This window comes from Mycobacterium sp. NGS45, from assembly GCF_059812645.1.
Map to the genome: position 1 here is coordinate 172,382 of NZ_JCALDB010000002.1, position 115,343 is coordinate 287,724.

General features: G+C 68.7%; 103 protein-coding genes and 2 pseudogenes (2 of these 105 running past the window's edge). 66 read left to right on the forward strand and 39 right to left on the reverse strand.

From position 1 onward, the window contains the following. The 5 genes from mutA to ileS all read left to right on the forward strand — a co-directional run. On the forward strand, nt 1-1,737 hold the 3' portion of the coding sequence (mutA, locus tag AC5Y3P_RS03075) for a methylmalonyl-CoA mutase small subunit (protein WP_500044427.1). Its footprint begins 156 nt before the window's first position; the window shows 1,737 of its 1,893 coding nt (coding positions 157-1,893); its start codon lies beyond the left edge, outside the window; the stop codon is at nt 1,735-1,737. Between the two features lies 1 nt (nt 1,738). Beyond that, nucleotides 1,739-4,000 carry a methylmalonyl-CoA mutase gene (scpA, locus tag AC5Y3P_RS03080; RefSeq protein WP_500044428.1) on the forward strand — a complete coding sequence of 754 codons (2,262 nt, stop codon included), beginning with the start codon at nt 1,739-1,741 and terminating at the stop codon, nt 3,998-4,000. After that, nucleotides 4,001-4,990: a methylmalonyl Co-A mutase-associated GTPase MeaB gene (gene meaB, locus AC5Y3P_RS03085; RefSeq protein WP_500044429.1), complete on the forward strand. Its 990-nt coding sequence runs from the start codon at nt 4,001-4,003 to the stop codon at nt 4,988-4,990. It abuts the gene before it with no gap. A 179-nt stretch (nt 4,991-5,169) separates the two neighbouring features. Next, a complete protein-coding gene (gene lipL, locus AC5Y3P_RS03090; RefSeq protein ID WP_500044430.1) occupies nt 5,170-6,441 on the forward strand; it encodes an esterase/beta-lactamase LipL in 1,272 nt (423 codons plus the stop codon). Nucleotides 6,442-6,705: 264 nt separating this feature from the next. Continuing rightward, entirely contained in the window at nt 6,706-9,855 is a 3,150-nt protein-coding gene (gene ileS / locus AC5Y3P_RS03095) for an isoleucine--tRNA ligase (RefSeq protein WP_500044431.1), read from the forward strand. Between the two features lie 16 nt (nt 9,856-9,871). On the opposite strand, the gene AC5Y3P_RS03100 is transcribed toward ileS, so the two are convergent. Both AC5Y3P_RS03100 and AC5Y3P_RS03105 read right to left on the reverse strand, forming a co-directional pair. Further along, a complete protein-coding gene (locus AC5Y3P_RS03100) occupies nt 9,872-10,333 on the reverse strand; it encodes a DUF4383 domain-containing protein (RefSeq protein WP_500044432.1) in 462 nt (153 codons plus the stop codon). A 69-nt stretch (nt 10,334-10,402) separates the two neighbouring features. Beyond that, the gene (locus tag AC5Y3P_RS03105) at nt 10,403-10,612 is read right to left on the reverse strand and encodes an RNA-binding S4 domain-containing protein (protein WP_500044433.1); all 210 of its coding nucleotides are present in this window, start codon (nt 10,610-10,612) and stop codon (nt 10,403-10,405) included. A gap of 515 nt (nt 10,613-11,127) precedes the next feature. Here AC5Y3P_RS03105 and AC5Y3P_RS03110 point away from each other — a divergent pair. Continuing rightward, the gene (locus AC5Y3P_RS03110) at nt 11,128-12,444 is read left to right on the forward strand and encodes a DNA polymerase IV (protein WP_500044557.1); all 1,317 of its coding nucleotides are present in this window, start codon (nt 11,128-11,130) and stop codon (nt 12,442-12,444) included. Nucleotides 12,445-12,469: 25 nt separating this feature from the next. On the opposite strand, the gene AC5Y3P_RS03115 is transcribed toward AC5Y3P_RS03110, so the two are convergent. After that, on the reverse strand, nt 12,470-13,390 hold the full coding sequence (locus tag AC5Y3P_RS03115) for an asparaginase (RefSeq protein WP_500044434.1): 921 nt from the start codon (nt 13,388-13,390) through the stop codon (nt 12,470-12,472). 162 nt (nt 13,391-13,552) lie between these two features. Here AC5Y3P_RS03115 and lspA point away from each other — a divergent pair, with 162 nt between their 5' ends. The 3 genes from lspA (at nt 13,553) to rarD (ending at nt 15,959) form a co-directional block, all read left to right on the forward strand. Then, entirely contained in the window at nt 13,553-14,104 is a 552-nt protein-coding gene (lspA, locus tag AC5Y3P_RS03120; protein ID WP_500044558.1) for a signal peptidase II, read from the forward strand. A gap of 14 nt (nt 14,105-14,118) precedes the next feature. After that, complete coding sequence (locus AC5Y3P_RS03125; protein WP_500044559.1) at nt 14,119-15,030, forward strand: RluA family pseudouridine synthase; 912 nt, start codon at nt 14,119-14,121, stop codon at nt 15,028-15,030. Between the two features lie 71 nt (nt 15,031-15,101). Further along, a complete protein-coding gene (rarD, locus tag AC5Y3P_RS03130; protein WP_500044560.1) occupies nt 15,102-15,959 on the forward strand; it encodes an EamA family transporter RarD in 858 nt (285 codons plus the stop codon). Between the two features lie 51 nt (nt 15,960-16,010). On the opposite strand, the gene AC5Y3P_RS03135 is transcribed toward rarD, so the two are convergent. Then, complete coding sequence (locus AC5Y3P_RS03135; RefSeq protein ID WP_500044435.1) at nt 16,011-16,496, reverse strand: GNAT family N-acetyltransferase; 486 nt, start codon at nt 16,494-16,496, stop codon at nt 16,011-16,013. A 154-nt stretch (nt 16,497-16,650) separates the two neighbouring features. Between AC5Y3P_RS03135 and dnaE the strand changes: the two genes are divergently transcribed. Then, the gene (gene dnaE / locus AC5Y3P_RS03140) at nt 16,651-20,199 is read left to right on the forward strand and encodes a DNA polymerase III subunit alpha (RefSeq protein ID WP_500044436.1); all 3,549 of its coding nucleotides are present in this window, start codon (nt 16,651-16,653) and stop codon (nt 20,197-20,199) included. Between the two features lie 24 nt (nt 20,200-20,223). Here the strand turns inward: dnaE and AC5Y3P_RS03145 are convergent. Continuing rightward, nucleotides 20,224-20,709, reverse strand: a pseudogene (locus AC5Y3P_RS03145) (hypothetical protein); the annotation flags it as partial. A 54-nt stretch (nt 20,710-20,763) separates the two neighbouring features. On the opposite strand from AC5Y3P_RS03145, the gene AC5Y3P_RS03150 reads away from it, so the two are divergent. From AC5Y3P_RS03150 to ilvA, 3 genes are read left to right on the forward strand one after another with little or no spacing between them, the layout of a single operon-like run. Next, a complete protein-coding gene (locus AC5Y3P_RS03150) occupies nt 20,764-22,038 on the forward strand; it encodes an HNH endonuclease (protein WP_500044437.1) in 1,275 nt (424 codons plus the stop codon). A 25-nt stretch (nt 22,039-22,063) separates the two neighbouring features. After that, the gene (locus AC5Y3P_RS03155) at nt 22,064-22,501 is read left to right on the forward strand and encodes a nitroreductase family deazaflavin-dependent oxidoreductase (RefSeq protein ID WP_500044438.1); all 438 of its coding nucleotides are present in this window, start codon (nt 22,064-22,066) and stop codon (nt 22,499-22,501) included. A gap of 38 nt (nt 22,502-22,539) precedes the next feature. Next, nucleotides 22,540-23,820: a threonine ammonia-lyase IlvA gene (gene ilvA, locus AC5Y3P_RS03160; RefSeq protein ID WP_500044439.1), complete on the forward strand. Its 1,281-nt coding sequence runs from the start codon at nt 22,540-22,542 to the stop codon at nt 23,818-23,820. On the opposite strand, the gene AC5Y3P_RS03165 is transcribed toward ilvA, so the two are convergent. Together AC5Y3P_RS03165 and AC5Y3P_RS03170 are read right to left on the reverse strand one after the other, a co-directional pair. Further along, nucleotides 23,817-24,902, reverse strand: a complete 1,086-nt coding sequence (locus AC5Y3P_RS03165) for a class I SAM-dependent methyltransferase (RefSeq protein ID WP_500044440.1) — start codon at nt 24,900-24,902, stop codon at nt 23,817-23,819. The genes ilvA and AC5Y3P_RS03165 overlap by 4 nt on opposite strands. 93 nt (nt 24,903-24,995) lie before the next feature. Further along, nucleotides 24,996-25,886: a PAC2 family protein gene (locus tag AC5Y3P_RS03170; protein WP_500044441.1), complete on the reverse strand. Its 891-nt coding sequence runs from the start codon at nt 25,884-25,886 to the stop codon at nt 24,996-24,998. Nucleotides 25,887-26,136: 250 nt separating this feature from the next. On the opposite strand from AC5Y3P_RS03170, the gene metH reads away from it, so the two are divergent. The 5 genes from metH to AC5Y3P_RS03195 are packed head-to-tail and all read left to right on the forward strand — an operon-like array spanning nt 26,137 to nt 32,295. Next, nucleotides 26,137-29,877 carry a methionine synthase gene (gene metH / locus AC5Y3P_RS03175; protein WP_500044442.1) on the forward strand — a complete coding sequence of 1,247 codons (3,741 nt, stop codon included), beginning with the start codon at nt 26,137-26,139 and terminating at the stop codon, nt 29,875-29,877. A 58-nt stretch (nt 29,878-29,935) separates the two neighbouring features. Next, on the forward strand, nt 29,936-30,607 hold the full coding sequence (locus AC5Y3P_RS03180; RefSeq protein WP_500044443.1) for an HAD family hydrolase: 672 nt from the start codon (nt 29,936-29,938) through the stop codon (nt 30,605-30,607). Nucleotides 30,608-30,661: 54 nt separating this feature from the next. Further along, nucleotides 30,662-30,943, forward strand: coding sequence for a phosphoribosyl-ATP diphosphatase (locus tag AC5Y3P_RS03185; protein WP_500044444.1), 282 nt, complete (start codon nt 30,662-30,664; stop codon nt 30,941-30,943). Nucleotides 30,944-30,948: 5 nt separating this feature from the next. Further along, a complete protein-coding gene (hisG, locus tag AC5Y3P_RS03190; protein ID WP_500044561.1) occupies nt 30,949-31,794 on the forward strand; it encodes an ATP phosphoribosyltransferase in 846 nt (281 codons plus the stop codon). A 24-nt stretch (nt 31,795-31,818) separates the two neighbouring features. Beyond that, nucleotides 31,819-32,295, forward strand: a complete 477-nt coding sequence (locus AC5Y3P_RS03195) for a DUF4126 family protein (protein WP_500044562.1) — start codon at nt 31,819-31,821, stop codon at nt 32,293-32,295. A 28-nt stretch (nt 32,296-32,323) separates the two neighbouring features. On the opposite strand, the gene AC5Y3P_RS03200 is transcribed toward AC5Y3P_RS03195, so the two are convergent. The 3 genes from AC5Y3P_RS03200 to AC5Y3P_RS03210 all read right to left on the reverse strand — a co-directional run bounded on the left by AC5Y3P_RS03200 (nt 32,324) and on the right by AC5Y3P_RS03210 (nt 34,349). Next, the gene (locus AC5Y3P_RS03200) at nt 32,324-32,692 is read right to left on the reverse strand and encodes a hypothetical protein (RefSeq protein WP_500044445.1); all 369 of its coding nucleotides are present in this window, start codon (nt 32,690-32,692) and stop codon (nt 32,324-32,326) included. A gap of 71 nt (nt 32,693-32,763) precedes the next feature. After that, nucleotides 32,764-33,540 carry a thioesterase family protein gene (locus AC5Y3P_RS03205; protein WP_500044446.1) on the reverse strand — a complete coding sequence of 259 codons (777 nt, stop codon included), beginning with the start codon at nt 33,538-33,540 and terminating at the stop codon, nt 32,764-32,766. Then, the gene (locus AC5Y3P_RS03210) at nt 33,537-34,349 is read right to left on the reverse strand and encodes a RecB family exonuclease (RefSeq protein ID WP_500044447.1); all 813 of its coding nucleotides are present in this window, start codon (nt 34,347-34,349) and stop codon (nt 33,537-33,539) included. The genes AC5Y3P_RS03205 and AC5Y3P_RS03210 overlap by 4 nt, the downstream gene beginning before the upstream one ends. 50 nt (nt 34,350-34,399) lie before the next feature. On the opposite strand from AC5Y3P_RS03210, the gene AC5Y3P_RS03215 reads away from it, so the two are divergent. Then, a complete protein-coding gene (locus AC5Y3P_RS03215) occupies nt 34,400-35,230 on the forward strand; it encodes a tRNA (adenine-N1)-methyltransferase (RefSeq protein ID WP_500044448.1) in 831 nt (276 codons plus the stop codon). On the opposite strand, the gene AC5Y3P_RS03220 is transcribed toward AC5Y3P_RS03215, so the two are convergent. Genes AC5Y3P_RS03220 through AC5Y3P_RS03235 form a run of 4 tightly spaced genes read right to left on the reverse strand, consistent with a single transcriptional unit; the run spans nt 35,227 to nt 39,726 of the window. Further along, nucleotides 35,227-38,316 (reverse strand): ATP-binding protein, encoded by a 3,090-nt coding sequence (locus tag AC5Y3P_RS03220; protein WP_500044449.1) that lies wholly within the window; start codon nt 38,314-38,316, stop codon nt 35,227-35,229. The two genes, AC5Y3P_RS03215 and AC5Y3P_RS03220, sit on opposite strands and share 4 nt — an antisense overlap. A gap of 20 nt (nt 38,317-38,336) precedes the next feature. Beyond that, on the reverse strand, nt 38,337-38,630 hold the full coding sequence (locus AC5Y3P_RS03225) for a DUF503 domain-containing protein (protein ID WP_500044450.1): 294 nt from the start codon (nt 38,628-38,630) through the stop codon (nt 38,337-38,339). A gap of 2 nt (nt 38,631-38,632) precedes the next feature. Then, nucleotides 38,633-39,271, reverse strand: coding sequence for a lipoprotein LppK (lppK, locus tag AC5Y3P_RS03230; RefSeq protein WP_500044563.1), 639 nt, complete (start codon nt 39,269-39,271; stop codon nt 38,633-38,635). Continuing rightward, nucleotides 39,220-39,726: an MTB12 family secreted protein gene (locus AC5Y3P_RS03235; RefSeq protein WP_500044451.1), complete on the reverse strand. Its 507-nt coding sequence runs from the start codon at nt 39,724-39,726 to the stop codon at nt 39,220-39,222. Before AC5Y3P_RS03235 ends, lppK begins: the two co-directional genes overlap by 52 nt. A 147-nt stretch (nt 39,727-39,873) precedes the next feature. Between AC5Y3P_RS03235 and arc the strand changes: the two genes are divergently transcribed. Then, entirely contained in the window at nt 39,874-41,715 is a 1,842-nt protein-coding gene (gene arc / locus AC5Y3P_RS03240; protein WP_500044452.1) for a proteasome ATPase, read from the forward strand. A gap of 4 nt (nt 41,716-41,719) precedes the next feature. Here arc and AC5Y3P_RS03245 read toward each other — a convergent pair whose 3' ends face one another. Further along, entirely contained in the window at nt 41,720-42,868 is a 1,149-nt protein-coding gene (locus AC5Y3P_RS03245) for a hypothetical protein (RefSeq protein WP_500044453.1), read from the reverse strand. A 340-nt stretch (nt 42,869-43,208) separates the two neighbouring features. On the opposite strand from AC5Y3P_RS03245, the gene ectA reads away from it, so the two are divergent. The 11 genes from ectA (at nt 43,209) to AC5Y3P_RS03300 (ending at nt 53,368) form a co-directional block, all read left to right on the forward strand. Beyond that, nucleotides 43,209-43,712 carry a diaminobutyrate acetyltransferase gene (ectA, locus tag AC5Y3P_RS03250; protein ID WP_500044454.1) on the forward strand — a complete coding sequence of 168 codons (504 nt, stop codon included), beginning with the start codon at nt 43,209-43,211 and terminating at the stop codon, nt 43,710-43,712. A 78-nt stretch (nt 43,713-43,790) separates the two neighbouring features. Further along, a complete protein-coding gene (gene ectB / locus AC5Y3P_RS03255; RefSeq protein WP_500044455.1) occupies nt 43,791-45,077 on the forward strand; it encodes a diaminobutyrate--2-oxoglutarate transaminase in 1,287 nt (428 codons plus the stop codon). Between the two features lie 49 nt (nt 45,078-45,126). Continuing rightward, on the forward strand, nt 45,127-45,519 hold the full coding sequence (locus AC5Y3P_RS03260; RefSeq protein WP_500044456.1) for an ectoine synthase: 393 nt from the start codon (nt 45,127-45,129) through the stop codon (nt 45,517-45,519). After that, entirely contained in the window at nt 45,516-46,406 is an 891-nt protein-coding gene (gene thpD, locus AC5Y3P_RS03265; protein WP_500044457.1) for an ectoine hydroxylase, read from the forward strand. Before AC5Y3P_RS03260 ends, thpD begins: the two co-directional genes overlap by 4 nt. Before the next feature lie 10 nt (nt 46,407-46,416). Then, nucleotides 46,417-47,925 carry a depupylase/deamidase Dop gene (dop, locus tag AC5Y3P_RS03270; protein WP_500044458.1) on the forward strand — a complete coding sequence of 503 codons (1,509 nt, stop codon included), beginning with the start codon at nt 46,417-46,419 and terminating at the stop codon, nt 47,923-47,925. Between the two features lie 64 nt (nt 47,926-47,989). Next, a complete protein-coding gene (locus AC5Y3P_RS03275) occupies nt 47,990-48,184 on the forward strand; it encodes a ubiquitin-like protein Pup (RefSeq protein WP_500044459.1) in 195 nt (64 codons plus the stop codon). Then, nucleotides 48,181-49,089 carry a proteasome subunit beta gene (prcB, locus tag AC5Y3P_RS03280; RefSeq protein WP_500044460.1) on the forward strand — a complete coding sequence of 303 codons (909 nt, stop codon included), beginning with the start codon at nt 48,181-48,183 and terminating at the stop codon, nt 49,087-49,089. Before AC5Y3P_RS03275 ends, prcB begins: the two co-directional genes overlap by 4 nt. Next, nucleotides 49,086-49,799, forward strand: a complete 714-nt coding sequence (prcA, locus tag AC5Y3P_RS03285) for a proteasome subunit alpha (RefSeq protein WP_500044461.1) — start codon at nt 49,086-49,088, stop codon at nt 49,797-49,799. Before prcB ends, prcA begins: the two co-directional genes overlap by 4 nt. 95 nt (nt 49,800-49,894) lie before the next feature. Further along, nucleotides 49,895-50,668, forward strand: a complete 774-nt coding sequence (locus AC5Y3P_RS03290; protein ID WP_500044462.1) for a succinate dehydrogenase cytochrome b subunit — start codon at nt 49,895-49,897, stop codon at nt 50,666-50,668. Continuing rightward, on the forward strand, nt 50,665-52,611 hold the full coding sequence (locus tag AC5Y3P_RS03295; RefSeq protein ID WP_500044463.1) for a fumarate reductase/succinate dehydrogenase flavoprotein subunit: 1,947 nt from the start codon (nt 50,665-50,667) through the stop codon (nt 52,609-52,611). The genes AC5Y3P_RS03290 and AC5Y3P_RS03295 overlap by 4 nt, the downstream gene beginning before the upstream one ends. Nucleotides 52,612-52,618: 7 nt before the next feature. Next, entirely contained in the window at nt 52,619-53,368 is a 750-nt protein-coding gene (locus tag AC5Y3P_RS03300; RefSeq protein WP_500044464.1) for a succinate dehydrogenase/fumarate reductase iron-sulfur subunit, read from the forward strand. Nucleotides 53,369-53,376: 8 nt separating this feature from the next. Here the strand turns inward: AC5Y3P_RS03300 and AC5Y3P_RS03305 are convergent, their stop codons facing one another. Both AC5Y3P_RS03305 and AC5Y3P_RS03310 read right to left on the reverse strand, forming a co-directional pair. After that, nucleotides 53,377-55,041: an alpha/beta hydrolase gene (locus tag AC5Y3P_RS03305; protein WP_500044465.1), complete on the reverse strand. Its 1,665-nt coding sequence runs from the start codon at nt 55,039-55,041 to the stop codon at nt 53,377-53,379. Further along, nucleotides 55,038-55,319: a DUF7162 family protein gene (locus tag AC5Y3P_RS03310; RefSeq protein WP_500044466.1), complete on the reverse strand. Its 282-nt coding sequence runs from the start codon at nt 55,317-55,319 to the stop codon at nt 55,038-55,040. The genes AC5Y3P_RS03305 and AC5Y3P_RS03310 overlap by 4 nt, the downstream gene beginning before the upstream one ends. Nucleotides 55,320-55,444: 125 nt before the next feature. Between AC5Y3P_RS03310 and pafA the strand changes: the two genes are divergently transcribed. From pafA to AC5Y3P_RS03350, 8 genes are all read left to right on the forward strand, one after another. Then, nucleotides 55,445-56,803 carry a Pup--protein ligase gene (pafA, locus tag AC5Y3P_RS03315; protein ID WP_500044467.1) on the forward strand — a complete coding sequence of 453 codons (1,359 nt, stop codon included), beginning with the start codon at nt 55,445-55,447 and terminating at the stop codon, nt 56,801-56,803. Nucleotides 56,804-56,874: 71 nt separating this feature from the next. Continuing rightward, on the forward strand, nt 56,875-57,864 hold the full coding sequence (locus AC5Y3P_RS03320; protein WP_500044468.1) for a helix-turn-helix transcriptional regulator: 990 nt from the start codon (nt 56,875-56,877) through the stop codon (nt 57,862-57,864). Next, complete coding sequence (locus AC5Y3P_RS03325; protein ID WP_500044469.1) at nt 57,861-58,853, forward strand: helix-turn-helix transcriptional regulator; 993 nt, start codon at nt 57,861-57,863, stop codon at nt 58,851-58,853. Before AC5Y3P_RS03320 ends, AC5Y3P_RS03325 begins: the two co-directional genes overlap by 4 nt. Nucleotides 58,854-58,883: 30 nt before the next feature. After that, nucleotides 58,884-59,114, forward strand: a complete 231-nt coding sequence (gene tatA, locus AC5Y3P_RS03330) for a Sec-independent protein translocase subunit TatA (RefSeq protein ID WP_500044564.1) — start codon at nt 58,884-58,886, stop codon at nt 59,112-59,114. 79 nt (nt 59,115-59,193) lie between these two features. Further along, nucleotides 59,194-60,132, forward strand: coding sequence for a twin-arginine translocase subunit TatC (tatC, locus tag AC5Y3P_RS03335; protein WP_500044470.1), 939 nt, complete (start codon nt 59,194-59,196; stop codon nt 60,130-60,132). Further along, on the forward strand, nt 60,116-62,878 hold the full coding sequence (locus AC5Y3P_RS03340) for a DEAD/DEAH box helicase (RefSeq protein WP_500044471.1): 2,763 nt from the start codon (nt 60,116-60,118) through the stop codon (nt 62,876-62,878). The genes tatC and AC5Y3P_RS03340 overlap by 17 nt, the downstream gene beginning before the upstream one ends. A gap of 159 nt (nt 62,879-63,037) precedes the next feature. Continuing rightward, complete coding sequence (locus tag AC5Y3P_RS03345) at nt 63,038-63,904, forward strand: DUF4333 domain-containing protein (protein WP_500044472.1); 867 nt, start codon at nt 63,038-63,040, stop codon at nt 63,902-63,904. Nucleotides 63,905-63,945: 41 nt separating this feature from the next. After that, nucleotides 63,946-64,410 carry a DUF1942 domain-containing protein gene (locus tag AC5Y3P_RS03350; RefSeq protein ID WP_500044473.1) on the forward strand — a complete coding sequence of 155 codons (465 nt, stop codon included), beginning with the start codon at nt 63,946-63,948 and terminating at the stop codon, nt 64,408-64,410. Between the two features lie 13 nt (nt 64,411-64,423). Here the strand turns inward: AC5Y3P_RS03350 and AC5Y3P_RS03355 are convergent, their stop codons facing one another. Further along, complete coding sequence (locus tag AC5Y3P_RS03355; RefSeq protein WP_500044474.1) at nt 64,424-65,383, reverse strand: 5'-3' exonuclease; 960 nt, start codon at nt 65,381-65,383, stop codon at nt 64,424-64,426. A gap of 3 nt (nt 65,384-65,386) precedes the next feature. Further along, a complete protein-coding gene (locus tag AC5Y3P_RS03360) occupies nt 65,387-65,821 on the reverse strand; it encodes a nuclear transport factor 2 family protein (RefSeq protein WP_500044475.1) in 435 nt (144 codons plus the stop codon). Between the two features lie 31 nt (nt 65,822-65,852). On the opposite strand from AC5Y3P_RS03360, the gene AC5Y3P_RS03365 reads away from it, so the two are divergent. Beyond that, nucleotides 65,853-66,986: a M24 family metallopeptidase gene (locus AC5Y3P_RS03365; protein WP_500044476.1), complete on the forward strand. Its 1,134-nt coding sequence runs from the start codon at nt 65,853-65,855 to the stop codon at nt 66,984-66,986. A 14-nt stretch (nt 66,987-67,000) separates the two neighbouring features. Here the strand turns inward: AC5Y3P_RS03365 and AC5Y3P_RS03370 are convergent, their stop codons facing one another. Further along, on the reverse strand, nt 67,001-67,414 hold the full coding sequence (locus AC5Y3P_RS03370; protein ID WP_500044477.1) for a F420-dependent biliverdin reductase: 414 nt from the start codon (nt 67,412-67,414) through the stop codon (nt 67,001-67,003). Nucleotides 67,415-67,449: 35 nt separating this feature from the next. Here AC5Y3P_RS03370 and dprE2 point away from each other — a divergent pair, with 35 nt between their 5' ends. From dprE2 to AC5Y3P_RS03390, 4 genes are read left to right on the forward strand one after another with little or no spacing between them, the layout of a single operon-like run. Further along, nucleotides 67,450-68,208, forward strand: a complete 759-nt coding sequence (gene dprE2, locus AC5Y3P_RS03375; protein WP_500044478.1) for a decaprenylphospho-beta-D-erythro-pentofuranosid-2-ulose 2-reductase — start codon at nt 67,450-67,452, stop codon at nt 68,206-68,208. Further along, on the forward strand, nt 68,205-69,383 hold the full coding sequence (cbiE, locus tag AC5Y3P_RS03380; protein WP_500044479.1) for a precorrin-6y C5,15-methyltransferase (decarboxylating) subunit CbiE: 1,179 nt from the start codon (nt 68,205-68,207) through the stop codon (nt 69,381-69,383). Before dprE2 ends, cbiE begins: the two co-directional genes overlap by 4 nt. Continuing rightward, entirely contained in the window at nt 69,380-70,135 is a 756-nt protein-coding gene (gene cobM / locus AC5Y3P_RS03385; protein ID WP_500044480.1) for a precorrin-4 C(11)-methyltransferase, read from the forward strand. Before cbiE ends, cobM begins: the two co-directional genes overlap by 4 nt. Continuing rightward, entirely contained in the window at nt 70,135-70,857 is a 723-nt protein-coding gene (locus tag AC5Y3P_RS03390) for a cobalt-precorrin-6A reductase (protein WP_500044481.1), read from the forward strand. Before cobM ends, AC5Y3P_RS03390 begins: the two co-directional genes overlap by 1 nt. 12 nt (nt 70,858-70,869) lie before the next feature. Here AC5Y3P_RS03390 and AC5Y3P_RS03395 read toward each other — a convergent pair whose 3' ends face one another. From AC5Y3P_RS03395 to cobG, 4 genes are read right to left on the reverse strand one after another with little or no spacing between them, the layout of a single operon-like run. Beyond that, complete coding sequence (locus AC5Y3P_RS03395) at nt 70,870-72,759, reverse strand: hypothetical protein (protein ID WP_500044482.1); 1,890 nt, start codon at nt 72,757-72,759, stop codon at nt 70,870-70,872. A 10-nt stretch (nt 72,760-72,769) separates the two neighbouring features. After that, nucleotides 72,770-74,251, reverse strand: coding sequence for a precorrin-2 C(20)-methyltransferase (locus AC5Y3P_RS03400; protein WP_500044483.1), 1,482 nt, complete (start codon nt 74,249-74,251; stop codon nt 72,770-72,772). Then, the gene (locus AC5Y3P_RS03405) at nt 74,248-74,874 is read right to left on the reverse strand and encodes a precorrin-8X methylmutase (protein WP_500044484.1); all 627 of its coding nucleotides are present in this window, start codon (nt 74,872-74,874) and stop codon (nt 74,248-74,250) included. The genes AC5Y3P_RS03400 and AC5Y3P_RS03405 overlap by 4 nt, the downstream gene beginning before the upstream one ends. Before the next feature lie 9 nt (nt 74,875-74,883). Next, a complete protein-coding gene (gene cobG / locus AC5Y3P_RS03410) occupies nt 74,884-76,020 on the reverse strand; it encodes a precorrin-3B synthase (RefSeq protein ID WP_500044485.1) in 1,137 nt (378 codons plus the stop codon). A gap of 111 nt (nt 76,021-76,131) precedes the next feature. Here cobG and AC5Y3P_RS03415 point away from each other — a divergent pair, with 111 nt between their 5' ends. From AC5Y3P_RS03415 to AC5Y3P_RS03445, 7 genes are read left to right on the forward strand one after another with little or no spacing between them, the layout of a single operon-like run. Next, a complete protein-coding gene (locus AC5Y3P_RS03415; RefSeq protein ID WP_500044486.1) occupies nt 76,132-76,290 on the forward strand; it encodes a hypothetical protein in 159 nt (52 codons plus the stop codon). A 43-nt stretch (nt 76,291-76,333) separates the two neighbouring features. Next, complete coding sequence (gene cobN / locus AC5Y3P_RS03420; protein ID WP_500044565.1) at nt 76,334-79,924, forward strand: cobaltochelatase subunit CobN; 3,591 nt, start codon at nt 76,334-76,336, stop codon at nt 79,922-79,924. Between the two features lie 33 nt (nt 79,925-79,957). Beyond that, nucleotides 79,958-80,335: a PPOX class F420-dependent oxidoreductase gene (locus AC5Y3P_RS03425; RefSeq protein ID WP_500044487.1), complete on the forward strand. Its 378-nt coding sequence runs from the start codon at nt 79,958-79,960 to the stop codon at nt 80,333-80,335. A 46-nt stretch (nt 80,336-80,381) separates the two neighbouring features. Beyond that, on the forward strand, nt 80,382-80,834 hold the full coding sequence (locus AC5Y3P_RS03430) for an FxsA family protein (protein WP_500044488.1): 453 nt from the start codon (nt 80,382-80,384) through the stop codon (nt 80,832-80,834). Between the two features lie 35 nt (nt 80,835-80,869). Continuing rightward, on the forward strand, nt 80,870-82,465 hold the full coding sequence (locus tag AC5Y3P_RS03435; RefSeq protein ID WP_500044489.1) for an amidohydrolase: 1,596 nt from the start codon (nt 80,870-80,872) through the stop codon (nt 82,463-82,465). After that, complete coding sequence (gene lnt, locus AC5Y3P_RS03440) at nt 82,458-84,389, forward strand: apolipoprotein N-acyltransferase (protein ID WP_500044490.1); 1,932 nt, start codon at nt 82,458-82,460, stop codon at nt 84,387-84,389. The genes AC5Y3P_RS03435 and lnt overlap by 8 nt, the downstream gene beginning before the upstream one ends. Continuing rightward, a complete protein-coding gene (locus AC5Y3P_RS03445) occupies nt 84,379-85,137 on the forward strand; it encodes a polyprenol monophosphomannose synthase (RefSeq protein ID WP_500044491.1) in 759 nt (252 codons plus the stop codon). Before lnt ends, AC5Y3P_RS03445 begins: the two co-directional genes overlap by 11 nt. An 88-nt stretch (nt 85,138-85,225) precedes the next feature. Here AC5Y3P_RS03445 and rbpA read toward each other — a convergent pair whose 3' ends face one another. Further along, a complete protein-coding gene (gene rbpA / locus AC5Y3P_RS03450) occupies nt 85,226-85,564 on the reverse strand; it encodes an RNA polymerase-binding protein RbpA (RefSeq protein WP_500044492.1) in 339 nt (112 codons plus the stop codon). 157 nt (nt 85,565-85,721) lie between these two features. Here rbpA and AC5Y3P_RS03455 point away from each other — a divergent pair, with 157 nt between their 5' ends. After that, nucleotides 85,722-86,051: a hypothetical protein gene (locus AC5Y3P_RS03455; protein WP_500044493.1), complete on the forward strand. Its 330-nt coding sequence runs from the start codon at nt 85,722-85,724 to the stop codon at nt 86,049-86,051. 9 nt (nt 86,052-86,060) lie between these two features. Here the strand turns inward: AC5Y3P_RS03455 and AC5Y3P_RS03460 are convergent, their stop codons facing one another. Further along, on the reverse strand, nt 86,061-86,768 hold the full coding sequence (locus AC5Y3P_RS03460) for a hypothetical protein (RefSeq protein ID WP_500044494.1): 708 nt from the start codon (nt 86,766-86,768) through the stop codon (nt 86,061-86,063). 74 nt (nt 86,769-86,842) lie between these two features. Here AC5Y3P_RS03460 and AC5Y3P_RS03465 point away from each other — a divergent pair, with 74 nt between their 5' ends. Beyond that, entirely contained in the window at nt 86,843-88,345 is a 1,503-nt protein-coding gene (locus AC5Y3P_RS03465) for a carboxylesterase/lipase family protein (protein ID WP_500044495.1), read from the forward strand. Between the two features lie 25 nt (nt 88,346-88,370). Continuing rightward, nucleotides 88,371-90,343, forward strand: a pseudogene (locus AC5Y3P_RS03470) (DUF7064 domain-containing protein). Nucleotides 90,344-90,391: 48 nt separating this feature from the next. Here the strand turns inward: AC5Y3P_RS03470 and AC5Y3P_RS03475 are convergent. Next, on the reverse strand, nt 90,392-91,105 hold the full coding sequence (locus AC5Y3P_RS03475; protein WP_500044496.1) for a FadR/GntR family transcriptional regulator: 714 nt from the start codon (nt 91,103-91,105) through the stop codon (nt 90,392-90,394). Nucleotides 91,106-91,227: 122 nt separating this feature from the next. Here AC5Y3P_RS03475 and AC5Y3P_RS03480 point away from each other — a divergent pair, with 122 nt between their 5' ends. After that, nucleotides 91,228-91,728 carry a gluconokinase gene (locus AC5Y3P_RS03480; protein WP_500044497.1) on the forward strand — a complete coding sequence of 167 codons (501 nt, stop codon included), beginning with the start codon at nt 91,228-91,230 and terminating at the stop codon, nt 91,726-91,728. A gap of 5 nt (nt 91,729-91,733) precedes the next feature. After that, nucleotides 91,734-93,179 carry a GntP family permease gene (locus tag AC5Y3P_RS03485; protein WP_500044498.1) on the forward strand — a complete coding sequence of 482 codons (1,446 nt, stop codon included), beginning with the start codon at nt 91,734-91,736 and terminating at the stop codon, nt 93,177-93,179. 55 nt (nt 93,180-93,234) lie between these two features. Here AC5Y3P_RS03485 and AC5Y3P_RS03490 read toward each other — a convergent pair whose 3' ends face one another. The 3 genes from AC5Y3P_RS03490 to AC5Y3P_RS03500 form a co-directional block, all read right to left on the reverse strand. Continuing rightward, complete coding sequence (locus AC5Y3P_RS03490; protein ID WP_500044499.1) at nt 93,235-93,819, reverse strand: RDD family protein; 585 nt, start codon at nt 93,817-93,819, stop codon at nt 93,235-93,237. A 46-nt stretch (nt 93,820-93,865) separates the two neighbouring features. Next, a complete protein-coding gene (locus tag AC5Y3P_RS03495) occupies nt 93,866-94,804 on the reverse strand; it encodes a DoxX family membrane protein (protein ID WP_500044500.1) in 939 nt (312 codons plus the stop codon). A 104-nt stretch (nt 94,805-94,908) separates the two neighbouring features. Further along, nucleotides 94,909-95,481, reverse strand: a complete 573-nt coding sequence (locus AC5Y3P_RS03500) for a TetR/AcrR family transcriptional regulator (protein WP_500044501.1) — start codon at nt 95,479-95,481, stop codon at nt 94,909-94,911. Between the two features lie 165 nt (nt 95,482-95,646). Here AC5Y3P_RS03500 and AC5Y3P_RS03505 point away from each other — a divergent pair, with 165 nt between their 5' ends. Further along, nucleotides 95,647-96,246, forward strand: coding sequence for a class I SAM-dependent methyltransferase (locus AC5Y3P_RS03505; RefSeq protein WP_500044566.1), 600 nt, complete (start codon nt 95,647-95,649; stop codon nt 96,244-96,246). An 18-nt stretch (nt 96,247-96,264) separates the two neighbouring features. Here the strand turns inward: AC5Y3P_RS03505 and mmpH are convergent, their stop codons facing one another. Genes mmpH through manT form a run of 3 tightly spaced genes read right to left on the reverse strand, consistent with a single transcriptional unit; the run spans nt 96,265 to nt 99,312 of the window. After that, nucleotides 96,265-97,329: an MMP endo-(1,4)-3-O-methyl-alpha-D-mannosidase gene (gene mmpH, locus AC5Y3P_RS03510; RefSeq protein WP_500044502.1), complete on the reverse strand. Its 1,065-nt coding sequence runs from the start codon at nt 97,327-97,329 to the stop codon at nt 96,265-96,267. Further along, nucleotides 97,322-98,068, reverse strand: coding sequence for a class I SAM-dependent methyltransferase (locus tag AC5Y3P_RS03515; RefSeq protein WP_500044503.1), 747 nt, complete (start codon nt 98,066-98,068; stop codon nt 97,322-97,324). Before AC5Y3P_RS03515 ends, mmpH begins: the two co-directional genes overlap by 8 nt. Beyond that, the gene (gene manT, locus AC5Y3P_RS03520) at nt 98,068-99,312 is read right to left on the reverse strand and encodes an MMP alpha-(1->4)-mannosyltransferase (RefSeq protein ID WP_500044504.1); all 1,245 of its coding nucleotides are present in this window, start codon (nt 99,310-99,312) and stop codon (nt 98,068-98,070) included. The genes AC5Y3P_RS03515 and manT overlap by 1 nt, the downstream gene beginning before the upstream one ends. Nucleotides 99,313-99,434: 122 nt before the next feature. Between manT and AC5Y3P_RS03525 the strand changes: the two genes are divergently transcribed. Together AC5Y3P_RS03525 and AC5Y3P_RS03530 are read left to right on the forward strand one after the other, a co-directional pair. Beyond that, a complete protein-coding gene (locus AC5Y3P_RS03525) occupies nt 99,435-100,007 on the forward strand; it encodes an isochorismatase family protein (protein WP_500044505.1) in 573 nt (190 codons plus the stop codon). After that, complete coding sequence (locus tag AC5Y3P_RS03530) at nt 100,007-100,780, forward strand: nuclear transport factor 2 family protein (protein ID WP_500044506.1); 774 nt, start codon at nt 100,007-100,009, stop codon at nt 100,778-100,780. Before AC5Y3P_RS03525 ends, AC5Y3P_RS03530 begins: the two co-directional genes overlap by 1 nt. Before the next feature lie 12 nt (nt 100,781-100,792). Here the strand turns inward: AC5Y3P_RS03530 and AC5Y3P_RS03535 are convergent, their stop codons facing one another. The 4 genes from AC5Y3P_RS03535 to AC5Y3P_RS03550 form a co-directional block, all read right to left on the reverse strand. Continuing rightward, the gene (locus tag AC5Y3P_RS03535) at nt 100,793-101,641 is read right to left on the reverse strand and encodes an ABC transporter permease (protein WP_500044507.1); all 849 of its coding nucleotides are present in this window, start codon (nt 101,639-101,641) and stop codon (nt 100,793-100,795) included. Next, nucleotides 101,638-102,459: an ABC transporter permease gene (locus AC5Y3P_RS03540; RefSeq protein WP_500044567.1), complete on the reverse strand. Its 822-nt coding sequence runs from the start codon at nt 102,457-102,459 to the stop codon at nt 101,638-101,640. Before AC5Y3P_RS03540 ends, AC5Y3P_RS03535 begins: the two co-directional genes overlap by 4 nt. A gap of 73 nt (nt 102,460-102,532) precedes the next feature. Next, complete coding sequence (locus AC5Y3P_RS03545) at nt 102,533-103,726, reverse strand: ABC transporter substrate-binding protein (protein WP_500044508.1); 1,194 nt, start codon at nt 103,724-103,726, stop codon at nt 102,533-102,535. A gap of 46 nt (nt 103,727-103,772) precedes the next feature. Then, nucleotides 103,773-104,921, reverse strand: coding sequence for an ABC transporter ATP-binding protein (locus AC5Y3P_RS03550; RefSeq protein ID WP_500044568.1), 1,149 nt, complete (start codon nt 104,919-104,921; stop codon nt 103,773-103,775). A gap of 261 nt (nt 104,922-105,182) precedes the next feature. Between AC5Y3P_RS03550 and AC5Y3P_RS03555 the strand changes: the two genes are divergently transcribed. From AC5Y3P_RS03555 to AC5Y3P_RS03565, 3 genes are read left to right on the forward strand one after another with little or no spacing between them, the layout of a single operon-like run. Continuing rightward, the gene (locus tag AC5Y3P_RS03555; RefSeq protein WP_500044569.1) at nt 105,183-105,929 is read left to right on the forward strand and encodes a beta-phosphoglucomutase family hydrolase; all 747 of its coding nucleotides are present in this window, start codon (nt 105,183-105,185) and stop codon (nt 105,927-105,929) included. Next, nucleotides 105,923-108,277, forward strand: a complete 2,355-nt coding sequence (locus AC5Y3P_RS03560; RefSeq protein WP_500044509.1) for a glycoside hydrolase family 65 protein — start codon at nt 105,923-105,925, stop codon at nt 108,275-108,277. The genes AC5Y3P_RS03555 and AC5Y3P_RS03560 overlap by 7 nt, the downstream gene beginning before the upstream one ends. A 43-nt stretch (nt 108,278-108,320) precedes the next feature. Next, nucleotides 108,321-109,157, forward strand: a complete 837-nt coding sequence (locus tag AC5Y3P_RS03565; RefSeq protein WP_500044510.1) for an acyl-CoA thioesterase domain-containing protein — start codon at nt 108,321-108,323, stop codon at nt 109,155-109,157. Between the two features lie 7 nt (nt 109,158-109,164). Here AC5Y3P_RS03565 and AC5Y3P_RS03570 read toward each other — a convergent pair whose 3' ends face one another. Then, nucleotides 109,165-110,598, reverse strand: coding sequence for an MFS transporter (locus tag AC5Y3P_RS03570; RefSeq protein ID WP_500044511.1), 1,434 nt, complete (start codon nt 110,596-110,598; stop codon nt 109,165-109,167). 80 nt (nt 110,599-110,678) lie between these two features. On the opposite strand from AC5Y3P_RS03570, the gene AC5Y3P_RS03575 reads away from it, so the two are divergent. The 3 genes from AC5Y3P_RS03575 to AC5Y3P_RS03585 all read left to right on the forward strand — a co-directional run bounded on the left by AC5Y3P_RS03575 (nt 110,679) and on the right by AC5Y3P_RS03585 (nt 113,671). Next, the gene (locus AC5Y3P_RS03575; protein WP_500044512.1) at nt 110,679-112,061 is read left to right on the forward strand and encodes a purine-cytosine permease family protein; all 1,383 of its coding nucleotides are present in this window, start codon (nt 110,679-110,681) and stop codon (nt 112,059-112,061) included. Between the two features lie 85 nt (nt 112,062-112,146). Further along, nucleotides 112,147-113,034 (forward strand): D-2-hydroxyacid dehydrogenase family protein, encoded by an 888-nt coding sequence (locus tag AC5Y3P_RS03580; RefSeq protein WP_500044570.1) that lies wholly within the window; start codon nt 112,147-112,149, stop codon nt 113,032-113,034. Nucleotides 113,035-113,107: 73 nt separating this feature from the next. Further along, the gene (locus AC5Y3P_RS03585) at nt 113,108-113,671 is read left to right on the forward strand and encodes a hypothetical protein (RefSeq protein WP_500044513.1); all 564 of its coding nucleotides are present in this window, start codon (nt 113,108-113,110) and stop codon (nt 113,669-113,671) included. Between the two features lie 7 nt (nt 113,672-113,678). Here the strand turns inward: AC5Y3P_RS03585 and AC5Y3P_RS03590 are convergent, their stop codons facing one another. After that, complete coding sequence (locus AC5Y3P_RS03590; protein ID WP_500044514.1) at nt 113,679-114,818, reverse strand: acyl-CoA dehydrogenase family protein; 1,140 nt, start codon at nt 114,816-114,818, stop codon at nt 113,679-113,681. Nucleotides 114,819-114,915: 97 nt separating this feature from the next. Between AC5Y3P_RS03590 and AC5Y3P_RS03595 the strand changes: the two genes are divergently transcribed. Beyond that, nucleotides 114,916-115,343, forward strand: the 5' end (the start) of a protein-coding gene (locus AC5Y3P_RS03595) for an LLM class F420-dependent oxidoreductase (protein WP_500044571.1). 496 nt of this gene lie beyond the right edge of the window; the window shows 428 of its 924 coding nt (coding positions 1-428); its start codon is at nt 114,916-114,918; the stop codon falls past the right edge of the window.

A 115,343-nucleotide genomic window follows, 5' to 3' on the forward strand; every position in this document is an offset into this window, starting at 1 on the left:
CCGGAGCGGCTGCTCGACACCGCAACCTACGAGGGCTTCGACGTCCGGGCGCTCTACACCGCGCTGGATGCGCACCCCGAACCCGCGCTGCCGGGCCGGTGGCCGTTCGTGCGCGGCGGGGACGCCACCCGCGACGTGCTGACCGGGTGGAAGGTCGCCGAGACGTTCCCGGCGGTGCCCGGCGCGGTGACGGGGGCGACCGGCAACGGGGTGGTGCTGGCGGCGTTGACCGAGGGCGTCAGCGCGCTGGCGCTGCGGGTCGGGGCCGACGGCGTCCCCGCCGCCGAACTGGACGGCCTGCTCGACGGTGTGTTCATCGAACTCGTCCCGGTGATCCTGCACGCCGGTGCCGACTTCTCGGCGGCGGCCGAGTCGATGCTTGCGCTGCTGGCGCCGCTGGACACCGAGCGACGCGCGACGCTGTCGGTGGATTTGGGTGCCGATCCGCTGACCGCCGCGCTGCACCGGCGTCCGGCGCCCAGCCTCGCCGAGGTGGCCGCGGTGGCCGCCCGGCTGACCGAGTTCGGTGGCCGGGCGCGCGCGGTCACCGTTGACGGTCCGGCGCTGCACGACCTGGGCGCCAACGCCGCCTGGGAACTGGCCGGGGTGATCGCGGCCGGCGTGGACCACCTGCGGGCACTGACCGATGCCGGGCTGTCCGTGGCCGATGCGATCGACCAGATCAGCTTGCGGCTGGCCGCCGACGACGACCAGTTCATGACGATCGCCAAGTTCCGGGCCGCGCGTCAACTGTGGGCCCGGGTGGCAGAGGTGGTCGGTGTGCCCGAGCACGGCGCCGCCGTCGTACACGCCACCAGCTCGCTGCCCATGATGACCCAGCGCGATCCCTGGGTGAACATGCTGCGCAGCACCCTGGCGGCATTCGGCGCCGGGGTCGGCGGTGCCGACACCGTGCTGGTGTATCCCTTCGACGTCGCGATCGAGGGCGGGGCGCCCGGAGTCTCGGCCAGCTTCTCGCGCCGGATCGCCCGCAACACCCAGCTGCTGCTGCTCGAGGAGTCCCATCTGGGCCGGGTGCTCGACCCCGCAGGCGGCTCCTGGTTCGTCGAGGATCTCACCGAGCAGCTGGCCGCCCAGGCCTGGCAGAACTTCCAGGCGATCGAGGGCCGCGGCGGGTTCGCGGCAGCCCAGGACTTCGTCAGCGAGCAGATCGGCGAGGTGGCCCAGCGCCGCAGCGCCGACATCGCCCACCGCCGCACCTCCGTGACCGGCGTCAACGAGTTCCCCAACCTCGGTGAGGCGCCGCTGCCCGGTGGCGACCCGCTGCCCGCCGTGGCTCGCTACGCCGCCGGGTTCGAAGCCCTGCGGGACCGTTCGGATGCCTACCTGGCCGGCCACGGCGAGCGGCCCAAGGTGCTGCTGCTGCCACTCGGTCCGCTGGCCGAGCACAACGTGCGCACCACGTTCGCGACCAACCTGCTGGCCTCCGGCGGCATCGCAGCGGTCAATCCCGGCCCGCTGGACGCCGACGGCGTGGCCGCCGCGGTCGGCGCGGCCGGTACCAAGGTCGCGGTGGTGTGCGGCACCGACGCGCGGTACGGCAGTGAGGCCGCAGCCGTGCTGGCTGCCGCCCGGGCTGCCGGCGTCGAGCAGCTCTACCTGGCCGGCCCGCAGCGCGCGGTGGCCGAGTCCGCGGAGCAACCCGATGACTTCCTGACCGCGAAAATCGATGCGGTCGAAGCACTTTCCAACCTGCTGACCCGATTGGGGGCATGACGTGACCGCCACCAAACCCACCATCGACAGCTTCGCCGAGGTGCCGCTGCACGGCGCCGACGTGGCCGGGGAGCACACTGCCGACGAGGTCAGCGAACTGGTCGCGGCCGCCGCGAACGCGCACGGCTACGCACCCGAACAGCTGGACTGGGCCACCCCGGAAGGCATCGACGTCAAGCCGGTCTACGTGGCCGCCGACCGGGCCGCGGCGGCGTCCGCCGGCTACCCGGTGGACAGCTTCCCGGGCGAACCGCCGTTCATCCGCGGGCCCTACCCGACGATGTACGTCAACCAGCCGTGGACCATCCGGCAGTACGCCGGCTTCTCCACCGCCGCCGAATCCAACGCGTTCTACCGACGCAACCTGGCCGCCGGCCAGAAGGGCCTGTCGGTGGCCTTCGACCTGGCCACCCACCGCGGCTACGACTCGGATCACCCGCGGGTGGCCGGTGACGTCGGCATGGCCGGTGTGGCGATCGACTCGATCCTGGACATGCGCCAGCTGTTCGACGGCATCGACCTGGGCTCGGTGTCGGTCTCGATGACCATGAACGGTGCGGTGCTGCCGATCCTGGCGCTCTACGTGGTGGCCGCCGAGGAACAGGGGGTGCCGCCGGAGAAGCTGGCCGGGACCATCCAGAACGACATCCTCAAAGAGTTCATGGTCCGCAACACCTACATCTATCCGCCCAAGCCGTCGATGCGGATCATCTCCGACATCTTCGGCTACACCAGCGCGAAGATGCCCAAGTTCAACAGCATCTCGATCTCGGGCTATCACATCCAGGAAGCCGGTGCGACAGCTGATCTGGAGCTGGCCTACACGCTGGCCGACGGCGTCGAGTACATCAAGGCCGGCCTGGATGCCGGGCTGGACATCGACAAGTTCGCGCCCCGGTTGTCGTTCTTCTGGGGCATCGGGATGAACTTCTTCATGGAGGTGGCCAAGCTGCGGGCCGGCCGGCTACTGTGGAGTGAGCTGGTGGCGCAGTTCGACCCGAAGAGCGCCAAATCGCTGTCGCTGCGCACGCATTCGCAGACCTCGGGTTGGTCGCTGACCGCCCAGGACGTCTACAACAACGTCGCGCGCACCTGCGTGGAGGCGATGGCCGCCACCCAGGGTCACACTCAGTCGCTGCACACCAACGCCCTGGACGAGGCGCTGGCGCTGCCGACCGACTTCTCGGCCCGGATCGCCCGCAACACCCAGCTGCTGCTGCAGCAGGAGTCCGGCACCACCCGGCCGATCGACCCGTGGGGCGGCTCCTACTACGTGGAGTGGCTGACCCATCAGCTCGCCGAGCGGGCACGGGCCCACATCGCCGAGGTCACCGAGCACGGCGGCATGGCTCAGGCCATCGATGACGGTATCCCCAAGCTGCGCATCGAGGAGGCCGCCGCACGCACCCAGGCCCGCATCGACTCCGGGGCCCAGCCGCTGATCGGCGTGAACAAGTACCAGGTGGCCGAGGACCAAGAGATCGAGGTGCTCAAGGTCGAGAACAGCCGGGTGCGGGCCGAGCAGCTGGCCAAGCTGGAGCGGCTGCGCGCCGAACGTGACGAGGCCGCGACCCAGGCCGCACTGGCCGAATTGAGCCGCGCCGCAGCCGAAACCGGTGTCGCCGGTGAAGACGGGCTGGGCAACAACCTGCTCGCGCTGGCGATCGACGCCGCGCGCGCGATGGCCACCCTGGGTGAGATCTCCGACGCACTGGAGAAGGTGTACGGCCGCCATCAGGCCGAGATCCGGACCATCGCGGGGGTCTACCGCGACGAGGTGGGCGGGAGCGGAAACGTGACACAGATCGGACGGGCCACCGAGCTGGTGGAACGCTTCGCCGAGGCCGACGGGCGTCGGCCACGCATCCTGGTGGCCAAGATGGGCCAGGACGGCCACGATCGCGGTCAGAAGGTGATTGCGACGGCGTTCGCCGACATCGGCTTCGACGTCGACGTCGGCTCGCTGTTCTCGACGCCCGATGAGGTGGCCCGGCAGGCCGCCGACAACGACGTGCACGTGGTCGGGGTGTCGTCGTTGGCCGCCGGTCACCTGACCCTGGTGCCGGCGCTGCGCGACGCGCTGGCCGAGGCGGGTCGACCCGACATCATGATCGTGGTCGGTGGGGTGATCCCGCCGGGCGACTTCGACGAGCTCTACGCCGCCGGGGCGACCGCGATCTACCCGCCCGGCACGGTGATCGCCGATGCCGCGGTCGGACTGCTGGAGAAGTTGGCCGCGCGACTGGAGTATGACCTGAGCTAAATGGCCGTCAAACCCTCCAGCACCGTCGAAGGACTCGCCGACGCGATTCGTCGCGGTGACCGCTCAGCTCTGGCCCGGGCCATCACGCTGGTCGAATCCACCCGCACCGATCACCGCGCCCGAGCCCAGCAGCTGCTGCTGGAGCTGGCGCCGGAAGCGGGCCGGTCCATGCACGTCGGCATCACCGGCGTGCCCGGGGTAGGCAAGTCGACCTCCATCGAAGCGCTCGGCATGCACGTGATCGAGCAGGGCCACCGGGTCGCCGTGCTGGCCGTGGACCCGTCCTCGACCCGCACCGGCGGTTCCATCCTGGGGGACAAGACCCGGATGTCGCGGCTGGCCGCGTCGCCGGACGCCTACATCCGGCCGTCGCCGACGTCGGGCACCCTCGGCGGGGTGGCCCGGGCCACCCGCGAGACCATCGTGCTGCTGGAGGCCGCCGGATTCGACGTGATCCTGGTCGAGACGGTCGGGGTCGGGCAGTCCGAGGTGACCGTCTCGGGCATGGTGGACACCTTCGTGTTCCTGACGCTGGCCCGCACCGGCGATCAGCTGCAGGGCATCAAGAAGGGCGTGCTGGAGCTGGCCGACATCGTGGTGGTGAACAAGGCCGACGGGCCGCACGTCACCGAGGCGCGCAAGGCCGCACGCGAGCTGGCCGGCGCCATCCGGCTCATCTACCCGCGTGAAACACTATGGCGCCCACCGGTATTGACCATGTCGGCGGTCGAAGGCGCCGGTGTCGGCGAGCTGTGGGACACCGTGCTGCGGCACCGCGACGTGCTCACCGAAGCCGGCGAGTTCGAGGCCCGTCGGCGCGCGCAGCAGGTGGAGTGGACCTGGTCGATGGTGCGTGACGCGGTGCTCGACCGGGTGCTCACGCATCCGGAGGTCAGGGCGATTCGCGCCGAGGTGGAACGGCAGGTGCGCGACGGCGAATCCACCCCCGCGCTGGCCGCCCAGCAAATCATCGACGCGGCGGCACTCTGAGCTCTCGGCGAGTTCGCCAGCGTCGCAGTCTGTGGTACCGGCGGCGGGTTTCGGAGGACCCCGGCTGGAACACCTGCGCGCCTGGTAGAGCGCGGTTGCGGCGACCGACTCGGATCAGTGACGTAACAGAGTAGTAACTTTGCGTTTCTTTGCCGTGCACGGGGGTAAATTCCATTCTCATGAGCTCAGAACACGATGGGGCGCTGCCCCGCGGCGTGCATGGCGCCGCGGATCCGAACTTCGCGCTGGCGGTGCGCAGCTTCGCCGCGATGTTCCCGCACCGGCGTCTCGGCGGTGGCGCGCTGGCGGTGTACCTGCACGGTGAGCCCGTCGTCGACGTCTGGACCGGGTGGTCGGACCGGCGCGGGCGGACCCGCTGGTCGGCGGACACCGGGGCGATGGTGTTCTCCGCGACCAAGGGGGTGGCCTCCACGGTGATCCACCGGCTCGCCGACCGTGGCCTGATCGACTACGACGCACCGGTCGCCGAATATTGGCGCGAGTTTGCCGCCAACGGCAAGGCCGACATCACGGTGCGCGAGGTGATGGCGCACCGGGCCGGCTTGGCGCACCTGAACGGGGTGAGCAAGTCCGACATCCTGGACCACGTCGGCATGGAGGAGCGGATGGCGGCGGCCGCGCCGAACGGCCAGCGCGGCCGGGCGGCGTATCACGCGTTGACCTACGGCTGGTTGCTGTCCGGTCTGACCCGGTCCATCACCGGCAAGGGCATGCGCACCCTGATCCGGGAGGAAGTCGCCGCACCGCTCGGGGTGGACGGGCTGCACCTGGGTCGACCGCCGGTCTCGGCGCACACCCGGGCTGCGCAGATCATCCATCCGCAGCTGAGCCTGGCGCTCCCACTGGCCGGCCGGCTGGCTCCATGGGCTGCCGCCAATCCACGCACGGCCGGTTTCGGTGCGCTCTACTTCCCGGGCATGACGTCGGTGGTGCAGGGCAACCTGGAACTGCTGGACAGCGAGATCCCGGCCGCCAACGGGGTGGCCACCGCGCGTGGGTTGGCCAGGATGTACGGCGCGCTGGCCAACGGTGGGATGCTCGACGGCACGCCGTACCTGTCCGCGCAGCGGGTTGCCGGCCTGCGCGGCCGGCGCAGTCTGCGTCCGGACGCCAGCCTGGGCATCCCGATGTCCTTCCACCTCGGCTATCACGGGCTGCCGGTGCCTCGGGTGCTGTCCGGTTTCGGGCATGTCGGGCTCGGTGGTTCGGTGGGCTGGGCCGATCCCGACTCCGGTCTGGCCATCGGCTTCGTGCACAACCGTCTGCTCACCCCGCTGGTGCTGACCGACCACGCCGGCTTCGTCGGCACCGCTGCGCTGGCCCGCCGGGGTGCCGCGGCGGCCCGTCGCAACGGCTATCACCGGGTCCCGGACTTCGGTGCCCGCTATCCGGCGCCGGCCACGGCGCCCGCCGCCGCATCGCCGGCCTGACGCGCTGGGCGCCCGCCGAGGTGGCCGGCACCGACGATTTGCACGGGTCATTAAACTTGAGCCAACGGCGCTGATCCGGCCATCACCGGGGAGCCTCCGGAAGAACGGCGTGACCCGCCCAGTAGAACCGGACGGGTGGGCCCGTGATCGCCCGAGTTTGAGCGGCACGCCGAGTGCGGTGTGCAAGCGGGGTGGTACCGCGGTGCTCGCGCCACTGGCGCGTCGTCGTCCCCGTGCCCGGTGAGTTAGGCACAGGAGACGGACGTGGCACAGAGCGGTTACCCCAAGCTGGCGGGTGGAAGCCCGGACTTCCCGGCCCAGGAGGCCGACGTGCTGGCCTATTGGGCCGCCGACGACACCTTCAAGGCCAGCATCGCGCGGCGCGAGGGGGCCCCCGAGTACGTCTTCTACGACGGTCCGCCGTTCGCCAACGGCCTGCCGCACTACGGGCATCTGCTGACCGGTTATGTCAAGGACATCGTGCCGCGCTACCGCACCATGCGCGGCTACAAAGTGGAACGCCGATTCGGCTGGGACACCCACGGTCTGCCGGCCGAACTCGAGGTGCAGCGCCAGCTCGACATCACCGACAAGGCCCAGATCGAAGAGATGGGCATCGAGAAATTCAACGACGCCTGCCGCGCCTCGGTGTTCAAATACGCCGACGAATGGCGCTCGTATGTCACCCGGCAGGCCCGCTGGGTGGACTTCGACAACGACTACAAGACCCTGGACCTGAGCTTCATGGAGTCGGTGATCTGGGCCTTCAAACAGTTGTGGGACAAGGGACTGGCCTACGAGGGCGTGCGGGTGCTGCCGTACTGCTGGAACGACGAAACCCCGCTGTCGGCCCACGAACTACGGATGGACGACGACGTCTACCAGAGCCGGCAGGACCCGGCCATCACCGTCGGGTTCCGGGTCGCCGAGGGTGCACTGGCCGGTGCGCACCTGCTGGTCTGGACCACCACGCCGTGGACGCTGCCGTCGAACCAGGCCGTGGCGGTCAACCCGGAGGTCGACTACGTCGAGGTGGCCGCACCCGACGGCAACCGCTATGTGCTGGCCCAGGCCCGACTCGGTGCCTACGCGCGCGAACTGGGCGAGGAACCCGAGGTGCTGGCCGAGCATCGCGGCGCCGACCTGCTGGGCCTGCGGTATCTGCCGCCGTTCCCGTACTTCGTCGATACCGATCACGCGCACAACGCCTTTCAGGTGCTCCGCGGTGACTTCGTCACCACCGAGGACGGCACCGGCATCGTGCACATGGCGCCGGCCTACGGTGAGGACGACAAGGCCACCACCGACACCGTCGGAATCAAGCCGGTCACGCCGGTGGACTCCAAGGGGCGCTTCGACATCACGGTGCCCGACTACACCGGTCAGCACGTGTTCGAAGCCAACCCGCACATCATCCGGGATCTGAAGAACCACACCGGTTCTGCCGCCACCAACGGTGCGGTGCTGCTGCGGCACGATACCTATGAGCACTCCTATCCGCACTGCTGGCGTTGCCGCAACCCGCTGATCTACCGCGCGGTGTCGTCCTGGTTCGTCAAGGTCACCGAGTTCCGGGACCGGATGGTCGAACTCAACCAGCAGATCACCTGGTATCCCGAACACGTCAAGGACGGTCAGTTCGGCAAGTGGCTGGCCGGCGCCCGGGACTGGTCGATCTCGCGGAACCGCTACTGGGGCACGCCGATTCCGGTGTGGCGCTCCGACGACCCGGCCTACCCGCGGATCGACGTGTACGGCAGCCTGGACGAACTCGAACGCGACTTCGGGGTACGTCCGGACAACCTGCACCGGCCCTTCATCGACGCGCTGACCCGACCCAACCCCGACGACCCGACCGGCAAGTCGACCATGCGCCGGATCGAGGACGTGTTCGACGTGTGGTTCGACTCCGGTTCGATGCCGTATGCGCAGGTGCACTATCCGTTCGAGAACCAGGAGTGGTTCGACGGCGACGCTTCCGGTGCCGATGCGCACTTCCCGGGCGACTTCATCGTCGAGTACATCGGCCAGACCCGCGGCTGGTTCTACACGTTGCACGTGCTGGCCACCGCGCTGTTCGACAAACCGGCGTTCAAAACCTGTGTCGCGCACGGCATCGTGCTGGGCAACGACGGCCAGAAGATGAGCAAGTCGCTGCGCAACTACCCGGACGTCTCCGAGGTTTTCGACCGCGACGGCTCGGATGCCATGCGCTGGTTCCTGATGGCTTCACCGATCCTGCGCGGCGGCAACCTGATCGTCACCGAGCAGGGCATCCGCGAAGGGGTCCGGCAGGTGCTGCTGCCGCTGTCCAACGCCTACAGCTTCCTGGCCCTGTACGCGCCGAAACCCGGTGCGTGGCGCACAGATTCTAAACATGTCCTGGACCGCTACATCCTGGCCAAGCTGGCCGCACTGCGCGATGACCTGACCGCTTCGCTGGACACCTGCGACATCTCCGGTGCCTGCGATCAGCTGCGCCAGTTCACCGAGGCCTTGACCAATTGGTATGTGCGCCGGTCCCGGTCCCGGTTCTGGGACGAGGATCCCGACGCCATCGACACCCTGCACACCGTGCTCGAGGTGACCTGCCGGTTGGCTGCGCCGTTGCTGCCGCTGGCCACCGAGGTGATCTGGCGCGGCCTGACCGGCCAGCGTTCGGTGCACCTGACCGACTGGCCCGAACCCGCCGTCGTACCGGCCGATCCGGAGTTGGTGGCCGCCATGGACCGGGTCCGCGACGTGTGCTCGGTCGGGTCCTCGCTGCGCAAGGCCAAGAAGCTGCGGGTCCGGCTGCCGCTGTCGAAACTGACCGTCGCCACCGATGATCCCGATGCGTTGGCCCCGTTCGTGGACCTGATCGCCGACGAACTCAACGTCAAGGCGGTGCAGTTGACCGCGGACATCGCGAGCTACGGCCGCTTCGAGTTGGCGGTCAACGCCCGCGCCGCCGGGCCGCGGATCGGCAAGGACGTGCAGGCCGCGATCAAGGCGGTCAAGGCCGGCGAGGGGGTGCTCAACGCCGACGGCACCTTGACCGCCGGCCCGGCCACCCTGCTGCCCGAGGAGTTCAGTTCCAAACTGGTTGCGGCCGAACCGGAGTGGACTGGAGCGCTGCCCGAAGGGGCCGGCTTGGTGGTGCTCGACGGTGCGGTGACACCCGAGCTGGAAGCCGAGGGCTGGGCCAAGGACCGGATCCGCGAACTGCAGGAACTGCGCAAGTCCACCGGCCTGGAGGTCTCCGACCGGATCAGCGTGCGGATGGCGGTACCGACCGATTACCGGGAGTGGGCCAGCACGCACCGCGACCTGATCGCCGGTGAAATCCTGGCCACCAGCTTCGATTTCACCGACGCGCTGACCGACGGCACCGAGATCGGGGACGGCGTTCGGGTGGCGATCGCCAAGGTGTGACCAGGCCCGCCGGGACTCACTCGATGATGCCGGGGCTACCGGGCTGCGGGCCGGTGGCGGCGCCGCGCGGAATGCCGCGGCCCAGAACCAGGCCGAGCCCGATCATCACCACCGCCAGGCCCAGATGCAGCCAGTTGTCGGCGGTGTTCACCGGCAGGAAGTTCGCCGAGCTGTCCCGGTCGATGACCATTCCGTAGGCCCACACCACGCCGTAGATCAGGCCGCCGCCGACCAGGTAGGCCCGCGCTGCGGTGAAGCTGCGCGCCAGCAGCACGCCGGCCACCCCGAACGCCAGGTGCACCAGGTTGTGCAGCACCGAGACGTGGAACACGCCCAACAGCAGGGCGCCGGAATGATGCCCGGCGAAGGTCAACTCATTGACGTCGGTGGTCAGCCCAGGAATGAACCCGGCCACCCCGACCAGAAGGAACACCACACCGAGCAGAAGTGCGCTCAACCGCACAGGTGAGCTGGTCATAGTTGCCTCCTCGACGTCGCCGACCGACTGGCGAAGGGCTACCCGCTGCGCCGGAGACCAAACCGCCGGCTACGTCGTGACCCGGGCGGTGCGGCCGGCGAAACCGACCACGTCACCGGCCCGCAGCTGGCGGCCGCGGCGCCGCTCGACGTCGTCGTTGACCGTGACCAGACCGTCGCCGATGACGGCCTTGGCGTCGGCGCCGGAATCGATCAGCCCGGCCAACTTGAGGAACTGGCCCAGTCGAATGGTCTCGTCGCGGATGGGCACATCGTCCATGGGCAACAGGCTAGCCATCGGGGGCACCACCGAATTCCGGTGGGTGCAGGTCAAGTGCCCAAAAACAGGTCTCGGCGGTAGGTATCCGGTTACTGTTCGTACAGCCGGGGGGCAAGGGGTTCCGGGATGAACAGAGGGGGAAATCGTGAACCGAAAGAGAAGTGCAGGGGGCCGGAAGATCCCGGCAGTCCTCGCCGCGGCGGCAGGCATAGCAGCCTTCGGGCTGTTCAGCACGCCGGTGGCGAGCGGACAGGAACTCGGCCAATGTCCCGAGGGCCAGTTCCGCACCAGCGACGGCTCAGGATGTGCCGAAGTCCCAGATCCGACTGATTACGGCTGTCCCGCAGGGGATTTCAAGTGCATGTTCGACACTATGGCCCCGCCGAACTGAGGCCCGGTCGGGTCGCGAGGTGATGGCGACCTGCGTGATCGCGCGACCGGGGTCCGAGGTCTCGCGGGGTCCGACCTAGCATCGGTGCGTGGATCGGTCGGCCCGGTGGGTGCTGCATCTGGACATGGATGCGTTCTTCGCATCCGTCGAGCAGCTGACCCGGCCGACGCTGCGGGATCGTCCGGTGCTGGTCGGCGGGCTCGGTGGGCGCGGCGTGGTGGCCGGCGCCAGCTATCAGGCCCGGGTGTTCGGCGCCCGGTCGGCCATGCCCATGCATCAAGCGCGCCGCCAGGTGGGTGCGGCTGCGGTGGTGCTGCCGCCGCGCGGCGCCGTCTACTCGGTGGCCAGCCGCCGGGTGTTCGACACCGTGCGCACCATGCTGCCGGTGCTCGAACAGCTGTCCTTCGACGAGGCATTCGGTGAACCGCACGAACTGGCCGGCGCCTCAGTGGCCGAGGTGGAAGCGTTCTGCGCGACGCTGCGCGGCCGGGTACGCGAGGAAACCGGTCTGGTCGCGTCGGTGGGAGCCGGCTCGGGCAAGCAGATCGCCAAGATCGCGTCCGGCCTGGCCAAACCCGACGGCATCTGGGTGGTGCACCGCTCGGCCGAACGCACGCTGCTCGACGGCCTGCCGGTCCGCAAGTTGTGGGGGATAGGTCCGGTCGCCGAGGACAAGCTGCACCGGCTCGGCATCGAAACCATCGGACAACTCGCTGCCCTGGACGACGCCGAGGCGGCCAGCATCCTGGGGGCCACCATCGGCCCCGCGCTGCACCGGCTGGCCCAGGGCATCGACGACCGACCGGTTGCCGAGCGCGCCGAGGCCAAGCAGATCAGCGCCGAATCGACGTTCGCCGCCGACCTGGTCACGCTGGACCAGTTGCGGGAGGCCACCGGTCCGATCGCCGAGCACGCGCACCGCCGATTGTTGCGCGACGGCCGCGGTGCCCGCACCGTGACGGTCAAGCTCAAGAAGTCGGACATGACCACGCTGACCCGCTCGGCCACCCTGCCGTACGCCACCACCGAACCGGCCACGCTGATCGCCACCGCCCGCCGGCTGCTGCTCGATCCCGTCGATATCGGCCCGATTCGCCTTCTGGGCGTTGGCTTTTCCGGACTTTCCGATGTGCGCCAGGAGTCGCTGTTCCCGGAACTCGAACAGCAGGAGGTCGAACTCGGCGACACTCGGGCGCCGGCTGCGCAGGCCGCCCCGGAAGCCGGTGGCTGGCGGATCGGCGATGATGTCCACCACCCGCAGTGGGGTCACGGTTGGCTGCAGGGCGCCGGGCACGGCGTGATGACCGTGCGGTTCGAGACCCGCAGCACCGGGCCCGGCCCGACCCGGACTTTCGCGGTGACAGACCCCGAGATCACCCGGGCCGATCCGGTGGACAGTTTGGACTGGGCGGACTACCTGGCCGAGTTGCCCGACGAGTGATGCCTGGTGTGCATACCGAACCGCACTAGGGCAGCTTCAGTTCGGTGAGTACGTCGGCCAGCGGCCGATCGAGCGGCAGCGTCGCCAGCAGCAGCACCCGCACCTGCGCGGGGGACAGCCGCGACACCGGGACCGCTCCGGCGTCGATCATGGCCGCACCCGGACCGTAACTCGGACCCACCAGCGCGCCGGGAACCCGACTGGACAGTGCGATCAACACCCCGGCAGCGCAGTGTCGACGCACCCCCTCGACCACCGCATCTCCGGCGTTGCCGGAACCCAGAGCGGCCAAGACGACGGCGCGCGCCCCCGCCGCTACGCACGCATCCAGCGCCACCGGGTCGGCACCGGCGTACACCGTCACGATGTCCACCCGAGGCGCGGCCTCGGCGCGCGCGGGTCCCAGCCGCACCCGCTGTTTGGCTGTCGGTGTCACCAGGGTGCCCTCGAAGAGCGGATCGGCGCCGATCTTGCGCATCCCGAGCGGCGCCAGCATTCGACCGGCAAAGCACACGAAAACCCCTTGCCCGCGGGCTGCCGGATCGGCGGCCAACCGCAGCGCGTCGCGCAGGTTGCCGGGTCCGTCGGCGTCGGGGTGATCGGCGCTGCGCGCAGCTCCGGTGAGCACCACCGGAGCCCGCCCCGAGTAGGTCAGCTCCAGCCACAGTGCGGTTTCTTCCAGGGTGTCGGTGCCGTGCGTGACGACCACGCCGTCGGCCCCGCCGGCGTCGGCGTCCGCGACGGCGGCTGAAATCAGGTCCCAATCCCGGGGCGTGAGATTCGAGCTGTCCTTGGCCAACAGGTCGACGACGTCGACTTCGAGGTCGGCCTCGAGTCCGAGGTCGGCGACCAGTTGCCGACCGCTCTGTTCGGGCCGTTTGACGCCGTCAGCCCCGGTTCTGGTGGCGATGGTGCCGCCGGTGGCGATCACGACGACGCGGGTCATGCGTCGATCTTGCCGCACCGCGGAATCCGGCGCGGAGCAGCCGCAACGTGATCCGGCGGCGGTTTAGGGGATGATGGGGGCGTGAGTGACGAAACATCGGGCCCGACGGAGTCGTCGACCGAGTCTGGTGTCGACACCTCGGCCGCACCCGAGGCCACGCCGCTGACCGAGGATGCCGAACCCGCCGACCCGCCGCGCCGCCGGCTGCGACTCCTGCTGGTGGTCGCGGCCCTGGTGCTGCTGGTCGACATCGTCACCAAGGTGCTCGCGGTACGGCTGCTGACGCCGGGTCAGCCGGTGTCGATCATCGGTGACACCGTGACCTGGACCTTGGTGCGTAATCCCGGCGCGGCGTTCTCGATGGCCACCGGGTACACCTGGGTGCTGACCGTGATCGCCACCTTCGTGGTGATCGGCATCGTCTGGATGGGTCGACGGTTGGTGTCGCCGTGGTGGGCCATCGGGCTGGGCATGATCCTCGGCGGCGCCCTGGGCAACCTGGTCGACCGGTTTTTCCGGGCCCCCGGGCCACTGCAGGGCCACGTCGTCGACTTCCTGTCGATCGGCTGGTGGCCGGTGTTCAACGTGGCTGATCCCGCGGTGGTCGGCGGCGCCATCCTGTTGGTCGGCCTGTCGCTGTTCGGTTTCGACTTCGACTCGGTGGGCCGTCGTAAGGGCGACGAGCCGAGCCCGGCCGGCGCGGAATCCGAGTGAGCACAGAACGATCCATGCCGGTGCCCGAGGGCCTGGCCGGTATGCGGGTGGACGCCGGACTGGCCCGGCTGCTGGGGCTGTCCCGCACCGCGGCAGCCACCCTGGCCGAGGACGGCGGCGTCGAGATCGACGGCGTACGCGCCGGCAAGTCCGACCGATTGGCCGCGGGTGCCTGGCTGGACGTCAAGCTGCCCGACGCGCCCCCGCCGGTGCAGAACACACCCGAACACATCGAGGGCATGGCCATCCTGTACTCCGACGCCGACATCGTCGTCGTCGACAAACCGCCCGGGGTGGCCGCGCACGCCACCGTCGGCTGGCACGGACCGACTGTGCTGGGCGGCCTGGCCGCCGCGGGTTTCCGGATCAGCACCTCAGGCATCCACGAACGGCAGGGCATCGTGCACCGCCTCGACGTCGGCACCTCCGGAGTGATGGTGGTGGCGCTGTCCGAACGCGCCTACACCGCACTCAAACGCGCGTTCAAGGCGCGCACCGTCGACAAGCGCTACCACGCGCTGGTGCAGGGCCATCCGGACCCGTCCAGTGGCACCATCGATGCGCCCATCGGCCGGCACCGCGGGCACGACTGGAAGTTCGCGGTCACCGAGGGCGGTCGGCACAGCATCACCCATTACGACACCGTCGAGGCGTTCACCGCGGCCAGCCTGCTCGACGTGCACCTCGAGACCGGCCGCACGCATCAGATCCGCGTGCATTTCGCGGCCCTGCACCATCCGTGTTGCGGGGATCAGACCTACGGGGCCGATCCCACCTTGGCCAAACGACTCGGCCTGGAACGGCAATGGCTGCACGCCCGGTCGCTGGCGTTCACCCATCCCGGCGACGGCCGACACTTCGAAATCACCGCACCCTATCCGGACGACCTGCAGCACGCCCTGGACGTGTTGCGCCGACACGAGTGAATCCACCTCCGGTACAAGGTAATTCCCGGTCCGGCCTACTGTTCGGGATCGGCGCCTACCTGTCCTGGGGGATGTTCCCGGCGTTCTTCCCGCTGCTCGAGCCCGCCGGCGCGGTCGAGATCCTGGCGCACCGGATCTGTTGGACCGCGTTGTTGATGGCGGTGGTGATCGTGGTCGCCCGCCGACTCGGCGACCTGATGTCGATGCCCGCAAAGGTGTGGCTGCTGCTCGGCGCGGCCGGGGCGCTGATCGCGATCAACTGGGTGACCTACATCTACGCGGTGAACAACGGCCATGTCGTCGACGCCGCGCTGGGGTACTTCATCAACCCGCTGGTCAGCGTCGCGCTCGGAGTGCTGCTCTTCGGTGAGCGGTTGCGCGCCGGGCAGGCCGCGGCGTTGGCGATCGCAGTGCTGGCGGTGGTGGTGCTGACCGTCGCGGCCGGCACGCTGCCCTACATCGGGCTGGCGCTGGCGCTGTCGTTCGGGCTGTACGGTGCGGTGAAGAAGGTGGTGCCGGTCGACCCGCGGGTCAGCGTCGGCGTGGAGTCCGCCCTGGCCGCGCCGTTGGCACTGATCTACCTGGTGGTGCTGGCCTACACCGGGCACGGCACCTTCACCGGGCATGGTGGTGGGCACGCGGCGTTGCTGATGCTGTCCGGGGTCCTCACCGCGGTGCCGCTGCTGTTGTTCGCGGCCGCGGCGCAGCGACTGTCGCTGGTGACGCTCGGGTTGCTGATGTATCTGAATCCGGCCATGCAGCTGAGTTGGGGGGTGTTGGTCGGCAAGGAGCCGATGCCACCGGCCCGGTGGGTGGGTTTCGGGTTGATCTGGCTGGCGCTCGTGGTGTTCAGCGCCGAGGGGCTGTTGCGCGCCCGCCGCACCCGCGGCGCCGCGCTGGGCCCGCCGGCCGGCGAACTCGGCGGTTGACGCCGACGTCGTCGTCTCGGCCGGTCTGCCCGAGCTGCACTCGGCGCCGGCTCAACGCAGTGGCCGCGCCAATACCAGGTTGCCGTCCTCGTCGGTGCCGCGCAGCGTGGTGAACCCGGATTTGGCCAGCACGCGCAGGCTGCGGGCATTGTCGGGGCGCACCGCGGCGCGCACCCGCACGCCGGCCGTGTCGGTCAGCGTGAGCAGGGCCCGCAGTGCCTCGGTGCCGAACCCCCAGCCCCACGCCTCGCGCACCAGCCCGAAACCCACCTCGGCCTCGGCGACGCCGTCCGCGGCGTCGGTCGGCGCACCGAAGAAGCCGATGGTCCCCAACGTGGTGACGCCACGCACGATCGAACGCGGACCCCAGGGGTCGCCCTCGATCCACAGCCCGACGGCGTCGACGTCGTCCTCGCGCGGGAAGTCCGGATGCCAGTTGCGCGGGCGGGCCGCCTTACCGCGGATCGCGGCGACGTCGGCCGCGCTGAACAGACCCAACCGGAGCCGCTCGGACGTGATGACCTGAGGCAGACCCACCGTGGGATTCCTTCCGTAGCTGCGCCGGCGAGCAGCGTAACGGGGCGCCGAGCGTCCGGTGTGCGCGACGCACCGTGGCGACACGCCGGACACGCGCGACACCCGGCTGACGATGGCTCGAGCTGTCGGGGCTCGGGCCTAGACTGACTGGCCTATGGGAAACAGTGCTTCGTTCGTGCATCTGCACAACCACACCGAGTATTCGATGCTGGATGGTGCCGCGAAGATCACCCCCATGCTGGCCGAGGCCAACCGCTTGGAGATGCCCGCGATCGGGATGACCGACCACGGAAACATGTTCGGCGCCAGTGAGTTCTACAACGCTGCGGTCAAGGCCGACATCAAGCCGATCATCGGTATCGAGGCGTACATCGCCCCCGCGTCGCGGTTCGAGACCCGGCGCATCACCTGGGGCGATCCCAGCCAGAAGTCCGACGACGTGTCGGCCGGCGGCGCCTATCTGCACATGACCATGGTCGCCGAGAACGCGACCGGGCTGCGCAACCTGTTCAAGCTGTCCTCACTGGCCTCGTTCGAAGGACAACTGGGCAAGTGGCCCCGGATGGACGCCGAGATCATCGCCGAGCACGCCCAGGGGATCATCGCCACCACCGGATGCCCGTCCGGTGAGGTGCAGACCCGGCTGCGGCTCGGCCACTTCGACGAGGCCGTGGCCGCCGCGGCCAAGTGGCGTGAGATCTTCGGCCCGGACAACTTCTTCCTCGAGTTGATGGACCACGGCCTGTCGATCGAACGGCGGGTCCGGGAGGGGCTGCTCGAGATCGGCCGCAAGTTGGCCATCCGGCCGCTGGCCACCAACGACTGTCACTACGTCACGCAGGACGCGGCGCAGAACCACGAGGCGCTGCTGTGCATCCAGACCGGCAAGACGCTCTCGGACCCCACCCGGTTCAAATTCGACGGTGACGGCTACTACCTCAAGACGGCCGCCGACATGCGGGCGATCTGGGACGACGAGGTACCCGGCGCGTGTGATTCCACGCTGCTGATCGCCGAACGGGTGCAGCCCTACACCGAAGTCTGGGAGCCGGTGGACCGGATGCCGGTTTTCCCGGTGCCCGAAGGCCACGATCAGGGTTCCTGGCTGCGGCACGAGGTGCTCGCCGGGCTGGCCGAACGGTTCCCCGGCGGGGTGCCGCAGGACTACCTCGACCGCGCTGACTACGAGATCGACGTGATCTGCGGCAAGGGCTTCCCGTCCTACTTCCTGATCGTCGCGGACCTGATCAACTACGCGCGCTCGATCGGCATCCGGGTCGGTCCGGGCCGCGGTTCGGCGGCCGGTTCGCTGGTCGCCTACGCGCTGCACATCACCAACATCGACCCGATCCCGCACGGTCTGCTCTTCGAGCGGTTCCTCAACCCGGAACGCCCGTCGGCGCCCGACATCGACATCGACTTCGACGACCGTCGGCGCGGTGAGATGGTGCGCTACGCCGCCGAGAAGTGGGGCAGCGACCGGGTGGCCCAGGTCATCACGTTCGGCACCATCAAGACCAAGGCTGCGCTCAAGGACTCGGCGCGCGTGCACTACGGCCAGCCCGGTTTCGCGATCGCCGACCGCATCACCAAGGCGCTACCGCCGCCGATCATGGCCAAGGACATCCCGGTGTCCGGTATCACCGACCCGAACCACGAGCGCTACAAGGAAGCCGCCGAGGTTCGCAGCCTGATCGACACCGACCCGGACGTGCGCACCATCTACCAGACTGCGCTCGGGCTCGAGGGCCTGGTCCGCAACGCCGGTGTGCACGCCTGCGCGGTGATCATGAGCTCGGAGCCGTTGATCGACGCGATCCCGCTGTGGCGCCGCCCGCAGGACGGCGCGATCATCACCGGTTGGGATTACCCGTCCTGTGAGGCCATCGGCCTGCTCAAGATGGACTTCCTGGGGCTGCGCAACCTGACCATCATCGGTGACGCCCTGGAGAACATCAAAGCCAACCGGGGCGTCGACCTGGACTTGGAGACGTTGCCGTTCGACGACCCGGCAGCCTACGAATTGCTTTCCCGCGGAGACACTCTCGGGGTGTTCCAGCTCGACGGCGGGCCGATGCGGGATCTGCTGCGGCGGATGCAGCCCACCGAGTTCAACGACATCGTGGCGGTGCTGGCGTTGTACCGCCCCGGGCCGATGGGCATGAACGCGCACAACGACTACGCCGACCGCAAGAACGGCCGCCAGCCGATCAAGCCGATCCACCCGGAACTCGAAGAACCGCTGCGCGACATCCTGGCCGAGACCTACGGCTTGATCGTCTACCAAGAGCAGATCATGTTCATCGCGCAGAAGGTCGCCTCCTACACCATGGGTAAGGCCGACGCGCTGCGTAAGGCCATGGGCAAGAAGAAACTCGAGGTGCTCGAAGCCGAGTACAAGGGTTTCTACGAGGGCATGACCGCCAACGGCTTCTCCGAGGCCGCCGTCAAGGCGCTGTGGGACACCATCTTGCCGTTCGCCGGATATGCGTTCAACAAGTCGCACGCCGCCGGCTACGGTCTGGTGTCCTATTGGACGGCCTACCTCAAGGCCAACTACCCGGCCGAATACATGGCCGGCCTGCTCACCTCGGTCGGCGATGACAAGGACAAGGCCGCGGTCTACCTGGCCGATTGCCGTCGGCTCGGCATCACGGTGTTGCCGCCGGATGTCAACGAGTCGGTGCAGAACTTCGCCTCGGTGGGCACCGACATCCGGTTCGGTCTCGGTGCGGTCCGCAACGTGGGGGCCAACGTCGTCGCGTCCCTGGTCGAAACCCGAAGGCAAAAAGGCAATTTCACCGACTTCTCGGATTATCTGAACAAGATCGAGGTGGCGGCCTGCAACAAGAAGGTCACCGAGTCGCTGATCAAGGCCGGCGCGTTCGACTCGCTCAAGCATGCCCGCAAGGGTCTGTTCCTGGTGCACGCCGACGCCGTCGATTCGGTGCTCGGCACCAAGAAGGCCGAGGCCATGGGTCAGTTCGACCTGTTCGGGTCGGGTGACGGTGACGGCGACGGCGGATCCGACCCGGTGTTCACCATCAAGGTGCCCGACGAGGAGTGGGACGACAAGCACCGGCTGGCGCTGGAGCGCGAGATGCTGGGCCTCTACGTGTCCGGACATCCGCTCGACGGGGTGGCCCACCTGCTGGCCAACCACGTCGACACCCAGATCCCGGCGATCCTGGAAGGTGATGTCGCCGACGACAGCTCGGTCAAGATCGGCGGCATCCTCACCGGTGTCGAACGGCGGGTGAACAAGAACGGATTACCTTGGGCCTCAGCGCAATTGGAGGACCTCACGGGTGGCGTCACGGTGCTGTTCTTCCCGCAGACCTACTCGGTGTACGGAGCTGACATCGCCGACGACGCCGTGGTGCTGGTCTCTGCCAAGGTGCGCCGCCAAGACGATCGGCTCTCGCTGATCGCCCATGAACTGGTGGTGCCGGACTTCTCCACCGCTCAAGCCGACCGCCCGATCGCGTTGAGCCTGCCCACCCGGCAGTGCACGGTGGACAAGGTCAGTGCCCTCAAGCAGGTGCTGGCGCGGCATCCCGGAACCTCGCAGGTGCATCTGCGCCTGATCAGCGGCGAGCGGATCACCACGCTGGAATTGGATCAGTCACTGCGGGTTACGCCGTCCTCGGCGTTGATGGGCGACCTCAAGGCGCTGCTGGGTCCGGGCTGCCTGGGCGGCTGACTCCGGTGCTGCGCGCAGCGCGGCTCAGTGCAGCAAGCTGACCGCGCGTGCGAAGACCAGCGCGATCGTCGTCGTCGCGACCAGCGACTGGACGGTCATCATCGCCTTGGCCCAGCGGCTCAGCGGCATGGTGTCGGTGGGGGAGAAGGCCACCGCGTTGGTGAACGCGACGTAGAGGTAGTCGACGAAGATCGGCCGCCAGTCCGGCGGGGCGTGGTCCGGATCGGACATCTGCGGAAACAGGAAGTCCGGGTACTGGCGCCGGCCCGAGAGCCGCGCCAGCGGACCACCCCGGTCCAGCAGCCAGTACCAGACGCCGAACGAGATCACATTGGTGATGTAGATGGCGCCGCCGCTGCCCAGCGGGATTGCCACGTCGTCGTCCACGCCGCCGGTCAGGATGCGATGGACCAGCACCACGGCCGAGGCCGTGTTGTCGATGGTGATGGCGGCGATCAAGATCCGGGTCGCCCAGGTCGCGGTGAAGCTGTAGCGCGACGGTTCGGGTGGTCCGGCGCAGGCATGGCCTTGCGAGTCGTCGCCCGCGGCGCTAGAATCGAAAGTATGTTCGAACGGTTGCCCGAGATCGACGCCAACGCCGACGAGGCGGCGCTGATTTCCTACATCCGTGAGTTGGAGACGCTGAAGGCGACGGCGGCCGCTCGGCAAGCGCAGGCCACCGCGGCCCTGGCCGCTGTCCGTGATGCTGCGGAGGCGGCGCGGGGCGTGCCGGCCAAACGCCGCGGGCGGGGCGTGGCCAGTGAGGTGGCGCTGGCCCGGCGTGACTCGCCGGCCCGCGGCAACCGTCATCTCGGCTTTGCCAAAGCATTGGTGCACGAGATGCCGCACACCTTGGCGGCGCTGGAATCCGGTGTGCTCTCGGAGTGGCGGGCCACGCTGATCGTGCGTGAATCGGCCTGCCTGGACGTCGAGGATCGGCGCACGCTGGATGCGGACCTGTGTGGTGATCCGGCAGCGTTGGAGGGTTTGGGTGACGCCCGGATCGCGGCCGACGCCAAGGCGATCGCCTACCGACTGGATCCGCACGCCGTCGTCGACCGCGCGCGTCGCGCCGAGGCGGAACGCAACGTGAGCGTCCGCCCCGCGCCGGACACCATGGCATACCTGACCGCCTTGTTGCCGATGTGCCAAGGCGTTGCGATCTACGCAGCCTTGAAGCGGGCCGCCGACACCACCTTCGATGATCGCTCGCGCGGTCAGATCATGGCCGACACGCTCATCGAACGCGTCACCGGCCGGCCGGCCGATGTCGCCACCCCGATCGCGGTGAACCTGGTGCTGTCGGACAACGCGCTGTTCGGCGGAACCGAGCCGGCCACGGTCAGTGGCTACGGACCGGTGCCGGCGCCGCTCGCGCGTCAACTCGTCGAAGCGGCCGTCAACGACCCCGAATCTCAGGCCACGCTGCGTCGCCTGTACGCGCGTCCGGCCGCCGGATCGCTGGTCGCGATGGAATCGCGGTCACGGATCTTCCCCAAGGGCCTGGCGCAGTTCATCGGGTTCCGCGACCAGCGTTGCCGCACACCGTATTGCGACGCGCCGATCCGGCACATCGATCACATCACCCCGGCTGCGCGCGGCGGGGCGACCAGTGGCGACAACGGCGACGGAATGTGTGCGGCCTGCAATTACACCAAGGAGGCCGAGGGCTGGGTGGTCGTCACCGAGTTGAGCGCCGGCGGCCGCCATTCCCTCGTGGTTCGGACACCGACCGGGGTCCGATATCGATCGACCGCGCCGCCGGTGCTGCCGGGTTGGCCGCACCGCGAGCGGGGCGAGGTCGAGCACGCGCTGGCCTGTTCATTGCACGCCGCCTAGCTGAAGACCCCGATAGGCTTCGGCCATGCCACTTTCCGGAGAGTACGCACCCAGCACGTCGGATTGGGCCCGGGAGAACGCCGAGTTGATCATGTCCTCGGGCGGAACCCAGGGCATGGAGATGCGCGGCATGCCGGTGATCCTGCTGACCACGGTCGGGGCCAAGACCGGCAAGCTTCGCAAGACGCCGCTTATGCGGGTCGAACACGAGGGCCAGTACGCGATCGTGGCGTCACTGGGCGGGGCACCCAAACATCCCGTGTGGTACCACAACGTCAAGGCGCATCCGCGCGTCGAGTTGCAGGACGGCACCGTCACCCGGGATTACGAGGCCCGCGAAGTTGTCGGCGAGGAGAAGGCGTTGTGGTGGGAACGCGCGGTCGCGGCCTTCCCGGATTACGCCGACTATCAGCGCAAGACCGACCGGCAGATCCCGGTCTTCGTGTTGACGCCGGTCGAATAGATTTTTCTGCGCAAATGCCGACGTGGCACCATTGACCGGTGTCCGCTGATCTGAGCCACGATGCCCTGGTGTCGCCGCTGTGCGCGGCCGACGTGGAGGCGGCGGCGGAACGCATCAACGACGTGGTGGCGCCCACCCCGCTGCAGTTCAGTGACCGGCTCTCGCAGGCCACCGGCGCGCAGGTCTACCTCAAGCGGGAAGACCTGCAGGTGGTGCGGTCCTACAAGCTGCGCGGTGCCTACAACCTGCTCAAGCAGCTCTCACCGGACGAGATTGCCCAGGGCGTGGTGTGCTCGTCGGCCGGCAACCACGCCCAGGGTTTCGCGCTGGCCTGCCGCTCGATGGGCATCCGCGGTCGGGTCTACGTGCCGGCCAAGACGCCCAAACAGAAGCGGGACCGGATCCGTTATCACGGCGGTGAGTACATCGAACTGATCGTCGGCGGCACGACCTACGACATGGCCGCGGCGGCGGCCGCCGAGGACGTCGCGCGCACCGGCGCCACCCTGGTGCCACCGTATGACGACCTGCGCACCATGGCCGGCCAGGGCACCATCGCCGTCGAGATCCTCGACCAACTGGACGGCGAACCCGATCTGGTGGTGGTACCGGTCGGCGGCGGCGGCTGCATCGGCGGGATCACGTCGTACCTGGCCGAGCGCACCAGTGCCACCTCGGTGATGGGTGTGGAACCCGCCGGCGCGGCGTCGATGGTCGCGGCGCTGTCCGCCGGCCACCCGGTCACGCTCGAGCACCCGGACCAGTTCGTCGACGGTGCGGCAGTCGCGCGGGCCGGTCGACTGCCCTTCGAAGTGCTGGCGGCAGCCGGCGACATGGTGTCGTTGACCACGGTGGACGAGGGCGCGGTGTGCACCGCGATGCTCGACCTCTACCAGAATGAAGGCATCATCGCCGAACCCGCGGGCGCCCTGTCGGTGGCGGGCCTGCTGGAGAACGACATCAGTGCCGGGTCGACAGTGGTGTGCCTGATCTCGGGCGGCAACAACGACGTCTCGCGCTACGGCGAGGTGTTGGAGCGTTCGCTGGTCCATCTGGGCCTCAAGCACTACTTCCTGGTCGACTTCCCGCAGGAACCCGGTGCGCTGCGCCGATTCCTCGACGACGTGCTCGGACCCAACGACGACATCACCTTGTTCGAGTACGTCAAGCGCAACAACCGGGAGACCGGTGAGGCGCTGGTCGGCATCGAGCTGGGCTCGGCCGCCGACCTGGAAGGCCTGGTCGCACGGATGAACGGTTCGGACTGCCACGTCGAGCTGCTCGAGCCCGGCTCACCGACCTACCGCTACCTGACCTAAGGCCGCACCTCGAACACGTTGTTGAACGGGGTGCTGGCCGCCAGCCGGAAGCGGGTGAACCCGGCTGCGGTCACGATGTCCTGGATGCGCGCCGGGCCGGCCTGGGTGCCCAGCGCCATACCCACCGGCTGGGCCAGCGCGGCGGGCGTGCACAGCAGCGTCGAGAATCCGTAGTAGGCCCGTCCGATCGGGGTGAGATTGTCCTCGACCCGATCGCCGGCAGCCGGTTCGACGATCATCCAGGTCCCGTCCTCGGCGATGATCTCGCGGATGTGCCGGGCCGTCCCGAGCGGATCTCCCATGTCGTGCAGGCAGTCGAACATGGTCACCAGGTCATACGGGCCGCCGGTGACGGTGTCGGCCGTCGCGGTTCGGAAGTCGATCTGCGCACTCAGTGCGCCGGCCCGCTGCCGTGCGGTGCTGACCGAATCCGGGTGGCAGTCGACGCCCAGGAACGTCGAGCGGGGAAACTCCTGCGCCATCAGGATCGTCGATGCGCCATGCCCACAACCGATATCGACCACCGCCGCGCCGGACTCGAGCTTGCCGACCACACCGTCGAGGGCCGGCAGCCACCCGGAGATCAGATGAGCGTTGTAGCTGGGCCGGAAGAACCGTTCGCAACCGGTGTGCACATCCGTGCTGTGCTCACCCCAGGCGACGCCCCGACCGGTGTGCGCGTCGGCGAGGATTCGGCTCGCATCACTGACGGTTCCGAGCGCGATCTGGAACAGGCCGGCCACGAAAGCCGGACTCGTCTCGTCGGCCAGCGCGACGGCTTGTTCCGGCGGCAGGTGGTAGCGGCCGGTCTCGGGTTCGTAGCCGACGAAGGATCCGGCGGCCTGAGCGTTGAGCCATTCCCGAGTGTAGTGCTCGTCGGTGTCGGTGTGCGCGGCGAGTTCGGCGGGCGTGCAGGCACCGTGCCGGGCCAGGCTGCGGTAGTAACCGAGGCGATCACCCATCACCACCAGGGCACAGTTCAACGCGGCCCCGGCTTCTTCCACGGCGCGGAACACGAACGCCGTCAACTTGTCCGGATCCACCGCCGGGGCAGTGGCCGCAACGTCGTGTGGTGTGGTCATTTCGGACTCCCTTCACCGCTGTCAGAATCGGTAGAAGTCCATGCTGTGTCCACAATCGGGCCGAAAACATGGGGCATTCGCCCCAACTTCGGGTCAGCCGCGAAAGCCCGGACCGCCGGGACCGCGGCGGCGCAGATAACGCTCGAACTCCGCGGCCAAGGCGTCGCCGTCGATCTTGCCGAGCACCTCGGTCATGTCCACCTCGGCGTCGCCGCGCTCCTCGAGCGCCGCGACGTACTCGGCGATCTCGTCGTCCTCGGCGGTCATCTCGGTGACCGCCTGCTCCCACTCTTCGGCCAGCTGCGGCAGGTCACCCAGGGGCACCTCGATGTCCAGCACGTCCTCGACGCGGCGCAGCAACGCCACCGTGGCCTTCGGGTTCGGCGGTTGCGAGACGTAGTGCGGGACCGCCGCCCAGAACGTCACAGCCGGGATGCCGGCGGCCACGCAGGCGTCCTGGAAGACCCCAGCAATGCCGGTCGGGCCCTCGTAACGGGTCTCCTCGAGCCCGAAGAACTGCGCCGAATCCGAGGAATAGGCCGCCCCGGACACCGGCACCGGTCGGGTGTGCGGGGTGTCGGCCAGCAGCGCGCCCAGGATCACCACGGTTTCGGCGTCCAACTTCTCGGCGATCCGCAGCAACTCGGCGCAGAACGAGCGCCAACGCATATTGGGTTCCACACCGTGCATCAGCACGATGTCCCGTTCGCTGCCCGGCGGCCGGCAGTGCGAAATCCGCATCGAAGGCCAGACCAACTCGCGCGTGACGCCGTCGATCTGCCGGATCACCGGACGATTCACCTGGTAGTCGTAGTAGGACTCGTCGTCGATCTCGATGATCGTGCTGGCATCCCAGATCGAGTAGAGATGCTCGAGCGCATCGCTGGCGGCATCGCCGGCGTCGTTCCAGCCTTCGAAAGCAGCCACCACGATCGTGTTGTGCAGTTCGGGCAAGTCGCCGCCATCAGAATCCGACGAGGTCACCCACCCAGCGTACGGGTTGCGCCGGGTCCCGGAGACCAGGTGAGGCCCAAGGGCAACTTGATAGGCCGACTACCCTGTTGGGGTGACCGCAGCCGCGCCGGCCGACGGGTCGGCCCGATGGCAGCGACCAGCTGGGCGTCCGAACGTCGATCGTGTGACGACGTAGACTGCTCTGGTCGAGAGGCGTTGCAACGGATGTCCGGGGAGGCCCTGGTATCCGCCACGCTCGGCAGAAGCAAGGACGCCTTCCGTGAAGGAAGGAACGCACGTGAACGCCCCGCCCGATATCCGCCCCGACTGCACCGACGAGCTGGCAGCAACGCTGCGCCGACGGATCATGGTGATCGACGGTGCGATGGGCACGGCCATCCAGCGGGACCGCCCGGACGAGGCCGGTTACCGCGGCGAGCGGTTCAAGGACTGGCCGAGCGATCTCGTCGGCAACAATGATCTGCTCAACCTGACGCAGCCGCAGATCATCGAGGCGATCCACCGCGAGTACCTCGAGGCGGGCGCCGACATCCTGGAAACCAACACCTTCAACGCCACCGCGATCTCGTTGTCGGACTACGGCATGGCCGAGCTCAGCTACGAGCTGAACTACACCGGCGCGGCGCTGGCGCGGGCGGCCTGCAACGAGTGCAGTACTGCCGAGCGGCCCCGCTATGTCGCCGGGGTGCTGGGGCCGACGACGCGGACCGCGTCGATCTCGCCGGACGTCAACGATCCGGGCGCCCGTAACGTCTCCTACGACCAGTTGGTCACCGCCTATCTCGAGGCCGCCAACGGCCTGGTCGACGGCGGTGCCGACATCCTGCTCATCGAGACGATCTTCGACACCCTGAACGCCAAAGCGGCGGTGTTCGCCGTCGAGACGCTGTTCGAGCAGCGTGGCCGCCGCTGGCCGGTGATCATCTCGGGCACCATCACCGATGCGTCCGGGCGCACGTTGTCCGGCCAGGTCACCGAAGCGTTCTGGAACTCGATCCGGCACGCCAAGCCGCTCGCCGTCGGTCTCAACTGCGCCCTGGGTGCCCCCGAGATGCGGCCCTACATTGCCGAGATATCCCGCATCGCAGACACATTCGTGTCCTGCTACCCGAACGCGGGCCTGCCCAACGCGTTCGCTGAGTACGACGAGACGCCGGAGCGCCAGGCCGGGTACGTCGCCGACTTCGCCGACGCGGGTTTCGTCAACCTGGTCGGTGGCTGCTGCGGGACGACGCCCGCCCATATCGCCGAGATCGCCAAGGTCGTCGACGGCAAGCCGCCGCGTCAGGTGCCGCAGATTCCGGTGGCCACCCGGCTCGCCGGCCTGGAACCGCTCAACATCGATGACAACTCACTGTTTGTGAACATCGGTGAGCGCACCAACATCACCGGCTCGGCGCGGTTCCGCAACCTGATCAAGGCCGAGGACTACGACACCGCGCTGTCGGTCGCCCTGCAGCAGGTCGAGGTCGGTGCGCAGGTCATCGACATCAACATGGACGAAGGCATGATCGACGGCGTCGCCGCGATGGACCGGTTCACCAAGTTGATCGCGGCCGAACCGGACATCAGCCGGGTCCCGGTGATGATCGACTCCTCCAAGTGGGAGGTCATCGAAGCGGGCCTGAAGAACGTGCAGGGCAAGCCGATCGTCAACTCGATCTCGATGAAGGAGGGCGAGGAGAAGTTCATCGCCGAGGCCCGGCTGTGCCGCAAGTACGGTGCCGCCGTCGTCGTGATGGCCTTCGACGAGACCGGGCAAGCCGACAACCTGGAGCGCCGCAAGGAAATCTGCGGACGCGCCTACCGGATCCTGACCGAACAGGTGGGCTTCCCACCTGAGGACATCATCTTCGATCCGAACTGCTTCGCGCTGGCCACCGGGATCGAGGAGCACGCGACCTACGGTATCGACTTCATCGAGGCCTGCGCCTGGATCAAGGCGAACCTGCCCGGGGTGCACATCTCCGGAGGTATCTCGAACGTGTCGTTCTCGTTCCGCGGCAACAACCCGGTCCGTGAGGCGATCCACGCGGTGTTCCTGTTCCACGCCATCAAGGCCGGCCTGGACATGGGCATCGTCAACGCCGGCGCCCTGGTGCCGTATGACTCGATCGACCCCGAACTGCGGGAGCGCATCGAGGATGTCGTGCTGAACCGTCGCGCGGACGCCGCCGAACGGCTGCTCGAGATCGCCGAGCGGTTCAACTCGAAGGACAAATCGGAGGACCCGAAGGCCGCCGAATGGCGCGACCTGCCTGTCCGCGAACGGATTACGCACGCGCTGGTGAAGGGTCTGGACGCCTATGTCGACGCCGACACCGAGGAACTGCGGGCCGAGATCGCCGCTGCGGGCGGTCGGCCGATCGAGGTGATCGAGGGCCCGCTGATGGACGGCATGAACGTCGTCGGTGACCTGTTCGGCTCCGGCAAGATGTTCCTGCCCCAGGTGGTGAAGTCGGCCCGGGTGATGAAGAAGGCCGTGGCGTACCTGCTGCCGTTCATCGAGGCCGAGAAGCAGCCCGGTGACGCCGAGCGCACCAACGGAATCATCGTGATGGCGACGGTGAAGGGCGATGTCCACGACATCGGCAAGAACATCGTCGGGGTGGTGCTGCAGTGCAACAACTACACCGTGATCGACCTCGGTGTGATGGTGCCCGCGCAGAAGATCCTGGCCGCGGTCGAGGAGCACAACGCCGACATCGTCGGGTTGTCCGGCTTGATCACCCCGTCACTGGACGAGATGTCCAACTTCGCGGTGGAGATGGAACGCGCGGGGCTGAAGATCCCGCTGTTGATCGGCGGCGCGACCACCTCGCGTGCGCACACCGCGGTGAAGATCTCGCCGCGGCGCAGCGGCCCGGTGGTGTGGGTCAAAGATGCCTCGCGTTCCGTTCCGGTGGCGGCCGCACTGCTCGACGACAAGCAGCGTCCGGCCCTGCTGGAGGCGACCGAGAAGGACTACGCGGCCCTACGTGAACGGCACGCGCAGAAGAACGAGCGGCCGATGGTGACGTTGGAGAAGGCGCGCGCCAACCGGACGCCGGTCGACTGGGACGGCTACCGGCCGCCGGTGCCCGCCATCGGTGCGGGAATACGGGAATTTCAGGACTACGACCTCGCCGAACTGCGTGAGTTCATCGACTGGCAGCCGTTCTTCAACGCCTGGGAGATGAAGGGTCGGTTCCCCGACATCCTCAACAACCCGGCCACCGGCGAGACCGCGCGCAAGCTCTATGACGACGCCCAGCAGATGCTGGACACCCTGATCAAGGAGAAGTGGCTGACCGCCAACGGGGTGATCGGGTTCTTCTGCGCCAACGCGGTCGGCGACGACATCGAGGTCTACACCGACGAGACCCGCACCGAGGTACTGACCACGCTGCACAACCTGCGCCAGCAGGGGGAGCACCGTGAGGGCATTCCGAACCGTTCGCTCGGCGACTTCGTCGCGCCGAAAGAAACCGGTCTGGCCGACTACGTCGGTGCTTTCGCGGTCACCGCGGGACTCGGTAGCCAGGACAAGATCATGGAGTTCAAGGCCGATCTCGACGACTACAGCGCCATCCTGCTGGAGTCGCTCGCCGACCGGCTGGCCGAAGCGTTCGCCGAACGGATGCATCAACGGGTCCGCAAGGAGTTCTGGGGCTACCAACCCGACGAGCAGCTGGACAACGATGCGCTGATCGCCGAGAAGTACGTCGGCATTCGCCCGGCCCCCGGTTACCCGGCCTGCCCGGAGCACACCGAGAAGGCGACGCTGTGGGAGTTGATGGACGTCAAGGCCCGGACCGGCATCGAGCTGACCGACTCGATGGCGATGTGGCCCGGCGCCGCGGTCAGCGGCTGGTATTTCTCCCACCCGCAGTCGCAGTACTTCGTGGTGGGCCGAGTGGGCCAGGAGCAGGTCGCCGACTACGCCCAGCGCAAGGGCTGGACGTTGGCCGAAGCCGAGCGCTGGCTGTCCTCCAACCTGGCCTACAACCCGGAGGACTGAATCGTGTGCTGAGTCACACGATTTCGCGCCGTCGTCGCCGCGATGGGACAATCGGGCCATGCGTGCGGTGCTGTGGGACATGGACGGCACCCTCGTCGACTCGGAAAAGTTCTGGGATATCGGCATGCACGAGCTGTACCGACGGTTCGGCGGAGAGCTCAGCTCCGAGGTGCGCGAACAGACCGTCGGCGGTTCCGCCGAAACGGTGATGCAGATCGTGTACGCGGATCTGGGGCTCGATCCCGACCCGGTGCAGATGGCCTCGACCTCGGACTGGTTGCACGACTTCGTCGGCGAGCTGTTCGCGGCCGGCCTGCCGTGGCGGCCCGGCGCCCAGGAGCTGCTGGAGAATCTCGCCGAGGCCGAGGTGCCGATGGCGCTGGTGACCAACTCCCGTCGGGTGCTCACCGAGCAGGCGCTCAACAGTATTGGCCGACACTATTTTTCGGCCACCGTGTGCGGCGACGAGGTGTCGCTCGGCAAGCCCGCCCCGGAGCCCTACCTGCGTGCCGCCGAGCTGTTGAAGCTGCAGCCCGGATCGTGTCTGGCGATTGAAGATTCGGTTACCGGGACGGCAGCCGCCGAACGGGCCGGGTGCGCTGTGATGGTGGTCCCCAACGATGTCGAGGTGCCCGACGGTCCGCGCCGGCGCCACGTCGTCTCGCTGGAACGGCTCGACGTCGAGGCGTTGCGCCGAGTGCACGCCGAACTGGCCGACATCGACACCTGAGCAACAGCGCCCGGTGCTCAAAGACAGCACCACGAGCCGCGTCCTGCGCAGACCATGAAAGAATGCCCTGCTGTGAAGACCTTCGAGGAACTGTTCGCCGAGCTGGGTGAACGTGCGCGCTCTCGACCCGAGGGCAGTGGCACGGTCGCGGCACTGGACGCGGGTGTGCACACGGTCGGCAAGAAGATCCTCGAGGAAGCCGGTGAGGTCTGGTTGGCCGCCGAGCACGAGTCCGACGACGCCCTGGCCGAGGAGATCAGCCAGCTGCTGTATTGGACGCAGGTGCTGATGGTGGCCCGCGGCCTGTCCCTCGACGACGTCTACGCGAAGCTGTGACCGGCGTGTTGCGGGTGGCGGTGCCCAACAAGGGGGCGTTGAGCGAATCGGCAGCCGAGATCCTCGCCGAGGCCGGCTACCGCCGTCGCACCGACGCCAAGGACCTGACCGTCCTGGACCCGGTCAACAACGTCGAGTTCTTCTTCCTGCGACCCAAGGACATCGCGATCTACGTGGGTTCGGGGCAGCTGGACTTCGGCATCACCGGTCGGGATTTGGCGCTGGAGTCCGATGCCCCGGTCACCGAGCGGCTCGCTCTGGGCTTCGGTTCGTCGACCTTCCGGTACGCCGCGCCGGCCGGGCGGGAGTGGACGGTCGCGGATCTGGCCGGCAAGCGGATCGCCAGCGCCTATCCGAATTTGGTGCGAAAAGACCTGGCCGGCAAGGGGATCGACGCCACCGTCATCCGGCTCGACGGCGCGGTGGAGATTTCCATCCAGCTGGGTGTGGCCGATGCCATCGCCGACGTGGTGGGTTCGGGCCGCACGTTGCGGGCGCACAACCTGGTGGCGTTCGGTGAATCCCTGTGTGACTCCGAGGCCGTTCTGATCGAGGCCGCCAACCGGGAACGAGACGATGCCCGCGATCAACTGGCGGCCCGCGTCCAAGGCGTGGTGCGCGGCCAGCAGTACCTGATGCTCGACTACGACTGCCCGCGAACGGTGCTCGACCGTGCGGTGGCGGTGACACCCGGTCTGGAGTCACCCACCATCGCCCCGTTGGCCGACCCGGAATGGGTGGCCGTACGGGCACTGGTGCCGCGCAAACAGGTCAACGCGATCATGGACGACTTGTCATCGATCGGCGCCAAGGCAATTCTGGCCTCCGACATCAGGTTCTGCCGCATCTGATCTGTTAGGTTCCCGAGTGTGACGATGCACTTGGTGGTCTTGCTGCTGGCCTTGTTGATCGGCGCGGTGGCCGGTTTGCGGGCACTGACCGCGCCCACCGTGGTGGCCTGGGCCGCGTTCCTGAAGTGGATCAACCTGGACGGCACCTGGGCCGAGTGGCTTGCGCATCCGATCGTGGTCACGCTGCTGACCCTCCTGGCGCTCATCGAGCTGGTCACCGACCAGTTGCCCAAGACACCGAGCCGCACCGTGCCGCTGCAATTCCTGGCGCGCCTGATCACCGGCGGTGTTGCCGGTGCCGCACTGGGTACCGCCTGGGGTTATCCCTGGGGCTCGCTGGGCGCGGCCCTGATCGGTGCGGTGATCGGCACGATCGGCGGTTTCGTCATGCGCCGCAAACTCGCCGACGGAGAAGGCATCGACCTGCCGGTGGCCTTGACCGAGGACGTCATCGCCGTGCTGGGCGGGTTCGCCATCGTCGCGATCGCCGCTGCGCTGTAGCGTTCGACGACGATCTGCGCCGCATTCGTCAGCCAGATCCGGGCCCGGATTGGTCGCCGATGATGGTATGCAGCAGGTCGACGATCTGCTGTTGGCCCGCGGCCGCGGCGTCGAACTTGCCACGCATCTCGGTGAATCCCGCGTCTACGTGGTCACGCAGGACGCCAAAGTCCTGCCGCAAGTCGACGAAATCCTGACGCATGGCGTTGAAGCTAGCGGTGGTCGCCTGTCGAAAATCGCGAAGGTCACCACGAATCTCGCCGACGTCGCGGTCAGCTGCTCCAGCGAGGACTCGCGCGGCTGCCGCATCGCCTTCGGATGCCCGGACCCGCATGTTCAACTCGCGGACCTCTTCTTCGAGGGCTGCCACCCGCGGTTCGAGGTCGCCGGAATCCATGGCCACGAGATTACCGAGGATCGAACTCGAGCACCTGCACGACCACGGTGCCCTGTGTAGGAGCTTCCAGGTCATCCTCGGCGCTGGATCAGCAGCGTCTGCGCCGAGGTGCCGATGAACCCATCGCGGTCGAACAGTTCGGCCGTGGTGACACCGATACCGTCGGGGCCGATCGAAGCCCGGGCCCGCACCGCGAAGTCCTCGCCGGTCGGCAGCCGATGCAGGTGCACCACGGTGTCGGTGTTCATGAACATGAACGCGCCCGGATCCAGGGCCGCACCGATTCCGTTGGCCGAGTCGACCACCATTGCCAGGCGCTGCAGCGCCGTGGTCGGTTCGTCGTCGACCAGCCCGACCTTCGGGGTCATCCAGAACACCGCCGCGCCGGCGTCGTCGGGCTGGGCGCGAAACGACACCGACTCGATGTAGCCGGGCACGTCCCACCAGTGCTTCGGCAGTCCTGCGTCAGGTCCTTCCACCAGCGGCGGGTGACGGTCGCTGACCGCGTCGGCGGTGTCGGTGGCGGCCAGCGCCCAGGCCTGCAGCCGCGCGACCGGGCGGTCCGGGTCGGTGAGCGTGGCCAACTCGGCGGCCAGCAGCGCGATCCGCTTACCGGGCCGCGGCACCGAAACCGACACGGTCAGCGGCGCCAACGGAATGGCGCCGAGGATGTCGAGCCCGAGCCGGCCGATCCGCTGACCGGACCCGGCCAGCTGCTCCTCGATCGACTTGGTCAGCAACGCCAACGGGGGAGAGCCGTGCTGCAGGTCCGCGGCCCAGTTACTGCGGGTCAGGTCGGTGGATTCGAAGACGCCGTCGGGCCTTCGGCGGTAGTAGCAGCTCGTCACGATGCCTTCCGGTCGGGCCAGCCCGGGTAGGCCGGCGGGGTGCCGCCGAACGCCGGGCACAGCGCTTGATGAGAACAGAAGCTACACATGCGCGAGGCGCTGGGCCGGAAATCACCTGTCGCCCCGGCAGATTGGATGGCCTGCCAGATGGCCGTCAGGGTCTTCTCGAACCGCAGCAGCTCATCGTGGTCGGGGGTGTAGTCCAGGACCTGACCGTCGGCCAAATAGATCAGCCGCAACCGGGCCGGCATGGTGCCGCGCGACCGCAGCAGCGCCACCGCGTAGAACTTCATCTGGAACAGCGCCCTGGCTTCGGCCAGGCCGCGAGCCTCCGGCGGTGCCTTGCCGGTCTTGTAGTCGACGACGCGCAACTCACCGGACGCGGCCTGGTCGATGCGGTCCACGAAGCCGCGCAACGGCGTGCCGTCGGGTAGGTCGACTTCGATGCGCTGCTCGCAGGAAAGCGGGTCGAACCGAGTCGGGTCTTCCAGCCGGTAGTAACCGGTCAACAGCCGCTGGGCGTCGATCAGCAGTTGTGCGCGCTGCTCGTCGGAAAAGGCCGCGGCCAACTCGGGCTCTTCGGCGACCAGCAGGTCCCAGGCCGGGGCCAGCAGGGACAACGCCATGTCCTGGTCGCGCAGGGCCGCCGGGAACGAGTACAGCTGCTCCAAGGCGGTGTGCACCAGCGAGCCGCGCACCTGCGCTGCCGACGGTGGTTCCGGCAGCCGGTCGATGGCCCGGAACCGGTACAGCAACGGGCACTGTTTGAAGTCTGCGGCCCGCGACGGGGATAGTGCTGGCCTGCGCATGCTGTGAGGGTATGCAAGCCCACCGACACGGCATGGCAGGCTGATCAGTTGTGTCGGAGAGAACCGGTCCATTCGTGGTGGGCGATCGCGTACAACTCACGGACGCCAAGGGCAGGCACTACACCATGGTGTTGGCGCCCGGCGCGGAGTTCCACACCCATCGGGGTGCCATCGCGCACAACGACGTCATCGGCCTGCCGGAGGGCAGCGTGGTCAAGTCCACCAACGGCGACCCGTTCCTGGTGCTGCGACCCCTGCTGATCGACTACGTGCTGTCGATGCCTCGCGGTGCGCAGGTGATCTACCCCAAGGACGCCGCGCAGATCGTGCACGAGGGCGACATCTTCCCGGGCGCCACCGTGCTCGAGGCCGGTGCCGGGTCGGGCGCGCTGACCTGTTCGCTGCTGCGCGCGGTCGGCCCGACCGGACGGGTGATCTCCTACGAGGTGCGCGACGACCACGCCGTGCACGCCCGGCGCAACGTCGAGACGTTCTTCGGCGAAGACCCGCCGAACTGGGAGCTGGTGATCGCCGACCTGGCCGGCTACGACCGGGGACAGGTCGACCGGGTGGTGCTGGACATGCTGGCACCGTGGGACGTACTCGATGCGGTGTCTGCGGCGCTGGTTCCCGGCGGCGTGCTGATGGTCTACGTCGCAACCGTCACCCAGCTGTCCAAGGTCGTCGAGGCGCTGCGCGAGCAGCAGTGCTGGACCGAACCGCGAACCTGGGAGACGCTGCAGCGCGGCTGGGACGTGGTCGGGCTGGCGGTGCGCCCGCAACACAACATGCGCGGGCACACCGCATTCCTGGTCTCGGCGCGCCGGCTGGCGCCCGGCACCGTCACGCCGACGCCGTTGCGGCGCAAGAAGCACATCTAGGCCAGCAGCGCTTCGGCCAACTGCAGGTGGCCCCGATAGCCATGCCGGGCCGCGAGATCGCGGTATTCGGTGGCGCGTCGGCGGAACTGGTCCTGCTCGCCGCGAGCCTGGGCGAGCAGAGTTTGCAGACGCGACTTCAGCACGTCCCGGATCACCGCGCCCGAGCTCAGCGGCAACACCTCGAGCCGGTCGATCAGCGCCACTGCCTCATCGAGGTCGCCGCGGCCCAGCAGCGCCTCGACCAACAGCCCGATCACGACGTACGCGTAGCCGTACTGGCCTTCGATCATCATGGCGTCGAGTGCGCCGCGCAGCGTGTCGATCGCGGCATCGAACTCGCCGCGGCGGACGGCCACAGAAGCGCTCCAGGCCTCGATGGAAGCGAGTTCAGCTCGGTAGAAGTCCCCGGATCGGCACAGCTGGCGCGGCCCGTCCAGAATCTGCAGTCCGCGTTCGAGGTCGGCGCCATCGCGATGCAACAACGTCAGTCCCAGCGCCATCCCGGCGATGCCGCGAGCGACGTTCTCGCCGGCGGCTTCAGCCGCCTCGAACGCCTGCTCGGTGTATTGCACGGCGGCATCGTCAGCGAGCAGCAACCCGGTCGCAACCGGCCAACCGACACCGAAGGTGGCGGCGGTGGCGTGACACAGCGCATCGGCCTGCTGTGCCATCTCCAGGGCGTGGGCCAGATCGGCTTGCCAACCCTCGATGCCCAGGAATGCGCGCACCACACCGCGGGTCGCGACCGCGATCGTCAAGGGTGATGTCAGGAGAATATTGCCTGCCGCGTGGTCTCCGGCGGCCGCGTCGATCGCCGCCTGCGCCCAATGCAGTGCTCCCCGAAAGTCGCCGGTCTGCACCAAGACGGCGATCGGGGCGGCGGACAGACCGACGATGAGCGCAGGATCACCGCTCGCTTCGATCAATGCGGTGTGCTCGGCCACGGTGTCGGCGGCCGCACGTATCCGGCCGGCGAGCAGATGTGCACCGACCAGGCCGGCCATGCCGACGGTCAGCGAGGTCTTGTCGCCGCACCGTTCACACAACTCGCGGAATTCGTCGAACGGCGCACCGACAACATCCTCACGCGTCCGGAATGCATTCGCGATGAGCAAGGTACGTACCGCCACCCGCATCCGGTCCCGCTCAGCACTTGCCGGCAGCAGGTCCGCGACTTCGCTGGCCCGTTGCCAACTGGCCCGCGCGGCCGCGATGTTGCGCCCCGACTGCCATCCGCCGGAACGCATGTGCCACTGGTAGGCAGCCGGGAGATCGCCGGCGGCTTCGTGGTGTTCGGCGATCAACGCGGCATTGTCATCCACGGTCAGGGCATGCCGCCGTTCGATACTCGCTGCCAGCCGCCGGTGCAGTTCGGCGCGCTCGCTCCGCAATTGAGATTCGTAGGCGACGGTCCGGATCAAGGGATGGTGGAACACGTACTCGGGGTTCGTCCCGAACCGGCACTGGTCGACGAGTTCGGTGGCGATCAGGTCGTCCAGTGCGGGGTCGACGCCGAGCCCATCGAACATCTCTGGGGTGAATCGGAATCCGATCACCGATGCGGCGTTCAGGGTCTGTTTGGCCGAGAGGTCCAGCCGGTCGATACGCGCTGCGATGGTGGCCTGCAGGGTGGCCGGCACGGTCAACGACTGGACCGGATTGCGGCACTGGAAGTTGCCGCGCTGGCCGGTAATGATCTGTCGCTCCGCCAGGTCACGGACCATCTCGGCGGCGAAGAACGGGTTACCGGCGGCTCGGTCGGCGACCAAGGTGACCACCGGGGTGACCGACGGGTCCGGACCCAGCAGTTCGGAGGTCAGGGCCGCCGTCTCGCTCTCGCTCAACGGGCTCAGGGCGATGGTCTGTGCTCCGGGCAGCCGGGACAGCGCACGCTGATACTCCGGCCGATAGGTGATCAACACCAGTGAGCGCGAGCGCGGTATCACCGCCATGCACTCGGCCAGCATGGCTTCGCTGATCGGGTCGATCCAGTGCACGTCCTCGATGACGAACAGCACCGGTTGAGTGCGCACCAGGGTGCTCGCGTTGATCAGGGCGGTCAGCCGTCGTTGCCGGGCATCGGGTTCGATCACCGGGACCGGGGTATCGGGGTGCCGGATACCGAGCAGATCGTCGAGCAGGAGCAGATCGTCAGGGTCGGTGTCGGGCAGGATCGACCGGATCTGCTGTGATCCCCCGATTCGCCGGAGTACCTCGGAAAATGCGTGGAACGGCACATCTCGGGTGTGTGCTTCACAGAACACCTGCACGACGCCGAAGCCGTGCCGGTGAGCGATCGCGGTGGCCTCCCGGACCAGGCGGCTCTTGCCGATCCCTGCCACGCCGACCACGCACACCATCGATCCACGGCCCGCTGCCGCTCGGCCGACCATCTCGGTCAGCGACGACAGCTCCCAGTCCCGGCCGACGAGGTCGGCTTCGGTTCCGATGCAATCCCGATGACCGGTGACGGCCAGCAGACGGTGCGCGGGTAGCGGCCGGGCGGCGCCCTTGACGGTGACCAGCTCGGCGTCGGAGAGGGTGGCAACCGTATCGACCAGGCGCGCGGTCGATTCGGTGAGCAGCACGGCGCCCGGCGCCGCGGCCGCCTCCATCCGCTGCGCCAGCCCGACGGCCTCTCCGATGGCGGTGTAACCCCACGCGCCCGAACCGATGTCGCCGGCGATCACCTGTCCGGAGTTCAGGCCCACCCGCAACTGCAGGTCGAGATCCAGCGACTGGATCTCCAGCGCCGCCAGGCAGGCGCGCACGGCGTGGTCCTCGAGCGCGGTGGGTGCCCCGAACACCGCCATGATGCCGTCGCCGGTGAACTTGTCCGGTGTTCCGCCGTGCCGGCGTACGATGCCCGCGCAGCGCTCCACCAGGTCGACCATCAGGTCGCGGAATCGTTCCGGATCGACCTGCGCGGCCAGATCCATCGACCGCACCACGTCGGCGAACAACACCGTGACCTGTTTGTACTCGGCCGGACCGGCAGCGCTCAGCGCGGCCCCGCACGAGTCACAGAACTTCGCGCCGGGTCGCAGCCGCGTGCCGCATGTCGGGCAGGATGCCCGGACCCCCATTCACCGAAGAATAGGCACACTCAGTCGTCGCTGTGCAGTAATCCGCGACGTGCCGAGAGCAGTTGCACCTCGGGCCGGGCCGCGACCAGGCGTTCGGCGCCGTCGAGCACCTCGACCACGTGGGCGCGGTCGCCGGAGACCATGGCCACCCCGATCCCGGCCCGGCGATGCAGATCGCGCGAACCGGTCTCGGCGGCCGACACGGCAAACCGCCGCTGCAATTCGGCCACGATCGGGCGCACCACCGAGCGCTTCTGTTTGAGCGAGTGCACATCACCGAGCAGCAGGTCGAACTCCAACCAGCCGATCCACATGGCTATCCCGGTGGCTCGGGGGCAAGTTCCGATTCCGGTGCGGGTTCGGGGACCGGTTCCGGCGCACCCGCGGGGGCGGATGGCGTCTGGTTCCCGGTGTCCGGGCCGAACACCAACACCTGATCGGCGGTCTCGCGGGACAGCTGCCAGGCGCCGCGCAGCGGTTTGAACTCCATCGGGAAGGTGAACGGCCCGCCGCCGCCTTCGGCAGGTTGCAGCGTGACCGTGGCACGCACGTTGCCGCGGGTCTCCGGTGACCAACTCAAGTCGGTCGCGGTGACGGTCAGCGGCAGCATGTGGTTGTCGGCCAGGGCTTTGCCGAACGCGTCGAGCGCGCCGGCCTGCGCGACGCCGGCGTCCTCGACCAGGTCCAGTTTCTCCGCGCCGGGAATCGCCGGGTCCGACAAGCGCAGTACGACGTCGCTGAGCGCGACCGGGTCGGGCAGCGCGACACCCTCGGTGGTCCGGGCCGGCGACGACGTCGTCGGCGTCGTGGTCGGCTCGGCTGCCCGTTCTGCACCGCAGCCCGACGCCACCAGCGCCGCCACGAGGATCGTGGCGGCGCCGGTGACTGCGGTACGACTCAGGGTCAGCCCAGGGTGGACAGGAAATTCAGGGCTGCTTGCTTGGTCAGCTGCCAGCCGGTCGGGCTGGGGCCCTGCACGAAGGACACCGGCGAGGTGCCGGTGGTGCCGGTGGCGGTGGTCGCGGTGACGATCGCGGTGGCCGTCGGCCCGTTCTGATCGAGGTCGGTGACGGTGAACGTCACCGGGAAGGCGCCCTCGGCCTGCTTCTGCCGGTACTTCGAGTCGGCCAGCTTCGATTCCACCCGGCCCAGGCCGCCCTCGATGTAGGAGCCCTTGGCCCCGCCGTAGGAGCCGGCGCCGACCAACGCGTTGAGGGTGTCGAGGATCGGCCCCTGCAGTTCGGGGGCCGGCGCGGCCGGCAATGGCGCGTGGAAGTCCACCAGTTGCACCTGCGGCTGCGCGGGCGCAGCGCCAACTGCAACCGAAGTCACACCTGCGGCGGCGGCACCTGCCAGTACTGCGGCACCTGCAATGGCCGCCACACCTGTGGCTAGGGATTTCACGGTCACGGCTGTCCTTTCGTTCGGCCGACGGATGGCTCGAGGCTAACAGTGGCGTGTGGCGTGTCGAATTGCTACACCACACACAAAGCTTGAATCGCCGGTAGCGTTGAGGTTGTTACTGCATCAACTTTCGGTGCGGGAGAGGAGCGCAGCATGAGCGAGTCACAGCGTTCTGATGAGTTCGCAGAGGGCTTCGAGACCCCAATGTCCAGCGAGGATGCCGCAGAGCTGGAGCAGCTGCGGCGCGAGTTGGCGACGTTGCGAGAGCAGTTGGCGACGGCGGCGGGGTCATCAGGCAGCACGCGCAGCGTGCGCGATGTGCATCAGCTCGAGGCGCGGATCGACTCGCTGGCATCCCGTAACGCCAAGCTGATGGAAACTCTCAAGGAGGCCCGCCAACAGCTGCTCGCGCTGCGCGAGGAGGTCGACCGGCTGGGCCAGCCGCCCAGCGGCTACGGCGTGCTGTTGGGTGTCGCCGACGACGAAACCGTCGACGTGTTCACCTCGGGCCGCAAGATGCGCCTGACGGTCTCACCGAACATCGAGACCGCCGAGTTGCGGAAAGGCCAGACGCTGCGGCTCAACGAGGCGCTGACGGTCGTGGAGGCCGGTTCCTTCGAGTCGGTCGGCGAGATCAGCACCCTGCGCGAGATCCTGGCCGACGGACACCGGGCCCTGGTGGTCGGTCACGCCGACGAGGAACGCATCGTGTGGCTGGCCGACCCGCTGGTGGCCGCCGAGGACCTGCCCGCCGAGGTGGCCGAGACCTTGACCGCCGAGGAAATCGAGCTGCGGCCGCGCAAGTTGCGGCCCGGGGACTCCCTGCTGGTCGACACCAAGGCCGGTTACGCGTTCGAGCGCATCCCCAAGGCCGAGGTCGAGGATCTGGTGCTCGAGGAGGTGCCCGACGTCAGCTACCACGACATCGGTGGTCTGACCCGGCAGATCGAGCAGATCCGGGACGCCGTCGAGCTGCCCTTCCTGCACAAGGATCTCTACCGCGAGTACGCGCTGCGTCCGCCCAAGGGTGTGCTGCTCTACGGCCCGCCCGGCTGCGGTAAGACGTTGATCGCCAAGGCCGTGGCCAACTCGCTGGCCAAGAAGATGGCCGAACTGCGCGGTGAGGAATCCCGCGAGGCCAAGTCGTACTTCTTGAACATCAAAGGCCCGGAGCTGCTGAACAAGTTCGTCGGTGAGACCGAGCGGCACATCCGGCTGATCTTCCAGCGCGCCCGGGAGAAAGCCTCCGAGGGCACCCCGGTGATCGTCTTCTTCGACGAGATGGACTCGATCTTCCGGACCCGTGGCACCGGTGTCAGCTCCGATGTGGAGACCACCGTGGTGCCGCAGTTGCTGTCCGAGATCGACGGCGTCGAAGGTCTGGAGAACGTCATCGTGATCGGCGCCTCCAACCGTGAGGACATGATCGACCCGGCGATCCTGCGGCCCGGCCGGCTCGACGTCAAGATCAAGATCGAACGCCCGGATGCCGAAGCGGCGCAGGACATCTTCAGCAAGTACCTGACCGAGGACCTGCCGGTGCACGCCGACGACCTCGCCGAGTTCGGCGGCGATCGCGGGCTGTGCATCAAGGCGATGATCGAGAAGGTCGTCGACCGGATGTACGCCGAGATCGATGACAACCGGTTCCTGGAAGTCACCTACGCCAACGGCGACAAGGAAGTCATGTACTTCAAGGACTTCAACTCCGGGGCGATGATCCAGAACGTGGTGGACCGGGCCAAGAAGAACGCGATCAAGAGCGTCTTGGAAACCGGTCAGCCCGGTCTGCGCATCCAGCATCTGCTGGACTCCATCGTCGACGAGTTCGCCGAGAACGAAGACCTGCCCAACACCACCAATCCTGATGACTGGGCTCGGATCTCGGGCAAGAAGGGCGAACGGATCGTCTACATCCGCACCCTGGTCACCGGCAAGAATTCGTCGGCGAGCCGCGCCATCGACACCGAATCCAACCTCGGGCAGTACCTGTAGCCGTTCAGGTGCGGTGGTAGCGGTCCCGGGCCAGCAACGTCAGGCGTAGGTCCTCGAGCAGCGGTTCGACGAACTGCGCGCGGTGTTCCTGGTCGCTGACAGCGCGCGCCGACAGATACATGAAGGTCAACGCGGTCAAGAACATCACCAGCTGGATCAACGCGTTCGGGATCGGCAGCGTCATCCCGAGCACCTGGCCGTCGCTGGACCCGCCGTGGGTCAGTGCATCGAGCAACTGCGGGTTGATCACGATCAAACCGAAGACCAGAAAGATCAGGCCGGTCACCAGCGCGACCGTGAGCACCTGAACGATCTGCGTGATCGCGACCACGACCACCACGTTGACCCGCTCCGACACAGACAGCGGCACCCGCCGGCCGCCGTCGGGGAGATCGCGGAAAGGGGTATCCAGCAAAACCTCGGTGGCAGTGCTGGGTGGGCTGCCGGCGTCGGCCTCCGACGCCAGGATCGGCCGTACCCGGGCCATCGTCGAGGAGATCAGGAAGACGGCGGCGATCAGCATCAGGAAGGCCAGCGCCACCCACAGCCGAGGCCGGCTGACGTGGGTGGCCATGCTCCAGGCCGGTCCGTTGAAGAACACCAGCATGGTCAACAGCAGCACCGGCAGCGCCCGCACCAGCAAGCTGCCGATCGATGCCAGATTGGTCGCCGTCACCCGGGTTGCCCAACTCAGGATCGATCCCAATCCTGTTGCAGTGCACAATAATATGATGGCGATCAGCACCACGTCGAGTGCCAGGTCGACGAACACCAGAGCGCTCGGCCCGCCGAAGATTGCTCCGAGGACCGCGACCACGATCGAGATCCCGGAGGCCGCTGCCCGGCCGCGGCGGTCCGGTATCCGCGAGACCAGCCAACCGGTCAGGGCCGCGACCGGCAACACCAACACGACCAGCGCCAGCACGAACCATTCGGTGCGGGTGGGGGAGCCGTCGATGTCGATGGTGTGCTGGCCGGTGAGCGCCACGATCACGATCGACGACGCCATCAGTACAGCAAACATCGCCAAGGCCGGTGCGGAGCGCGTCCAGACCCTGCGCACCAGGGCGCCCGGTCGCAACACGTAGGGCAGTCCGTGCGCCAGGAACCATTGGTCGGCGGCGAGTTGCGCGGCCGAACGCTGCCGGGTCACCTGTTGACCTCACCAAGACCTGCCGACGGGCGCAACTGTCCTCGCCGAGTTCGCCCGCCGGTTCGGTAACGATTTGATAACGGTCTCGAAGTCCCTGGGCGTCCGGTTTTCGGCGTCGAAACTCCAGGTCTGATGGTGTTTGCCGGTACAGCTCGGCACAGTGTTGGTCGGTCCGGCGGTTTGGTTTCGTTACCAAGGTGTGCTTACGGTCGTTCCACCGATGACTTGAACTGACGATGACTGATGACTGTTCGGTGGTGAATTTCTACTCGCTATGCCCGTTTCCGAGAACGTCCGATCCGCTGCTGCGGTGGAGCCGGTTGCCCAGCCGCAGCCGGCCGTGAACCTCCGGCCGCCCCGGGGCGCCGACGCGATCGCGATCCGCCGGATCGCTGCCGCCACCGAAGCCCTCGATCTGAACTCGACCTACGCCTACCTGCTGCTGGCCACCGACTTCGCCGCGACCTCGATCGTCGCCGAAATCGACGGCCGGCCATGCGGATTCATCACCGGCTACCACCCGCCCGAGCGGCCCGAAGTGCTGTTCGTCTGGCAGGTGGCCGTCGCTCCCGACGCGCAAGGCCGCGGCTTGGCCAGCGCCATGCTCGACGCGCTGGTGCACCGGGTCCGGGTCGATCGGCACGGCCACCCGGTGACCGTGGAAGCCACCGTCGCGCCCGGAAATGTCGCGTCCCGAGCCTTTTTCGGCGCGTTCGCGCGTCGCCACGGTGTGGCGCTCACCGAACATCCGCATTTCGCCGCCGAACTGCTCGACGAGCACGGTCAGCACGAAGCAGAGCCGCTGCTGCGGATCGGTCCGCTGGCTGCTCCGCTGCCGGGCTAGCTGTCAGCAGTCATTCTGAAATCCATTGTCGAACAACTGAATACAGATTCCAGAGAACCGTAGAGAAAGGATTGTTCCTTGCTGCTCGCCGAGCCGGTATCACTGTCCGAGGAGAACCTGCCTGAGGTCTTCGACTCCGTCGAGTCCGAGGTCCGCAGCTACTGTCGCTCCTGGCCGACGGTGATGGCGACCGCGGCGGGTTCGTGGGTCACCGACACCGCGGGGCGGCGCTACCTGGACTTCTTCGCCGGGGCCGGTGCCCTGAACTACGGCCACAACAACCCGGTGCTCAAGGCGGCCCTGCTGGACTACCTGAGCTCCGACGGGATCGTGCACTCGCTGGACATGGCCACCGCGGCCAAGCAACGCTTCCTGGAGACCTTCCAACAGTTGATCCTGGATGCCCGCGGGCTCGACTACAAGGTGCAGTTCCCCGGACCGACCGGGGCCAACGCCGTCGAGTCGGCGCTGAAGCTGGCCCGCAAGGTCACCGGGCGCGAGTCGATCATCAGCTTCACCAACGCATTTCACGGCATGACGCTGGGTGCGCTGTCGGTGACCGGGAACTCGATGAAACGCGCCGGTGCCGGCATCCCGCTGGTGCACGCCACCCCGATGCCGTACGACAACTACTTCGGTGGGGTCACTGAGGACTTCCACTGGTTCGAGCGGGTGCTCGACGACTCCGGCAGTGGCCTGAACCGGCCGGCCGCGGTGATCGTGGAGACCGTGCAGGGCGAAGGCGGACTCAACGTGGCACGCCTGGAATGGCTGCGGGCGCTGGCCGAGTTGTGCCGCAGCCGCGACATCCTGCTGATCATCGACGACGTGCAGATGGGCTGCGGACGCACCGGGCGGTTCTTCAGTTTCGAGGCGGCCGGCATCACTCCGGACATCGTGACGCTGTCGAAGTCGATCAGTGGCTACGGGTTGCCGATGGCGCTCACGCTGTTCCGCCGCGACCTCGACGTGTGGGCCCCGGGTGAGCACAACGGCACCTTCCGCGGCCACAACCCGGCCTTCGTCACCGCCACCACCGCGTTGCAGACCTATTGGCACAACCAGGAATTCAGCGCCGAATTGGAGACCAAGGGCGAATTGATCCGGGCCGGACTGGACGGCATCGCGGACAACTACGAAGGTGTCTCGGCGCGCGGCCGGGGCATGGCGCAAGGACTGAAGTTCGAGGACGCAGCGCTCGCTGCGCAGGTGTGCCGGGCGGCCTTCGAGCGGGGCGCGCTGATGGAGACCAGCGGACCCTCCGACGAGGTGGTCAAGTTGCTGCCGCCGCTGACCACTTCGGTGACCGATCTGCGGGCCGGCCTCGACATTTTGGCTGATTCCGTCAGCGCCACGCTGGCCTAGCGGATCCCTGAACGTCCTGAATTGTCCGACCCGAGAAGGAGTTTCATTCATGATCGTTCGCAGCACTGCGGAGATCACCGGCACCGACCGTGATGTGGCGGCCGGTGCCTGGCGGTCCAAGCGCATCATCCTGGCCGACGACGGTGTCGGATTCTCGTTCCACGAGACCACCATCGAGGCCGATTCGGTCAGCGAATTCCACTACCAGCACCACGTCGAGGCGGTGTGGGTGGTGGAAGGCACCGGGATGCTGACCAACCTGGAGACCGGTCAAGAGCATCCGTTGGCAGCGGGCACCATGTACCTGCTCAACGGCCATGAGCGGCATCGGGTGCGCTGCGACCAGCAGCTGCGGATGCTGTGTGTGTTCAACCCGCCGGTCACCGGGCGGGAGGTGCACGACGAGAGCGGTGCCTACCCCGCGCCGCAGCCAGTGGCATGAGCGCGCCGGCGCTGCGCACCGATCCGTACCCGACCCGGCTGCGTCACGCCGTGGCGCCGGTCCCGCGCAGCACACCCACGGTGTGGGGCGACCCGACGGACGGTCCGCTCACCGCTGAACGACTCGAGGAGTTCGAGACCGACGGCTACCTGATCGAGCCGGACACCGTCACCGACCCGCACCTGCCGGCGCTGCGGCACGAACTGGAGCGGTTGGCCGCCGAACTGGAACCCGATGACCCCAGGGTGGTCCGGGAGCCCGGCGGCACCATCCGGTCGATCTTCGAACCGCACCTGCTCAGTGACCTGGTGGCCGAGGTGGTGCGCCTGCACACCGTGGTACCGATCGCGCGGCAACTGCTCGGTGGCGATGTCTACATCCACCAGGCCCGGATCAATCTGATGCCCGGCTTCACCGGCACCGGCTTCTACTGGCATTCGGACTTCGAAACCTGGCACGCCGAGGACGGCATGCCCGACATTCGGGCGGTGTCCTGCTCGATCGCGCTGACCCACAACTACCCCTACAACGGCTCGCTGATGGTGCTGCCGGGGTCTCACCGCACCTTCTATCCGTGCGTGGGCGCCACCCCGGAGGACAACCACACCACCTCGTTGGTGGCCCAGCAGATCGGGGTGCCGGACCAGGACACCCTGACCAAGGCCGTCGATGCGTGCGGTATCGACCAGTTCACCGGCCCGCCCGGCACCGCGCTGTGGTTCGACGCCAACCTGCTGCACGGCTCGGGATCCAACATCACGCCGCTGCCCCGCTCGAATGTCTTCCTGGTGTTCAATTCGGTGGACAACGCGCTGCAGGACCCGTTCGCGGCGCCTCGACCACGTCCGGAATACCTCGCAGCCAGGTCAGTCCGACCGGTCACCTAGGCTGGCGGGCATGCAACGGATCATCGGTACCGAGGTCGAGTACGGCATCTCATCGCCGTCCGATCCGACCGCCAATCCGATCCTGACCTCGACGCAGGCCGTGCTGGCCTATGCGGCCGCGGCCGGGATCCAGCGGGCCAAGCGCACGCGCTGGGATTATGAGGTGGAGTCCCCGCTGCGGGACGCCCGCGGCTTCGACCTGTCGCGCTCGTCCGGGCCGCCGCCGATCGTCGACGCCGACGAGATCGGCGCGGCCAACATGATCCTGACCAACGGCGCACGGCTCTACGTCGACCACGCCCACCCGGAATACTCCGCACCCGAGGTCACCGACCCGATGGACGCGGTGATCTGGGACAAGGCCGGCGAGCGCGTGATGGAGGCCGCAGCCCGGCACGTCGCCTCGGTACCCGGGGCGGTCAAGCTGCAGTTGTACAAGAACAACGTGGACGGCAAGGGCGCCTCGTACGGCTCGCACGAGAACTACCTGATGAGCCGGCACACCCCGTTCTCGGCGGTGATCGCCGGACTGACGCCGTTCTTCGTGTCCCGTCAGGTGGTCACCGGCTCGGGCCGGGTGGGCATCGGTCCGTCCGGGGACGAGCCGGGATTCCAGCTGAGCCAGCGGGCGGACTACATCGAGGTCGAGGTCGGCCTGGAGACCACGCTCAAACGCGGCATCATCAACACCCGGGACGAACCGCACGCCGACGCCGACAAGTACCGGCGCCTGCACGTCATCATCGGCGACGCGAATCTGGCCGAAACCTCGACTTACCTCAAGGTCGGCACCACCGCCCTGGTGCTGGACCTGATCGAGGAGGGTCCGCAGCACGGCCTGGACCTGTCCGATCTGGCGTTGGCCCGGCCGGTGCACGCCGTGCACGTGATCAGCCGCGATCCCAGTCTGCGCGCCACGGTGGCCCTGGCCGACGGACGTGAACTGACCGGTTTGGCGCTGCAGCGCATCTACCTGGAACGGGTGGCCAAGCTGTTGGAGACCCGCGAACCCGACCCGCGGGCCGAGCACGTCATCCAGACCTGGGCCGAAGTGCTCGACCTGCTCGAGCGCGACCCGATGGAATGCTCCGAGATCCTGGACTGGCCGGCCAAACTGCGGCTGCTCGAAGGTTTCCGGCAGCGCGAGAACCTGAGCTGGAACGCGCCCCGGCTGCACCTGGTCGACCTGCAGTACTCCGACGTGCGGCTGGACAAGGGGCTCTACAACCGGTTGGTGGCGCGCGGTTCGATGCGCCGGCTGGTCACCGAGCAACAGGTGCTCGACGCCGTCGACAATCCGCCCACCGACACCCGCGCGTATTTCCGCGGCGAGTGCCTGCGCCGGTTCGGCGCCGACATCGCGGCCGCCAGCTGGGACTCGGTGATCTTCGATCTCGGCGGTGACGCGCTGGTGCGCATTCCGACGTTGGAACCACTGCGCGGTAGCAAAGCCCACGTCGGAGCCCTGCTGGACTCCGTGGACAGCGCTGCGGAGCTGGTCGAACAGCTCACCAGCTGACGTTCCTGCCCGGCATTTCAGGTGTCGGCCGGTAGGGTAAGAGCACCGATACAAGGAGGCGGCGATGGCTCAGGAGCAGACCAAGCGTGGCGGTGGCGGCGGCGAAGACGACGACCTGGGCGCCAGTACAGCTGCGGGTCAGGAGCGCCGCGAGAAGCTGGCCGAGGACACCGACGATCTGCTCGACGAGATCGACGACGTGCTCGAGGAGAATGCCGAAGACTTCGTGCGTGCATACGTGCAAAAGGGTGGCCAGTGAGCTGGTCCTCCGATGACAGACTGGTAATTCCTTCGCAGCGGTCCCCGCTGAACTCGGTCTCCGGTGATCTCTCGTCGTTCTCCGAGCACCTGAGCCGGCACGCCCCCGAATTGCTGCCCACCCTGAAGTCCGGTTCCACCGCCCCGACGCCCGGCGCCGAGCTGCCGCACGGCACCACGATCGTTGCGCTGAAGTACCCCGGCGGCGTCCTGATCGCCGGGGACCGGCGGTCCACACAGGGCAACATGATCGCCGGCCGCGATGTGCAGAAGGTCTACATCACCGACGACTACACCGCCACCGGCATCGCCGGTACCGCGGCCATCGCGGTGGAGTTCGCCCGGCTGTACGCCGTGGAACTCGAGCACTACGAGAAGCTCGAGGGTGTCGCGCTGACCTTCCCCGGCAAGGTCAATCGATTGGCCACCATGGTGCGCGGCAATCTGGGCGCTGCACTGCAAGGTTTCATCGCGTTGCCGCTGCTGGTCGGTTACGACCTCGACGATCCCAATGCGGTGGGCGCGGGCCGGATCGTCTCGTTCGACGCGGCCGGCGGCTGGCACATCGAGGTGGAGGGCTTCCAGTCGGTGGGTTCGGGTTCGCTGTTCGCCAAGTCGTCGATGAAGAAGCTGTACTCCCGGGTGACCGACGCCGACTCGGCGCTGGCCGTGGCCGTCGAAGCGCTCTACGACGCCGCCGACGACGATTCGGCCACCGGCGGACCGGATCTGGTCCGCGGCATCTACCCGACCGCGGTGACCATCGACGTCGACGGCGCCGCGGATGTACCCGAGGAGCGGATCGCCGAACTGGCCCGCACCGTCGTCGCCGGGCGTTCCCGTCGGGACACCTTCGGACCCGACGATCCGTCCGGTATCAATGCAGCGCCGCGGGGTGACGCATGAGCTTTCCGTACTTCATCTCGCCCGAGCAGGCGATGCGCGAGCGCAGCGAACTCGCCCGCAAGGGCATCGCGCGCGGCCGCAGCGTGATCGCGCTGGCCTACGCCGATGGGGTGCTCTTCGTTGCCGAGAACCCGTCCCGGTCACTGCAGAAGGTCAGCGAACTCTACGACCGGATCGGTTTCGCCGCCGTCGGCCGGTTCAACGAATTCGACAACCTGCGGCGGGGCGGGATCCAGTTCGCCGACACCCGCGGCTACGCCTACGACCGTCGGGACGTCACCGGCCGGCAACTGGCCAACGTGTACGCCAACACGCTGGGCACCATCTTCACCGAGCAGGCCAAGCCCTACGAAGTCGAACTGTGCGTGGCCGAGGTGGCCCACTACGGCGAGGCCAAAGCGCCTGAGATGTACCGGATCACCTATGACGGGTCGATCGCCGACGAGCCGCACTTCGTGGTGATGGGCGGGACCACCGACCCGATCACGGCCGCGCTCAAGGACTCCTACGTCGAGAGCGCCAATCTGGCGGATGCGGTGACCACCGCGCTCAACGCGCTACAGGCCACCGGCGAGAACGGTGAGACCCGGGTGCTGGGCCCCGACACCCTCGAGGTCGCGGTGCTCGAAGCCACGCGGCCCCGCCGGGCCTTCCGGCGGATCATCGGACCGGCACTGGAAGCGCTGCTGCCGCAAGCCGATTCGCAGTAGCTGGATCTCGACGCGGCGCGCGTTAGATCGTGAGTTCCCGACACCGCGTTACGACGCACGGTAGTTTCGACTGAGTCACTACCTGGGGGTGTGCGATGACGGTGCGGGCCACGGACTCGGCCGATGCCGGACACGAGGTGCCACGGCGCCCGGTTGCGCCGTTCGGCCGCTGGCAATGGCGATCTCAGCCGTCATCGGTGACGCTCAAACTGATCATGGCCGGCACCGGTCTGGTGTTCGCGCTGTTCGTCGCGGTGCACATGGTCGGCAACCTCAAGGTCTTCACCGGCGCCGAGCACTTCGACGCCTACGCGCACTGGCTGCGCACGTTGGCCGAGCCGCTGCTGCCGTATGAGGGTGCACTGTGGATCTTCCGCGTGGTGCTGGCGGTGTGCCTGATCGGACACGTCGGCGCGGCGGTGATGCTGACCGCCCGTGCGCACCGCGCACGAGGCAGCTTCCGCCGCACCGGTTTGGGGCACGGTCGCGCGCTCGCGCTGCTGCGTTCCTACACCGCCCGCACCATGTTGGTCAGCGGCATCGTGCTGCTGGCGTTCATCGTTTTCCACATTCTGGATCTGACCGTCGGTTCCGAACCCGCCGCAGCCGCCGAGTTCCGTGCCGGCCACGCCTACGCGAACCTGATCGCCAGTTTTCAGCGTCCCGGCGTGGCGCTGTTCTACCTGCTGGCGATGGTGGTGCTCGGCGCGCATCTGCTGCACGGACTGTGGACCGTGGTCAACGACCTCGGGATCACTGGGCATCGCAGCCGGCAGGTGTGCGTCGCGCTCGGCGGACTGTTGGCGGCGGCGGTGATGCTCGGCAACATCTGCATCCCGGTGGCCGTGCAGGTGGGCTGGCTGGCATGACCGACCTCGAAGCGCTCCGCGGGTTCGGCGACCCGGTCTCGGGCGGGGTGCCGCCAGGAGATCCGGCGACCGCCTGGGAACGACGGCTGCTCGACTACCGTCTGGTCAGTCCGCTGAACCGGCGCAAGTTCACCGTGATCGTGGTCGGCACCGGCCTGGCCGGCGCCGGTTGCGCCGCCGCGCTCGGTGAACTCGGTTACCACGTCGAATGTTTCACCTTCCACGATGCGCCGCGGCGGGCGCACAGTGTGGCCGCCCAGGGCGGCATCAACGCCGCGCGCGGACGCAAGGTGGACAACGACAGCGTGGCCCGGTTCGTCAGGGACACCGTCAAAGGTGGTGACTTCCGTTCCCGCGAAGCCGACTGCTATCGGCTGGCGTTGGAGTCGGCCCGGGTGATCGACCACATGAACGCGATCGGAGCACCGTTCGCCCGCGAGTACGGCGGCAGCCTGAGCACCAGGTCGTTCGGCGGGGTGCAGGTTTCGCGTACCTACTACACCCGCGGGCAGACCGGTCAGCAACTGCAGATCGCGGCCAGTCAGGCGCTGCTGCGTCAGGTGCAGGCCAACACCGTGCGCCTGCACACCCGCGCCGAGATGCTGGACCTGATCGTGGCCGACGGCGCCGCGCGCGGGGTGGTGACCCGCAATCTGGTCACCGGGCAGCTGCAGGCCACCACCGGGCACGCGGTGGTGCTGGCCACCGGCGGGTACGGGAATGTGTTCCACCGCTCCACGCTGGCCAAGAACAGCAACGCCACCGCCACCTGGCGCGCGTATCTGCGCGGTGCGCTGTTCGCTTCGCCGTCGTTCATCCAGTTCCATCCCACGGCGTTGCCGGTGAACTCCGAGTGGCAGTCCAAGACCATCTTGATGAGCGAGTCGCTGCGCAACGACGGCCGGATCTGGGTGCCGGCCCGCGCCGGAGATGACCGCCCGGCCAACGACATTCCGGAAACCGAACGCGACTACTACCTGGAGCGGATGTACCCGGCCTACGGGAACCTGTCACCGCGTGACATCTCCTCGCGGGCGGCCCGGGCCCAGATCGAAGCCGGGCACGGCGTGGGTCCGCTGCGCAACAGTGTCTATCTGGACTTCCGGGATTCGTTGGCGCGCCTGGGCCGCGCCACCATCGCCGAGCGGTACGGCAACCTGTTCTCGATGTACGCCGACGCCACCGGCGAGGACCCGTACCGGGTGCCGATGCGGATCGCGCCGGGCGCGCACTTCTCGATGGGCGGACTGTGGAGCGATTTCGACCAGATGACCTCCATCCCAGGGCTTTTCGTGGCGGGGGAGGCCGGCGCGGGTTATCACGGCGCGAACCGGCTGGGCGCCAATTCGCTGCTGTCGGCCTGCGTCGACGGTTGGTTCACGCTGCCGTATTCGGTGCCGAACCACCTGGCCGGGTTGCTGGGCAGCGAGCCACTGGCGCTGGAGCACCCCGCGGTGCAGGGCGCCCTGGCCGAGGTCGAACGGCGGATCGACGCGTTGCTGGCGATCGGCGGCAGCCAAGGCCCGGACCGGTTCCACCGCCGGCTCGGCGAGATCCTGTACCGCGGCTGCGGGGTGTCGCGCTCGGCGGCTGGGCTGCGCACCGCGATCGAGCAGATCGACGAACTGACCGACGCGTTCTGGTCGGATCTGCGGGTGTCCGGGCACGGCGCGCAGTTCAACCAGGAACTGGAGAAGGCCGGCCGGATCGCCGATTTCCTCGGGCTGGCCCGACTGATGTGCATCGACGCACTGGACCGCGACGAATCCTGCGGTGCGCATTTCCGCGAGGAGCATCAGACCCCGGACGGTGAAGCCCAGCGCGACGACGAGCGCTGGTGCAATGTGTCGGCCTGGCAGTACAACGGCGCCGGGCCGGTGCTCCGGCGCACCGAACCGCTGACGTTCAGCGCGGTCGAACTGCAGACCAGGAACTACGCGTGAGGCCGACGTGAAGCTGACCCTGCGCATTTGGCGCCAACCCGACTCGACGGCTCCGGGCGGCTACCAGGATTACGTCGTCGACGATGCCACTCCGGAGATGTCGCTGTTGGAGCTGCTCGACCGGCTCAACGACACCCTGGTGACCCAGGGCGCGGACCCGGTGGCCTTCGACTCGGATTGTCGTGAGGGGGTGTGCGGTTCGTGCGGCATCACCGTCGACGGTCGACCGCACGGGCCGCTACCCAACACCCCGTCGTGCCGTCAGCACCTGCGGTCGTTCGCCGACGGTGCCCAGGTCCGGTTGGAGCCGTTCCGGTCGGCGGCCTTCCCGGTGCTGCGCGATCTGGTGGTCGACCGGTCCGCTCTGGACCGCGTGCTCACCGCGGGCGGGCACATCGCGGTGGACGCCGGCACCGCCGGTGACGCCGACGCCGAACCGTTGCCGCACGACGACGCCGAGTACGCGCTGGACTTTGCCGCCTGCATCGGCTGCGGCGCCTGTGTGGCGGCCTGCCCCAACGGCTCTGCGCATCTGTACGCCGGCGCCAAACTGCTGCACCTGGGCACCGTGGTGCGCGGCCGCCAGGAGCGGGGCCGGCGCGCCAAGGCCGTCGTCGCCGCCACCGAGCAGGATTTCGGTCCGTGCTCGAGCTACGGCGAATGCTCGCTGGTGTGTCCGGAGGAGATCCCGCTGACCGCGGTGGCGGCGGTCAACCGCGAGGTCATCCGGTCCCGGATGCGGGGCAAGCCGAACTGAACCGCGGTTCACGGTTTGACCCGCAGCAGGCTCGGATCGCCGGTGATCACCCCGAGGATGTTCTTCCAGGCGTCCGACGGTTCGTTGACCACGTCGCCGTGCGAATCCCATCCGCTCATCGGCGTCCCATCGAGCCGGTCGCCGGCGTCGAGGTGCACGATCGGCAACCCGTCGACATCGACCCCATGCGGGGCCAGCGGCACGCCGGTGACGTTGACGCCGCCCTGCACCATTTGGATCCAGTCCCCGGGCGCGGTCATGGCGTAGCGGGACACCTCCGGGTTGCGGTTGTGCCAGTCGTCGACCGAGAAGACGTTGACGCCGGCCCCGGCCGCCGCGACGTACATGGTGCGGTCGGCGGTCAGCCCGAAGTGTTCGGCGGTGCCCAGGATCGACCCGCCGTAGGAATGCCCCACGTAGGTGACCGGGATATGGCGTCCGCTGGCATCCACGGTCCGGTTCACGTCTTCGCTGAACGCCACCAGCCGCGGCGCCATGTCGAGCGCGTACTCCGGTTTGGCGGCCTCCCAGATGCCCTCGACCACATTGTCGCCGGTCGGAAACGGTCCGCCCAGGTAGGTGATCATCGCGACCTTGCCCTGGCCGGCCGCGACGAACCGACGCGCGGTTTCGGTGTTGGGCGCCGAATCCAGCATGGTGGTGTTCAGGCCGGGGATGAACACCGCCACGCTGGTGGCGTCGGCCAGGTCACCTTGCAGTTCGATCAAAGACTGGCGGTCCGGGTCGAAGGCCAGGATCTGCCGGTTCACCGGGTGGGCCCGGCGCCCGGTCGGATCGTCGACGTCGGCCAGCAGTCCCCGGTAGAAGTCGATCCGACGCTGCGCGGCGTCGGTGAGTTCCGGGTCGGCGCCGGGCTGCGGGTTCTCCAGCGCCTGCTGCTCGGCCAGGATCGCGTCGGCGATGTTGATCCGGTTGGCCGCGATCCTCATGTCCCAAGGCACACCATCGGTGTTGCCGACCTCCCGCGGGGCGGCGTCGATCAGGACGCGACGCTGGTCGGCGTCCAGGGCCGCGATCTGCGCACTGATCCGGTCCTGGCTCATCGACGGCCAGCCCGCCACCAGGTCGGCCACCTCGATCGGCCACCCGCCGGCACCTGCGGTGGGCGGCGGGACGTCGTCGGCCAGCGCCATCGCCTCGGTGATGTCGAGGGCCGCGTCGTCGTCGGCGCTGCCCAGGGCGTCCAACCGCAACCCGATCTCCGCGCTGAGCCGTTCGGCTTCATCGGCCAGCACGCGCGCGATCAGCTCCGGGTCGTTGCCGGTGATGTTGCGCACGGACTCGGGAACGAAGCCGGTGGGGGTGGCGATCCCGGCATCGCTGACCTGAAAGCCCAGTGACTTGGCGGTGGCGACCGCAGCCAAGGCGTCGCTGCGCGCCATACCCAGCCGGCTGGCGCCGCCGTGCGCAGCCACCGCGGCAGCGGTCAGCGCGCGGGTGTGCCGCACCCCGGACTGCAGCGCATCGTCGAGACTGGCGCCGGCCCGCTCGGCTGCCGTTCCGGCCCAGTCCCAGAGCTGACCGGCGGTTTCGGCGGTGATGTCCTCGAGATGGTTGCGCAACAGGTCGGCAGCTCGCTCCCAGGCATCGCCGAGCAGGTCCAGCGCCTGCGGTTGCCACTGCTCGGCCTGACTGACGGTGGGCCGGGTCATGATCGGAGCAGCCCGCCTCGCGCGGCGACATCGGCCTGCTGCAGGACGTCGGCGCAGCGTCGGGTGCTGTGCGCCCACTCCTCGAGCGCACCGGCCAGGGCGCCGACTTGCAGGGCGGCCCCGAGCTTCGCGGTAGCCGCAGCGGTGGCCGAACCCGGCAGCGCGGTCGCGGGCAGCGCATCGAGTTCGACTGCTGCCAGCGCGGCCGCCGACTGCGCCACCCGCTCGGCGACCGTGCACAACTGGGTTGCGTCGGCCGTGACCCGGTAGTCGGACATGGCGTCATGGTGACAGCACCGGTGGGTTGCCCGCCGACCGTCATCCCCAGGTCAGTTGGGCAACTCGACCGCGACGCGGCGCGCTTGCCCACCGTGGACATCGCGCACCCCGTAAGCTCGACGACGTGCAGCGACGAATCATGGGCATCGAGACGGAATTCGGTGTGACCTGCACCTTTCACGGCCACCGCCGGTTGTCGCCGGACGAGGTTGCGCGGTACCTGTTCCGCCGGGTGGTGTCGTGGGGCCGCAGCTCCAACGTGTTCCTGCGCAACGGTGCGCGGCTCTACCTCGACGTGGGCAGTCATCCGGAGTACGCCACCGCCGAATGTGACAGCCTGATCCAGCTGGTCACGCACGACCGGGCCGGGGAGCGGGTGCTCGAGGATCTGCTGATCGACGCCGAGCAGCGGCTGGCCGACGAGGGCATCGGCGGCGACATCTATCTGTTCAAGAACAACACTGATTCGGCCGGCAACTCCTACGGCTGCCACGAGAACTACCTGATCGTGCGGGCCGGCGAGTTCTCCCGGATCTCTGATGTGCTTCTGCCGTTCCTGGTCACCCGACAGCTGATCTGCGGTGCCGGCAAGGTGCTGCAGACGCCCAAGGCCGCCACTTTCTGCCTGTCGCAGCGCGCCGAGCACATCTGGGAGGGTGTATCCAGCGCCACCACCCGGTCGCGCCCCATCATCAACACCCGCGACGAGCCGCACGCCGACGCCGAGAAGTACCGGCGCCTGCACGTCATCGTCGGCGATTCCAACATGAGCGAGACCACCACCATGCTCAAGGTGGGCAGCGCCGCGCTGGTCTTGGAGATGATCGAAGCCGGGGTGCCGTTCCGGGACTTCTCGCTGGACAACCCGATCCGGGCCATCCGGGAAGTCAGCCACGACCTGACCGGTCGGCGTCCGGTGCGGCTGGCCGGCGGTCGGCAAGCCAGTGCCCTGGACATCCAACGCGAGTACTACAGCCGCGCGGTCGAGCACCTGGCCAACCGGGAGCCCGATGCGCAGCTTGAACAGGTGGTTGACCTGTGGGGTCGGCAACTCGACGCGGTGGAGGCTCAGGACTTCGCCAAGGTCGACACCGAGATCGACTGGGTGATCAAGCGCAAGCTGTTCCAGCGCTACCAGGACCGCTACGACATGGAGCTGTCCGATCCCAAGATCAGCCAGCTGGACTTGGCCTACCACGACATCAAACGCGGCCGCGGCGTGTTCGATCTGTTGCAGCGCAAGGGCCTGGCCGCGCGAGTCACCACCGACGAAGATGTGGACGCCGCGGTCAACACGCCGCCGCAGACCACCCGGGCCAAGCTGCGCGGTGAATTCATCAGCGCCGCACAGGAAGCCGGCCGCGACTTCACGGTGGACTGGGTGCACCTCAAGCTCAACGACCAGGCCCAGCGCACGGTGCTGTGCAAGGATCCGTTCCGTTCGGTCGATGAGCGGGTCAAGCGCCTGATCGCCAGCATGTGAATCGGAGTGCGAGCCCGCAACCGGACAGTGTCGTGAAATCGTTCGCGGCCCTCTGGCCCTAGTCTGTGGGGGTGGCGACCTCCAAGATCGAACGGTTGATGAATCTGGTGATCGCGTTGCTCTCGACGCAGGGGTACATCACCGCAGAGCGGATCCGGCGCAGCGTGGCCGGGTACCTCGACAGTCCGAGCGATGAAGCGTTCTCCCGAATGTTCGAACGGGACAAGAACGAACTGCGTGATCTCGGCATCCCGCTGGAGACCGGCCGGGTGTCGAACTTCGACCCGACCGAGGGCTACCGGATCAACCGCGACGCCTACGCGTTGCCCGAAGTCACCCTCACACCGGAGGAGGCCGCGGTGGTCGCCGTCGCGACCCAGTTGTGGGAGTCACCGGAACTGGTCACCGCGACCCAGAACGCACTACTCAAGCTGCGCGCGGCCGGCGTCGACGTCGACGCCGAGGCGCCGGTGTCGTTCCTGGCCCCGGCCGGCCTGCCCGGCCTGCGCGGTTCCGAGGACGTGCTCGGTGTGCTGCTGGCCGCGATCGACGCCGGGCAGGCGGTGCAGTTCCGGCACCGGTCCACGCCCACCGACCCGTATGCCCTGCGCACGGTCGAACCGTGGGGCGTGGTGACCCATCAACGCCGGTGGTATCTGGTCGGCCACGACCGCGACCGCGACGCCGTGCGCATCTTCCGGCTCTCCCGAATCGACGCCGGGGTCCGCACCCTCGGTGCGCCCGGCGAGGTTCGCCGACCCGACGACGTCGACCTGCGGGCCCTGGTCACCCGAGCGGTCAGCGAAGCGCCCAGCGGTGTGCTGGCCCAGGTATGGCTGGCCGACGGCCGGGCCACCGCACTGCGGCGCGCCGGCACCGCGGTGGACCGCCGCGAGATCGCCGGCCGTCCGGGCGACGTCGTCGAACTCGACACCGGCACCGGGGACCGGCTGGCCCGCGAGATCGCCGGCTACGGCGCCGACGCGGTGGTGTTGGAACCCGAGACGCTGCGCGCCGATGTGCTGGCGCGGCTGCGGGCGGCCGCGGGGGTGCCGGCGTGAGCACCGCGGTGTCGGCTCGGCTGGTCCGGCTGCTCAACATGGTCCCGTACTTCCAGGCCAACCCGCAGATCAGCTACGCCGAGGCGGCCGCTGACCTCGGCGTGAGCCGGCGCCAACTGGAGTCCGACCTCAACCAGCTGTGGATGTGCGGGCTGCCCGGCTACGGACCGGGTGACCTGATCGACATCGACTTCGAAGGCGACACCATCGAGGTGATCTTCTCGGCCGGGATGGATCAGCCGCTGCGGTTGAGCTCGCCGGAAGCCACGGTGCTGCTGATCGCGCTGCGGGCGCTGGCCGAGGTGCCCGGTGTCGCCGACCCGGAGGCGGCCCGCAGTGCGATCGCCAAGATCGAATCGGCGGCCGGCACCGCCGCGCACGAACTGGGCGCCACCGGCGCGGCCTCGGCCGAGTTCGAGCCGGCCCCGGCCGAGAGCCGGGCGGTGGCCGCGGTGCGCGAGGCGGTCCGCGACGGCCGGGCTGTGGTCATCGAGTATTACTCGGCGTCCCGCGACGCGCTCTCGGAGCGGCTGGTCGACCCGATCCGGATCGTGCTGGTCGGCAACCACAGCTACCTGGAGGCTTGGTGCCGGGAATCGGAGGGGGTGCGGCTGTTCCGATTCGACCGGATCGTCGACGCTTCGGTGCTCGACCAACCGGCCGCGCCGCCCGAGCCGGCGGTCGTCGGCCCGACCGACACCTCGCTGTTCGACGCCGATCCGGGACTGCCGGCGGCCACGCTGCGGATCGCACCGGAGGCCGCCTGGATGCTGGAGTACTACCCGATCCGGGTACTGCGTGAGCTGCCCGACGGGTACGTCGAAGCCGTGATGACCTACGCCTCCGACGAGTGGATGACCCGCCTGCTGCTCGGTTTCGGCCCGGACGTCACTGTGCTGGCGCCCGCCGAACTGGCCGAGGGCGTGCGCGAAGCCGCGTCGGCCGCGCTGGCCGCCTACGACGAGAGCCCGAACGACCAGCTGGGGTAGGATCGAGGCGATGTCTGGAGGAACGGAATGATCAACGGTTTGCACCCGACCCACCTCATCATCCTGCTGGTGGTGTTGGTGCTGCTGTTCGGTGCCAAGCGACTCCCGGACGCGGCCCGTTCACTGGGTAAGTCGATGCGGATCTTCAAGTCCGAGGTCAAGGAAATGACCGGCGACAAAACTGATCAGCTGCCGCCGACCCAGGTGCAGTCCGAGCGGGTGGACGACCCGGCACACAACCCGGACGCGCGTTCGGCCTGAGCACGGCAGTGCCCTCATCGGTTCGGCCGCACCGGTGGTGCGGCCGATCGGTCGCGCTGACTGAGAAGAGCGAAGTCCCGTGAAGTTGCCCGGCGTCATCACCCGGTTGGACCCGCGGCAGCGGCGCAGCAAGATCAACCCCGACGGCACCATGTCGTTGGTCGACCACGTGCGCGAATTGCGCACTCGGCTGCTGATCTCGATCGCGGCCATCGTGGTGACAACCATCTTCGGGTTCTGGTGGTACGGGCATGCCCTGTTCGGCCTGGAGAGTCTCGGGGAGTGGTTGCGCCGGCCGTATTGCGAACTGCCGCCCGAGGCGCGCGCCGAGATCAGCGCCGACGGCGGCTGCCGGCTGTTGGCCACCGCGCCGTTCGATCAGTTCATGCTGCGCCTGAAGGTCGGCCTGGCGGCCGGCGTGGTACTGGCCTGCCCGGTCTGGTTCTACCAACTGTGGGCGTTCATCACCCCGGGGCTGTACCGCCGGGAGCGGCGCTTCGCCGTGACCTTCGTGCTGTGCGCGGCGGTACTGTTCATCTCGGGTGCGGTGCTGGCCTATGTGGTGCTGTCCAAGGCCTTGCACTTTCTGTTGACCGTCGGCAGCGACGTGCAGGTGACCGCACTGTCCGGCGATCAGTACTTCAGCTTCCTGATCAACCTGCTGCTGGTGTTCGGGGTCGGGTTCGAATTCCCACTGTTGATCATCATGCTCAACGTGGTCGGCGTGCTCAGCTACCAGCGGCTCAAGGAGTGGCGACGGGGACTGATCCTCGGGGTGTTTGTGTTCGCCGCGTTCGCCACCCCCGGCTCGGACCCGTTCTCGATGCTGGCACTGGGCCTGGCCCTGACTCTGTTGCTGGAGTTGGCCATCCAGATCGCGCGGCTGCACGACAAACGCAAGGCCAAACGCGAAGCCGCCCGGGACGCCGAATTGGCCGACGACGAAAGCGCACCGATCGAACCGCCCGAACCGATCGACTCCCCGGCGGCCCGGGTATTCCATGACGACGTCACCTAGCGTGCCGGCCGAGCTGGCGCGGTTCAGCGCGAGTCTGCCGTTCGGACTGGATGACTTTCAGCGCCGGGCCTGCGTCGCGCTGGAGAACGGTCACGGCGTGCTGGTGTGCGCGCCGACCGGGGCGGGCAAGACCGTGGTGGGCGAGTTCGCCGTGCACCTGGCGCTGGCGTCGGGCCGAAAGTGCTTCTACACCACCCCGATCAAGGCGCTGAGCAACCAGAAGCACACCGACCTGTGCCGCGTGCACGGGTCGGATCGGATCGGACTGCTCACCGGGGACCTGTCGATCAACGCCGACGCCCCGATCGTGGTGATGACCACCGAAGTGCTGCGCAACATGCTGTACGCCGATTCGCCTGCCCTGCGCGGTCTTTCGTACGTGGTGATGGACGAGGTGCATTTCCTGGCCGACCGGATGCGGGGTGCGGTGTGGGAGGAAGTGATCCTGCACCTGCCCGACGAGGTGCGACTGGTCAGCTTGTCGGCGACGGTCAGCAACGCCGAGGAGTTCGGCGGCTGGATCCAGACCGTGCGCGGCGACACCACCGTGATCGTCGATGAACACCGTCCGGTGCCGCTGTGGCAGCACATGCTGGTCGGCAAGCGGCTGTTCGACCTTTTCGACCTGAACCGGCCCGCCGGCGGCAAGCAGTTGCTGGTGGATCCGGACCTGGTGCGCCACATCGAACACCGCCGGGAGGCGGACCGGATGGCCGATTGGCAGCCCGGCGCCCGCCGCGGCCGCGGTCCGCACCGGGGCCGGCCCGGTTTCCGGCCGCCGTCGCGACCCGACGTGATCGCGACACTGGACCGGGAAGCTCTGCTGCCGGCGATCACGTTCGTGTTCTCCCGCGCCGGGTGCGATGCCGCCGTCGCGCAGTGCCTGCGCTCCCAACTGCGGTTGACGACCGAATCCGAACGCATCCGGATCGCCGCGGTGATCGACCGGCACTGTGCTGAGCTGGCCGACCGCGACCTCGGCGTGCTGGGTTACCACGAATGGCGCGAAGGTCTGCTGCGCGGTCTGGCCGCCCACCACGCCGGCATGTTGCCGGTTTTCCGGCACACCGTCGAGGAGCTGTTCTCGGCCGGCCTGGTGAAGGCTGTCTTCGCCACCGAGACACTGGCTTTGGGCATCAACATGCCGGCCCGCACGGTGGTGCTGGAACGGTTGGTGAAGTTCAACGGTGAGCAGCACGCACCATTGACGCCGGGGGAGTACACCCAGTTGACCGGGCGCGCCGGTCGGCGCGGCATCGACGTGGAGGGGCACGCCGTGGTGCTCTGGCACCCCGACGTCGAACCCGCCGAGGTGGCCGGGCTGGCCTCCACCCGGACCTTCCCGCTGCGCAGCTCGTTCAAGCCGTCCTACAACATGACGATCAACCTGGTCGGTCAGATGGGCCCGGAGCAGGCCCGCAGCCTGCTGGAACGGTCCTTCGCGCAGTATCAGGCCGACCGGTCGGTGGTCGGGTTGGTGCGCGGTGTGGAGCGCGGCCGCACGATGATGGCCGAACTCGCCGACGAACTCGGCGGCGCCGACGGCCCGATGCTCGACTATCTACGGTTGCGCGCCGAGATCTCCGAACGTGAACGCGCGCAATCCCGTTCGTCGCGGCTGCAGCGGCGGCAGGCGGCCAACGACGCGTTGAGCGCGTTGCGGCGCGGGGACATCATCACGATCAGCCAGGGCCGCCGGGGTGGACTGGCGGTGGTGCTCGAGGCCGCCCGCGACGACGACGATCCACGCCCGCTGGTGCTCAGCGAACACCGCTGGGCGGGCCGGATCTCGTCGGCGGATTATCCGGGTGCGGCGCCGCCGCTCGGATCGATGACGCTGCCCAAACGGGTCGAACATCGACAACCCCGGGTGCGTCGGGATCTGGCCTCGGCGCTGCGCTCGGCGGCGGCCGGACTGGTCCCGCACGAGCGCGGCCGCGGGCGCGGCGCCCGCAACCAGGCCGACCCGGACGTCGACACCGAACTGGCCGGTCTGCGTGCCCGGCTGCGCGCCCATTCCGCGCACAGCCACCCGGACCGGGACGCCAAGGCCCGGCTCGGTGAACGGTTTCTGCGGCTGGAACGTGACAACGCCGCCCTTGAACGCAAGATCAGCGCGGCCACCAACTCGCTGGCCCGCACTTTCGACCGGATCGTCGGCCTGCTGCGTGAGCGCGGGTTCATCGCCGAGACCGACGAAGTGCTGCAAGTCACCGACGACGGCAAACTGCTGGCCCGGATCTACAGCGAAAGTGACCTGCTGGTGGCCGAATGCCTGCGAACCGGGGCGTGGAACGGTCTGGCGCCCGCCGAACTGGCCGCGGTGCTTTCGGCGGTGGTGTACGAGGCGCGCGGCGACGACGTCTCGCCCCCGCTGTACGACGCCCCGACCGCGGGTGTGCGCCGGGCATTGGCCAAGACCCGCAGACTGGCCGGCGAGCTGCGCGCTGACGAGGCGCGGCACCGGCTGGCCGGCACGCGCGAACCCGACGAAGGATTCGTGACCACGATGTACCGCTGGGCCACCACGGGCGACCTGGTGGTGGCCCTGGCGGCAGCCGACGGCAGCGGCGGACGCGGAAGTTCGGCGCCGATGTCGGCCGGGGACTTCGTGCGGTGGTGCCGGCAGGTACTCGATCTGCTCGATCAGGTGCGACTGGCCGCTCCGACGTCGCAGCTGCGCACCGCCGCCAAGAAGGCGATCGGTGCGGTGCGACGCGGCGTGGTGGCCGTCGACCTGGACTGAGCCGTCCTGCCAGCAGCTCTGACCAGCGGCTATCCGATCGAGGCGACACGCGCGCAGGTTGCCGGTTCGACTCGGCGTGCGCTCACCTGCAGCGGGTAGGGTGAACCAACCGCTAGGTTTGACACCGGCGAGCCAGCTACCAGTGCGCGAGGAGATGAGATGAGCGGACCGCAGGGACCCGACCCGACGCAGCCGTGGCAGGGTCAAAGCGGCGAGCAACCCGCAGGCGAAGGCGCTGAGCAACCCACCACCCAAGCCCCGAGCTGGCCTTCGCCCGGCGGCGAGGAGCAGGCCACCGCGGCCCAGGGCTGGCAGCAGCCGCCGGCGTACACCCCGCAGCAGTACCCGCCGTACGGTCAGGACGATCCCACGGCCGGCTACGCCCAGCCTGGACAGCCGGGTTTCGGTGCTCAGCCCACCCAGTTCGGGCAGCAGCCCACCCAGTTCGGGCAGCAGCCCACCCAGTTCGGGCAGCAACCCACGCAGTTCGGCGCGCAGCCCGGACAGCCGGGTTTCGGTGCGCAGCCCACCCAGTTGGGGCAGCAGGTGCCGCCGTACGGCCAGCCGCAGTACGGTGCCCAGCCCGGCCAGTACGGCCAGCCGCCCCAATACGGCGCGCAGCCCGGCCAATACGGCGCGCAGCCCGGCCAGTACGGCAGCTACGACCAGTTCGGCCAACCCACCGGCGGTGGATCGAAGAAGACCCTGGCCATCGTCGGCGGCGTGCTGGCCGCGGTGATCGTGGCCGCGGTGCTGGTGCTGGGCTTCTGGAAGCCGGGCTGGTTCGTCACCACCAAACTGGACGTCAACCAGGCCCAGTCCGGTGTGCAGCAGATCCTGTCTGATGAGACCAACGGCTACGGTGCCAAGAACGTCAAGGACGTCAAATGCGCCGGCGGGCAGGACATCGAGGTCGTCGACGGCGCCACCTTCGATTGCGAGGTGAGCGTCGACGGCGCCAAGCGTAAGGTCACCGTGACGTTCAAGGGCAATGACGGCACCTACGAGGTCGGCCGTCCGAAGTAAGCACCGCTGGTAAACCTTCCAACTACCCGAGTGAGGTTGCGATGTTGAGCAAGATCTGGGCAGGCCCGATTGCTGTCGGCGCTGCGGTCGGTTTGGCGTTGTCCGGGGCGGCTGCCGCCTCGGCCAACCCGAGCGTGGCCGAACTCGACGCCACTCAGGAACTGCACGACGGCGGCGTCACGATCGCCTACACCATCGAGGAACTCGAACCGGCCGACGACACCGTGACGAACGTGGCGCTGGCCGGCGAGCTGTGGGAGGCCAGCGTCACGGTGCGCGCCGTCGACGGCACGGTCACCCCGGTGATCCCGTTCTTCAATGCGCGCGCTGCCGACGGCACCAACTACCGGGTGCTGTTCTCGGCGATCGGCGAGGAAGCGCTGCCCGGCAACACGCTGAGCCAAGGGCAGGAAGCCGAGGGCAATATCTACTTCGACGTCACCGGCCCGGCGCCCACCCAGGTGGTCTACAACGACGGCGTGCAGGACCGGCTGATCTGGGAGTGACCGGCACCGTCGGTCAGTCCAGCGCGTCGAGCGCCTGCTGTAGCCGGGCGATCGACGACGTCACGCCGTAACGGGTGGCCAGCTCGGCCACCCGTTCGGGATCGGCGGCGTACCTGGGTAGGGCATCGGTGGGGGTGGACCACTGCACCTCGACGTCGGTGGCCACCCGCACCACCCGTTCGGCCACCGCCAGATAATCGGCGGCTGCCGCCAGTTTGCTTCGAACCCCTTTGGTCACAGTCGATTTCGGGTCGTCGGCGGCCGCGAGCAGCGCGGCCAGCGAGCCGTGCCGGGCCAGCAGCGTGGCCGCGGTCTTCTCGCCGATGCCCGGCACCCCGGGTAAACCGTCGGACGGGTCACCGCGCAGCAGTGCCAGCTCGGCATAGGCCGCGCCGGCCCGCGGCACCGGCAGCCCGTAACGCTCGGCCACCTCGGCCGGGCCGAACAGCGTGGCCTTGGCAAGGCCGCGTCCGATGTAGAGCACCCGCACCGGCACCGGCGCATCGGTGACCACCTGCAGCAGGTCGCGGTCACCGCTGACCACCACCACCGGATCGTCACGTTCGGCGGCTGCCAGGGTGCCCAAGACGTCGTCGGCCTCATACCCGGCCGCGCCGGCCGTGGCGATGCCGAACGCGTCGAGCAGCTCCAGGATCATCTCGACCTGCGGGGTGAGCTCGTCGGGCACCTCTTCGACGTCGGGAGCCTCACCGACCCCGGCTGCTTCGACCCGGTGCGCCTTGTACGACGGGATCAACTCGACCCGCCAGCTCGGTCGCCAATCCAGGTCCAGACACACCACCAGACGGCCGGGGCGCTGCTGGTTGACCAGGGTGGCCACCGAGTCGAAGAAGCCGCGCACGGCGTTGACCGGGCGCCCGTCCGGCGCCTTGATCGACGACGGCACACCGAAGAACGACCGAAACCACATGCTGGCGCCGTCGAGCAGCAGCACCGGAGCCGCAGTCGCCATCGGTCAACCCACCATGGTCGAGTTGGGTGCCGACCAGTCGGTCGAGACGAACCGGTGGTCGATCAGCCACGCGTCGCCCACCGGGACGAACTCGTCGCGGTAGCGGCCGTAGTGGTCCAGGCCGATCTCGGTGACCACGGTGAAGTAGGACGACACCCGGGCGCGTTCCGGGGTGATCTCGACGAACCGGATGTTGGCCACGTTGTGCCGCACGATCCGTCGCACACCGGGTGCGGCCGGCGGGATGGCCGTGACGTCAGAAAGCCGTTCGATGATCGCTTCCCGGCCGTGCAGCGGCGGCTCACCGCGCACCTCGAGCACACCGGTGGGGCTGAACGCCGCGGCCAGATCCGCGATCCGGCCGCCGTCACCGGACCAGGTGTAGTGCGCAAGCGTGTCGCGAATGCGTTCCCGGGCAGTCAGTTCCCACAGATCCACATCCCGACCCTAATCCACTAGCCTTTCAGCCATGTCCGAGCAGCGCTTCGAGGCCCACGTGTACGGCCGGCGGCTGGCTGCCGCCGCGGCCGCCACCGAGGCGGCCGGTTTGACCGGCCTGGTCATCACACCCGGGTACGACCTGCGCTATCTGGTGGGTTCGCGCGCACAGACCTTCGAGCGGCTGACCGCGCTGGTGGTGCCGGCCGCGGGGTCGCCGACGGTGGTGTTGCCGCGCCTGGAACTGGCCGCACTCGAGCAGTCCGCGGTCCCGGAGTTGGGCCTGAACGTGCAGGACTGGGTCGACGGCGAGGACCCCTACGCGCTGGTGGCCGATGCGCTGCGGGCCGGCTCGGCCGAAAGGGGACCGGTCGCCACCGCGGTGACCGATTCGATGCCGGCGCTGCATCTGCTGCCGCTGGCCGAGGCGCTGGGGGCGATGCCGGTACTGGCCACCGAGGTGCTCCGGTCGCTGCGGATGACCAAGGACCCGGCCGAGATCGACGCGTTGCGCAAGGCCGGCGCCGCCATCGACCGGGTGCACGCCCGGGTCCCGGAGTTCCTGGTACCGGGCCGCACCGAGGCCGAGGTGGCCGCCGACATCGCCGCGGCCATCGTGGCCGAGGGCCACTCCGAGGTGGCGTTCATCATCGTCGGCTCCGGACCGCACGGCGCCGACCCGCACCATGAGGTCTCCGACCGCAAACTGGCCGACGGCGACGTCGTCGTGGTCGACATCGGTGGTCCCTACCAACCCGGCTACAACTCCGACTGCACCCGCACCTACAGCCTGGGTGAGCCCAACGAAGAAGTGGCGCAGCAATATTCGGTGCTACAGCGGGCACAGCAGGCAGCCGTCGAGGCGGTCCGGCCGGGGGTCACCGCGGCGCAGATCGACGCCGCCGCGCGCGATGTGCTGGCCGAAGCCGGGCTGGCCGAATATTTCGTGCACCGCACCGGGCACGGGATCGGACTGTCGGTGCACGAGGAGCCCTACATCGTGGCGGGCAACGATCTGGAGCTGACGCCGGGGATGGCGTTCTCGGTGGAACCCGGCATCTACTTCCCCGGGCAGTGGGGCGCCCGCATCGAGGACATCGTGATCGTCACCTCCGACGGCGCCGAATCGGTCAACCACGGCCCGCACGAACTGATCGTGGTGTGACCCGCGGGGAGCGCTCAGTCCTTGCCGTGGTCCAGCAGCTCGGAGGAACCCAGCACGCGTTCGACGTAGACCTCGATGACCACGCGGCGCGGATTGACCCGCGGCGTGCGGTAGCGCTGCGCGTAGCGCAACTCGGCGTCGCGCACCGACTCCGGATCGGTCAGCACCACCGACCGGCCCTCCAGCGACAGCCAGCGCGCACCGTCGACCTGGCTGAGCACCGCGACCCCGCCGCGCTCAGCGTTGACCGCCTTCTGCGACCCACCCATGGTGATCACCCGGGCGATGTGGGTCTTGGCGTCGAAGGTGAAACCGACCGCCACCACGTGCGGCGAGCCGTCGGCGCGCAACGTGGTCAGCATGGCCAGATGCCGCTCGGTCAGGAATGCCAGAGCCTCGTCGGTGAGCCGGGTAGTCGCGTTCGCCATCGGTCCTCACGCTAGCGCAGGTGATAATCGCTGCGATGAGCGACACGGGAGAGTTGAGCCGCAGAACGGTCGTGGTCTTCGGCGGACGCAGTGAGATCGGCTCCGAACTGGCCCTGCGGCTGGCCCCCGGAGCCACCGTCGTGCTGGCCGCGCGCGGTACCGGCGGGATGGCGCAGCAGGTGGCCGCGCTGCAGGCGGCCGGCGCGGCCGCGGTGCACACCAAGGCGTTCGACGCCGACGACCTGGCTGCGCACGCGGGTGTGCTCGACGAACTGGCCGCCGAGTACGGGTCGATCGACACCGCGGTGCTGGCGTTCGGCGTGCTGGGCGATCAGCAGCGCGCCGAACGCGATGTCGAGCACGCGCTGGCCGTGCTGCACACCGACTATCTGGCGCAGGTCAGCCTGCTGACGCTGCTGGCGGCGCGGATGCGGTCGGCCGGCCACGGTCGGCTGGTGGTGTTCAGTTCGATCGCCGGAGCCCGGGTGCGCCGGGCCAACTACGTGTACGGCTCGGCCAAGGCCGGTCTGGACGGCTTCGCCTGCGGTCTGGCCGATGCGCTGCACGGCTCGGGTGTGCAGTTGTTGATCGTGCGCCCCGGCTTCGTGATCGGCCGGATGACCGAGGGCATGGATCCCGCGCCGCTGTCCAGCACGCCGGCCCAGGTGGCCGACGCCGCCGCCAAGGCGCTGGCCCGCGGCAAGTCCGCGGTGTGGGTGCCGCGTGCGGTCGGGGTACTGGCGTTCGCGACGCGGTTCGTGCCGCGCGCGCTCTGGCGCAGGATGCCGCGATGATCGTCGTGGTCGGGATCGGTGCCGACGGGCTCGACGGCCTGTCGGCGAGTGCCCGCGCCGAGCTGCACCGGGCCACCGTGGTCTACGGTTCGGCCCGCCAGTTGGCGCTGCTGGGTCCCGGGATCGGCGCGCAGCGGCGCGCGTGGCCGTCGCCGCTGCTGCCCGGGTTGCGCGCCGAACTCGGTGCCGCGCGCACCGACGTGCACGTGCTGGCCTCGGGCGATCCCATGTTGCACGGCATCGGCACCACACTGGTGGGCATGTTCGGCGCCGACGCGGTGCGGGTGCTGCCACACCTCTCGTGCGTGGCGCTGGCTTGTGCCCAGCTGGGCTGGGCGGCCACCGACACCGAGGTGATCAGTCTGGTCACCGCACCGGTGCACACCGCGCTGCGCGACGGTGGTCGGGCCGTGGTGCTGTCCCGGGACGCCTCGACCCCGGCCGCGTTGGCCCGGCTGCTCGCCGAGACTGGCCGCGGATCTTCCCGGATGCACCTGCTCGAGCAACTCGGCGGGCCGGCCCAGCGCTGTCGCCAGGCCAGCGCCACCGAGTGGGCCGAACTGCCGCCTGACGACGTCGATGGGCTCAATGTCGTTGCTGTGCAGTATTTCCCAGAACAGCGGAGTTTCGGTGTGGCACCGGATGCGGCGTTCGCCCATGACGGCCAACTGACCAAGCAGCACCTGCGCGCGGTCACCTTGGCTGCGCTCGCGCCCCGCCCCGGCGAGCTGCTGTGGGATGTCGGCGCGGGCGCGGGCAGCATCGGCATCGAATGGTGCCGGTACGGATCGGGTTGTGCCGCGGTGGCCTTCGAGCGCGACGAGGTGCGCCGTGCCCGCATTCAGGACAATGCGATCCGCTTCGGGGTGCAACTCGAACTACGCGGCGCGGCGCCCGACGACTTCGCCGGCGCGCCGCCGCCCGCGGTGGTGTTCATCGGCGGCGGACTGACCCGGCCCGGGGTGCTCGACGGCGCACTGGCCGCGCTGCCCAGCGGCGGCCGGCTGGTGGCCAACGCGGTCACCGCGGAATCCGAAGCCGTGGTGATCCAACGGTATTCCGAGATGGGGGGACAGTTGAGCCGGTTTCAGCACTACGCGGGCGAACCGCTGGGGTCGTTCACCGGTTGGCGTCCGGCGCTGCCGGTCACGCTGTGGTCGGTGGTCAAACCGTGACCGTGTACTTCATCGGCGCCGGTCCCGGTGCTGCCGATCTGATCACGGTGCGCGGTCAGCGACTGTTGCAGAGCGCGCCGGTGTGCCTGTACGCCGGGTCGATCATGCCGGCCGACCTGTTGGCGCTGTGCCCGCCCGGCGCGCGGGTCGTCGACACCGGTCCGCTCACGCTGGACCAGATCATCGACGAGTTGGTTGCGGCGGACGCCGCCGGATCCGACGTGGCACGGCTGCATTCCGGGGATCCGTCGCTCTACAGTGCGCTGGCCGAACAGTGCCGGCGCCTCGACGAACTGGGCATCGGGTACCAAATCGTGCCCGGCGTCCCGGCTTTCGCGGCCGCGGCCGCCGAATTGGGCCGCGAACTGACCGTTCCCGGCGTGGCCCAGACCGTGACGCTGTCCCGGGTCGCGACGTTGTCCACGGCCATGCCGGACCGGGAAGACCTGCGCACGCTGGCCGGGGTGGGCGGCACCCTGGTGTTGCATCTGGCGGCCGCCCAGATCGACACCGTGGTCGCCGATCTGATCGCCGGCGGCCAGCATCCGCAAACCCCGACCGCGGTGGTGGCGTTCGCCAGCTGGCCGCAGCAGACGATCTTGCGCGGCACACTGGTCGACATCGCCGAGCAGATGCGCGCGGCCGGGGTCACCCGCACCGCGGTGATCGTGGTGGGCGAGGTGTTGGCCGCGGCCGGTTTCGTGGACAGCTACCTGTATTCGGCCGACCGGCGCAGGGGAGCGCGGCACTGATGCGGGTGCTGCTGCTCGGCGGAACCGGGGAGGCCCGCGCCCTGGCGGCCCGGCTGCACCCGGGCATCGAGGTGATCAGCTCGCTGGCCGGTCGGGTGCCCGATCCGGCGCTGCCGGTCGGGCAGGTCCGGATCGGCGGCTTCGGTGGTGTCGCGGGCTTGCGGAAATGGTTGGCCGACAACGCTATCGACGCGGTAGTCGATGCCACCCATCCGTACGCCGCGACCATCACCGCCAACGCCGCTGCCGCCTGCGCCGCATCGGAACTGCCGCATCTGGTGTTGGCCCGGCCGGCCTGGGATCCGGGCGACGCGGTCCTGGTGGATTCCGACCGTGCGGCAGCCGATTACGTGCAGCGCCACGAGCTGTCCCGCATCTTCCTGACCACCGGTCGGTCCGGGACCGCGGCGTTCGTCGACAGCGATCGCTGGTTCCTGATCCGGGCGGTCACCCCGCCGGATCCGGCCGCGCTGCCGCGCCACCATGAGCTGCTGCTCTCCCGCGGACCCTACGAGTACGCGGGGGAGCGAGAGTTGTTGCTGCAGCACCGCATCGACGCCTTGGTGACCAAGAACAGCGGGGGAGCGATGACCCGGCCCAAGCTGGACGCGGCCGCCGATCTGGGCATCACCGTGATCATGATCGACCGGCCCGCGCTACCGGCGGACGTGCACAGCGTCGAATCGGTGGACGCCGCGGTGGACTGGGTGCACCAGCGGTAGCGAGCGAGCGGTTCAGCCCGACTGGTCGATCAGTCGGCGCAGTTCGGCTGACGCCGAGTGCCGGGCGGTTTCGGCCTCGGTTCGCAGCTCGGAGATCTGCCGGTCCAGCTCACCGACCCGGTCCTGCAAGCGCTCCAGCTCGGCGACCTGCCGTTGCCGCAGCTGACCTTCGGCGCCCTCGGAGGTCAGCACCCGCAGCTGTTCGGCCAGCCGACTCTGCGCGGTATAGACCTCGTCGCGTTCGGCGTCCAGACCTTCGCGCCGGGCCTCCAGCGCGGTGGCGCGCTCCCAATGTCCCAGCACACCGGAGAGCGCCTTGATCGTCTCTGCATCCAGAGCGCGCTGGGACAACCACTCCTGCAACCGATCTGGTGCCAGGTCGTGGTAGTCGACCTCGGTGTAGATCGGCCAGGTCTCGACCACGCTGACTGCCAGCCGCTGATGCCCCGGCACCGAAACCCGAAACCGCCGCCAACGGGCATCGGCAGTCCGGCCGGCGTCGACCACGCCGTCATCGAGGATTCGGAACTCTCGCCCGGATCGGCTGGGCACCTCGAAGATCACCTCGACCGCCTCGTCGTGGTCGTTCTCGGCTGCCAGGATGTGCCGCTGTTCGCAGCGCTGCTCCTCGACCACCGCTTCGGCGGCCAGCCGGACGCGCACCGTGACGACATCGGTGTGGGCGCGCCGCGAACAGCGCACCGCGAGATCCTTGGCGAACGCCAACCGGACCCCGGCACCGCGAGCGGTGAAATCCAGCATCGCCTCACCGGAGTAGCCGCCGTCCTCGTAGACCACGGCGGGTCCTTCCTCGAGCACCACCCCGGTGCTGTTGGTGAAGGTCAACATCACGTCCGGGGCCGGCGCACCGGCGCGCCACACCAACTCGCGCTGGACGTCGTCGACCGGGGCCACTACCAACGGAACCATCGCCGCACCACCACGTTTGATCGATACGGGAGCGCTCAACCGGTATTCGAAGTGTTCACCGCGGTCCTCGCCGACCACGTCGTCGGCGGCCTCAGCGTAGGCCGCATACGCTCCGGTCGGGGCCGGTATCGCGGCGTCGGCCACCGGCGCGGCCATGGCGCGCATCCGTCGCTCCGGCGGCGCGGCGGCCACCCGCTCGGTTTCCTCGATCACCGTCCGCTGCACCTGCCGGCCGTGATACAGGTCGATGTCGAACGAAATGGGTTGTCCGGTGGTCAAGGTCAACGTCACCTCGGTGAGGTCCTCGTCGATCGGGTTGTGCACGATACCCATCGCGGCCAGCACCAGACCGCCGTCGCCGCGCGACAACCGGTAGGACACCCGCCACATCGGCGCGGGCACGATGTAGGACACCCGGGCCTGCGCGGGGCCACCGCCAACCCGCACCGCCACCTGGCAGTCGCGCCCGGCCGAGGCCGCCCGAGACCGGTCGATCAGATAGCTCAGGTCGTCGCGGGACGGGTCCTCGAGCAGCTGCACGTCTTCGGCGGTGCTCAGGTCGACCAAACTGACCCGGCCGGTCTCGGTGCGTAACAGCAACAATCGGCGTGCCCCGTCCTGGCCGGAGTCGTCGACCCCGATCACCTCACCGCGGTGTCGCTGGTTGCCGCACACCACTTCGACCAGCCGCCCACGCAACCCGTCCAGTAGGTCCAGCAGAGCGGCGTCGGAAGACATCAGCAGGTTGCGGTCGGCCAGTTCGGCGCGCGGGTCCGACGGGGTGTCGAAGGCGACGGCGACTACCGTGGCGTCCCCGTCAGCGATCTCGACCGACAGTGACTTGAGCACATCCTTCATGTCGTCGCGCCGGAAGGTCAGGTCGAAGTCACCATCGATGCGGCCACTGCGTCCGACGTAGGCGACACCGTGCTTGTAGAGGACGAGGCGGTCGACCCGCGGGGCAGCGCTCATGGCCCCGAGATTAACCGGGTGACGCAGCACCCGGGTAACGCCGCGGGGTGAACACCCGCTGTCCGTCCCACACCGTCTGCGAGGATCCGACGATCAGCAGGCAGCGCATGTCCACGTCGGCGGGGTCCAGCTCGGCGAGCCGAACCACCCGCACACTCTCGTTGGGCCCGGCCACATCTCGGCCGATCACCACCGGGGTTTGTGGGGCGCGGTGCTCGAGCAGCAGATCCCGCATCGCGGCCACCTGCCAGGTCCGGGTCTTGGAAGCCGGGTTGTAGATCGCCAGCACCAGGTCCGCGGCGCCGGCGGCGCTCAGCCGCGCGGCGATCACCTCCCACGGTTTGAGCCGATCCGACAGTGAGATCACCGCGTAGTCGTGTCCCAACGGTGCACCCACCCGGCTGGCCACGGCCTGCGCCGCGGTCATCGCCGGGATCACCCGCACCGCGACATCCGGCCAGTCCCGGGCCTCCTCGAGCACCGCGGTGGCCATCGCGAACACCCCGGGATCGCCCGAGGACACCACGGCCACCGACTTGCCGTCCCGGGCCAGCTGACAGGCCAACCGGGCGCGGGCCGGCTCATCGGTGTTGTCGCTGGCATGCAGCCGCTGCCCATCGTGGGTGGCCACCCGGTCCAGGTAGGGCCCGTAACCGATCAGGTCGGTCGCGTCGGCCAACTCGCGGCGACTCTGCGGGGTCAGCCAATCCGGGTCACCGGGACCCAACCCCACCACCGCCACCGAACCGGCGCCGGGCCGGCCGCGTTCCCGCATACCGGGCACCATGACCAGGGAGAAGTACGGAACCTTCGCGGCGTCGATCTCGGCAACCCGCGACACCCGCTGCGTCTCGGTGCTGGCGCGCTCCACGTAGTAGGCGTCGTCCAATTGGCCGGCCATCGAAAGTGCTTCGCGCACCTTGGGATATGAGCGACCCAGTTTGAGGATCACGGCAGCGTCGGCGTCGCGCAGCCGACGCGCCAGCTCGGTGCTGCCCAAGGTGCCGGGCAGGACCGAGAGCACCTCGTCGCCCTGCACCAACGGGGTGCCGATGGCGGCCGAGGCCGCGCTCACCGAGGTCACCCCCGGCACGATCACGGCGTCGAACTGCTCGGTCAGCCGGGTGTGCATGTGCATGTAGCTGGAGTAGAACAGCGGATCGCCTTCGGCCAGCAGCGCCACGTTGCGCCCGGCCCGCAGGTGCGCGGCGATCCGGTCGGCGGACTCCCGGTAGAAGTCCTCCATCGCCCCGGCGTACCCGCCGGGATGGTTGGTGGTCTCGGTGGTCACCGGGTAGACCAGGTGCTCCTCGATCTGGCCGGCGCGCAGATAACGCTCCGCGATGCCGCGGGCGATGCTCTGACCGTGCCGCGCGCTGTGATAAGCCACCACGTCGGCCTCGCCGATCACCCGCGCCGCCTTGACCGTGACCAGTTCGGGATCGCCGGGGCCCAACCCGACACCCCACAGGGTTCCGGTTTGCTCGCTCATTCGCGTTCGCTCGCAATCGCATTGACCGCGGCGGCGGCCATCGCCGAGCCGCCCCGGCGGCCGGTCACCACCAGATACTGCATGCCGCGGGGCGCGTCGACGAGTTCCTGTTTGGACTGCGCCGAGCCGACGAATCCCACAGGGCCGCCCAACACCGCCGCCGGAACCGGCGCGCCCTCGTCGATCAACTCCAACAGCCGGAACAGCGCCGTGGGCGCGTTGCCGAGGGCCAGCACCGCGCCACCGAGCCGGTCGGCCCACAATTCGACTCCGGCCGCCGACCGGGTGTTGCCGGTGCGCGCGGCCAACTCCGGGGCGCGCGGATCGGCCACCAGCGAGACCACCTCGTTGTCGGCCGGCAGCCGGGCCGCGGTGATCCCGGCAGCCACCATCGACGAATCGCACAGGATCGGGGCGCCGGCGGCCAGCGCGGCGTGCGCCCGCGTGACCACGTCCGGGGTGAACGCCACGTGTTCGGTCACGTCGACCTGCCCGCAGGTGTGGATCAGCCGCAGCACCACGCGGGCCACGTCGTCGGGGAAGCGGGACAGGTCGGCTTCGGCGCGGATCGTCGCAAACGACTGCCGGTAGATCTCGGCGGCGTCGCGGATGTAGTCGAGCACCCGAACACCCTACGGCTGCCGGTCCCGGCGCCGGTATCCATCCGGTCCGGCGACCCAGACCTCGCCGTCGAGCGGACTGCCGCAGGCCCGTTCACAGCCCACATAGTGCGTGTGCGTCGAGCCCACCTGACCCGAGCTGACTGCGCGTTCAGCGTCGGCGCGCACGTCGGCGGCCGAGCGTTCGCAGCCCGGGCTCCCGGTGCACGCGCTCACCGACAGCCACGGCGAGTTCTCATCGAACACCAGACCCAGCGGTGCCAGCACCCGCAGGCAGGTGTCGGCGACATCCTCGGTCAGGTCGCACACCAGCACCGAACGCCACGGCGTGATGACCAGCGGGGCCTCGATCGCGGCCAGGAACTCCGCGGTGCGCGCCGGCAGCACACCCAGCGGCACCGCCGCACCGAGGGTGACCCGGTGGTCATACTGGGTGATCCAACCGACCGGCGGCCGGTTCAGCGCCGGCGGCCGGTCCCCGGACCGCGTGCTCGGTTCGAGACCGGCCAGCAGCACGGCCGGATCGTCGAGCTCGGCCACCCGCCACGACTTTCCGCGGATGCGTTGAAATCGCTCCGCGACCTCCAGCAGGGTCGGGACGGCAGCGTTGGCGCCGATTCGCACCCCGGTGTCCACCCCGGCCAACTGCAGTGCCACCCGATCCGCACCGTGCGCACCCGAGAGCAGTTGCACGCCGACGTCGGCGCGCAAACCCGCAACATCGCCGCGGCCGTCGTCGACGCTGAACCAGAACCGGCCGGGCAGATCGGCGAGCGTCCGGTTGCGCTGCAGGCCGGCGTCGAGTTCGGTGACCCAGGCTCGGATGTCACCCAGCCCGCCGGCCCGCCCGGACAACGGTGAGGCGACGATGTTGCGTACCCGCTCGTGGCTGGCCGACGGCAGCAGCCCGGCCGCCGCGATCGCCTCGGCCACTGGGGCCGGGTCGGCGATGCCGCGCAGCTGCAGGCTGCCGCGTGAGGTGAGCTCGAGGGTCCCGTTGCCGAACGTCGCGGCAGTCTGCGCCAGCGCCGCCAACTGGTCGGCGGTCAGGGTCCCGCCGGGCAGCCGGACCCGCAGCAACGCACCATCGGCCGCCCGGTGCACCTGCAAGGCCCCCGGGCAGACGTCCTGATCACGCGTGCGGCTCACCCGTTCACGGTACGTCGCTGCCGCTGATCCCAAAGGACGAGTAGTCGACTACGCGTGCCGGGCCGGCGGCGCGGATCTAGCGTCAGCGCATCTTCTATGAAGGGGGTCACCATGACCGCACCACATGGCCACGAATGGGCCCAAGCGTTGCGTCACCTCGCCCACCGGGGAGAGAGCCAGCACAAGAGCAAGCCCAAGCGGCACGACTTGCAACACCGGATGTCCTACCTGGACGACGCCCGGATGGCCCGCGAAATGGGTCACCTCTGATTTGCGGTGGCGGGTCGGGTACGAATAGGGGGTGCACGCACCCCTGACGCCCACCGTCCTGCTGCTCTCGACCTCCGATACCGACCTGATCACCGCCCGCGCCAGCGGCGCCGACTACCGCTGGGCCAACCCGTCCCGGCTGCTGGTCGACGATCTGCCGGAACTGCTGGCCGGTGTCGACATCGCGGTGCTGCGCATCCTGGGTGGCTACCGGTCCTGGGAGGACGGCATCGAGGCGGTCCGGGCCAGCGGCGTGCCGACCATCGTGGTCAGCGGCGAGCAGTCGCCCGACGCTGATTTGATGGAGCGCTCGACGGTGCCGGCCGGCATCGCGGTGCAAGCGCACGTCTACCTGGCTCAGGGCGGCACCGCCAACCTGGCCAACCTGCACGCGTTCCTGTCCGACACCGTGCTGATGACCGGGGCCGGGTTCGAACCGCCGGCGATCATCCCGAGTTGGGGCGCGTTGGAACGCCCGCAGGCTGCGGCGCCGGCTCCGGACGGACCGACAGTGGCGGTGCTGTACTACCGCGCGCAGCACCTGGCCGGCAACACCGGTTACGTCGCGGCGCTGTGCGACGCGATCGAGGCGGCCGGGGCGCGCGCCGTGCCGCTGTACTGCGCCTCGTTGCGCACCGCCGAACCGGAACTGTTGGCCGAACTCGGCCGCGCCGACGCCCTGGTGGTGACCGTGCTGGCGGCCGGCGGGGCGCGGCCGGCGACCGCGTCGGCCGGCGGTGACGACGACAGTTGGAACGTCGAACATCTTGCTGCCCTTGATGTTCCGATTCTGCAGGGGTTGTGCCTGACCTCCTCGAAGGCAGACTGGGAAGCCAACGACGACGGCCTGAGCCCGCTGGACGTGGCCAGTCAGGTCGCCGTCCCGGAATTCGACGGCCGGATCATCACGGTGCCGTTCTCGTTCAAGGAGATCGACGAGGAAGGTCTGATCTCCTACCTGCCCGACCCGGAGCGCTGCGCCCGGGTGGCCGGGTTGGCGGTGCGGCACGCTCGACTGCGGCACGTGGCCCCGGCCGACAAACGGGTGGCGCTGGTGTTCTCGGCCTACCCGACCAAACACGCCCGGATCGGCAACGCGGTCGGCCTGGACACCCCGGCCAGCGCGGTCGCGCTGTTGCGCGCGCTGCGCGCCGGGGGATACCGGATCGGTGAGGTACCCGGCGTCGACGCCAACGACGGCGACGCCCTGATCCACGCGCTGATCGAACGTGGCGGGCAGGACCCGGACTGGCTGACCGAAGGACAGTTGGCCGGCAACCCGATCCGGGTGCCGGCCGCCGCCTATCGGGCCTGGTTCGCCACCCTGCCGACCGAGTTCGCCGACGCCGTCGTGGCCCACTGGGGTGAGCCGCCGGGGGAGTTGTTCGTCGATCGCAGTCAGGACCCGGACGGCGAAATCGTGATCGCCGCACTGCAATCCGAGAATGTGGTGCTGCTGGTACAGCCGCCGCGCGGGTTCGGCGAGAACCCGGTGGCGATCTACCATGACCCGGATCTGCCGCCCAGCCACCACTACCTCGCCGCCTACCGCTGGCTCGACGACGCCTTCGAAAACAGCTTCCGCGCCGACGCCGTGGTGCACGTCGGCAAGCACGGCAACCTGGAATGGCTGCCGGGCAAGACGCTGGGCATGTCGGCCGGCTGCGGCTCCGACGCCGCCATCGGTGACCTGCCGCTGATCTACCCGTTCCTGGTCAACGACCCGGGCGAAGGCACCCAGGCCAAGCGCCGCGCGCACGCCGTGCTGGTCGATCACCTGATCCCGCCGATGGCCCGGGCGGAAAGCTACGGCGACATCGCCCGGCTCGAACAGCTCCTCGATGAGCACGCCAACGTCTCGGCGCTGGATCCCGGCAAGCTGCCCGCGATCCGCCAGCAGATCTGGACGTTGATGCGGGCGGCCAAGATGGATCACGACCTGGGCTTGACCGAACGCCCCGACGAGGACTCCTTCGACGACATGCTGCTGCACGTGGACGGCTGGCTGTGCGAGATCAAGGACGTCCAGATCCGCGACGGCCTGCACGTGCTGGGCCAAACCCCAACCGGGGAAGTGCAATTGGACCTGGTGCTGGCGATCCTGCGGGCCCGCCAACTGTTCGGTGGGGAACACTCGGTGCCGGGTTTGCGGCAGGCGCTGGGGTTGGCCGAGGACGGCAATGACAGCCGGGACTCGGTGGACGGCGCCGAGGCCACCGCCCGCGCCCTGGTGGCCGAGTTGCAGCAGAACGGGTGGGATCCCGAGGCGGTGCCGGCGATCACCGACGACCCGCAGGTGGCCGCGGTACTGCGGTTCGCCGCCACCGAGGTGGTGCCGCGGCTGGCCGGTACCGGCGCCGAGATCGATCAGGTGCTGCGGGCTCTGGATGGGCGGTTCATCGCGGCCGGCCCGTCCGGGTCGCCGCTGCGCGGCCTGGTCAACGTGCTGCCCACCGGGCGCAACTTCTACTCGGTGGACCCCAAGGCGGTGCCGTCGAAGCTGGCTTGGGAAACCGGTGTGGCGATGGCGGATTCGCTGCTGGAGCGCTATCGCTCCGACTACGGCCGCTGGCCGGAATCGGTCGGGCTGTCGGTGTGGGGCACCTCGGCGATGCGCACCTCGGGTGACGACATCGCCGAAGTGCTTGCGCTGCTGGGGGTTCGCCCGGTCTGGGATGAGGCATCCCGGCGCGTGGTGGACCTCGAACCGATCGACCTGACCGAGCTGGGCCGGCCGCGCATCGACGTCACGGTGCGCATCTCCGGCTTCTTCCGGGATGCGTTCCCGCACGTGGTCAGCATGCTCGACGACGCCGTCGGACTGGTCGCCGGACTCGACGAGGCGCCGGAGGACAATTACGTGCGGGCGCACGCGCAGGCAGACCTGGCCGAGCACGGTGACCGCAGACGCGCCACCACCCGAATCTTCGGCTCAAAGCCGGGCACCTACGGCGCCGGCCTGCTGCAGCTGATCGACTCCCGAAACTGGCGCGACGACAACGACCTGGCCCAGGTCTACACCGCCTGGGGCGGCTTCGCCTACGGCCGCGACCTGGATGGCGCACCGGCCGGCGAGGACATGAACCGGGCTTACCGGCGGATCGCGGTGGCCGCCAAGAACACCGACACCCGCGAACACGACATCGCCGACTCCGACGACTACTTCCAGTACCACGGCGGCATGGTGGCCACGGTGCGCGCGCTGACCGGCAAGGACCCGGCCGCCTACATCGGCGACAACACCCGCCCGGATGCGGTGCGCACCCGCACCCTGAACGAGGAGACCACCCGGGTTTTCCGCGCGCGGGTGGTCAATCCGCGCTGGATGGCCGCCATGCGTCGGCACGGCTACAAGGGGGCCTTCGAGATGGCGGCCACCGTCGACTACCTGTTCGGCTACGACGCCACCGCACACGTGATGGCCGACTGGATGTACGAGCAGTTGACCTCGAGCTACGTGCTGGATCCGGAGAACCGCAAGTTCCTGGCCGAATCCAATCCGTGGGCGCTGCACGGGATGGCCGAGCGGCTGCTCGAGGCGGTGGACCGGGGCATGTGGGAGCAGCCCGAGCAGGCCACCCTGGACGGGCTGCGGACGGTGCTGTTGGAAACCGAAGGCGAGCTCGAGGGCTGACCGGCGCGGCCGGCGACCGCTACGGTTGGGGCCATGGCCTTGACCTTCGACGATGTCGCCGCCGCCAAGTACATCCTGTTGACCACCTTCACCAAGGACGGCCGACCCAAGCCCACCGCCATCTGGGCAGCCCCGGACGACGACGGACTCATCGTGATCACGCAGGCCAAGTCCTGGAAGGTCAAGCGGATCCGGAACACGCCGCGGGTCACCATCGCCAAGTGCGACGCGCGGGGCAACCCGAAGAGCGAAGCGGTCGAGGCCGTCGCCAAGATCGCCGAGTCGCGGACCGGCGACGCCTACGACGCGATCGGCCGGCGCTACGGGCTGATGGGCAAGATCTTCAACTTCTTCTCCAAGCTGCGCGGCGGCATGCAGAACAACGTCGCGCTCGAGATCGTCGCGGCATGACGGCCGGGCTGCGGAACCTCGACGCCTGCCCAACCGTTGCCCTGTCATGGTGAGGCGCTACTTCCTGGCATACCTGCTGGTCGAGTTGGCGGTGGTGATCGCGCTGACCGCCACGATCGGCTTCGGCTGGACGCTGCTGGCACTGCTCGCGGCGTTCGTGGCGGGTCTGCTGTTGGCCGGCTCCCAGCTGCGCCGGCAACTACTGGTGCTGCGCAGCGGACTGCGCGACCCCGGTGCCCAGGTGACCGACAGTGCCCTGGTCGCCCTGGGCACGCTGCTGGTCTTCGTGCCCGGTCTGGTCAGCAGCCTGGCCGGGCTGCTGATGCTGGCGCCGCCCACCCGCGCCGCGATGCGCCCGCTGGCTGCCGGTCTGGCCGCCCGCGGGGTGTCCCGGCGGGTGATGTTCGTGACACCGACCCGGGACTACATCGACGGCGAAGTCGTCGACGTCACCGACTGGCAGCCGGCGCGGCGCGCCATCCCGGTCGAGCCCGAATAGCCGCCCGGGCGAACGGGTCACTAGTTTCTTCTTCTGTGACGACGCTGCTACTCGGCGGGCGGATCTACAGCCCATCGCATCCCGACGCCACTGCGATGGCGGTCCGCGGAGACGTCATCGCCTGGCTCGGCAGTGATGACGTGGGCCGCGCCCAATTCCCGGACGCCGACGTGATCGACCTCGACGGTGGCTTCGTCGCGCCCGGATTCGTCGACGCCCATGTGCACGTCACCGCGACCGGCCTGACCCGCACCGGGTTGGACCTGCGGGCCGCCACCAGCAAAGCCGACTGCCTGCACCGGCTGAGCAGCTACGCCGGCACGCATCCGGATGGCCTGATCTGGGGGCACGGCTGGGATCAGGACCGCTGGCCCGCCGGCGACGGCCCGCTGACCACCGCCGAAGTCGACAGCGCGGCGCCCGGCCGGGTCAGCTACCTGGCCCGGATCGACGTACATTCGGCCGCCGCGTCCTCGCCGTTGCGGGCCAAGGTGCCGGACCTGGCCGATGCCGACGGATTTCATCCCGAGCTGCCGCTGACCGCCGACGCGCACCACCGGGTGCGTGGCTGCGCGCGGGATGCGCTGAGCCCGGTCCAGCGCGCCGCGGCCCGGTCCGCGGCGCTGGATGCATTCGCCGCGGCCGGCGTCGTCGCAGTGCACGAGTGCGCAGGTCCGCAGATCGGTGGGCGCACCGACTGGCAGGAGCTGCGCGACACCGCGCACGGCGTCGAAGTGGTCGGCTACTGGGGCGAGGCCGTGCACAGCGCGGCCCAAGCGCGGGAACTGCTGGCGGCCACCGGGGCGGCCGGGCTGGCCGGCGACCTGTTCGTCGATGGCGCGCTCGGTTCGCGCACCGCCTGGTTGACGCAGCCCTACGCCGATGCACCGCACTGCTGCGGCACCAGCTATCTCGACCACGACGCGATCGTCGCGCACCTGCTGGCCTGCACCGAGGCCGGTATCAGCGCCGGATTCCACGTGATCGGCGACGCCGCGGTGGCCGCAGTGGTGGCCGGTTTCGAACACGCCGTCAACCGGTTCGGGGTGCCGGCCGTCGCACGCTGCGGACATCGCCTGGAACACCTGGAGATGATCGATGCCGAGCAGGCCGCCGCGCTCGGCCGCTGCGGCGTGATCGCCAGCATGCAGCCGGCATTCGACGCCCTCTGGGGTGGGCCCGACGGCATGTACGCCCACCGGTTGGGGTTTGCTCGCGCTGCCCAACTGAACCCGTTCGCGCTGTTAGCATCGGCAGGCGTGCCTCTGGCTTTCGGCTCTGACAGTCCGGTGACCTGTATAGATCCCTGGGCGAGTGTGCATGCTGCGGCCGCCCACCGCACCGCGGGAGCGGCGATCTCGGCGCGCGCCGCGTTCGCGGCGGCCACCCGCGGTGGGTGGCGCGCCGGCGGCGTGCGGGACGGCGTGACCGGCACGCTGGTGCCCGGCGCGACCGCGTCGTACGCGGTGTGGGATGTCGCCGAGTACGAGGTGGCCGCGCCCGCCGACGCCGTCCAACGCTGGTCCACCGACCCCCGCTCGCGGGTGCCCGAACTGCCCAGGCTGGGCCCCGACGGGTCCCCGCTGGCCTGTCGACAGACCGTGCATCGGGGCCAGGTCATCCATGGCTAGACGCAAGCTGGACCCGGGCGAGGTGACCGAGGTGATCGCGCCGGTCACCGACGGCGAGCCCGACGACCTCGATCCCATCGAGGACCGCGACGACCTCGACGGTCTGGTCGAACCGAACGCAGTGGCCGAGGCACCCGATCGGGCCGCCGCCACATCCGGGCGCGACGGCTCCGATGACGACGCCGCCGCGAGCCCGCCGGCTCATCCGAGCCGAGCGGCCCGGATCGGTGCCTGGTTCCGGCCGCGGCTGCCGCGACAGCTGGCCTCGATCGCGGCCGGACTGCTGCTGTACGCCAGCTTCCCGCCGGTGAACTGGTGGTGGGCGGCGTTCATCGCGTTCGGTGTGCTCGCGGTGGTACTGACCCGGGAGGCCACCAGCATCCGCGGCGGCTTCGGATACGGCTATCTGAGTGGTCTGGCGTTCAACCTGCCGTTGCTGCCCTGGGTCGGGATCTTCGTCGGACCTGGGCCGTGGCTGGTGCTGGCCGCGCTGTGTGCGCTGTTCCCGGCGCTGTTCGGGCTGCTGGCCGTGCTGGTGCGCCGGGTGCCGGGCTGGCCGATCTGGTTCGCCCTGGTCTGGGTGCTGACCGAATGGCTCAAATCCGTCATCCCGTTCGGCGGGTTCCCGTGGGGTGTGGTCGGCTTCGGTCAGACCACCGGGCCGTTGCTGGCACTCGCGCAGCTGGGCGGGATTCCGCTGGTTTCGGCCGCGGTGGTGCTGGTCGGCGCGGCCGGCGCCGCCCTGCTGCTCGAGGTGATCGCGTGGTGGCGCCGGGACCGCAGTACCGCCGGCACCGATCTGCCGCCTGCGGTGCTGGTGCCCGGCGTGTGCATTGCCGCGGTGCTGCTGACCGTCGCGCTGGTGTATCCGCAGATCCGGCAGTCCGGCGCGGGCGCCGGTGACGATCCGGCGGTCACCGTTGCCGTCGTGCAGGGCAACGTGCCCCGGATGGGCTTGGACTTCAACGCGCAACGCCGAGCCGTGCTGGACAACCACGTCGCCGAGACGTTGCGGCTGGCCGAAGACGTGCGGACCGGGCGGGCCGCGCAGCCGCAGTTCGTGCTCTGGCCGGAGAATTCGGCCGACATCGACCCGCTGGCCAACGCCGATGCCCGCGAGCAGATCAGCACCGCGGCCCGTGCGATCGGGGCGCCGATCCTGGTGGGCGGCGTGGTCGCCGGCCCGAACTGGACGCCCGAGGTGCCCGCGTCGCGCAACACCGTGATCGTCTGGGATCCGGTCCGTGGTCCCGGCGTGCGGCACGACAAACGGATCGTGCAACCGTTCGGCGAGTATCTGCCGCTGCGCGGCGTGCTCCGGTACCTGTCCTCCTACGCCGACCGGGCCGGGTACTTCGAACCGGGCGACGGCGACGGTGTGCTGGACGCCGCCGGGGTGCCGATCGGTGTGGCCACCTGCTGGGAGGTGATCTTCGACCGGGCGCCGCGGCAATCGGTGCTCGAGGGCGCCCAGGTGCTGGCCGTGCCGACCAACAACGCCACCTTCGACGTCACCATGAGTGAACAGCAGCTGGCCATCGCCCGGGCCCGCGCGGTCGAACACGACCGGTACGTCGTGGTGGCCGGCACCACCGGGATCTCGGCGATCATCGCTCCCGACGGCCGGGAACTGGCCCGCACCGAATTCTTCGAACCGGACCACCTGGTCGGCCAGGTGCGGTTGAAGACGGTTCTGACCCCGGCCACGCAGTGGGGGCCGATTACCCAGTTCATCCTGGTGGCGGCAGGTTTTGCGGTCGTCCTGGCCGCTGCCGGCGCAGCCATCAGGCAGAATGGAATGTTCATGCGTCCGACTCGTCGCCGCCGGCAATCGCCGAGGACCGACAGCGCCGGGCCGACGACAGATTCGGATGCGCCCCGGGCGGATCCGAGCACGACCACCGAGGAGTCCCATGACCAGTGAGCGCACCAGCCAGCGCGTCCTGGTGATCATCCCCACCTACAACGAGCTGGAGAACCTGCCGCTCATCGTGGGCCGGGTGCACACCGCACGGCCCGACGTGCACATCCTGGTCGTCGATGACGGCAGCCCGGACGGCACCGGCGCGCTGGCCGACGAGCTGGCGCTGGCCGACCCGGATCGCGTGCACGTCATGCACCGCACCGCCAAGGACGGCCTGGGCGCGGCCTACCTGGCGGGGTTCGCCTGGGGTTTGGGCCGCGGCTACACCGTGCTGGTCGAGATGGACGCCGACGGCAGCCATGCCCCCGAGCAGCTGCACCGGCTGCTCGACGCCATCGACGAGGGGGCCGACCTGGCGATCGGTTCGCGCTACGTGCCCGGCGGGACGGTGCGCAACTGGCCGTGGCGGCGGTTGGTGCTGTCCAAGACCGCCAACACCTACTCCCGGTTGCTGCTCGGCGTCGACATCCACGACATCACCGCCGGCTACCGCGCCTATCGGCGAGAGGTGCTGGAGAAGATCGACCTGTCTGCGGTGGACTCCAAGGGGTACTGCTTCCAGATCGATTTGACCTGGCGCGCGGTCAACAACGGCTTCAAGGTGGTCGAAGTGCCGATCACGTTCACCGAGCGCGAGCTCGGGGTCTCCAAGATGAGCGGATCCAACATCCGCGAGGCCATGGTGAAGGTCGCCCAGTGGGGGATCGCGGGCCGGCTGGACCGGGCCCGCGGCGCGCAGTATCAATAGGCCGCGAACAGCTGCAAAAGACCGGTGCCCGCCTCGAAATTCGAGGCGGGCACCGGTCTCTTACAGGTCGGTCGGCGCCGACTGCAGATCAGTTGCCGCGGCGGCGTGCCTTGATGATGTCCAGCCGCTCCTTGAGCAGCTCCTCGAGCTCCTCGACGGAACGACGCTCGAGCAGCATGTCCCAGTGCGTCCGCGGCGGCTTGACCTTCTTGGGCTCGGGGGCTTCGCCTTCGATCAGGGTGCCCTCCAGACCGTTGCGGCAGGTCCAGGTACCGGGAATCTCGGCGTCATCGGCGAACGGAACGTCGAACTCTTCCCCGTTGTCGGTGCGGTACCGCGCGATCTGACGCGGCGCCAGGTCGTGGTTGCGGTCGGTCTCGTAGCTCACGGCTCCGAGCCGGCTGCCTCGCAGGACGCGATCGGCCATCGTCATCACTCCTCGTCTTGCGCGCCAGCGGCGCTGTAGGTTCGCCAAGATTCAACGCCCGGGGCCCGGGGAAGGTTCCCGATCCGGGCCGACGCGTTGGCTCCAGACCTAGAAGGATACCGGGAAAGCTCCGGCGCTCGGTCTAGAGTCGTCATCCGTGAGCCGTCGTGCCCGAACCCAACCCTGCCGTTGGTGCGGCCGGGAGGTGCCCGACGCCGGACTGGGTCGGCGTCGGCAGTACTGCCGACAGTCCTGCCGGCAGCGGGCCTATGAACAGCGCGCTCAAGTCCGGGGCACCGCAGTGCCCGCGGATGCCGTGGTGCTGACCGTCGACGAGGCCTCCGCGTTGTCCGACCGGGTCTATCAGGTGCGGTGCGCGGCCGAGGATGTCGCCACGGCCGTCGACGAGGGCGCCGACGCCGTCGAACTCAAAGAACTGTGCGTTGCCCTGCTGGCCGCGGCCAAGGCCGCTGACGGTTGGCGTTAGCAGAACCGCTCAGCTGCAGGCGAATTGCTCGGCGATGCCCTCCGGCGGCTCGGTCTCGGTCAGGCACCCGAACGGCTGCACACCGGTGTCGGCCAGTTTGAGTGCGCTGCGGTGCGCGAAGTTCACGCAGAACAGGCCGCCGGTGTCGGAGCGGCAGGCGAAGTCACCGAACCGCAACGAGCTGCCGTAGGGGAGTGCGGCGCCCTTACCCACCGCGAACGGCCCCGGATCGGCATGTGCGGAACCCACCGAGGCGGTGCTGCCGTCGAAGTCGACCCAGCCGGGCACCCAGTGGCCTTCCACCCCGGGGTTCTCGGTCGGGTTCTGCAGGGTCACCATGCAGGCCAGGTCGCCATCCAGGATCTTGGCGTCGGTGATGCACTGGGTCTTCCCGGACGGTGTGACGAAGGCGACATCACCGTCGAGCGTGCTGGTCACCCCGTCGCGGGTGGCGGTGCGGAAGTCATCGGGTTCGGCCGCGCTGCCGGCCTCCACCCAGGCGATCACCGCGCCGATATCGGTGCCGGCCGCCGGCGCGGTGGTCGGCACCTTGACCGACGTCGAGGCCGACGTCTGCGTGGTCGCGCTGGTGGTCGCGGTCGTGGTGGCCGGCGACGGCGTAATCGGCGTCAGGCCCGACGGCCCAGATCCGTCGTCGGTGGCCGTACCGCAGCCGGCGATCAGCAGGGCCGCGGCGGTCAGAGCGAGAAGGCGCATGATCGCCAGGTTAACGGCCGACGCGCCGGACGGGCGGGACCCAGCCCGCCGCCGGTGTTCGCTACCGTCGGATCATGCATGATCGCGTGGTCCAGGTGAGCACCAACTCCGGCGTCGTCGAGGGATTCACGGCCAGAGGCGTGAACCGGTGGCGTTCCATCCCATATGCCCGCGCCCCGATCGGGGAGCTGCGTTACCGCGCGCCGCAACCGGTGGCGCCGTGGCGCGGGGTGCGGCATTGTCATGCGTTTGCCAACTGCGCACCGCAGCAGCGGATGTACACCATGATCGGCTTGGGGCGGTACCAGCCGATGGGCGAGGACTGTTTGACGCTCAACGTGGTCGCCCCCGAGCAGCCGTCGCAATCGCCGCTGCCGGTGCTGCTGTTCATTCACGGCGGCGCCTACCTGCTGGGCAGTTCGGCCACCCCGATCTACGACGGCGGCTCATTGGCCCGCCGCGGGTGCGTGTTCGTCTCGGTGAACTACCGCCTCGGTGCGCTGGGATGTTTGGACCTCTCGGCGCTCTCGACGCCCGAGCATCCGATCGACTCCAACCTGTTCGTGCGCGACCTGGTGTTGGCGTTGCGCTGGGTGCAGGACAACATCGCGGCCTTCGGCGGCGACCCGGCCAACGTGACCATCTTCGGGGAGAGCGCCGGGGCGCATGCCGTACTCACCCTGCTGGCCGTTCCGGAGGCCAAAGATCTTTTCACCCAAGCGATTTCGGAAAGCCCGGCGGCGGGGCTGACCAGTTCGACCGAGGTGGCCGAAGAGTACGCCCACCGGTTCGCCAACATCATCGGGGCGCCCTCAGATCAGGCTGCCGCCGCCGTGATGGCAGCCGCCCCACAAGATCTGGTTGACGCCCTGGACCAGTTGATCGCCGACAGTGCCGACTCGTCGCACGGTGGCTTCCCGATCGGGCCGACCTGGGGCGACGACATCCTGCCGGTCGAACCGTTGGAGGCGATGCGCACCGGGCAGGCCTCCGGGGTGCCGTTGATCGTCGGCACCAACCGGCATGAGGGCAGGCTGTTCACCCGGTTCCTGAAGTTGTTGCCGACCACCGAACGCAAGATCGAGGCCGTGCTCGGCGGCGCCGGATCGGCTGTGCGGGACCGGATCATCGAGGCCTACCCGGACTACCCGGCGACCAACGCCTGCGTGCGGATCGGTGGCGATTACGCCTTCAGTGCCGCGGCCTGGCAGGTGGCCGATGCGCGTGCCGAGGTGGCCCCGACCTATCTGTACCGCTACGACTACGCGCCGCGCCCGCTGCACTGGTCGGGTCTGGGCGCCACGCACGCCACCGAGTTGTTCGCGGTGTTCGACGTATACCGCTCCCGACTGGGTGCGGCGCTCACGCTGGCCGGAGACCGCAAGGCCGCCGGCCGGGTCACCCGGGATGTGCAGTCCCGTTGGTTGGAGTTCGCCCGCACCGGGGTGCCCGGCCCGGACTGGCCGGCCTACGACCTCGCCGCACGTCCGGTGCGGGTGTTCGACCGGCAACCTCGGTTGGAGTACGACCCGCACGCGCGGCGCCGTAACGCCTGGGCCGGCTTTCCGGCGTCCTGAGCCAAGTACTTGACACCTGTCATAGATTGATGCGGTGCGCATCGGGACTCCCAATGATCTGACCGAAGACTGGCTGACCGAGGTGCTCGGTCACCGCGTGACCGGCTTCGCCCACCAGCGAATCGGCACCGGCCAAGTCAGCGAGTGCTACCGGGTGGCGCTGAGCTACGCCGACGATCCGGGCCCGGAGTCGGTGGTGCTCAAGGTGGCTTCGGGGGATCCGACCAGTCGGCAAACCGGGTTGGCGATGGGCCTCTACGAGCGGGAAGTGATGTTCTACGCCGACATCGCACCGCGGCTGACCGGGCCGGTGGCGCGCTGTTACCACCACGACTTCGACCCGGAGACCGGGATCTTCGACCTCCTGCTCGATGACGCCGCCCCCGCGGTGCAGGGCGATGAGATCGCCGGTGCCACAATCGATCAGGCCAGACTGGCGGTCACCGAGCTGGGTCGTATTCACGGTCCGCTGATCGGCGACCCGGCGCTGGCCGACTCGGCCTGGCTGAACCGTGCGACCCCGGTCGATCAGGCGCTGATCACCGGGCTGTACGCGGCTTTCACCGACCGCTACGGCGATCGGATGACCGATGAGCAGCGCCAGATCTGCCAACGGTTGGTGGACTGCTTCGATGACTATCTGGCAGCCGAAGGCGCCGCAAACCGGCCGATGGGCCTGGTGCACGGCGACTACCGGCTGGACAACCTGCTGTTCGGCCAGCCGGGCTCGGATCGGCCGCTGACCGTGGTGGATTGGCAGACCGTGACCTGGGGGCCGGCCATGACCGACCTGGCCTACTTCTTGGGTTGCGCGCTGGGAACCGAGGACCGCAAAGCGCACTGGGAGGAGTTGGTCGGCGCCTATCACCAGGGGCTCGGCCCGGACACCGCGCTGCACCTGGTCGATGTCCGCGACGGAGTGCGCCGGCAGAGCTTCATGGGTGTCACCATGACGCTGATCGCCTCGATGGTGGTGGAGCGCACCGAACGCGGCGACGCCATGTTCCTGGCCATGCTGGAGCGCAACTGCAGCCACGTGCTGGACACCGACGCGCTGTCGGTGCTGCCGTGACCGACGCCCCGCTGCGCCCCACGCCGGCCGACGACGGTTCGCATCAGCCCGACGCCGAAACGCTGTGGAACGAAAGCTGGTACTTCGACTTCGTCGACGGCGCACAGGGTTTGGCCGGTTGGATCCGGGTGGGGCTTTACCCGAATCAGGGCCGCTCCTGGATCAACGCGATGCTGTGCGGCCCGGACCTGCCGACCATCGCGCTCAACGACTTCGACGCACCGGTTCCGGCCGAGTTCACCGAGCTCCGCACCGACGACGTCGTCTTGACCCAGCACATCATCGAACCACTGCAGACCTTCCGCGCCACCGTCAGCGGTCGGGGCCAGGCCTATGACGATCCGGCGCAGCTGCTGCGGGGTGGGGCGGGCCGGCCCGTGCAGGCCGAGCTGGATCTGGTGTGGACCACCGCCGGGGAGCCCTACCAGTACCGGGTCACCACGCGCTACGAGATTCCGTGCGTGGTCAGCGGCACCGTCACGGTCGACGGTGTCAGTCACCAACTGGACGCGGTACCCGGTCAGCGCGACCACTCCTGGGGAGTGCGGGACTGGTGGGGGATGGACTGGGTGTGGCACGCCCTGCACCTCGAGGACGGCAGCCATCTGCACGGCGTCGAGCTGCGGATCGCCGACGTCGACCCGTTCGGCTTCGGGTACCAGCAGTACCCCGGCCGGCCGCTGATCGAACTCACCGGTATCACCGGCCAAGAGACGTTCTCCGACAACGGTTTACCGGTTTCCGGCCGAATCGGCCTGCAGCCCGGTGACGTGCGGCTGGACTACCGGGTGGTGGCGCATGCGCCGGTGCGGTTGGTCGCCGACGACGGTCGGATCTCCGAGTTCACCCGGGCCTGGGTGGCGGTCGAAACCGCCGACGGCCGCCGCGGGGCCGGCTGGATGGAGTGGAATCGCAACCTCGGCTGATGCAGCTGCGCGCTCGCGTCGTCGAGATCAGCGCGGCGCAAGCCCGAGTCAGTCCGGTCGCGCACCAGATCCGGTGTCGGGCGCCGCGCCGGCCGACCGATCCAGCAGTGCGCGCATCGCGGCTTCAGCGGCCTGCTCGTCGCGCAACCGGACTGCCCGGGCCACTTGATCGTGCAGTTCGGGCGCCGCCGGATCGGGCAGTTCGAAGACTTCGGTGGGTTCGGTCAGCACTTCGGCCACCACGGTGGCCAAGGCCTGGAACATCTCGTTACCGCTGGCCTCCAACAGGGTGCGGTGGAAGGCCAGATCGGCATCCAGATAGCCGGGCCGATCACCGGCGCGAGCATGAATCACCATGTCGGACACCGCAGCTGCCAGTGTCCGGCACTGCTGTGGATCGGCGCGCCGGGCGGCCAGGGCCGCGGCGGTCGGTTCGAAGCCACGCCGCAGTTCGGCCAGCGAGGCGAGCTGCGCGGCCCGGTCGCCGGCGGCCAACCGCCACCGGATCACCCTGGGATCGAAGACATTCCAGCCGTCGGCGGCTTGGATGGTGATGCCCACCCGGCGCCGTGAGGCCACCATGCCGAGCGCCTCGAGCACTCGGATGGCTTCGCGCGCCACACTGCGCGACACCTGATGGTCGACGGCCACACCATCGAGGGTCAACACCTGCCCGGCGGCCAGCTGACCCGAGACGATCCCGGTGCCCAGCGCTTCGACCAAGGTGCCGTGTAGCTCACCGGTATTGGTTGCCAGCACCACGCATACATCCTGTCATATCGCGTCTTGACTGGATTCAAAGCTGATCTTCTGGTCAATCCGGTGTAGTCGTCCGATCATTGCGACAGGATGTGGGCGGGCCGATTCGAACGGAAGGTGGTCAGATGACGTCACCGGTCGTGGTCATGGGAGTCTCGGGGTCGGGCAAGTCGGTGGTCGGCGCCGCGCTCGCGCAGCGACTACGGGTGCCGTTCGCCGACGCCGACGACCTGCATCCGGAAACGAACATCGCCAAGATGTCCGCCGGTACCCCGCTCGACGACGACGATCGATGGCCCTGGCTGGAACGCATCGGTGAGTGGCTGACCGCCCATGCCGACGGTGGGGTGATGGCCTGCTCGGCACTCAAGCGGCGTTACCGCGACCAGTTGCGCAGTCATCAACCCGACACCCTGTTCCTGCACCTGGCCGGCAGCTTCGAGTTGATCGCCCGACGGCAGGCCAGTCGGCCCGGACACTTCATGCCGCCCGCGCTGCTGCAATCACAGTTCGACACCCTGGAACCTCTGGCCGCCGACGAGCACGGCGTGACCATCGACGTCGGCCAGAGCATCGACGCCATCGTCGAGGAGTACCTGACTCACACCCCCGGAACGGATCGGTGACCGAAATGCACTCAGCCGTGACGGTTTTGGCCGACGCGCCGGAACTCATCACGCCGGTGGCCGCCGGCTGGCAGCTGATCGCGGCCTTCCTGGCCGGCATCGCGGTGATCGTCGTGCTGATCACCGCGGTCAAGCTGCATCCGTTCCTGGCGCTGATCTTCGGTGCCCTCACCGTCGGATGCACGCCGATCGCGTTGAGCTACCTCGAGCACGTGTTCACCGGCAGCGCAGTGCGCGGTTGGGGATTGTCGACCGCGCTGGCCGCGTTCAGCAGCGGCTTCGGCAGCACGGCAGCCAGCGTCGGCACCCTGATCGCGCTCGGCGCGATGTTCGCCAAACTGTTGGCCGACTCCGGAGGTGCCGACGAGATCGTCGACACCATCGTCGGGCACGCGTCACCGCGCACGTTGCCCTGGGCGATGGCGGCCGTAGGCGCCATCATCGGCTTGCCGATGTTCTTCGAGATCGGTCTGGTGCTGTTGATGCCGGTGATCTACCTGGTGGCCCGACGTTCCGGGCTGTCGTTGATCGCGGTCGGAATCCCCGCGCTGGCCGGCTTGTCGGCCATGCACGGTTTCGTGCCACCCCATCCGGGTCCGGTGGCTGCGGTCGATCTGCTCGACGCCGATCTGGGCCTGACCCTGGGCCTGGGTGTGCTGGTCGCGTTACCCACCATCGTGGTGGCCGGCCCACTGTTCGGCCGGCTCGCCGGTAGGTGGGTGGTGGTCGGCGCACCCGACACCTTCGACTCGGCCCGCGCCGAGGCCGGTCCCGACGTGCGTCGCCCGTCATTCGCCGCGACCTTGACCACCGTGCTGTTGCCGGTGGTGCTGATGATGGGCAAAGCGGTCGCCGACGTCGTGATCGAAGACGAAACTCAATGGTTCAGAAGGATTTTCGACGGGCTGGGGACGCCCGTGGTGGCGTTGCTGCTGGCCGTCGTGGTCGGGATGGTCACCCTGGGACGCGGCGCCGGCATGGGTCGCGCCGAGATCATGAAGTCGGTTGAATCGGGGCTGCCGCCGGTCGCCGGCATCATCATGATCGTCGCGGCCGGCGGCGGCTTCAAACAGGTCCTGGTCGACACCGGGATCGGCACGCTGCTGGCCGAATGGGCTGACCGGGCCAACATCTCGGTGCTGCTGTTGGCCTGGCTGCTGGCGGTGCTGATCCGACTGGCCACCGGCTCGGCGACGGTCGCCACCATCACTGCGGCGTCGCTGGCCCTGGGTCTGGTAGACGGCATGAGCAGCGGCGAGGTGTCGCTGGTGGTGCTGGCGGTGGGTGCCGGATCGCTGTTCTTCTCGCACGTCAATGACGCCGGATTCTGGTTGGTCAAGGAGTACTTCGGTCTCGGCGTGGGTCAGACCATCAAGACCTGGTCCATCATGGAGACCGTGCTGTCGGTGTCCGGCCTGATCGTGGTGCTGGCCTTGGACCTGGTCATCTGACGATTTCGGTGCGCCAGGGGGCGCTGAGCGCCCCCTGGCGCACCGAAATCGCGAGTCAGGCGTTCTCCAGCACCTGTGTGCCACCGGCCATTTCGTCGTGCTTGCCCTGTTTGGTCGGGCTGCTGCTGATGGTCACCGCGATCACGATGTAGGCAATCAAGGCCAGCACCGGACCCAGACAGGGAATCAACGCCAACAGCGTGAACAGGTTGCGGGTCGCGGCCTGCGAAGCCGTGGGCAGCGGCGCGCCGTGCGGGCCGAGTACCCGCAGACCCAGCAACTTCTTGCCCGGGGTCCAGCCCTTGCTGGATTCGAACAGCAGGAAGTAGATGAATGTCAGCAGGCCCGAGAAGATACCGACGCTCAGCATGCCCGGACTCATGCCCAACCACTCGCCGTCGAACAAGCCGCCCAGCAGGAAGCCCAGCAGGCCGGCCACGATGTTGACGATGATGCCGTCGATGATCCGGGCCAGGAACCGCAATCCCAGCCCGCCCGGTTGGGCGCTCCCGGTCGGCGCCCATCCCGGCTGCGGCGGATAGCCGCCGGCCGCTCCGTACGACGGGGGCGGTGGCGGATAGTTGCCCGGCGGCGGGAATTGTGGCGGCGGATTGTTCGGATCGAAGTCACCTGTCGACATGGGCGCCAATCTACCCGCGCGGTCGGAGTCCGCGGGGTGATCGGGTTCAGTGCGCACGCCGAAGGCGCCGACGCCTGCGTGCCTCACTGGCCAGGTCCTCGCCGCGATCACGTGCGGTCTCAGCCAGTTCCACACCCCGATCACGCGCCGTCTCGGCGAGTTCGGTGCCGCGGTCGCGGGCGGTCTCGGCGAGTTCGGTGCCGCGTTCGCGGGCGGTCTCGGCGAGTTCGGTGCCGCGGTCGCGAGCGGTTTCGGCCAACTCGGCAGCGCGTTCGCGGGCCGTTTCGAGCCACGGCGCGCTGCGCTCGGCGGCCACCGCAGCCAGTTCGGTGCCACGCTCCCGGGCCGCCGCCAGCAGCGGTGCGCCGCGTACGGCGGCCACCGTCGCCAGCTCCCGGCCACGCTCGGCGCCGACGTGCAAGCCTTCGCTCAGGTTGTGCCCGACCCGCTCCCCGAGATCGACGACGCGCTCACCGAAGTCGTTGTCCAGCACCGAGTCCGACGACCCGGGCAGGGCGTTGACGACGGTTTCGCCGAAGTGCTGGGCGGCCCGCCGGCCGCGCCACCCCAATGACGGCTTTCCGGCGGTGTCGGCCGCGGCGATGATCAGCCCGCCGAGCAGACTCAGATCGGTGAGGAACTCCCGACGCTTGGCGGCCTTCCGTTCCGGGTCGGTCTCCGACCAGAACATGTGCGAGCCCAGATTGGCCGGGATCACGGTGGTCGCCAACGCGGCCGACGCCAGTCGCGGCACCCGGCCGCTGGCCAACAACAGTCCACCACCGATCTGCACGGCGGCGGTCACCCGGGCAAAGGTCTCGGCGTCTCGGGGCACGTAGGAGCCGACCGGATCCGGTAGCCGCGCTAGACCTTCCAACGTGGGACGGGTGGCATCAGCTGCGGGTTTCGGGCTACGCAAGGCATCGATACCTTGGCCGATGAACGCGGCAGCGAGCAGGGGACGGGCGATTCTGCGGAGCAACATGGCAGCGGTGTTCCCCGAACTCGGCCCAGACAAACCAGTCCGTTGCGGGTGACCGGGGGCCAGCACCGGGTCCAGCACAGGATTCGGTCAGCAAACGAGGTGGATCAGGCCAGCAGCCGTCGCGCCGAGCGCTCCAGCAGGTCTGCGATCTGTTGGTAGGACGCGTAGCCCATGCCCGCACGCACCAGCGCACCGGCATAGAGCAGTTCCAGGGATTCGACCAGAGCCGGGTCGGCATCCGGCCCGAGCGCACTGGTGAGCCGTTGGTTGATCTCCAGCCCGATGCGCAACCGCAAATGCTCGACGTCGGGATCCTTACCGAGCAACGCGGTGGTCACCGCGGCGGCCAGTTCGGGCTCGTCGGCGAGCAGAAGAGCGATGTGGCGCAACACGCCCACTACCCGCTCGACCGGGTCGGCGGACTCGGCCGGCGGCGCCGGCGCAGCGGTCAGTCGCCGCCAGAACACCTCGGCGACCAGATGCTCCTTGGAGGAGAAGTAGGTGTAGGCGGTGGCCGCGCCCACCCCGGCCTCCGCGGCCACCATCCGAATGGTCAGACCGGCGTAGCCGCGTCGACTGAGAACCTCGACCGCGCAGCGTCCCAGCCGGTCTACCGTCTCGGCCTGCTTGGCGGTGAGTCGACGCCGTGTTGCCTCCCGAGCTACCGGTTCGGACACATGTCCGGACGCTACTACAACGCTCTGGCACCGGCAAGGACACCCGCTGACGATCAGCACCGCTCACCGGGTTAGGTTGCCTGGGTGACCGATCACCACGCCGCCGCAACCAGCCCCGTCGACACCGCGCGGTTGTTCGCGCTCGCCGAACGGGTGACCGGGTTCATGCCGGCCGACGAAGGCCGGGCCCTGCATCAGGCCGCGCTGGACTACCTCGACGGTGGGGTCGGGGTCGAAATCGGTTCCTACTGCGGCAAATCCACCGTGCTGCTGGGTGCGGCCGCCGCCGCGACCAACAGCGTGCTGTACGCCGTGGACCACCATCACGGCTCCGAGGAACATCAGGTGGGCTGGGAGTACCACGACGCCAGCCTGGTAGACCCGCACACCGGCCGGTTCGACACCCTGCGCAGCTTTCGGCACACCCTCGACGAAGCGGGACTCGACGACAATGTGGTTGCGGTGGTGGGCAAATCACCGGTGGTGGCGCGTACCTGGGGTACACCGCTGCAGTTCCTGTTCATCGACGGGGGCCACACCGAAGCCGCCGCGCACCGGGACTTCGAGGGCTGGGCGCGCTGGGTGAAACCCGGGGGAGCCCTGGTCATTCACGACGTGTTCCTCGATCCCGCCGAAGGCGGTCAGGCCCCACACCAGATCTATCGGCGCGCGCTGGACGGCGGCCAGTTCCGGGAGATCACGGCATGCCACACGCTGCGGGTGCTGGAGCGGACCGGGGGCGCGGCCGGACAACCCGCCGACTGACCCGGTGTCGCGGCCGGTTCAGCGCTCGGTCGCCACGCACTGACAATCGAACTCGCCGGCCAGCCCGCGCGGCAACTGTTCGCCGCGGAAGATGCCGGCACCGGCGGTGGCGCCCGACAGTGCATCCGCGGCCAGGATCACCGCGGCGCCGGTCCAGGTGGTGCGTTCCACCGGCCAGCGCTTGCCGTCGGCGAACACCAACCCGGTCCAATACGAGCCGTCCCGCTCGCGTAGGTGCTGCATGTTGGCGAACTGCTCGACTGCCCGGTCGCGATCGCCGAGCGCATCGAGGGACAACACCAACTCGCAGGTTTCGGCCCCGGTCACCCATGGGCGGTCATCGACGCACCTGATGCCCAGACCCTCGACCACGAAGTCCGACCAGCGTTGGGCAATCCTTTCCTCGGCTGCCGCACCGCGCAACGCGCCGCCCAGGATCGGGTAGTACCAGTCCATCGAATGGTGCGGTTTCTCGGTGAACGCCTCGGGATGCGCGGTCAGCGCATGTTCTAGTCCACCGAGGGCCAGCTCCCACTCCGGCTGCTCCTCACCGAGCAGGGCGGCCAGCGCCAGTGCGCACCGGATGCTCTGGTAGATGCTCGCCGAGCCGGTCAGCAAGGCTTCCGGAACGGGCCCGGAAGGTGAACTGGCCCAGCAGATCTCACCACCTGGGCGCTGCAGGCCGAGTACGAAGTCGATGGCGGCGCGCACCGTGGGCCACATCCGCCGGGCAAACTGCTGGTCCGCGGTGATCAGCACGTGATGCCACACCCCGGTGGCCAGATAGGCGCAGAAGTTGCTGTCGGAGTTGGCGTCCTCGATGACCCCGGCCCGCAACTGGATCGGCCAGCTTCCGTCGGCCCGTTGTGTGCGACGGGACCACTCGTAGGCCGCCCGGGCCGGCTCGAACAGACCCGCGGCGGTCAGCGCCATGGCACATTCCACGTGGTCCCAGGGGTCGGTGTGCCCGGTGGGTGACCAGGGAATGGCTCCGGAAGACTCCTGCGTCGCGGCGATCGACTCGGCGGTCTGCAGGCATTGCGCAGCAGAAAGTACGCCGGACACCTCGGGCAGGTCAGGCAACGTCGACCGCCTGCGGATCGGGCTCTTGGGCGTCCTTGCGGAAGTACAGCGCCACACTCTTGCCGATCAGCGGATTCAGTGCGGACTCGGCGAATCGGGTCAAGCGCGGCCGGGACATCATGTCCCACACCAGAAGTCGATGATAGCCGCGGACCGCCGGGTGGTCGGTGTGCGCTACGCCCACTGCGCACTTGATCCACCAGTACGGTGAATGCAATCCGTGGGCGTGGTGTCCGTGGGTGTAGCGCAGTCCGTGCGCGCGCACCTTCGACCGCAGCGCGCTGGCCTGATAGATCCGGATGTGGCCGCCTTCGTTGGCATGGTATTCGTCGGATAGCAGCCAGCAGATCCGCTCCGGCAGCCAGCGTGGAACGGTGATCGCAAGAGCGCCACCGGGTTTGAGCACCCGGATCAGTTCGGCGATGGCCGCGTCATCCTCTGGGACGTGTTCGAGGATCTCCGAGGCGATCACCACGTCGAAGCTGTCGTCCGGGTAGGGCAGTTGCAACGCGTTGCCCACCACGGCATCCGCCCGGGCGCCCGCCGGCACCTCGCCGGCTCGGGCCATCGCCTCGAACATGGTGGCCACCTCGGCGAGTTCGGCGGCGTTCTGGTCGAACGCGATGACATCTGCGCCGCGCCGGTAGGCCTCGAAGCTGTGTCGGCCCGCCCCGGCGCCGACATCGATCACCTTGGTTCCGGGCCCGACGCCGAGTCGGTCGAAGTCCACCGTGAGCATCACCGGCTCCTGTCGATCGCGCGCTGGTAGACCGCGACCGTCTGCGCGGCAACCGATTCCCAGCTGTAGACGTCCAGTGCGCGCTGTCGGCCGGCCACCCCGATCGCATAACGGCGCTCCGGGGAGTCCAGCAGGGCGCCCAGGGTGGCGGTCAGTTCCTCGACATCGCCCGGGGTCACCAGTTCGGCGCAGGTTCCTTCGGTACCGAGCACCTCGGGCAGCGCCCCGGCCCGGCTGGCAACGATCGGGGTCCCACTGGCCATCGACTCCACCGCGGGCAGCGAGAAGCCCTCGTAGAGCGAAGGGATGCAGGCGATCTCGGCCGACCGCAGCAGCCCGGCGAGTTCGTCGTCGGAAAGGCCGCTGGAGATGTGCACGATATCGGAGATGCCCAGCTCGGCGATCAGCTTCTGGGTGGGGCCGTTGCTCTCCAGCCGTGCCACCAGCTGCAGTTCCACATCACGTTCGGTGCGCAGCTTGGCGACCGCGGCCAGCAGGTTCGACACCCCCTTGAGCGGCACGTCGGCGCTGGCGATCGCGATGATCCGGCCCGGCACCCGCGGCTCCAGACTGGGTGCGAACACCTCGGTGTCCACCCCGAGCGGAACCACATGCAGCTGGCTCGGACTGACCTGGAAGTCCTGGGCGATGTCGGCGGCCGAGGTCGAGGACACCGTGAGCAGATCCGGGATGTTGCGTGCCACCCGCTTTTGCATCTCGGCGAATCCGTACCAACGCCGCACCAGCGGTTTGCGCCACCAGCGTGCGGCCTCCAGGTCGAGCACCCGGTCCCGGGTGATCGGATGATGCACGGTGGCCACCACCGGCAGCCCGAGCGCGGCGATCTTCAGCAGCCCGGTACCCAGGCTCTGGTTGTCGTGCACGATGTCGAAACGGGTCGCGGGATCGCGTTGCAGCTCGGTGAGCAAGCGTGCCGCCCGCAATCCGAAGGTGCGCGGCTCGGGGAAGCCGGCCGTCCACATGGTGGCCAACTCCAGCAGGTCGATCCGGTCCCGGATCTCGCTGGGCCGGGGCACCCGGAACGGATCGGGTTCGCGGTAGAGGTCCAGGCTGGGCACTTTGCGGAGCACCACCCGCGGGTCCAAACCGTCCGGATAGGGCGGGCCGGAGAACAGTTCGACCTGGTGGCCGAGCTCTACCAAGCCGCGGCTGAGATGCCGCACATAGACGCCCTGACCTCCGCAATGTGTCTTGCTGCGGTACGACAACAGCGCGATCCGCATACTCAGGACACCTCAGGGAATTGTCTGGACATGTGTCCAGACCTTAATTCGCCGCGCTAACTGATGCAACGCGTCGTCTGTGCAGGGCTGCCCGGTGCCGGCCGTCGCGCTACGGTGGGCGTGTGCGTGCGCTGATCGTCGTCGACGTGCAAAACGATTTCTGCGAAGGTGGTTCGCTGGCGGTCGCCGGCGGAGCCGACACCGCCCGCGCGATCAGCACGCTGCTGGCCGGACCGCACGGCTATGACCACGTGGTGGCCACCCGGGACTGGCATGTCGATCCGGGCCCGCACTTCGCCGCGGACCCGGACTACCGCGACTCCTGGCCGCCGCACTGCGTGGCCGGTTCCCGCGGCGCGCAGTTCCATCCCGACCTGGACACCGCCGCGGTCGAGGCGGTGTTCGACAAGGGCGCCGACAGCGCGGCCTACAGCGGCTTCGAGGGCCGCGACCACCGCGACGCCGCGCTGCTCGACTGGCTGCGCCGACACCACGTCGACCAGGTCGACGTGGTCGGTATCGCCACCGACTACTGCGTGCGGGCCACCGCCGAGGACGCGGTCCGAGCCGGGTTCGACACGCGGGTGTTGCTGCCGCTGACGGCCGGGGTGGCGCCGGACTCGACCGCTACCGCGGTGGCGGCGTTGCGCGCCGCCGGCGTCGACGTCGTCGAGGCCACCGGGGAACCCGCCTGATGGTGCAGATCGAAACAGCGCGACTGCTGGCCACCGCAGCCCGATCCGCCGAATGCGTGGCGGTCCATGACCGAGCCGGCTGGCTGGCCCTGTTCAGCGCCGACGGTCGGGTCGAAGACCCGGTCGGTTCGGCGCCGCACGCGGGCGCCGAGCAGATCGCGGCGTTCTACGACACCTTCATCGCGCCGCGCCGGATCACCTTCCACGTCGACGCCGACCTGGTGTGCACCGACTCGGTATTGCGCGACGTCACCCTCGAGGTGGCCATGTCGCCGACGGTCACGATGCAGATCCCGACCTACATCCGGTACGTGATCGTCGAGCGCGACGGCGGACCGGGAATCGCCGGGCTGCACGCGTATTGGGAACTACCGGCGATGGTGCGCCAGTTCGCCGCCGCAGGCAGCGCAGCCGTCCCGGTGGGCGCCAAACTGTTCGGCAGCCTGCTGGCCAATCAAGGGATCGGCGGTACGGCCGGGTTCTTGTCCGGCTGGCGCCGCGTGGGCCGACACCAGCGGGCCGCCGTACATGCGTTGACCCGCGCCCTGTCCGACGGCGACGAGCTCGGGGTGCGCCGCGCGCTGGCGCCGGGCGCCCAGCTCGACGTCGACGCCGACGAACTCATGGCCCGGCTGCACGGCACCCGCTGGGCCAAGGAGATCCGGGCCGGGAACTCGGTGGCGATCTCGGCGCGCGGTGCGCACCGCGCGGCCCTGATCGCCGAGTTCGGTGCGGGCACCGCGGTGCGCCGGTTGCGTTACTTCGCCGGCTGAGCGCAATCCCATTCAGCCGTCGGGGTGGTTGCGCCGAAACAATGTGCCGGCAGTCAGCAACAGCAGGCTGATCACCAGGATCGCGGTGGCCAGTACGTGAATCTGCGGCGGCACAGCAGATTTGGCGGCCGCGTTGACGTACAGCGGATAACTGACCGTGGTGCCACTGACGAAGTAGGTGATCACGAAGTCGTCCAGTGACAGCGCGAACGACAGCAGCGCGGCCGCCACGATACCCGGCAGCACCATCGGCAGCGTCACGGTCCGAAACGTGCGGAGGGGACCGGCGCCCAGATCCAGTGCCGCGTCCTCGAGCGTCCAGTCCACGCCGCGCACCCGGGCGCGCACCGTCATCGCGATGAAGCTGACCTGAAACGTCACGTGCGCCAACACGATCGTGCCGACTCCACCGGCCCAGCCCAGATCGGTGAACAACATCAACAGGGCTGCCCCCATCACCACCTCGGGTGCGGTCAAGGGCAGTACCAAGAACGTCTCCAGCGCCCGGTTCCCATGAAAGCGGTAGCGCACCAAGGCAATTGCCACAAGTGTGCCGAGCACCACCGCGATCGCGGTGGAGATCCCGGCAACCAGCAGACTGACCTGCAGGGCCTTGGTCAAGCCCGGATACTTGAACGGGTCGGCCCAGTTCTGCAACGTGAAGCCGTGCCAGGTGTAGTTGAACCGCCCCTTCGGCTCGTTGAACGAGAACGCCACGATCACGAAGATCGGCAAGAACAGGTACAGCAGCACCAGCGCGGCGATGATCCGCAGCAGCCAATCGCCCAACCGGCTGCTACCACCGACCCGGCCGACCCGCCGGCCGGCACCGAGCTGCGCCTTGGTCAGCAGCGTGCTCATGCCAGATCCTCGGTGCCCAACGCCCGGGTGTAGCCCAGCACCCCGGCCAGGATCAGCGCCATCAACACGAAGCTCAGCGCAGCAGCCGCCGGGTAGTCCTTGACCACCAGGAACTGCTTCTGGATCACGGTGCCGATCATGGTGTTCTGCGCGCCACCCAGATAGTCGGCGTTGATGAAGTCTCCGACCGCGGGGATGAAGACCAGCAGGCTGCCGGCGATGACGCCGGGCAACGACAACGGCAGCACCACCTTGGCGAACACCCGGGCACCCGATGAGTACAGATCGCGGGCCGCCTCCAGCACGCGGGGATCGATCTTGGCCAGGCTGACGTAGAGCGGCAGGATCATGAAAGTCATCGAGTTGTAGACCAGGCCACCGACCACGGCCCAGCCGGTGGACAGCAGCCGTCCCTCGGCCGGCAGCAACCCGACGCTGCCCAGCACGTCGACCACCACACCGTCGTCGGCCAGGATGGTCTTCCAGGCCAGCGTGCGGACCAGAAAGGTGACGAAGAACGGCAGCACCACCAGACCGAGCAGCAAGTTCTGGTACCGGCCGGACTTGAATGCGATGACGTACGCCAGTGGAAAGCCGATCAGCAGGCACACCACCGCGGTGCACGCCGCGTAACCCAGCGAGCGCAGGATCTGATCGGAGTAGGTCGAGAAGGCGTCGGCATAGTTGCCGAAATTCCAGGAGAACGTCAGCGTCGGCAGGAACACCGAACCGCTCGCGGTCGACAACGAGGTGCGCAACAGCGACCAGAACGGCACCACGAAGAACACCGCCAGGTACAGCAGCGCCGGTCCGATCATCAGCGCAACCGTGAGCCGGAAGCTGCGCCGGCCGCCGGTGCGCACGTCGGACGTCCGGCGCCGCGCCGGCACCTCAGCCCCCGGTGACCGCGGCGTAGGCGGCATTGAAGGCCTGGGTCTGCTGGTCGGTCAGGGCCGGCCAGGAATGCATCCGGTCCATGGTCTGCGCCGGCGGGTTGACCAACGGACTGCCGGCCAACGCCGGATCGATCTTGGTCAGCTCGTCACCCATGTCAGCGAGCACCGGCACGAACTTGGTGGCGGCGATCAGCTTGGCGTAGTTGGCGCGGTCGTAGACGAAGTCGATCCAGGCTTCGGCGCCCTTCTGGTTCTCGGTGGTGTAGGGGATCACCATGGTGTCGATGAACCAGGTTCCCCCCGACTCGGGCACCACGAAGTCCAGGTCCGGGTTGCCGGCCTGCAACTGGGCGATGTCACCCGAGTAGGCCTGCGCGATGACCAGATTCCCGCGGTCCAGATCGTCGAGGTAGTCGTTGCCGGAGAAGCGGCGGATCTGCCCACTGTCCTTGTGCCGGGCCAATTCGTCTACGGCCGCGTCGACTGTGTCCTGGGTCGGGTCGGCCAGCGAGTTCCCTTGCGCCAGCAGGATCATCCCGACGGCGTCCTGCATGTCGGACATGATGCTGACCCGGCCCTTGAACGCCGGATCCCACAGGTCCTCGACCTTGGTGATGGGTCGCCCGGCCAGCCGCTTGTTGTAGCCCAGGCCCACCATGCCCGACATCCACGGCGCGATGAACCGCCGACCCGGATCCACCGGGGATTCCAGCAGGTCGGTGCGCAGGTTGGCCAGGTTGGGCACCCGCTGCTCACGAATCTCGTTGAGCCAGCCCAGACTCTTGAGCCGGGCAGCCATGAACTCGGTCGGCACCACCAGGTCGGCGCCGATGTCCTGCTTACGGGCAAGCAGTTCCTTGTATTTGGCGAACCACTGCTCGTTGTCGTTGAAGTCCTCGCGGTAGTCCACGGTCAGTCCGCTGGCCTTCTGGAACGAGTCGAGGAACCCGTCGACCAGGTAGGCCGGCCAGTTCGAGATCCGCACCGTGCCGGTGGCCGGGGAACCGTCGTCGGGCAGCGCGCTGGTGCTCAGCGCCGGTGCACTCTCGGAACCACATGCGGCCAAGAACGACGGCCCGAGCAGCAGCGCGGCCGCCGCCGCGCTGCTGCGCTGCAGGAAACGGCGCCGCGAACCGGTCGTCGCGGGCACGAATCGCTGGTCTGCATCGCCGTGATACCGGCCGGTCATGGTCCACCCTTCCGCTGGCTGCCTGTGCGAGTACTGCGCTTGCACATCAACTTAGGACGTCGCGCGGGTGCTCACCGGGAGTCGTCGAGGTTGGGTCGCCGACCGGGGCGGGCTCGGACGGCAGCACCAGCGCGCTCTCCGGGCGCCAACTGGCATACACCCGATCACCCGGTCGCAGCAGCGGCAACTCCTGCTCGGGGCCGACCTGAGCGACGATCTGGGACTGGCCGGGACCCGCCAACCTCAGCCGCAGCACCGGCCCGTGGAAGGTCAGGTCGGTCACCGTGGCGCCGACCGTGGTGGCCGGTTCGGGCACCGGCGCGGTGGAGATCCGGATCCGTTCCGGGCGCACCATCACCGTGACCGGGCCGGTCGGCACGAAGGTGGGCCCGGGGGTGGCGGCCAGTGTGCTGCCCAGGGCATCGACCTGGATCAGGTCGCGGTTGGCCCGGCCGGTGTGCTGCCCGGGCCACAGGTTGGCCTGGCCGATGAAGCCGGCGACGAACACGGTGGCCGGTCGGTCGTAGATCCCGGCGGGTGTGCCGACCTGCTCGACCCGGCCGGCGTTGAGCACCGCTATCCGGTCGCTCATCTGCAACGCCTCGTCCTGATCGTGGGTGACGTAGACGAACGTGATACCCAAATCCCGTTGGATGCGTTTGAGTTCGGTTTGCATGACCTGCCGCAGCTTGAGGTCCAGGGCGCCCAGCGGTTCGTCGAGCAGCAGCGCGGACGGTTGGTTCACCAGCGCGCGGGCCAACGCCACCCGCTGTTGCTGCCCACCGGACAGTTGGGCCGGCCGACGCTCGGCCAGCTCGGTGAGCCGGACCACCTCGAGCATCTCGTCGACCCGGCGCGCGATCTCACCCTTGCCCAGCTTGCGGTCCAGCCGACGGCTCCGCGGCCCGTACCCGACGTTGTCCCGGACACTCATGTGCGGGAACAACGCGTAATGCTGGAACACGGTGTTGACGTTGCGTTTGTGCGGTGGTGTGCGCGAGACGTCGGCGCCGTCGAGCCGGATCGCACCGGAACTGGGCGTCTCGAACCCGGCGATCAGTCGCAAGGTGGTGGTCTTACCGCACCCGGACGGACCCAGGATCGAGAAGAATTCCGCGGCACCCACCGTGAGGTCGACGTCGTCGACTGCCACGAAGTCACCGAAACGTTTGCTCACGTGTTCGATCTCGATGATCGGCGGCACTGGTTCGGCGGCCCGGCCCTCGGCGGGCGCCGTATCCAGGCCGGTGCCGGATCTGGTCAGGGCCGCCCCTCCTCGACTGCGTCGGCTCCGAGTCTGCGCAACTGCGCGGGATGCCGTGGCTCAACGATCACTCATCACCGGTGTGCCGTGCAACCGAATCCGGTTGCAGATCTGGTGGCTTGCGGGCCGCCTGAGCCGTTTCGGCAAGCAAACCAAGTAGGGTCGCGCAGGAACCCGATCGTGGGAGACGAGATGACCGTGCTGGGTCTGCCCGACACCACCCGCGCCTGCCTGTTCGATTTGGACGGTGTCCTCACCGACACCGCCAGCGTGCATAGGCTGGCGTGGCAGGCGATGTTCGACGAACTGCTGGCCGCCCGGGCCGGCGGGCTGGCCTGGCAGCCGTTCGATGTCGACCTGGATTACCGGCGCTACGTCGACGGCAAGCCGCGCGCCGACGGCACCCGCAGTTTCCTGGCCAGCCGCCAGATCCAGCTGCCCGAGGGCAACCCGGACGATAGCCCCCGGACGGCGACCGTGCACGGCTTGGCCAACCGCAAGAACGAACTGTTCCAGCAGGCGCTGGCCAGCCAGGGCGTCGACGTCTTCGAGGGCTCGCGGCGCTACCTGGAAGCGGTGACCCAGGCCGGGCTGGCGGCAGCAGTGGTGTCGTCAAGCGCCAACACCGCGCAGGTGTTGGCGCTGACCGGCTTGGACCGCTACATCAGCGCCCGGGTCGACGGCGTCACGCTGCGTACCGAAGGCATGCCCGGCAAACCGGCGCCGGATGCGTTCCTGCGTGCTGCCGCGATGCTGGCGGTGCCGCCGGCGCAGGCCGCGGTGTTCGAGGACGCGCTGGCCGGTGTGGCTGCCGGCCGGGCCGGGGGATTCGGGTGCGTGATCGGCGTGGATCGGGTTGGTGATCCAGAGTCGTTGTTGCGCAACGGTGCTGATCTGGTGGTGAACGATCTGAGCGAGTTGCTGGAGGACGGATGCTGACCGAGGCCGACTACCCGGTCGAGGAGTGGGTGGTTCGCGAGACCCGACTGAACCTCGACGTGCTGGCAGAGTCGGAATCGCTGTTCGCCTTGTCCAACGGCCACATCGGCCTGCGCGGCAATCTCGACGAGGGCGACCCGCACGGATTGCCGGGCACCTACCTGAACTCCTTCTTCGAGTTGCGCCCACTGCCGTACGCCGAAGCCGGCTTCGGCTACCCGGAAGAGGGACAGTCGATCATCGACGTGACCAACGGCAAGATCTTTCGGCTCTCGGTCGATGACCAGCCGTTCGACGTGCGTTACGGCGAACTGCTGGAACACGAACGGGTATTGGACATGCGTGCCGGGACGCTGACCCGCCGGGCCCGCTGGTCCTCCCCGGCGGGTAAACAGATCGCACTGCGCAGCACCCGGCTGGTGTCGCTGGTACACCGCAGCATCGCGGCCTTCGAGTACGTGGTGTCCGCGTTGGATCAACCGGTGCGGATCACGGTGCAATCCGAACTGGTCGCCAACGAGGACCAGCCCACGCCGTCGGACGATCCGCGGGTGGCTGCGGTGCTGCAGCACCCGCTGCAAGCCGTCGAGCACGACGTGCACGGGCAACAGGCGACGCTGATCCACACCACCCGCAACAGCGGACTGATGATGGCCGCCGCGATGGACCACCTCGTCGAGGCTGCGGGCCGGGTCGAGATCCACACTTCCGCGGTGCCCGATCTGGCCCGCAGCACCGTGATCTGCGAGCTGCAGCCCGGCGAGCAGTTGCGGATCGTCAAGTTCGTGGCCTACGGCTGGTCCAGCCTGCGCACCCGCCCGGCGCTGCACGACCAGGTGGCTGCCGCGCTGGCCAATGCCGCCTACACCGGCTGGGCCGGCCTGGTGGAGCTGCAACGGGACTATCTGGCCGAGTTCTGGGACAGCGCAGACGTCGAGGTGTACGGCGACCCGATGTGTCAGCAGGGCGTCCGGTTCGGTCTGTTCCAGGTGTTGCAGAACAGCGCCCGGGCCGAGCGGCGCGCGATTTCCGCCAAGGGTCTGACCGGCACCGGTTACGACGGCCACGCCTTCTGGGACACCGAGGGATTCGTGCTGCCGTTGCTGACCTACACCGCGCCGGAAGCAGCCGCCAATGCGTTGCGCTGGCGGGCTTCGACGCTGGATCGGGCGCGGGCCCGGGCCGCCGAACTGGACCTGGCCGGGGCAACCTTCCCGTGGCGCACCATCCGCGGCGAGGAATGCTCGGCGTACTGGCCGGCCGGCACGGCCGGCTGGCACGTCAACGCCGACATCGCATTGGCCTTCGAGCGCTACCGCATCGTCACCGGCGACGGCAGCCTGGAAGCCGAGTGCGGTCTAGCGGTGCTGGTCGAGACCGCCCGGATGTGGCTGTCATTGGGGCACCACGACCGACACGGCGTCTGGCATCTGGACGGCGTCACCGGTCCCGATGAATACACCGCGGTGGTGCACGACAACCTGTTCACCAATCTGATGGCCGCGCAGAACCTGCGGATCGCGGCCGCGGCCTGCGAGCGGCACCCGGAGTTGGCCGACGAACTCGGCGTCAGCAACGAAGAGACGGCGGCCTGGCGGGACGCCGCCGCGGCGGTGTATCTGCCCTACGACGACGAACTGGGCGTGCACCAGCAGTGCGAGGGTTTCACCCGGCTGCGGGAATGGAACTTCACCGAAAACACCAAGTATCCGCTGCTGCTGCACGAGCCCTATGTCCGGCTGTATCCGGCCCAGGTGATCAAACAGGCCGACCTGGTGTTGGCGATGCACTGGCAGGGCCATGTGTTCAGCCCCGAACAGAAGGCCCGCAACGTCGACTACTACGAGCGGCGCACCACCCGCGACTCGTCGCTGTCGGCCTGCACGCAGGCCGTGCTGTGCGCCGAGGTGGGGCATCTCGAGTTGGCGCACGCCTACGCTGCCGAGGCCGCGCTGATCGATTTGATGGACCTGCACGACAACACCCGCGACGGCTTGCACATGGCTTCGCTGGCGGGGGCGTGGAGTGCAGTGGTGGCCGGCTTCGGGGGACTGCGCGACGATCAGGACCTGCTCGCGTTCGACCCGCAACTGCCCGGTGGCATAACGCGACTGGTCTTCCGGCTGCGTTGGCGCGGCTTCCGGGTCACGGTCGACGTGACCCACCGGGAGGCCAGCTACACCTTGCGCGACGGGCCCGACGGCAGGCTGCGGGTGCGGCACGCCGGTCGCGACCTGATGCTGAGCACCGCCGCGCCGGTGCGGGCCCCGATCCGGCCCCGGGTGCCGCTGCTGCCGCCTCCGCAGCAGCCGCCGGGACGCGCCCCGTTGCATCATCGCGGCCACTGAGCTCCGCGGTGCGCCCGCCGGGTCCCGGACCGGACATGGCAGCATGCCCAGCGTGAGCCCACGCCGTGCCTTCTTCACCGTCACCGACGCCGGGTACCACCCGACTCCTTATGCCCGCAGCCACTGGGGCCTCGATCACCTCAACGGCCCCGCCGTGGTGGGTCTGGCCGCTCACGCCGTGCAGCAGCTCTGCGGCGAGGGGTTCGCGCCCACCCGGCTGACGGTGGACCTGTTCCGGGCCGCCCGCGAACTGCCGACCACGGTGACGACCACCGTGGTGCGCGCGGGCCGTCGGATTCGCAACGTGGAATGTGATGTCTTGCAAGATGGTTCGGCGGTTGCCCGGGCCACGCTGGTGGCCTACCGCCGCAGCGTGCCGCCGACCGGTGAACTCTGGTCACCGCAGCGCGAATTCGACTATCCGGATACCGAATTGCCCGGCGCGGCGGACTACACCGGCCCATTCGTCGGCAGCGGATCCCGGGGTTGGACCGAGTCGATCGCCGATCACCAGAACGCCGAGCGCACCCGGTTCCTGGATCGTCCGATCGATGTGGTGGCCGGTACCGCCAACAGCCCGTTCGTGGCTGCCGCGGTGATCGCCGAATCCACCAGTCTGACCACCAATCTGGGCTCCGGCGGTGTCGGCTACATCAACGGTGACCTGACCGTCGGTTTGGCGCGGCTACCGGTCGATGACTGGCTCGGCGTGCAGGAGGATGCGCATTGGTCCGCCGACGGTGTGGCGGTGGGGACCGCGACGCTGTTCGACCGGCGCGGCCCGTTCGGCTCCGGCATGGTGACCGCGGTGGCCAACCCGGCTGCCCAGATCGACTTCGCGGCGGCCGATTTCCCGGGCCTGCGCCCGCACCTGGCTTGAGCCCGGCTCAGCCCCACTCATGTGACATCGCCCTGGAATCGACTGCGGCATCAACCGATACCGACTTGCGGACCCGCCCACCGGACACCGCGATCAGCAGGGTGGCCAACGCTGCGGTGGCCGCCCCGGCGACGAAGATGGCGATGAACGCCCGCTCCGACGGCACCGACTGGCCCAGCAGCACCGCGACCACCGCGGCGGCCAGTGAGCTGCCCACCGTCCGGGCGATCGCGTTGATGCCGGTGGCCACCCCGGTCTCGCCGGGTTGTGCTTCGCTGACCACCAGCGCCGGCAGCGCCCCGTAGGCCAGGCTGATGTAGGCGTTGGTGGCCATCCCGGCGACGATCACTTGCCACGGCGCCGAATGCCAGATGGCCAGCCCGGCGAACCCGAGCATGCCGGCCACCGCCCCGGTGATCAACACTGGGCGGGCACCGAACCGGTCGATGAACACCCCGCTGGCTGTCGCGGTGATGAAACCGGTCAGCGCACCGGGCAGCAGGAACGCCACACTGGCCTGCAGCACACTGGCCGAGAAGCCGTATCCGGCGACATCCCGCGGGATCTGCACGAACAGCGTCAAACCCAGGAATCCGAAGTACAGACCCATCCCGACGAAGATGGTGGCCAGGTTGGTCGACACCATCGCGCGTCGGCTCAGCATGGCCGTGGAGACCAGCGGGTGACGACGGCCGCGTTCCCAGCGCCACCAACCCAGCAACACAGCGCTGCCGCCGGCCAGGCAGCACACCGTGGGCCAGCCGAGCCAGCCCCAGCTGTCGCCCTGCGTGATGGCGAGCAGCACGGCGGTCAACCCGACCGCCAAACCGAGCGCGCCCAGCCAGTCGATGCCGCCGGTGCCGGTGCCGGGTCGGGACGGCACCCTGGCGCCGACCGCGAGGATCACCAGCGCGGTGAATCCTGCGCTCAACCAGAACACCCGGTGATAGCCGGCGCCGTCGCTCATCAACAGTCCGGTCACCACCAGACCCACACCGCCGCCGAACCCCAGGGTGCCGGACAGGATCGCCAAGGCGCGCACCACCTGCCGCGGCGGCAGTTCCTCGCGCAGGATCGTCACACAGATCGGGTACAGCCCGAACGACACGCCCTGCAGCACCCGGGCGGCGATCAGCACCGGCAACGACGACGTCGTCGCCGCCAGGATCGACCCGAACAACACCACGACCAGCACCCACAGCAGCACGTGTTTGGTGTTGTACAGATCGGCCAGCCGTCCGATCAGCGGGGTGGCCGCGGCCGCGGCGAGCAGGTTCGCGGTGATCGCCCAGCTGACCGCGACGGTCGAGACCTCGAGCTGATCGGCGATCACGGTCAGCACCGGGACCACGGCGGTCTGCAGCAAGGCGACGGTCAGCGCGGCCAGGCTCAGCACCGCCAGCAGCACACCGGTGGAGGTTCGCTGGCGGGCCGTCGTCACGCAAACGATTATGTCGTCTAACAATTCGCCGCGCGCTCCGGGGACTGCCGTTGTGATCCGGGCATGGTCGAATTGTCGCCATGCCCGAGGACTTGGCGGCGTCGCCCGCACTGACCGCCGACGCTTTCACCGGTCATCGGCCCCGCAGTGTCGGGGACCTGTCGGTCGAGACCCACGGCATCGCTCCGGTGCCCGAGGACCAACGCTACGGCCGGCCCGCCCGGATGTTCACCGTATGGTTCGCCCCGCAGGTCACCATGACCGGCGTGTTCGCCGGCACGCTGGCGATCGTCCTCGGACTGGGCTTCTGGCTGGGCCTGCTGGCCATGACCATCGGTACCGTCCTGGGGTCGGCGGTGGTCGCCTACCTGTGCACCTGGGGTCCGCGGACCGGCACCGCCCAGTTGCCGAATTCCCGAATGGCGTTCGGCGCGGGCGTGAAACTGCCCGCGGCATTGCAATGGCTGTCTTCGATCGCCTGGGACGGTCTGGTCGGACTGTTCGGCGCCGAGGCGCTCGCGCTGCTCGTCGACATCCCGTTCTGGGTCGCGGTGCTGCTGGTGCTGGGCGCCCAGGGCGTGGTCGGTTTCTTCGGCTACGAACTGTTGCACCGGGTGCAGGCCGTGCTGACCGTGGTGCTGCTGTCCACCTTCGTGCTGCTCGCGGTCAAACTCGTCGGCGGGCACCCGGTGCTGGTGCCGGCCGCGCTGAGCGGCGCCGAGTTGGCCGGGGCGTTCGTCTTCGAGGTGACGATCGCGTTCAGCCTGGCCATCTCATGGGCGAGTTATGCAGCCGACTTCAGCCGCTATCTGCCCGCGGACGCCCCGCCCCGGCGGGTCTTCGGGTTCAGCTTCGCGGGTCTGGTCTCGGCGTACGTCTTCGTCCAGGGCATCGGGATCGCCGGTGCGGATCTGCTCTCCGACCACACCGCCGCCGGCGTGCAGACCGTGATGGGCGGCGGGCTGCTGTCGGTGGTGGCGCTGCTGGCGATCGTGTTGGCCTCGGTCGGCTCGAGCGCGATGAACGACTACAGCGGTTCGCTGGCGCTGCAAACCCTCGGGGTCCGGGTACGCCGGCCGGTCTCGGCCTTGGTGGTGACCGGGTTGGCCTTCGCGTTGATCATGTGGCTGCATGCCAATGACACCGCCACCCGGTTCACCGATGTGCTGCTGCTGGTGGGCTATTGGATCCCGGCGTTCGTGGCCATCGTGACGATCGACTGGGCGCTGCGGATCGGTGGCCGACGCAGCCTGAATCCGGCACTGGAGCGCACCGAGACCGCGGACGCGGTGGCCGCGGTGGTGGTGTTCGTGCTGTCCTACGCCGCAGCGCTGCCGTTCATGAACACCACGCTGGTGCAGGGTCCGGTGGCGGTGGCCTGGCACGGTGCCGACATCGCCTATTTCGTCAATCTGGTGGTGGCCGTACTGCTCTACGGCGGCTGGCGCCGATTGCGCCGATAGTCAAGGTCCACCAAACACGGTCCAGGAAGGAAGTATTCGGGTGCGGGTCGCGATCCTCGACGACTATCAGGGTGTGGCGCTGGAAATGGCCGACTGGTCGCCGGTTGCCGATCGGGCCGAGATCACGGTGTTCGGTGACCATCTCGGTGATCCCGATGACGTGGTCGCGCGGTTGTTGCCGTTCGACGTGGTGTTCGTGATGCGGGAACGCACGCCGCTACCAGCGGCCGTGCTGGACCGACTGCCCAGTCTCAAGTTGATCGCCTCGACCGGTGCGGTCAATGCCGCGATCGACACCGACGCCGCCGACCGGCGCGGCATCCGGGTCACCGGTACCCGCGGCAGCAAGGCCGCGACGGTCGAGTTGACCTGGGCGTTGATCCTGGCGGCCGCGCGCAAGCTGCCGACCGAGGTCGCCTCGGTGCGGGCCGGCGGCTGGCAGACCTCGGTCGGAACCGAACTGTCCGGCCGCACCCTGGGGGTACTGGGCCTTGGCCACATCGGTGCGGCGGTGGCGCGGATCGGCACCGCATTCGGGATGCAGGTGATCGCCTGGAGCCCGAACCTGACCGCCGAGGCCGCATCGGCGGCCGGTGCCACCTGGGTGGACCGCGACACCTTGTTCACCGATGCCGACGTGCTGAGCATCCATGTCCGGCTCGGTGCCCGCTCCCGCGGTCAGGTCGGCGCGGCCGAACTGACCGCGATGAAGCCGACGGCGTTGTTGGTCAACACCTCTCGCGGACCGATCGTCGACGAGCAGGCCTTGCTGGCGGCGCTGCGCACCCGCAGCATCGCCGGCGCCGCACTGGATGTGTTCGACGTCGAACCGCTGCCGCCGAACCACCCGCTGCGCGGTTTGGACAATGTGGTGGCCACACCGCACATCGGCTACGTCACCGACCGGTCCTACCGGCTGTTCTTCACCGACGCGGTGGCCGCCATCTCGGACTGGCTCGACGAGCAAGGCTGAAACCGGTTCGTGACGCATCGTTCGGCGGGTACTGGCCGGGTTCCGGAACCGGACGTGAGACGGTTACAGGACTATGGATACGTACGACTACGTCACGTATGAGGCGTTTGGCCGCAGGTTCTTCGAGATCGCGGTCACCGAGCAGCGGGTGGCCGCAGCGTTCGCCGACATCGCCGGTGACCAGTTCGAACTGGGTCCGATCGCGCAGGGGCCGGGCAAGATCGCGCGGGTCAGCGCCAAGGTCAAGATCCGCGAACCGCAGGCCACCCGGCGGATGGGGGAGACCATCACGTTCGACATCCGGATCCCGCTGGAGATCGACCTGCTGGTCGACCTGCGGCTGGACCGGCCCCGGTTCGTGGTGGACGGCGAGGTGGCGCTGCGCGCCACGGCCCGGGCCGCGGAACCACTGCTGCTCATCCTGGACGTGGCCAAACCGCGGCCGTCGGACATCTCCGTGCTGGTGTCCTCGAAGTCGATCCGCGGTGAGATCGTGCGGATCATCGGTGGGGTGGACGCCGAGATCCGCAGGTTCATCGCGCAGCACGTCAGCGATCAGATCGACGCGCCGGAATCCAAGCAGGCCCAGGTGATCGACGTCGCCGAACGCCTGGACGCAGCCTGGACCGGGGTGTGATCTGTGATCAGCGCGCCAGGTCGCGGCTGATCACCAACCGCTGAATCTGGTTGGTGCCCTCGAAGATCTGCATGATCTTGGCTTCGCGCATGTAGCGCTCGACCCGGAAGTCCCGGGTGTAACCCACTCCGCCGAGCACCTGGACCGCGTCGGTGGTGACCTTCATCGCGGCGTCGGTCGCGATCAACTTGGCCACCGAGGCGTTTCGCGAGTACGGCAGCCCGGCGTCCCGGCGGCGGGCAGCGTCCAGGTAGGTCGCGCGCGCCGAGTCCACCGCAGCAGCCATGTCGGCCAGCAGGAATCCGAGCCCCTGGTGGTCGATGATCTTGCGGCCGAAGGTGGTTCGCTGCTGTGCATAGGCCACGGCTTCGTCGAGTGCGGCCTGGGCCAGGCCGACGGCCACCGCAGCGATGCCCAGCCGGCCGGAATCCAGTGCGCTGAAGGCGATTTGCAGGCCTTGCCCTTCGGTACCGATCCGGCGTTCGGCCTCGATGAACGTCCCGTCGTAGTGCGCGGTGGTGGTCGGCACCGCGTGCAGACCCATCTTCTCCTCGGGCTTGCCGAACGACAGGCCGTCGGCGTCGCCAGGCACCAGGAAGCACGAAATGCCTTGTGAGCCTTCGCCAGTACGGGCGAACAGGTTGTAGAAGTCGGCAATTCCGCCGTGCGTGATCCAGGCCTTGGCGCCGGTCACCCGGTAGCCGTCGTCGGTGGCGACGGCCTTGCAGCTCAGCGCGGCCGGATCGGAGCCGGCCTGCGGTTCGGACAGACTGTAGGCACCGATCGTCGATCCGCTCAGCATGTCCGGCAGCCAGCGCTGCTTTTGCTCGTCGGTGCCGAAGGCCAGCAGCGGATGACAGGACAGGCTGTGCACGCTGACCGCCACCGCCACTGCGGCCCAGCGCGCGCCGATCTCTTCGAGTGCCTGCAGGTACACCTCGTAGGGCTGGCCGCCGCCACCCCATTCCTCGGGATAGGGCAGGGACAGCAACCCGGCCTCGCCGAGCCGCCCGAACAGGCCTTCGGGATAGCGTTCGGCGCGCTCGTATTCGTCGACGATGGGGGACAGCGTCTTGTCCGAGATGTCCCGGGCGAGCTGGATCAGGTCGCGTGCTTCCTCGCTGGGTAGCAGTCGTTCGACGGGCACGAGACCTCATTCCGTTGGGTGAGATGGACCGGTAATGACCTTACCGTTGACAGTTCTCGACGTGGATGTAACGTCTGTCGCGATGAACCTCACGCAGCTGCGCTTCGCCATCACGCACCCGATGCACAGCCATCCCTATCACCCCGAGCTGGTGTCCGGTGCCGGGGTGGCCGCGGTGGCAGCCGCCGCCGAACGGGCCGGCGTGCACGGATTCGGTTTCACCGATCATCCGGCCCCTTCGCAACGCTGGCTGGAGGCCGGCGGGCACGACGCGCTGGACCCGTTCGTCGCGATGAGTTTCGCTGCCGCGCACACCAGCACGCTGCGGCTGATCCCGAACATCGTGGTGCTGCCCTACCGCAACCCGTTCGTGGTGGCCAAGGCCGGCGCCACCCTGGATCTGCTCTCCGACGGCCGATTCACACTGGCTGTCGGGGTGGGTTACCTCAAGCGCGAGTTCGCCGCGCTCGGCGTGGACTTCGACGCCCGGGCCGCCCTGTTCGAAGAGGCCCTGGCCACCATCAA

Bases quoted from the DNA above. Each gene is read 5' to 3' on its own strand.
- AC5Y3P_RS03445 (WP_500044491.1), top strand. From the start codon at position 84,379: ATGACCAGTGAGCGCACCAGCCAGCGCGTCCTGGTGATCATCCCCACC.
- AC5Y3P_RS03545 (WP_500044508.1), bottom strand. From the start codon at position 103,726: ATGACCGGCCGGTATCACGGCGATGCAGACCAGCGATTCGTGCCCGCG.
- lnt (WP_500044490.1), top strand. From the start codon at position 82,458: ATGGCTAGACGCAAGCTGGACCCGGGCGAGGTGACCGAGGTGATCGCG.
- AC5Y3P_RS03415 (WP_500044486.1), top strand. From the start codon at position 76,132: ATGACCGCACCACATGGCCACGAATGGGCCCAAGCGTTGCGTCACCTC.
- AC5Y3P_RS03275 (WP_500044459.1), top strand. From the start codon at position 47,990: ATGGCTCAGGAGCAGACCAAGCGTGGCGGTGGCGGCGGCGAAGACGAC.
- dprE2 (WP_500044478.1), top strand. From the start codon at position 67,450: ATGAGCGACACGGGAGAGTTGAGCCGCAGAACGGTCGTGGTCTTCGGC.
- AC5Y3P_RS03485 (WP_500044498.1), top strand. From the start codon at position 91,734: ATGCACTCAGCCGTGACGGTTTTGGCCGACGCGCCGGAACTCATCACG.
- AC5Y3P_RS03505 (WP_500044566.1), top strand. From the start codon at position 95,647: ATGCCGGCCGACGAAGGCCGGGCCCTGCATCAGGCCGCGCTGGACTAC.
- manT (WP_500044504.1), bottom strand. From the start codon at position 99,312: ATGCGGATCGCGCTGTTGTCGTACCGCAGCAAGACACATTGCGGAGGT.
- lipL (WP_500044430.1), top strand. From the start codon at position 5,170: ATGAGCTCAGAACACGATGGGGCGCTGCCCCGCGGCGTGCATGGCGCC.
- AC5Y3P_RS03225 (WP_500044450.1), bottom strand. From the start codon at position 38,630: ATGTGGATCGGCTGGTTGGAGTTCGACCTGCTGCTCGGTGATGTGCAC.
- rarD (WP_500044560.1), top strand. From the start codon at position 15,102: ATGTTCCCGGCGTTCTTCCCGCTGCTCGAGCCCGCCGGCGCGGTCGAG.
- AC5Y3P_RS03580 (WP_500044570.1), top strand. From the start codon at position 112,147: ATGGCCGACTGGTCGCCGGTTGCCGATCGGGCCGAGATCACGGTGTTC.
- AC5Y3P_RS03390 (WP_500044481.1), top strand. From the start codon at position 70,135: ATGCGGGTGCTGCTGCTCGGCGGAACCGGGGAGGCCCGCGCCCTGGCG.
- AC5Y3P_RS03260 (WP_500044456.1), top strand. From the start codon at position 45,127: ATGATCGTTCGCAGCACTGCGGAGATCACCGGCACCGACCGTGATGTG.
- AC5Y3P_RS03195 (WP_500044562.1), top strand. From the start codon at position 31,819: ATGCACTTGGTGGTCTTGCTGCTGGCCTTGTTGATCGGCGCGGTGGCC.
- AC5Y3P_RS03305 (WP_500044465.1), bottom strand. From the start codon at position 55,041: ATGACCCGGCCCACCGTCAGTCAGGCCGAGCAGTGGCAACCGCAGGCG.
- AC5Y3P_RS03530 (WP_500044506.1), top strand. From the start codon at position 100,007: ATGGTGCAGATCGAAACAGCGCGACTGCTGGCCACCGCAGCCCGATCC.
- AC5Y3P_RS03155 (WP_500044438.1), top strand. From the start codon at position 22,064: ATGCCACTTTCCGGAGAGTACGCACCCAGCACGTCGGATTGGGCCCGG.
- AC5Y3P_RS03585 (WP_500044513.1), top strand. From the start codon at position 113,108: ATGGATACGTACGACTACGTCACGTATGAGGCGTTTGGCCGCAGGTTC.
- AC5Y3P_RS03100 (WP_500044432.1), bottom strand. From the start codon at position 10,333: ATGACCAGCTCACCTGTGCGGTTGAGCGCACTTCTGCTCGGTGTGGTG.
- AC5Y3P_RS03400 (WP_500044483.1), bottom strand. From the start codon at position 74,251: ATGAGCGAGCAAACCGGAACCCTGTGGGGTGTCGGGTTGGGCCCCGGC.
- rbpA (WP_500044492.1), bottom strand. From the start codon at position 85,564: ATGGCCGATCGCGTCCTGCGAGGCAGCCGGCTCGGAGCCGTGAGCTAC.
- AC5Y3P_RS03365 (WP_500044476.1), top strand. From the start codon at position 65,853: ATGTCCGAGCAGCGCTTCGAGGCCCACGTGTACGGCCGGCGGCTGGCT.
- dop (WP_500044458.1), top strand. From the start codon at position 46,417: ATGCAACGGATCATCGGTACCGAGGTCGAGTACGGCATCTCATCGCCG.
- AC5Y3P_RS03495 (WP_500044500.1), bottom strand. From the start codon at position 94,804: ATGTTGCTCCGCAGAATCGCCCGTCCCCTGCTCGCTGCCGCGTTCATC.
- AC5Y3P_RS03150 (WP_500044437.1), top strand. From the start codon at position 20,764: ATGTTCGAACGGTTGCCCGAGATCGACGCCAACGCCGACGAGGCGGCG.
- AC5Y3P_RS03115 (WP_500044434.1), bottom strand. From the start codon at position 13,390: ATGACCCGCGTCGTCGTGATCGCCACCGGCGGCACCATCGCCACCAGA.
- AC5Y3P_RS03110 (WP_500044557.1), top strand. From the start codon at position 11,128: ATGGATGCGTTCTTCGCATCCGTCGAGCAGCTGACCCGGCCGACGCTG.
- AC5Y3P_RS03430 (WP_500044488.1), top strand. From the start codon at position 80,382: ATGGTGAGGCGCTACTTCCTGGCATACCTGCTGGTCGAGTTGGCGGTG.
- cbiE (WP_500044479.1), top strand. From the start codon at position 68,205: ATGATCGTCGTGGTCGGGATCGGTGCCGACGGGCTCGACGGCCTGTCG.
- AC5Y3P_RS03210 (WP_500044447.1), bottom strand. From the start codon at position 34,349: ATGCGCAGGCCAGCACTATCCCCGTCGCGGGCCGCAGACTTCAAACAG.
- thpD (WP_500044457.1), top strand. From the start codon at position 45,516: ATGAGCGCGCCGGCGCTGCGCACCGATCCGTACCCGACCCGGCTGCGT.
- AC5Y3P_RS03480 (WP_500044497.1), top strand. From the start codon at position 91,228: ATGACGTCACCGGTCGTGGTCATGGGAGTCTCGGGGTCGGGCAAGTCG.
- AC5Y3P_RS03560 (WP_500044509.1), top strand. From the start codon at position 105,923: ATGCTGACCGAGGCCGACTACCCGGTCGAGGAGTGGGTGGTTCGCGAG.
- AC5Y3P_RS03220 (WP_500044449.1), bottom strand. From the start codon at position 38,316: ATGGGGGTCCGGGCATCCTGCCCGACATGCGGCACGCGGCTGCGACCC.
- AC5Y3P_RS03185 (WP_500044444.1), top strand. From the start codon at position 30,662: ATGAAAGAATGCCCTGCTGTGAAGACCTTCGAGGAACTGTTCGCCGAG.
- arc (WP_500044452.1), top strand. From the start codon at position 39,874: ATGAGCGAGTCACAGCGTTCTGATGAGTTCGCAGAGGGCTTCGAGACC.
- AC5Y3P_RS03395 (WP_500044482.1), bottom strand. From the start codon at position 72,759: ATGAGCGCTGCCCCGCGGGTCGACCGCCTCGTCCTCTACAAGCACGGT.
- AC5Y3P_RS03105 (WP_500044433.1), bottom strand. From the start codon at position 10,612: ATGGACGATGTGCCCATCCGCGACGAGACCATTCGACTGGGCCAGTTC.
- AC5Y3P_RS03535 (WP_500044507.1), bottom strand. From the start codon at position 101,641: ATGAGCACGCTGCTGACCAAGGCGCAGCTCGGTGCCGGCCGGCGGGTC.
- AC5Y3P_RS03370 (WP_500044477.1), bottom strand. From the start codon at position 67,414: ATGGCGAACGCGACTACCCGGCTCACCGACGAGGCTCTGGCATTCCTG.
- AC5Y3P_RS03180 (WP_500044443.1), top strand. From the start codon at position 29,936: ATGCGTGCGGTGCTGTGGGACATGGACGGCACCCTCGTCGACTCGGAA.
- AC5Y3P_RS03310 (WP_500044466.1), bottom strand. From the start codon at position 55,319: ATGTCCGACTACCGGGTCACGGCCGACGCAACCCAGTTGTGCACGGTC.
- AC5Y3P_RS03465 (WP_500044495.1), top strand. From the start codon at position 86,843: ATGCATGATCGCGTGGTCCAGGTGAGCACCAACTCCGGCGTCGTCGAG.
- AC5Y3P_RS03355 (WP_500044474.1), bottom strand. From the start codon at position 65,383: ATGGCGACTGCGGCTCCGGTGCTGCTGCTCGACGGCGCCAGCATGTGG.
- AC5Y3P_RS03565 (WP_500044510.1), top strand. From the start codon at position 108,321: ATGCCCAGCGTGAGCCCACGCCGTGCCTTCTTCACCGTCACCGACGCC.
- AC5Y3P_RS03425 (WP_500044487.1), top strand. From the start codon at position 79,958: ATGGCCTTGACCTTCGACGATGTCGCCGCCGCCAAGTACATCCTGTTG.
- AC5Y3P_RS03490 (WP_500044499.1), bottom strand. From the start codon at position 93,819: ATGTCGACAGGTGACTTCGATCCGAACAATCCGCCGCCACAATTCCCG.
- AC5Y3P_RS03350 (WP_500044473.1), top strand. From the start codon at position 63,946: ATGTTGAGCAAGATCTGGGCAGGCCCGATTGCTGTCGGCGCTGCGGTC.
- prcA (WP_500044461.1), top strand. From the start codon at position 49,086: ATGAGCTTTCCGTACTTCATCTCGCCCGAGCAGGCGATGCGCGAGCGC.
- AC5Y3P_RS03165 (WP_500044440.1), bottom strand. From the start codon at position 24,902: ATGACCACACCACACGACGTTGCGGCCACTGCCCCGGCGGTGGATCCG.
- AC5Y3P_RS03575 (WP_500044512.1), top strand. From the start codon at position 110,679: ATGCCCGAGGACTTGGCGGCGTCGCCCGCACTGACCGCCGACGCTTTC.
- AC5Y3P_RS03555 (WP_500044569.1), top strand. From the start codon at position 105,183: ATGACCGTGCTGGGTCTGCCCGACACCACCCGCGCCTGCCTGTTCGAT.
- AC5Y3P_RS03290 (WP_500044462.1), top strand. From the start codon at position 49,895: ATGACGGTGCGGGCCACGGACTCGGCCGATGCCGGACACGAGGTGCCA.
- AC5Y3P_RS03540 (WP_500044567.1), bottom strand. From the start codon at position 102,459: ATGATCGGACCGGCGCTGCTGTACCTGGCGGTGTTCTTCGTGGTGCCG.
- meaB (WP_500044429.1), top strand. From the start codon at position 4,001: ATGGCCGTCAAACCCTCCAGCACCGTCGAAGGACTCGCCGACGCGATT.
- AC5Y3P_RS03295 (WP_500044463.1), top strand. From the start codon at position 50,665: ATGACCGACCTCGAAGCGCTCCGCGGGTTCGGCGACCCGGTCTCGGGC.
- dnaE (WP_500044436.1), top strand. From the start codon at position 16,651: ATGGGAAACAGTGCTTCGTTCGTGCATCTGCACAACCACACCGAGTAT.
- AC5Y3P_RS03125 (WP_500044559.1), top strand. From the start codon at position 14,119: ATGCCGGTGCCCGAGGGCCTGGCCGGTATGCGGGTGGACGCCGGACTG.
- AC5Y3P_RS03345 (WP_500044472.1), top strand. From the start codon at position 63,038: ATGAGCGGACCGCAGGGACCCGACCCGACGCAGCCGTGGCAGGGTCAA.
- AC5Y3P_RS03340 (WP_500044471.1), top strand. From the start codon at position 60,116: ATGACGACGTCACCTAGCGTGCCGGCCGAGCTGGCGCGGTTCAGCGCG.
- AC5Y3P_RS03515 (WP_500044503.1), bottom strand. From the start codon at position 98,068: ATGCTCACGGTGGACTTCGACCGACTCGGCGTCGGGCCCGGAACCAAG.
- AC5Y3P_RS03460 (WP_500044494.1), bottom strand. From the start codon at position 86,768: ATGCGCCTTCTCGCTCTGACCGCCGCGGCCCTGCTGATCGCCGGCTGC.
- AC5Y3P_RS03200 (WP_500044445.1), bottom strand. From the start codon at position 32,692: ATGGATTCCGGCGACCTCGAACCGCGGGTGGCAGCCCTCGAAGAAGAG.